The 115,343-nt window shown below is 71.1% G+C and carries 101 protein-coding genes, 6 pseudogenes and 1 riboswitch (2 of these 108 cut by a window edge); of the genes and pseudogenes, 73 read left to right on the top strand and 34 right to left on the bottom strand.

Annotation, left to right across the window (positions count from 1 at the left end; genetic code table 11):
* A pseudogene (cofC, locus tag CU044_RS32045) lies at positions 1 to 551 on the bottom strand (2-phospho-L-lactate guanylyltransferase); its annotated part reaches 94 nt to the left of the window's first position; the annotation flags it as partial.
* Between the two features lie 172 nt (positions 552 to 723).
* On the opposite strand from cofC, the gene CU044_RS32040 reads away from it, so the two are divergent.
* From CU044_RS32040 to CU044_RS32030, 3 genes are all read left to right on the top strand, one after another.
* A complete protein-coding gene (locus CU044_RS32040; RefSeq protein ID WP_129772236.1) occupies positions 724 to 1,470 on the top strand; it encodes a lysophospholipid acyltransferase family protein in 747 nt (248 codons plus the stop codon).
* Complete coding sequence (locus CU044_RS32035) at positions 1,467 to 2,468, top strand: NAD(P)H-dependent glycerol-3-phosphate dehydrogenase (RefSeq protein ID WP_129772235.1); 1,002 nt, start codon at positions 1,467 to 1,469, stop codon at positions 2,466 to 2,468. Before CU044_RS32040 ends, CU044_RS32035 begins: the two co-directional genes overlap by 4 nt.
* Before the next feature lie 75 nt (positions 2,469 to 2,543).
* The gene (locus CU044_RS32030; protein WP_129772234.1) at positions 2,544 to 3,716 is read left to right on the top strand and encodes a D-alanine--D-alanine ligase family protein; all 1,173 of its coding nucleotides are present in this window, start codon (positions 2,544 to 2,546) and stop codon (positions 3,714 to 3,716) included.
* Positions 3,717 to 3,787: 71 nt separating this feature from the next.
* Here the strand turns inward: CU044_RS32030 and CU044_RS32025 are convergent, their stop codons facing one another.
* Entirely contained in the window at positions 3,788 to 4,282 is a 495-nt protein-coding gene (locus CU044_RS32025) for a DUF3515 domain-containing protein (RefSeq protein ID WP_129772261.1), read from the bottom strand.
* Between the two features lie 26 nt (positions 4,283 to 4,308).
* Entirely contained in the window at positions 4,309 to 4,542 is a 234-nt protein-coding gene (locus CU044_RS32020) for an Lrp/AsnC ligand binding domain-containing protein (RefSeq protein ID WP_030351778.1), read from the bottom strand.
* Between the two features lie 205 nt (positions 4,543 to 4,747).
* Here CU044_RS32020 and CU044_RS32015 point away from each other — a divergent pair, with 205 nt between their 5' ends.
* Entirely contained in the window at positions 4,748 to 5,719 is a 972-nt protein-coding gene (locus CU044_RS32015) for a thiamine-phosphate kinase (RefSeq protein WP_129772233.1), read from the top strand.
* A 10-nt stretch (positions 5,720 to 5,729) separates the two neighbouring features.
* Positions 5,730 to 6,545, top strand: a complete 816-nt coding sequence (gene thiD, locus CU044_RS32010) for a bifunctional hydroxymethylpyrimidine kinase/phosphomethylpyrimidine kinase (RefSeq protein ID WP_129772232.1) — start codon at positions 5,730 to 5,732, stop codon at positions 6,543 to 6,545.
* A gap of 116 nt (positions 6,546 to 6,661) precedes the next feature.
* On the opposite strand, the gene rpmB is transcribed toward thiD, so the two are convergent.
* On the bottom strand, positions 6,662 to 6,847 hold the full coding sequence (gene rpmB / locus CU044_RS32005) for a 50S ribosomal protein L28 (protein WP_015036441.1): 186 nt from the start codon (positions 6,845 to 6,847) through the stop codon (positions 6,662 to 6,664).
* A gap of 256 nt (positions 6,848 to 7,103) precedes the next feature.
* On the opposite strand from rpmB, the gene CU044_RS32000 reads away from it, so the two are divergent.
* From CU044_RS32000 to mutM, 9 genes are all read left to right on the top strand, one after another.
* Positions 7,104 to 8,741 (top strand): DAK2 domain-containing protein, encoded by a 1,638-nt coding sequence (locus tag CU044_RS32000; RefSeq protein ID WP_129772231.1) that lies wholly within the window; start codon positions 7,104 to 7,106, stop codon positions 8,739 to 8,741.
* Positions 8,742 to 8,766: 25 nt separating this feature from the next.
* Entirely contained in the window at positions 8,767 to 11,025 is a 2,259-nt protein-coding gene (gene recG / locus CU044_RS31995; RefSeq protein ID WP_129772230.1) for an ATP-dependent DNA helicase RecG, read from the top strand.
* A 161-nt stretch (positions 11,026 to 11,186) separates the two neighbouring features.
* The gene (rsmD, locus tag CU044_RS31990; RefSeq protein WP_129772229.1) at positions 11,187 to 11,771 is read left to right on the top strand and encodes a 16S rRNA (guanine(966)-N(2))-methyltransferase RsmD; all 585 of its coding nucleotides are present in this window, start codon (positions 11,187 to 11,189) and stop codon (positions 11,769 to 11,771) included.
* 26 nt (positions 11,772 to 11,797) lie between these two features.
* Positions 11,798 to 12,277, top strand: a complete 480-nt coding sequence (coaD, locus tag CU044_RS31985) for a pantetheine-phosphate adenylyltransferase (protein ID WP_193564124.1) — start codon at positions 11,798 to 11,800, stop codon at positions 12,275 to 12,277.
* Positions 12,278 to 12,375: 98 nt separating this feature from the next.
* A complete protein-coding gene (locus CU044_RS31980; RefSeq protein ID WP_129772227.1) occupies positions 12,376 to 13,518 on the top strand; it encodes an ATP synthase F0 subunit B in 1,143 nt (380 codons plus the stop codon).
* Positions 13,519 to 13,663: 145 nt separating this feature from the next.
* On the top strand, positions 13,664 to 14,371 hold the full coding sequence (locus CU044_RS31975; RefSeq protein WP_129772226.1) for a DUF177 domain-containing protein: 708 nt from the start codon (positions 13,664 to 13,666) through the stop codon (positions 14,369 to 14,371).
* Between the two features lie 2 nt (positions 14,372 to 14,373).
* Entirely contained in the window at positions 14,374 to 14,547 is a 174-nt protein-coding gene (gene rpmF / locus CU044_RS31970) for a 50S ribosomal protein L32 (RefSeq protein WP_003965982.1), read from the top strand.
* Positions 14,548 to 14,566: 19 nt separating this feature from the next.
* Positions 14,567 to 15,436, top strand: a complete 870-nt coding sequence (gene rnc / locus CU044_RS31965; protein WP_129772225.1) for a ribonuclease III — start codon at positions 14,567 to 14,569, stop codon at positions 15,434 to 15,436.
* 95 nt (positions 15,437 to 15,531) lie between these two features.
* On the top strand, positions 15,532 to 16,392 hold the full coding sequence (gene mutM / locus CU044_RS31960) for a bifunctional DNA-formamidopyrimidine glycosylase/DNA-(apurinic or apyrimidinic site) lyase (RefSeq protein WP_129772224.1): 861 nt from the start codon (positions 15,532 to 15,534) through the stop codon (positions 16,390 to 16,392).
* Here the strand turns inward: mutM and CU044_RS31955 are convergent.
* Complete coding sequence (locus CU044_RS31955; protein WP_129772223.1) at positions 16,365 to 16,733, bottom strand: helix-turn-helix domain-containing protein; 369 nt, start codon at positions 16,731 to 16,733, stop codon at positions 16,365 to 16,367. The two genes, mutM and CU044_RS31955, sit on opposite strands and share 28 nt — an antisense overlap.
* Before the next feature lie 94 nt (positions 16,734 to 16,827).
* On the bottom strand, positions 16,828 to 17,730 hold the full coding sequence (locus CU044_RS31950) for a CAP domain-containing protein (protein WP_129772222.1): 903 nt from the start codon (positions 17,728 to 17,730) through the stop codon (positions 16,828 to 16,830).
* A gap of 134 nt (positions 17,731 to 17,864) precedes the next feature.
* Between CU044_RS31950 and CU044_RS31945 the strand changes: the two genes are divergently transcribed.
* From CU044_RS31945 to CU044_RS31925, 4 genes are all read left to right on the top strand, one after another.
* On the top strand, positions 17,865 to 18,146 hold the full coding sequence (locus CU044_RS31945; protein WP_129772221.1) for an acylphosphatase: 282 nt from the start codon (positions 17,865 to 17,867) through the stop codon (positions 18,144 to 18,146).
* A 381-nt stretch (positions 18,147 to 18,527) separates the two neighbouring features.
* Positions 18,528 to 18,746 carry a hypothetical protein gene (locus CU044_RS31935; RefSeq protein ID WP_030351764.1) on the top strand — a complete coding sequence of 73 codons (219 nt, stop codon included), beginning with the start codon at positions 18,528 to 18,530 and terminating at the stop codon, positions 18,744 to 18,746.
* Between the two features lie 199 nt (positions 18,747 to 18,945).
* Complete coding sequence (locus tag CU044_RS31930) at positions 18,946 to 22,599, top strand: AAA family ATPase (protein WP_129772220.1); 3,654 nt, start codon at positions 18,946 to 18,948, stop codon at positions 22,597 to 22,599.
* A 128-nt stretch (positions 22,600 to 22,727) separates the two neighbouring features.
* On the top strand, positions 22,728 to 24,146 hold the full coding sequence (locus CU044_RS31925) for a sugar porter family MFS transporter (protein ID WP_129772219.1): 1,419 nt from the start codon (positions 22,728 to 22,730) through the stop codon (positions 24,144 to 24,146).
* 14 nt (positions 24,147 to 24,160) lie between these two features.
* Here the strand turns inward: CU044_RS31925 and CU044_RS31920 are convergent, their stop codons facing one another.
* Entirely contained in the window at positions 24,161 to 25,594 is a 1,434-nt protein-coding gene (locus CU044_RS31920) for a cytosine permease (protein WP_129772218.1), read from the bottom strand.
* A gap of 165 nt (positions 25,595 to 25,759) precedes the next feature.
* Here CU044_RS31920 and ftsY point away from each other — a divergent pair, with 165 nt between their 5' ends.
* Positions 25,760 to 26,974: a signal recognition particle-docking protein FtsY gene (ftsY, locus tag CU044_RS31915; protein ID WP_129772217.1), complete on the top strand. Its 1,215-nt coding sequence runs from the start codon at positions 25,760 to 25,762 to the stop codon at positions 26,972 to 26,974.
* Positions 26,975 to 27,176: 202 nt separating this feature from the next.
* Here the strand turns inward: ftsY and CU044_RS31910 are convergent, their stop codons facing one another.
* Complete coding sequence (locus CU044_RS31910; RefSeq protein WP_129772216.1) at positions 27,177 to 27,848, bottom strand: bifunctional DNA primase/polymerase; 672 nt, start codon at positions 27,846 to 27,848, stop codon at positions 27,177 to 27,179.
* A 428-nt stretch (positions 27,849 to 28,276) separates the two neighbouring features.
* On the opposite strand from CU044_RS31910, the gene CU044_RS31905 reads away from it, so the two are divergent.
* From CU044_RS31905 to CU044_RS31880, 6 genes are all read left to right on the top strand, one after another.
* Positions 28,277 to 29,755: a hypothetical protein gene (locus CU044_RS31905; RefSeq protein ID WP_129772215.1), complete on the top strand. Its 1,479-nt coding sequence runs from the start codon at positions 28,277 to 28,279 to the stop codon at positions 29,753 to 29,755.
* 337 nt (positions 29,756 to 30,092) lie between these two features.
* Positions 30,093 to 31,385: an ammonium transporter gene (locus tag CU044_RS31900; RefSeq protein ID WP_129772214.1), complete on the top strand. Its 1,293-nt coding sequence runs from the start codon at positions 30,093 to 30,095 to the stop codon at positions 31,383 to 31,385.
* Positions 31,382 to 31,720, top strand: coding sequence for a P-II family nitrogen regulator (locus CU044_RS31895; protein ID WP_078074856.1), 339 nt, complete (start codon positions 31,382 to 31,384; stop codon positions 31,718 to 31,720). The genes CU044_RS31900 and CU044_RS31895 overlap by 4 nt, the downstream gene beginning before the upstream one ends.
* 16 nt (positions 31,721 to 31,736) lie before the next feature.
* Positions 31,737 to 34,202: a [protein-PII] uridylyltransferase gene (locus tag CU044_RS31890; protein WP_129772213.1), complete on the top strand. Its 2,466-nt coding sequence runs from the start codon at positions 31,737 to 31,739 to the stop codon at positions 34,200 to 34,202.
* A 156-nt stretch (positions 34,203 to 34,358) separates the two neighbouring features.
* On the top strand, positions 34,359 to 35,897 hold the full coding sequence (ffh, locus tag CU044_RS31885) for a signal recognition particle protein (protein WP_129772212.1): 1,539 nt from the start codon (positions 34,359 to 34,361) through the stop codon (positions 35,895 to 35,897).
* A 125-nt stretch (positions 35,898 to 36,022) separates the two neighbouring features.
* The gene (locus CU044_RS31880; protein WP_129772211.1) at positions 36,023 to 36,769 is read left to right on the top strand and encodes a phosphotransferase; all 747 of its coding nucleotides are present in this window, start codon (positions 36,023 to 36,025) and stop codon (positions 36,767 to 36,769) included.
* An 89-nt stretch (positions 36,770 to 36,858) separates the two neighbouring features.
* On the opposite strand, the gene CU044_RS31875 is transcribed toward CU044_RS31880, so the two are convergent.
* On the bottom strand, positions 36,859 to 37,743 hold the full coding sequence (locus CU044_RS31875) for an NAD(P)-binding domain-containing protein (RefSeq protein ID WP_129772210.1): 885 nt from the start codon (positions 37,741 to 37,743) through the stop codon (positions 36,859 to 36,861).
* A gap of 122 nt (positions 37,744 to 37,865) precedes the next feature.
* Here CU044_RS31875 and CU044_RS31870 point away from each other — a divergent pair, with 122 nt between their 5' ends.
* On the top strand, positions 37,866 to 38,243 hold the full coding sequence (locus CU044_RS31870; RefSeq protein ID WP_129772209.1) for a helix-turn-helix domain-containing protein: 378 nt from the start codon (positions 37,866 to 37,868) through the stop codon (positions 38,241 to 38,243).
* 46 nt (positions 38,244 to 38,289) lie between these two features.
* On the opposite strand, the gene CU044_RS31865 is transcribed toward CU044_RS31870, so the two are convergent.
* From CU044_RS31865 to CU044_RS31825, 9 genes are all read right to left on the bottom strand, one after another.
* Positions 38,290 to 39,579 carry a phosphopentomutase gene (locus CU044_RS31865; protein WP_129772208.1) on the bottom strand — a complete coding sequence of 430 codons (1,290 nt, stop codon included), beginning with the start codon at positions 39,577 to 39,579 and terminating at the stop codon, positions 38,290 to 38,292.
* Between the two features lie 9 nt (positions 39,580 to 39,588).
* On the bottom strand, positions 39,589 to 40,749 hold the full coding sequence (locus CU044_RS31860; protein WP_129772207.1) for an alanine racemase: 1,161 nt from the start codon (positions 40,747 to 40,749) through the stop codon (positions 39,589 to 39,591).
* Positions 40,750 to 40,751: 2 nt separating this feature from the next.
* Complete coding sequence (locus CU044_RS31855; protein WP_129772206.1) at positions 40,752 to 41,852, bottom strand: aminotransferase class V-fold PLP-dependent enzyme; 1,101 nt, start codon at positions 41,850 to 41,852, stop codon at positions 40,752 to 40,754.
* A 1-nt stretch (position 41,853) separates the two neighbouring features.
* Positions 41,854 to 42,861: a phosphotriesterase gene (locus CU044_RS31850; protein ID WP_129772205.1), complete on the bottom strand. Its 1,008-nt coding sequence runs from the start codon at positions 42,859 to 42,861 to the stop codon at positions 41,854 to 41,856.
* Positions 42,862 to 42,908: 47 nt separating this feature from the next.
* Positions 42,909 to 44,276 (bottom strand): YhfT family protein, encoded by a 1,368-nt coding sequence (locus CU044_RS31845; RefSeq protein ID WP_129772204.1) that lies wholly within the window; start codon positions 44,274 to 44,276, stop codon positions 42,909 to 42,911.
* 31 nt (positions 44,277 to 44,307) lie between these two features.
* Complete coding sequence (locus tag CU044_RS31840) at positions 44,308 to 44,664, bottom strand: DUF2620 domain-containing protein (RefSeq protein WP_129772203.1); 357 nt, start codon at positions 44,662 to 44,664, stop codon at positions 44,308 to 44,310.
* Positions 44,665 to 44,736: 72 nt separating this feature from the next.
* Positions 44,737 to 45,123 (bottom strand): PRD domain-containing protein, encoded by a 387-nt coding sequence (locus CU044_RS31835; RefSeq protein WP_129772202.1) that lies wholly within the window; start codon positions 45,121 to 45,123, stop codon positions 44,737 to 44,739.
* A 156-nt stretch (positions 45,124 to 45,279) separates the two neighbouring features.
* The gene (gene yhfZ / locus CU044_RS31830) at positions 45,280 to 46,218 is read right to left on the bottom strand and encodes a GntR family transcriptional regulator YhfZ (RefSeq protein ID WP_129772201.1); all 939 of its coding nucleotides are present in this window, start codon (positions 46,216 to 46,218) and stop codon (positions 45,280 to 45,282) included.
* A gap of 67 nt (positions 46,219 to 46,285) precedes the next feature.
* Positions 46,286 to 47,167: a methyltransferase domain-containing protein gene (locus tag CU044_RS31825; protein ID WP_129772200.1), complete on the bottom strand. Its 882-nt coding sequence runs from the start codon at positions 47,165 to 47,167 to the stop codon at positions 46,286 to 46,288.
* 203 nt (positions 47,168 to 47,370) lie between these two features.
* Here CU044_RS31825 and proS point away from each other — a divergent pair, with 203 nt between their 5' ends.
* The 18 genes and pseudogenes from proS (at position 47,371) to CU044_RS31735 (ending at position 62,272) form a co-directional block, all read left to right on the top strand.
* Positions 47,371 to 48,786 carry a proline--tRNA ligase gene (gene proS / locus CU044_RS31820; RefSeq protein WP_129772199.1) on the top strand — a complete coding sequence of 472 codons (1,416 nt, stop codon included), beginning with the start codon at positions 47,371 to 47,373 and terminating at the stop codon, positions 48,784 to 48,786.
* Positions 48,787 to 49,080: 294 nt separating this feature from the next.
* A complete protein-coding gene (locus CU044_RS31815) occupies positions 49,081 to 49,674 on the top strand; it encodes a hypothetical protein (RefSeq protein WP_030351743.1) in 594 nt (197 codons plus the stop codon).
* 210 nt (positions 49,675 to 49,884) lie between these two features.
* Positions 49,885 to 50,331: a 30S ribosomal protein S16 gene (gene rpsP, locus CU044_RS31810; protein ID WP_129772198.1), complete on the top strand. Its 447-nt coding sequence runs from the start codon at positions 49,885 to 49,887 to the stop codon at positions 50,329 to 50,331.
* Positions 50,332 to 50,333: 2 nt separating this feature from the next.
* Positions 50,334 to 50,573, top strand: coding sequence for an RNA-binding protein (locus CU044_RS31805; RefSeq protein WP_129772197.1), 240 nt, complete (start codon positions 50,334 to 50,336; stop codon positions 50,571 to 50,573).
* A gap of 94 nt (positions 50,574 to 50,667) precedes the next feature.
* Entirely contained in the window at positions 50,668 to 51,288 is a 621-nt protein-coding gene (gene rimM, locus CU044_RS31800; RefSeq protein ID WP_129772260.1) for a ribosome maturation factor RimM, read from the top strand.
* Positions 51,288 to 52,109, top strand: coding sequence for a tRNA (guanosine(37)-N1)-methyltransferase TrmD (gene trmD, locus CU044_RS31795; RefSeq protein WP_129772196.1), 822 nt, complete (start codon positions 51,288 to 51,290; stop codon positions 52,107 to 52,109). Before rimM ends, trmD begins: the two co-directional genes overlap by 1 nt.
* Positions 52,110 to 52,236: 127 nt before the next feature.
* On the top strand, positions 52,237 to 52,587 hold the full coding sequence (gene rplS, locus CU044_RS31790) for a 50S ribosomal protein L19 (RefSeq protein WP_129772195.1): 351 nt from the start codon (positions 52,237 to 52,239) through the stop codon (positions 52,585 to 52,587).
* Positions 52,588 to 52,656: 69 nt separating this feature from the next.
* Positions 52,657 to 53,511, top strand: coding sequence for a signal peptidase I (lepB, locus tag CU044_RS31785; protein ID WP_129772194.1), 855 nt, complete (start codon positions 52,657 to 52,659; stop codon positions 53,509 to 53,511).
* A pseudogene (lepB, locus tag CU044_RS31780) lies at positions 53,504 to 54,527 on the top strand (signal peptidase I). Before lepB (CU044_RS31785) ends, lepB (CU044_RS31780) begins: the two are co-directional and overlap by 8 nt.
* A complete protein-coding gene (gene lepB, locus CU044_RS31775) occupies positions 54,496 to 55,431 on the top strand; it encodes a signal peptidase I (RefSeq protein ID WP_129772259.1) in 936 nt (311 codons plus the stop codon). Before lepB (CU044_RS31780) ends, lepB (CU044_RS31775) begins: the two are co-directional and overlap by 32 nt.
* Before the next feature lie 83 nt (positions 55,432 to 55,514).
* Entirely contained in the window at positions 55,515 to 56,285 is a 771-nt protein-coding gene (lepB, locus tag CU044_RS31770; protein ID WP_129772193.1) for a signal peptidase I, read from the top strand.
* A gap of 82 nt (positions 56,286 to 56,367) precedes the next feature.
* Positions 56,368 to 56,844 carry an NUDIX hydrolase gene (locus CU044_RS31765; protein WP_129772258.1) on the top strand — a complete coding sequence of 159 codons (477 nt, stop codon included), beginning with the start codon at positions 56,368 to 56,370 and terminating at the stop codon, positions 56,842 to 56,844.
* A 54-nt stretch (positions 56,845 to 56,898) separates the two neighbouring features.
* Positions 56,899 to 57,207, top strand: coding sequence for a DUF2469 domain-containing protein (locus CU044_RS31760; protein ID WP_014675276.1), 309 nt, complete (start codon positions 56,899 to 56,901; stop codon positions 57,205 to 57,207).
* Positions 57,208 to 57,432: 225 nt separating this feature from the next.
* Positions 57,433 to 57,810: a YraN family protein gene (locus CU044_RS31755; RefSeq protein WP_129772192.1), complete on the top strand. Its 378-nt coding sequence runs from the start codon at positions 57,433 to 57,435 to the stop codon at positions 57,808 to 57,810.
* Complete coding sequence (locus CU044_RS31750) at positions 57,810 to 59,432, top strand: YifB family Mg chelatase-like AAA ATPase (protein WP_129772191.1); 1,623 nt, start codon at positions 57,810 to 57,812, stop codon at positions 59,430 to 59,432. The genes CU044_RS31755 and CU044_RS31750 overlap by 1 nt, the downstream gene beginning before the upstream one ends.
* Complete coding sequence (dprA, locus tag CU044_RS31745) at positions 59,429 to 60,571, top strand: DNA-processing protein DprA (RefSeq protein ID WP_129772190.1); 1,143 nt, start codon at positions 59,429 to 59,431, stop codon at positions 60,569 to 60,571. The genes CU044_RS31750 and dprA overlap by 4 nt, the downstream gene beginning before the upstream one ends.
* A 245-nt stretch (positions 60,572 to 60,816) precedes the next feature.
* Entirely contained in the window at positions 60,817 to 61,653 is an 837-nt protein-coding gene (gene whiG, locus CU044_RS31740) for an RNA polymerase sigma factor WhiG (RefSeq protein ID WP_129772189.1), read from the top strand.
* 79 nt (positions 61,654 to 61,732) lie between these two features.
* Positions 61,733 to 62,272: a TetR/AcrR family transcriptional regulator gene (locus CU044_RS31735; protein WP_129772257.1), complete on the top strand. Its 540-nt coding sequence runs from the start codon at positions 61,733 to 61,735 to the stop codon at positions 62,270 to 62,272.
* Positions 62,273 to 62,388: 116 nt separating this feature from the next.
* Here the strand turns inward: CU044_RS31735 and CU044_RS31730 are convergent.
* Positions 62,389 to 63,003, bottom strand: a pseudogene (locus CU044_RS31730) (peptidoglycan DD-metalloendopeptidase family protein); the annotation flags it as partial.
* A gap of 284 nt (positions 63,004 to 63,287) precedes the next feature.
* Between CU044_RS31730 and rpsB the strand changes: the two are divergent.
* The 9 genes and pseudogenes from rpsB to CU044_RS31685 all read left to right on the top strand — a co-directional run.
* A complete protein-coding gene (gene rpsB / locus CU044_RS31725) occupies positions 63,288 to 64,211 on the top strand; it encodes a 30S ribosomal protein S2 (protein WP_129772188.1) in 924 nt (307 codons plus the stop codon).
* 93 nt (positions 64,212 to 64,304) lie between these two features.
* Positions 64,305 to 65,141, top strand: coding sequence for a translation elongation factor Ts (gene tsf, locus CU044_RS31720; RefSeq protein WP_030351727.1), 837 nt, complete (start codon positions 64,305 to 64,307; stop codon positions 65,139 to 65,141).
* 156 nt (positions 65,142 to 65,297) lie between these two features.
* Complete coding sequence (gene pyrH / locus CU044_RS31715) at positions 65,298 to 66,077, top strand: UMP kinase (RefSeq protein WP_129772187.1); 780 nt, start codon at positions 65,298 to 65,300, stop codon at positions 66,075 to 66,077.
* Between the two features lie 126 nt (positions 66,078 to 66,203).
* Positions 66,204 to 66,761 carry a ribosome recycling factor gene (frr, locus tag CU044_RS31710; protein ID WP_030351725.1) on the top strand — a complete coding sequence of 186 codons (558 nt, stop codon included), beginning with the start codon at positions 66,204 to 66,206 and terminating at the stop codon, positions 66,759 to 66,761.
* Positions 66,761 to 67,831, top strand: coding sequence for a phosphatidate cytidylyltransferase (locus CU044_RS31705; RefSeq protein WP_129772186.1), 1,071 nt, complete (start codon positions 66,761 to 66,763; stop codon positions 67,829 to 67,831). The genes frr and CU044_RS31705 overlap by 1 nt, the downstream gene beginning before the upstream one ends.
* Positions 67,832 to 68,042: 211 nt before the next feature.
* Positions 68,043 to 69,155 (top strand): 23S rRNA (adenine(2503)-C(2))-methyltransferase RlmN, encoded by a 1,113-nt coding sequence (rlmN, locus tag CU044_RS31700; protein ID WP_129772185.1) that lies wholly within the window; start codon positions 68,043 to 68,045, stop codon positions 69,153 to 69,155.
* A 58-nt stretch (positions 69,156 to 69,213) separates the two neighbouring features.
* Positions 69,214 to 69,339: riboswitch (TPP riboswitch) on the top strand.
* An 83-nt stretch (positions 69,340 to 69,422) separates the two neighbouring features.
* The gene (locus CU044_RS31695; protein WP_240045974.1) at positions 69,423 to 70,565 is read left to right on the top strand and encodes a thiamine ABC transporter substrate-binding protein; all 1,143 of its coding nucleotides are present in this window, start codon (positions 69,423 to 69,425) and stop codon (positions 70,563 to 70,565) included.
* A 77-nt stretch (positions 70,566 to 70,642) separates the two neighbouring features.
* The gene (locus CU044_RS31690; RefSeq protein ID WP_129772184.1) at positions 70,643 to 72,256 is read left to right on the top strand and encodes an iron ABC transporter permease; all 1,614 of its coding nucleotides are present in this window, start codon (positions 70,643 to 70,645) and stop codon (positions 72,254 to 72,256) included.
* Positions 72,256 to 73,281: pseudogene (locus CU044_RS31685) on the top strand (ABC transporter ATP-binding protein); the annotation flags it as partial. The gene CU044_RS31690 and the pseudogene CU044_RS31685, both read left to right, overlap by 1 nt.
* Before the next feature lie 157 nt (positions 73,282 to 73,438).
* Here the strand turns inward: CU044_RS31685 and CU044_RS31680 are convergent.
* Both CU044_RS31680 and CU044_RS31675 read right to left on the bottom strand, forming a co-directional pair.
* Positions 73,439 to 74,113, bottom strand: a complete 675-nt coding sequence (locus CU044_RS31680; RefSeq protein ID WP_129772183.1) for a response regulator transcription factor — start codon at positions 74,111 to 74,113, stop codon at positions 73,439 to 73,441.
* Complete coding sequence (locus tag CU044_RS31675) at positions 74,107 to 75,327, bottom strand: sensor histidine kinase (RefSeq protein ID WP_129772182.1); 1,221 nt, start codon at positions 75,325 to 75,327, stop codon at positions 74,107 to 74,109. The genes CU044_RS31680 and CU044_RS31675 overlap by 7 nt, the downstream gene beginning before the upstream one ends.
* A 164-nt stretch (positions 75,328 to 75,491) precedes the next feature.
* On the opposite strand from CU044_RS31675, the gene CU044_RS31670 reads away from it, so the two are divergent.
* Positions 75,492 to 76,691 carry a glycosyltransferase 87 family protein gene (locus CU044_RS31670; RefSeq protein ID WP_129772181.1) on the top strand — a complete coding sequence of 400 codons (1,200 nt, stop codon included), beginning with the start codon at positions 75,492 to 75,494 and terminating at the stop codon, positions 76,689 to 76,691.
* On the top strand, positions 76,616 to 77,758 hold the full coding sequence (locus CU044_RS31665) for a glycosyltransferase family 4 protein (RefSeq protein WP_129772255.1): 1,143 nt from the start codon (positions 76,616 to 76,618) through the stop codon (positions 77,756 to 77,758). The genes CU044_RS31670 and CU044_RS31665 overlap by 76 nt, the downstream gene beginning before the upstream one ends.
* A 70-nt stretch (positions 77,759 to 77,828) precedes the next feature.
* Here CU044_RS31665 and CU044_RS31660 read toward each other — a convergent pair whose 3' ends face one another.
* From CU044_RS31660 to CU044_RS31640, 5 genes are all read right to left on the bottom strand, one after another.
* On the bottom strand, positions 77,829 to 78,965 hold the full coding sequence (locus CU044_RS31660; protein WP_129772180.1) for an LOG family protein: 1,137 nt from the start codon (positions 78,963 to 78,965) through the stop codon (positions 77,829 to 77,831).
* 232 nt (positions 78,966 to 79,197) lie between these two features.
* Positions 79,198 to 80,541, bottom strand: a complete 1,344-nt coding sequence (locus tag CU044_RS31655; protein ID WP_129772179.1) for a hypothetical protein — start codon at positions 80,539 to 80,541, stop codon at positions 79,198 to 79,200.
* Positions 80,523 to 81,251 (bottom strand): ATP-binding cassette domain-containing protein, encoded by a 729-nt coding sequence (locus CU044_RS31650; RefSeq protein ID WP_129772178.1) that lies wholly within the window; start codon positions 81,249 to 81,251, stop codon positions 80,523 to 80,525. The genes CU044_RS31655 and CU044_RS31650 overlap by 19 nt, the downstream gene beginning before the upstream one ends.
* 183 nt (positions 81,252 to 81,434) lie before the next feature.
* A complete protein-coding gene (locus CU044_RS31645) occupies positions 81,435 to 82,814 on the bottom strand; it encodes an aspartate aminotransferase family protein (RefSeq protein WP_129772177.1) in 1,380 nt (459 codons plus the stop codon).
* Complete coding sequence (locus CU044_RS31640) at positions 82,799 to 83,302, bottom strand: Lrp/AsnC family transcriptional regulator (protein ID WP_129772176.1); 504 nt, start codon at positions 83,300 to 83,302, stop codon at positions 82,799 to 82,801. The genes CU044_RS31645 and CU044_RS31640 overlap by 16 nt, the downstream gene beginning before the upstream one ends.
* A gap of 193 nt (positions 83,303 to 83,495) precedes the next feature.
* Here CU044_RS31640 and CU044_RS31635 point away from each other — a divergent pair, with 193 nt between their 5' ends.
* Positions 83,496 to 84,935, top strand: a complete 1,440-nt coding sequence (locus CU044_RS31635; protein WP_129772175.1) for a gamma-aminobutyraldehyde dehydrogenase — start codon at positions 83,496 to 83,498, stop codon at positions 84,933 to 84,935.
* A 340-nt stretch (positions 84,936 to 85,275) separates the two neighbouring features.
* Positions 85,276 to 86,145, top strand: coding sequence for an MIP/aquaporin family protein (locus CU044_RS31630; protein ID WP_240045976.1), 870 nt, complete (start codon positions 85,276 to 85,278; stop codon positions 86,143 to 86,145).
* 43 nt (positions 86,146 to 86,188) lie between these two features.
* On the opposite strand, the pseudogene CU044_RS31625 reads toward CU044_RS31630, so the two are convergent.
* From CU044_RS31625 to CU044_RS31610, 4 genes and pseudogenes are all read right to left on the bottom strand, one after another.
* Positions 86,189 to 86,893, bottom strand: a pseudogene (locus tag CU044_RS31625) (serine hydrolase domain-containing protein); the annotation flags it as partial.
* A 434-nt stretch (positions 86,894 to 87,327) separates the two neighbouring features.
* Complete coding sequence (locus CU044_RS31620) at positions 87,328 to 88,143, bottom strand: SAM-dependent methyltransferase (RefSeq protein ID WP_129772254.1); 816 nt, start codon at positions 88,141 to 88,143, stop codon at positions 87,328 to 87,330.
* Positions 88,144 to 88,269: 126 nt separating this feature from the next.
* Positions 88,270 to 89,013, bottom strand: a pseudogene (locus CU044_RS31615) (glycerophosphodiester phosphodiesterase); the annotation flags it as partial.
* A 2-nt stretch (positions 89,014 to 89,015) separates the two neighbouring features.
* Positions 89,016 to 90,041 carry an adenosine deaminase gene (locus tag CU044_RS31610; protein WP_129772172.1) on the bottom strand — a complete coding sequence of 342 codons (1,026 nt, stop codon included), beginning with the start codon at positions 90,039 to 90,041 and terminating at the stop codon, positions 89,016 to 89,018.
* A gap of 167 nt (positions 90,042 to 90,208) precedes the next feature.
* Between CU044_RS31610 and CU044_RS31605 the strand changes: the two genes are divergently transcribed.
* On the top strand, positions 90,209 to 91,009 hold the full coding sequence (locus CU044_RS31605; protein WP_129772171.1) for a DUF4190 domain-containing protein: 801 nt from the start codon (positions 90,209 to 90,211) through the stop codon (positions 91,007 to 91,009).
* On the opposite strand, the gene CU044_RS31600 is transcribed toward CU044_RS31605, so the two are convergent.
* Positions 90,999 to 91,622, bottom strand: coding sequence for an NADAR family protein (locus CU044_RS31600; RefSeq protein WP_240045973.1), 624 nt, complete (start codon positions 91,620 to 91,622; stop codon positions 90,999 to 91,001). The genes CU044_RS31605 and CU044_RS31600 overlap by 11 nt on opposite strands.
* A 211-nt stretch (positions 91,623 to 91,833) precedes the next feature.
* Here CU044_RS31600 and CU044_RS31595 point away from each other — a divergent pair, with 211 nt between their 5' ends.
* The 8 genes from CU044_RS31595 to CU044_RS31560 all read left to right on the top strand — a co-directional run bounded on the left by CU044_RS31595 (position 91,834) and on the right by CU044_RS31560 (position 101,741).
* Positions 91,834 to 93,354, top strand: coding sequence for a gamma-aminobutyraldehyde dehydrogenase (locus CU044_RS31595; RefSeq protein ID WP_129772169.1), 1,521 nt, complete (start codon positions 91,834 to 91,836; stop codon positions 93,352 to 93,354).
* A gap of 42 nt (positions 93,355 to 93,396) precedes the next feature.
* Positions 93,397 to 94,644: a spermidine/putrescine ABC transporter substrate-binding protein gene (locus CU044_RS31590; RefSeq protein WP_129772168.1), complete on the top strand. Its 1,248-nt coding sequence runs from the start codon at positions 93,397 to 93,399 to the stop codon at positions 94,642 to 94,644.
* Positions 94,645 to 94,719: 75 nt separating this feature from the next.
* The gene (locus CU044_RS31585; protein WP_129772167.1) at positions 94,720 to 95,886 is read left to right on the top strand and encodes an ABC transporter ATP-binding protein; all 1,167 of its coding nucleotides are present in this window, start codon (positions 94,720 to 94,722) and stop codon (positions 95,884 to 95,886) included.
* On the top strand, positions 95,883 to 96,815 hold the full coding sequence (locus tag CU044_RS31580; protein ID WP_129772166.1) for an ABC transporter permease: 933 nt from the start codon (positions 95,883 to 95,885) through the stop codon (positions 96,813 to 96,815). Before CU044_RS31585 ends, CU044_RS31580 begins: the two co-directional genes overlap by 4 nt.
* Positions 96,815 to 97,609 (top strand): ABC transporter permease, encoded by a 795-nt coding sequence (locus CU044_RS31575; RefSeq protein ID WP_129772165.1) that lies wholly within the window; start codon positions 96,815 to 96,817, stop codon positions 97,607 to 97,609. The genes CU044_RS31580 and CU044_RS31575 overlap by 1 nt, the downstream gene beginning before the upstream one ends.
* Before the next feature lie 36 nt (positions 97,610 to 97,645).
* Entirely contained in the window at positions 97,646 to 99,094 is a 1,449-nt protein-coding gene (locus tag CU044_RS31570) for an FAD-dependent oxidoreductase (protein ID WP_129772164.1), read from the top strand.
* Positions 99,095 to 99,271: 177 nt separating this feature from the next.
* A complete protein-coding gene (locus tag CU044_RS31565) occupies positions 99,272 to 99,760 on the top strand; it encodes a hypothetical protein (RefSeq protein ID WP_129772163.1) in 489 nt (162 codons plus the stop codon).
* Positions 99,761 to 99,914: 154 nt separating this feature from the next.
* On the top strand, positions 99,915 to 101,741 hold the full coding sequence (locus CU044_RS31560) for a glycoside hydrolase family 18 protein (protein WP_129772162.1): 1,827 nt from the start codon (positions 99,915 to 99,917) through the stop codon (positions 101,739 to 101,741).
* Here the strand turns inward: CU044_RS31560 and CU044_RS31555 are convergent.
* Both CU044_RS31555 and gabT read right to left on the bottom strand, forming a co-directional pair.
* The gene (locus CU044_RS31555) at positions 101,695 to 102,555 is read right to left on the bottom strand and encodes a phosphatase PAP2 family protein (RefSeq protein WP_129772161.1); all 861 of its coding nucleotides are present in this window, start codon (positions 102,553 to 102,555) and stop codon (positions 101,695 to 101,697) included. The genes CU044_RS31560 and CU044_RS31555 overlap by 47 nt on opposite strands.
* A 165-nt stretch (positions 102,556 to 102,720) precedes the next feature.
* Entirely contained in the window at positions 102,721 to 104,055 is a 1,335-nt protein-coding gene (gene gabT / locus CU044_RS31550) for a 4-aminobutyrate--2-oxoglutarate transaminase (RefSeq protein ID WP_129772160.1), read from the bottom strand.
* 297 nt (positions 104,056 to 104,352) lie between these two features.
* On the opposite strand from gabT, the gene CU044_RS31545 reads away from it, so the two are divergent.
* The 5 genes from CU044_RS31545 (at position 104,353) to CU044_RS31525 (ending at position 112,491) form a co-directional block, all read left to right on the top strand.
* A complete protein-coding gene (locus tag CU044_RS31545; protein WP_129772159.1) occupies positions 104,353 to 106,536 on the top strand; it encodes an ATP-binding protein in 2,184 nt (727 codons plus the stop codon).
* A 177-nt stretch (positions 106,537 to 106,713) separates the two neighbouring features.
* Positions 106,714 to 108,348: a PucR family transcriptional regulator gene (locus tag CU044_RS31540; RefSeq protein WP_129772158.1), complete on the top strand. Its 1,635-nt coding sequence runs from the start codon at positions 106,714 to 106,716 to the stop codon at positions 108,346 to 108,348.
* Between the two features lie 196 nt (positions 108,349 to 108,544).
* Positions 108,545 to 109,990, top strand: a complete 1,446-nt coding sequence (locus tag CU044_RS31535) for an aldehyde dehydrogenase family protein (protein ID WP_129772157.1) — start codon at positions 108,545 to 108,547, stop codon at positions 109,988 to 109,990.
* 165 nt (positions 109,991 to 110,155) lie between these two features.
* Complete coding sequence (locus CU044_RS31530; RefSeq protein ID WP_129772156.1) at positions 110,156 to 112,129, top strand: acyl-CoA dehydrogenase family protein; 1,974 nt, start codon at positions 110,156 to 110,158, stop codon at positions 112,127 to 112,129.
* Positions 112,130 to 112,308: 179 nt separating this feature from the next.
* A complete protein-coding gene (locus CU044_RS31525; RefSeq protein ID WP_129772155.1) occupies positions 112,309 to 112,491 on the top strand; it encodes a hypothetical protein in 183 nt (60 codons plus the stop codon).
* Positions 112,492 to 112,575: 84 nt separating this feature from the next.
* Here the strand turns inward: CU044_RS31525 and CU044_RS31520 are convergent, their stop codons facing one another.
* Positions 112,576 to 113,730: a glycoside hydrolase family 64 protein gene (locus tag CU044_RS31520; RefSeq protein ID WP_240045975.1), complete on the bottom strand. Its 1,155-nt coding sequence runs from the start codon at positions 113,728 to 113,730 to the stop codon at positions 112,576 to 112,578.
* Between the two features lie 239 nt (positions 113,731 to 113,969).
* Here CU044_RS31520 and CU044_RS31515 point away from each other — a divergent pair, with 239 nt between their 5' ends.
* Together CU044_RS31515 and CU044_RS31510 are read left to right on the top strand one after the other, a co-directional pair.
* Positions 113,970 to 114,461: an amino acid transporter gene (locus CU044_RS31515; protein WP_193564123.1), complete on the top strand. Its 492-nt coding sequence runs from the start codon at positions 113,970 to 113,972 to the stop codon at positions 114,459 to 114,461.
* A gap of 106 nt (positions 114,462 to 114,567) precedes the next feature.
* A protein-coding gene (locus CU044_RS31510; protein ID WP_129772152.1) for a hypothetical protein crosses the window boundary here: on the top strand, positions 114,568 to 115,343 show its 5' portion. It continues 16 nt past the right edge of the window; only the first 776 of its 792 coding nucleotides appear in the window; its start codon is at positions 114,568 to 114,570; its stop codon lies beyond the right edge, outside the window.

Raw genomic sequence — 115,343 nt, 5'->3', positions numbered from 1 at the left:
AGGACTATTTCCACCGCGCCCGAGGACAAATGCCGATGCCGGGACGGACCGCCGAAAGCCGGATTCAATTCGGCACCGGGAGCGGCCGTCAGCAATGTCGTGCCGATTTCGGCGGCATCCGTGAGAAAGGCGCGCGGAAATGCGTCTGCGGCGGAGAGCACCCGGGCCAGTTCGGCGGGCCGCAGAGCCGGCAGATCCGCGTTGAGCGCGGCCACGGCCGCCTGTGGCCGTACCGCCCTGACGGCCCGCGCGCCGTGCGCCAGCGCCGCGTTGAGACCGCCCGCCGGGGAGTCGGGCACGATACGGGCCCCCAGTCCGGCCAGTTCCGCGCTCGCCGTCGGGTCGTCCGTGACGACCACCACATCCCGGACGGCGGGGCTGGCCAGCGCGGCTGCCACGGTGTCCTGCGCGAACGCGAGGGCGAGCCGCGGGCGCAGGGCGTCGCCCGCCGCCCCGGCGAGCCTGCTCTTCGCCAGCCGGAGCGGTTTGAGGGGGACGACCAGAGACCAGCGGGCGGTCGGGTCGGTGTTCGTGGCGGACTCTCCGTCCATGCTGTGGCGGCCCAGGTGTATCGGCCCTCTATTGTGGCCCGGCACCGTCCCGGCCCACAGAGGTGGTCCCGGAGGCGAGGCGTACGGTGTTCTCGACAGAGCAGGGGCCCGGGGCCACACTTGACCCCCGGCAGCCGGGCATGAGCCGGGTGAGAAAGAGGAAGGTGTCCGAGTGTCCCGCCGCAGAATCGGCTTCTGGTACCGCCTGGCGGCGGCCATCGCGAAACCGCCGCTGATCGTGCTGCTCAAGCGGGACTGGAAGGGTGCGGAGCACATTCCCGCCGACGGCGGATTCATCACCGCGGTGAACCACAATTCGCATGTCGACCCCTTCGCGTACGCGCACTTCCAGTACAACACCGGCCGTGTTCCGCGCTTCCTCGCCAAGCACGGCCTATTCACCAAGGGATTCATCGGGGCCGTGATGCGCGGCACCGGCCAGATTCCCGTCTACCGCGAGACCAGCGACGCGCTGAGCGCCTTCCGCGCCGCCATCGACGCCGTCGAGCGCGGCGAGTGCGTGGCCTTCTACCCCGAGGGCACCCTCACCCGCGACCCCGGCCTGTGGCCCATGACCGCCAAGACGGGCGTCGCCCGGGTCGCCCTCCAGACCAAGTGCCCGGTCATCCCCATCGCGCAGTGGGGCGCCAACCTGCTGCTGCCGCCGTACGCGAAGAAGCCGCACCTCTTCCCGCGCAAGACGCACCATGTGCTGGTCGGGCCGCCCGTGGACCTGGCGCGCTACTACGGCAGGGACATCACCCCCGAATTGCTGCGCGAGGTCACCGAGGTCATCATGGCCGCGATCACGGAACTGCTCTCCGAGCTGCGCGGAGAGCCGGTGCCCACGGCCGCGTACGACCATCGCAAGGCCAGGGCGGAACAGCGGCGCAAGGCCGCGGAAGAGGGGTCGAAGTGACGCGGGTCGCCGTCTTCGGAGCGGGTTCGTGGGGTACGGCGTTCGCCATGGTCCTCGCCGACGCGGGGTGCGACGTGACGGTCTGGGGCCGTCGCCAGGAGGTCGTCGAGGCGATCAACACCTCGCGCACCAACCCGGACTATCTGCCCGGCTTCGAACTGCCCGCCGGCGTACGGGCCACCACCGACCCCGCGGAGGCGGCCCGCGGCGCCGAGTTCACGGTGCTCACCGTGCCCTCGCAGACGCTGCGCGGCAATCTCGCCGAGTGGGCGCCCGTACTGCCCGCCGACACCGTGCTCGTCTCGCTGATGAAGGGCGTCGAACTCGGCACGGCGAAGCGGATGAGCGAGGTGATCGAGGAGGTCGCCAAGGCCCCGGCCGAGCGGGTCGCCGTCATCACCGGCCCCAACCTCGCCAAGGAGATCGCCGGACGGATGCCGGCCGCCGCCGTCGTCGCGTGCCGGGACGAGGCCGTCGCGCGACGGCTCCAGTCCGCCTGCCACACCCCGTACTTCCGCCCGTACACCAACACCGACGTCGTCGGCTGCGAACTCGGCGGCGCGGTCAAGAACGTCATCGGTCTCGCCGTCGGCATCGCCGACGGCATGGGCCTCGGTGACAACACCAAGGCGTCCCTGATGACCCGCGGCCTCGCGGAGACCACCCGGCTCGGCCTCGCCATGGGCGCCGACCCGCACACCTTCTCCGGCCTCGCCGGCATGGGCGATCTGATCGCCACCTGCTCCTCGCCGCTCTCCCGCAACCACACCTTCGGCACCAACCTCGGCCGCGGAATGACCCTCCAGGAGACCATCGCGGTCACCAAACAGACCGCCGAGGGCGTCAAATCCTGTGAGTCCGTGCTGGATCTCGCCCGCCGCCACGGCGTCGAGATGCCGCTCACGGAGACGGTCGTGGACATCGTGCACAACGGCAAGCCGCCGCTCGTCGCGCTCAAGGAACTGATGTCGCGCAGCGCCAAGTCCGAGCGCGGCTGACTTCGCGCGACCGGCGCCGACCCGGCCGCGACCAACGCTGACTCGGGCGCTACCAACAGGTACTCTCATCGCGATATGAGCAGCGAGAACTCCCCCCAGAGCCCTGAGCAGCAGCTCCGCAAGCCGCGCGTGGCCGTCGTCTTCGGCGGCCGGAGCTCCGAGCACGCCATTTCCGTGGTCACGGCCGGGGCCGTGCTGCGGTCCATCGACCGGACGAAGTACGACGTTCTGCCCATCGGTATCACCACCGACGGCCGCTGGGCGCTCACCGCCGACGATCCGGAGCGGATGGCCATCGCCGACCGCGTGCTGCCGAGCGTCGACCGGATCGCCGAGTCCACCGACGGCGGTGTCGTCCTCTCCGTCGACCCGGGCAACCGCGAGGTCGTCTACAGCGAGCCGGGTTCCGTGCCCAAGGCGCTGGGCGAGGTCGATGTCGTCTTCCCCGTACTGCACGGCCCGTACGGAGAGGACGGCACCCTCCAGGGCCTGCTGGAACTCTCCGGTGTCCCGTACGTCGGCGCGGGCGTCCTCGCCTCCGCCGTCGGACAGGACAAGGAGTACATGAAGCGGGTGTTCACCTCCTTCGGGCTGCCCGTCGGCCCGTATCTGGTGATCCGCCCCCGCGAATGGGAGCAGGGCCCCGAAGGCGCCAAGGGCGCCGCCGCCCGCGCGAAGATCACCGGCTTCGCCGCCGAGCACGGCTGGCCGCTCTTCGTGAAGCCCGCCCGCGCCGGATCCTCCATGGGGATCACCAAGGTCGAGGACGCCTCGGGGCTCGACGAGGCGATCATCGAGGCCCAGCGCCACGACCCCAAGATCCTGGTGGAGTCGCTGCTGCGGGGCCGCGAGATCGAGTGCGGGGTGCTGGAGTTCGAGGACGGCCCCCGGGCGAGCGTGCCCGCCGAGATCCCGCCGGTCACGGCGCACGACTTCTACGACTTCGAGGCCAAGTACATCGACTCGGCCACCGGCCTGGTGCCCGCGCCCCTCACCGAGGAGCAGACGGCCGAGGTACAGCGGCTCGCCGTCGAGGCGTTCGAGGCCGCCTCCTGCGAGGGCCTCGTCCGCGCGGACTTCTTCCTCACCGAGGACGGCGAGTTCGTCATCAACGAGATCAATACGCTGCCGGGCTTCACCCCGATCTCGATGTTCCCGCGGATGTGGCAGGAGAGCGGGGTCGGTTACCCGGAGCTGATCGACCGGCTGATCCAGGCGGCGCTGCGCCGGCCCACCGGGCTGCGCTGACCCCCGTATCCGGATCCGGCCCTCGTCAGAGGCCCCGCCGGACGCGTCCGGTCACGTTCGGTCGCGTCCGGTCACAGACTGGACGGGATCGTCTTGCTGACCGGCGCGGCCAGCTCGGCGAGCGGGGTGGAGTCATGCGTGAACCGCTTGTCCATGGTGACCTCGACATACGTCTTGCGGTACGTGGTGGTGAAGCGGGGCCCCGAGTCCCGTTCCTCCAGCATCCAGTTGACGCCGTTCGCCTCCACCGCGTCCGACTGGGCATCGCTCATCCCCTCGGGCCGGGGGACACCGCAGCGCAGTACGATCGCGGCGTCCCCCCACCCGGCGGTCAGTTCGGAAGAGGGCTCGGGATCAGCCCGGCCCAGGTCGGAGACGGTCTTCGGCAGCTCCTTGTGGAGAGCCCGGCACAGCGCGGCCTCGTCCGCGGGCGGACGGGGAACCGCGACCGACACCGACGCGTCGGTGGAGGAACAGCCCGCCACCGCCGCCAGCAGAACGACGGCGGACAGGCGGACGAGCGGACGGCCGGATAGCCTGCGGCGGAACGGCGGGCGACAGGAAATGGTCACCGGCCAAGGGTAGACGGGGGCTACAAGTGCACGACCGGGCAGGTCAGGGTGCGGGTGATGCCTTCCACTTGCTGGATTTTCGCGACCACCATGCGGCCCAGCTCATCGACGGTGTCCGCCTGAGCGCGCACGATCACGTCATAGGGACCGGTGACGTCCTCGGCCTGGATAACTCCCGGAATCTTGGCGATGGTCTCGGCGACGGTCGTCGCCTTGCCCACCTCGGTCTGGATAAGGATGTACGCCTGTACCACGGAACCTCCAGGGCGGCCACGAGGATCATGTGGGGGAAAGAGACGCCACGGTATCGCGTCGCCGAGTGCGGCGGGGAGACCCGGGTCCCGGGTGGCGCCCGCAGGGTGGCGTACGGAAGACGAAGTTGACGCGACTCATGACGGTACCGACAGCAGTGAAGGACCGCGACCGCGATTGCGGCCCGGTGATGAGAGGGGAGACTCGGTGAAGGGAACCGTGGGCGAGTTGGGGGAGTTCGGTCTCATCAGAGAACTCACCTCCCGGCTCACCACCACCCCGGCGGTCCGGCTCGGGCCGGGCGACGACGCCGCGGTCGTGGCCGCGCCCGACCGCAGGGTCGTGGCGAGTACGGACCTGTTGCTGGAGGGGCGGCACTTCCGCCGTGACTGGTCGACGGCGTACGACGTCGGCCGGAAGGCCGCCGCGCAGAACCTCGCCGACATCGCGGCGATGGGCGCGGTTCCCACCGCGCTGCTCCTCGGCCTGGTCGTCCCGGCCGAACTCCCGGTCACCTGGCCCACCGAGCTGATGGACGGCATCCGCGACGAGTGCCAGGTCGCGGGCGCGGCCGTGGTCGGCGGTGATGTCGTACGCGGTGACACGATCACGATCGCCATCACGGCGCTCGGTGATCTCCGCAACCACGAGCCGGTCACCCGGTCCGGTGCCCGGCCGGGCGATGTCATCGCCTACACCGGCTGGTTGGGCTGGTCGGCGGCCGGGCACGCGGTGCTCTCGCGCGGCTTCCGCTCGCCCCGCGCCTTCGTGGAGGCGCACCGCAGGCCGGAGCCGCCGTACCACGCGGGCCCCGCGGCGGCCGGGCTCGGTGCCACCGCCATGACCGACGTCAGTGACGGACTCGTCGCGGACATCGGCCATATCGCCGAGGCCAGCAAGGTCCGTATCGATCTGCGCTCCGGTCTGATCGACATCCCCTCGCAGATGAACGACATCGGCCAGGCGGTCGGGATCGACCCGCTCCAGTGGGTGCTGACGGGCGGCGAGGACCACGCGATCGTCGCCACGTTCCCGCCGGACGTGAAGCTGCCGGCCCGCTGGAAGGTGATCGGGGAGGTGCTCAACCCTTCCGCGCTGCCCCAGGTGACGGTCGACGGGGCGCCCTGGACCAGCAAGGGCGGCTGGGACCACTTCGGAGACATCGAGGACGCCCAGTAGATTCGGCACCATGCCGACAGCCGAGAGTGTGACGCCACCGTCCGTACCACCGCGCGTGCTCACCGTCGCCGGATCGGACTCCGGCGGTGGTGCGGGCATCCAGGCGGATCTGAAGACCATGCTGGCGTTCGGTGTGCACGGCATGAGCGTGCTCACGGCGGTGACGGCACAGAACTCCCTGGGCGTACACGGCGCCTGGGAGCTGCCGGTGGAGGCCGTACGGGCCCAGTACCGCGCAGTCGTCGACGACATCGGCGTGCAGGCCGTGAAGACCGGCATGCTCTCCTCCGCCGAACTGGTCGCGGCTGTCGCGGAACTGCTCGCCGGGACCGACGCCCCCGTGGTCGTCGACCCCGTCGGTGTCTCCAAGCACGGTGATCCGCTGCTGGCCGCCTCGGCGCTGGACGGTGTACGGACGAAACTGCTGCCGGTCGCGACCGTCGCCACCCCGAATCTCGACGAGGTGGCCCAGCTCACCGGCGTACGGGTGGAGGACGAGACGGGGCTGCGGCGCGCGGCCCGCGCCGTCCTCGAATTCGGGCCCCGCTGGGCGCTGATCAAGGGCGGGCATCTGCCGGGGGACGCGGTGGATCTGCTGACCGACGGCAGCGAGGAACACTGGCTGCGGGCACCGCGCCACGACAACCGGCATACGCACGGGACGGGCTGCACCTACGCGTCGGCGATCGCCTCGGGCCTGGCCCGGGGGCAGGGCGTCGTGGCGGCCGTCAGAGCGGCCAAGGAGTATGTGACGGGCGCGATCGCGCATGGCTTTCCGCTGGGCACGGGGATCGGCCCGGTGGACCACCTGTGGCGTCTCCGCTGACGGTGCCGCGTGGCGGCGCCGTCGCGGACGGCACGCCCGAGCACGGCAAAAAGCCGGCCCACCGAGGTGGACCGGCTTTTCAAGGCAACCGCAGGGGCTGCGCTACGACGCAGGCGTCAGCGCGAGACCTTGCCGGCCTTGATGCACGATGTGCAGACGTTGAGCCGCTTCGGCGTCCGACCGACCACGGCACGCACGCGCTGGATGTTCGGGTTCCAGCGACGGGGCGTACGGCGGTGCGAGTGCGAAATGTTGTTGCCGAAGCCCGGCCCCTTGCCGCAGACGTCGCAGTTGGCAGCCACGGGTCACTCCAAAGACTTCAGATGCTCGTACAGAGAAATCCGGCGTGCCGGGAATCAGTGACTGATGTGGCGTTGCCGGGGGATTGACCCGACTTTCATCGGGCAACCGCAGCAGCATACAACGCCTGCCTCGGTACAAGAAAACTACCATGACGCGCAGCGGCTCCGTTCCCCCAGGTTGGCCCGCTGTTCGCCCCGCGTCCCCGGGCTACCCTGCGTGCAGCCCGCATCCAGGCCGCTCAAGGAGGACCCTCAGGTGCCGCAGACCCTCGACGCAGCAGCGGTACGGAGCTGGTGCTCGCTGGCGCTGGAGGCCCTCGGCCGGGAGCGCGAGGAGATCGACGCGATCAATGTCTATCCGGTCGCGGACGGTGACACGGGCACCAATCTCTATCTGACCGTGGAGTCCGCGGCGCAGGCGGTCGAGGCCGTCTTCGCGGCCCATGAGACCGGCTCTTCCCTGCCCGCGCCGGCCGATGCCGTACGGGCCATGGCGCACGGCGCGCTGATCGGTGCCCGGGGGAATTCCGGGACGATCCTGGCGCAGCTGCTGCGCGGGATGGCGGAGGTACTGGCGGACGCGGCCCCGGCGGATCCCGGGGAGACCGGCGGGGAGCGGCTCGCGCCGGCGCTGCGCCGGGCCGCGGGGCTGGCCCGCGAGGCCGTCGCCCACCCCGTCGAGGGCACGATCCTCAGCGTCGCCTCCGCCGCCGCGGACGCGGCGGAACGGAGCGGGTCGGCGGACGCGGGAGTGACCGTACGCGCGGCGTACGCGGGAGCGCGCGCCGCGCTCGCCGCCACCCCGGACCAACTGCCCGTACTCGGACGCGCCGGGGTCGTCGACGCCGGCGGGCGCGGGCTGCTGGCCGTCCTGGGCGCTCTGGTGCGGTCCCTCACGGGCGAGACCCCGGCCGCCTTCCCGATGGGCCGGCGCCGGTACGAGGACCCGGCCGCGGTCGAGCCGGCGATCGAGTACTGCGCCCCCGAGGGCGGCCCCGCCTTCGAGGTGATCTATCTGCTGGAGGCGGACGACCGCGCCGTGGCCCGGCTCCGGGCCAGGCTCGACGGGCTGGGGGACTCCCTGGTCGTCGTCGGCGGCGACGGGCTGTGGAACGTGCACATCCACGCCGACGACGCGGGCGCCGCCGTGGAGGCCGGGGTCGAGGCGGGACGCCCGTACCGCATCCGTATCACCCACTTCGGCGCCGCCGCCGAGGAGGCGCCCGAGCGGGTCCAGCGGGCCGTCGTCGCGGTGGTCCCCGGCGAGGGGCTCGCGGGGGTGTGTGCCGAGGCCGGCGCGACGACCGTGCTCGCGCGCCCCGGGGAGCCGCCCGCCAGCGGTGAGCTGGTCGAGGCGATCCGGCGGGCCCACGCGCGCGAGGTGGTGCTCCTGCCGAACGACGCCGCGCTGCGGCACACCGCCGCCGCGGCCGCGGAACAGGCCCGCACCGAGGGCGTACGGGTCGCCCTCATCCCGACCCGGGCCGCCGTCCAGGGCATCGCCGCGCTCGCCGTGCACCAGCCCGACCGCCGTTTCGACGAGGACGTGGTCGCCATGACCACCGCGGCCGGCGCCACCCGCTACGCCGAACTGGCCGTCGCCGAACGGCAGTCCTGGACCATGGCGGGAATCTGCCAGGCCGGGGACGTCCTCGGGCTGATCGACGGCGACGTGGCGGTGATCGGCGCCGATCTCGCCGCCACCGCCGAGGCGGTGCTCTCCCGGATGCTGGCGGCCGGCGGCGAACTGGTGACGCTGGTGCTCGGCGACGAGGCGCCGGACGCGCTGGCCGACCGCCTGGAGCTCTACGTACGGGACGGCCATCTGGCCGTCGACACCGTGGTCTACCGGGGCGGCAGGCAGTCCGTTCCGCTGCTCATCGGCGTGGAGTAGCAGCCTGTCAGTGGCGTGGTGTGCAATGGATCGCGTGCCCGCGCTGGATGAATCCCTCAAGAAGACGCTCGGCCCCGCCACCGCGAAGGTGATGGCCGAACACCTCGGCCTGCACACGGTCGGCGATCTGCTGCACCACTACCCGAGGCGGTACGAGGAGCGCGGCCAGCTCACCAAACTGGCCGATCTGCCGCTGGACGAGGACGTCACGGTGGTCGCGCAGGTCGCCGACTCCCGGATCCTGACGTTCAACCACGGCCGGGGCCAGCGGCTGGAGATCACCCTCACCGACGGCAGCGGCCGGCTCCAACTGGTCTTCTTCGGCAGGGGGATCCACAAGCCGCACAAGGAGCTGCCACCGGGCAGCCGCGGGATGTTCGCGGGCAAGGTGTCCGTCTTCAACCGCAAGCTCCAGCTCGCGCACCCCACCTATGTGCCGCTCGGCAGGGCCAGCGGCGACGACGGGTCCACGGAGGACACCGCGGAGGCCGTGGACGCCTTCGCGGGCAAGCTGATCCCGATCTATCCGGCCTGCAAGGGGCTGGAGTCCTGGAAGATCACCAAAGCGGTCGACGCGGTGCTGCCCAGAGCCGCGGAGGCCGTCGATCCGCTGCCGCCCGCGCTGCGCGAGGGCCGGGGGTTCTCCTCGCTGCCCGAGGCGCTGCTGAAGGTCCACCGGCCCGAGAGCCGGGCGGACATCGAGTCCGCCAGACAGCGGCTGAAGTGGGACGAGGCGTTCGTCCTCCAGGTGGCGCTGGCCCGGCGGCGGTACGCGGACACGCAGCTGCCCGCCGTGGCCCGCGGACCCGTGCGGGACGGGCTGCTGGACGCCTTCGACGCCGACCTGCCGTTCACGCTCACCGAAGGCCAGCGGAAGGTCACCGGCGAGATCTTCGCGGACCTCGCCACCGAACACCCGATGCACCGGCTGCTCCAGGGCGAGGTCGGCTCGGGCAAGACGCTGGTCGCGCTCCGGGCGATGCTCGCGGTCGTCGACGCGGGCGGGCAGGCCGCCATGCTGGCGCCCACGGAGGTGCTCGCCCAGCAGCACCACCGTTCGGTCACGGACATGATGGGCGAGCTGGCGCACGGAGGGATGCTCGGCGGCGCCGAGCACGGCACCAAGGTCGTGCTGCTCACCGGCTCCATGGGCATGGCCGCGCGGCGCCAGGCGCTGCTCGATCTGGTCACCGGCGAGGCCGGGATCGTGATCGGCACGCACGCGCTGATCGAGGACAAGGTGCGGTTCCACGACCTCGGACTGGTCGTGGTGGACGAACAGCACCGCTTCGGCGTGGAGCAGCGGGACGCACTCCGCTCCAAGGGCAAGCAGCCGCCGCATCTGCTGGTCATGACGGCCACCCCCATTCCCCGTACGGTCGCGATGACCGTCTTCGGCGATCTGGAGACCTCCGTCCTGGACCAGCTCCCGGCGGGGCGCTCGCCGATCGCCAGCCATGTGGTCCCGGCCCAGGACAAGCCGCACTTCCTCGCCCGCGCCTGGGAACGGGTGCGGGAGGAGGTCGGCAAGGGGCATCAGGCGTACGTCGTCTGCCCCCGGATCGGTGACGACGAGGAGGACGACAAGGCGGCCCAGAAGTCCGGCACATCCAAGCCGTCCAAGACATCCAAGGCGTCCAAGCCGTCCGCGGAGGACGAGGCGGAGAAGCGGCCCCCGCTCGCTGTCGTGGAGGTCGCCGGGCAGCTCGCCAAGGGACCGCTCCAGGGGCTGCGCGTCGAGATCCTGCACGGACGGATGCAGCCCGACGACAAGGACGCCGTGATGCGCCGCTTCGCCGCGGGCGAGGTGGACGTGCTCGTCGCGACCACGGTCATCGAGGTCGGTGTGAACGTCCCGAACGCCACCGCCATGGTGATCATGGACGCGGACCGGTTCGGCGTCTCCCAACTGCACCAGCTGCGCGGACGCGTCGGCCGCGGCTCGGCCCCCGGCCTCTGCCTGCTGGTCACGGACATGCCCGAGGCCAGCCCGGCGAGGGCCCGGCTCGGCGCCGTCGCCGCCACGCTCGACGGCTTCGAGCTGTCCCGTATCGACCTCGAACAGCGCCGCGAGGGCGACGTCCTCGGCCAGGCCCAGTCCGGGGTGCGCTCCTCGCTGCGGATGCTCGCGGTCATCGAGGACGAGGAGATCATCGCCGCCGCCCGCGAGGAGGCCGCCGCGGTGGTCGCCGAGGACCCGGAGCTGACGGGCTCGCCGGAACTGCGCACGGCGCTGGACGCCCTGCTGGACACCGAACGCGAGCAGTACCTCGACAAGGGCTGACCCGGGGACGGGCACCGGGCCGGGCCCGCCCGGGGCATACGCCATATCGTGGGGTCAGAGCACTCCCCGGGCCCCGCGCGGACCCGTACGACCCATCGAGCAGCAGCCCCGTACACGACCCGTCGAGCAGACGACCCCATCGAACCGAGGATCCGACTTCCATGACCCGCGTGATCGCCGGTGCCGCCGGCGGACGCCGTCTCGCCGTACCGCCCGGCACCGGCACCCGCCCCACCTCCGACCGGGCGCGTGAGGGCCTCTTCTCCAGCTGGGAGTCGCTCCTCGGCACCCTCGACGGCATCCGGATCGCCGATCTGTACGCGGGATCCGGCGCCGTGGGCCTGGAGGCGCTCTCCCGCGGCGCCGCGCACGCGCTGCTCGTCGAGGCCGACAGCCGCGCCGCCCGTACCGTCCGCGCGAACGTCACGACGCTCGGACTGCCCGGCGCGGAGGTCCGTACCGGCAAGGCCGAGCAGATCGTCACGGGACCGGTCCCGGACACCCCCTACGACGTGGTCTTCCTCGATCCGCCGTACGCCGTCACCGACGACGATCTTCGGGAGATACTCCTCACACTCCGCACAAGGGGGTGGCTCAGCGGCGATGCCGTCGCCACCGTGGAACGCAGCACCAGGGGCGGGGAATTCGACTGGCCGGAGGGTTTCGAGCCTTTGCGGTCCCGTCGCTACGGCGAAGGGACGCTTTGGTACGGTCGCGCCGCCTCTACGAGTGAAGACGCACCATGACCGGACCGGAGAGCGAGGGAATCAAGTTGCGCCGCGCCGTCTGTCCGGGGTCCTTCGACCCCATCACCAATGGACATCTCGACATCATCGCCCGTGCCTCCAAGCTGTACGACGTCGTCCATGTCGCAGTGATGATCAACCAGTCCAAGAAGGGGCTGTTCACGATCGAGGAACGGATCGGTCTGATCCGCGAGGTCACCGCCGAGTTCGGCAACGTGGAGGTCGAGGCGTTCCACGGACTGCTCGTCGACTTCTGCAAGCAGCGCGACATCCCGGCCATCGTCAAGGGCCTGCGTGCCGTCAGCGACTTCGACTACGAGCTGCAGATGGCCCAGATGAACAACGGGCTCTCCGGAGTGGAGACCCTGTTCGTCCCCACCAACCCCACCTACAGCTTCCTCTCCTCCTCCCTGGTCAAAGAGGTCGCGACCTGGGGCGGGGACGTGTCCCACCTGCTGCCGGCGGCCGTCCACTCGGCCCTGCTGGCACGCCTCGGCGAGCGCTGAGGAACTGACGGCCCGTCATCCGGTGTCGGACGGGCTCGAACTGGCCGTACAGTCGTTGCGTCCGTCTCCAAACCAGCTGAGAGAGTGGCGAGCACACGGTGGACGTACAGAAGAAGCTCGACGAGATCGTCGACGCGGTCGGCAGTGCCCGCTCCATGCCCATGTCGGCGTCCTGCGTGGTGAACCGCGCCGAGCTGCTCGCGATGCTGGAAGAGGTACGGGAAGCGCTCCCGGGCTCGCTGGCCCAGGCCCAGGAGCTGATCGGCGGCCGTGAGCAGCTCGCCGAGCAGGCCCGCCAGGAGGCCGAGCGCATCATCGAGGCGGCGCACGCCCAGCGCTCCGGGCTGATCTCCGACACCGCGGTCGCCCGGCAGTCCCAGGAGGAGGCCGACCGCATCCTCACCGAGGCACGCAGGGACGCCGAGGAGATCCGCGCCGAGGCCGACGACTACGTCGACTCCAAGCTCGCCAACTTCGAGGTCGTCCTCACCAAGACCATCGGCTCCGTCGACCGGGGCCGCGAGAAGCTGCTCGGCCGCGCCACCGGCGGTGACGACGATGACGCCCCCGAGTACAGCGACGACCCCGGCACCCTGATCCGGCGGGCCGACGAGTACATCGACGCCAAGTTCGGCGCCTTCGAGGCGGTCCTGTCCAAGACCCTCGAAGCGGTCGGCCGCGGCAGGCAGAAACTCCACGGCCGCACCGACTCGGACGACCTCGGGGCGCATATGGCCGCCCAGGACGCGGCGGGCCCGCAGGGGCGCACCAGCGACGCGGACTATCTGGCGGACCTCGCGGGGAGCCCCCGGGACGGCGTCCAGGAGCCCGTGGCGGAGCAGCGGCCCCCGGTGCCGGTCCAGCAGCCCTACGCCGAGCCCGCGTACCCGCAGACGCCGCCCCAGGCCCCGCCGCAGCCCCAGTACGCCGAGGCCGGCTACCAGGACCCCGCGTACGCCACCCAGGCCGGCTACGGCGGCTACCAGCAGCAGGACGCGTACGGCTACCAGCAGGACCCGTACGCGTACCAGCAGCAGGGGTACGGCCAGGACCAGAGCCACGGCCAGGCACAGGGGTACGACCCGAACTACGGCTGGCAGCAGCAGCCCGAGGCCCAGCCGCAGCAGCACGCGCTGCCCCCGGCCCACGAGCCGCAGCAGAGCGCCCTCGACGAGACCAGCCTCTTCGACACCAGCATGATCGATTTGGAGCAGCTGCGCCGGTACGAGCAAGGGCACTGAGGCCGCGCGGCCGGGAGACCGGAGCCGCGCGGGGGACGGGGCGCCGGGACCGCGCGCTCCGTCCGGTCTCCCCGAGGGGCCGGATTGGGCCTACGGCGGCCTGTCCAGTACCCTGGCTCTTCGGCCGCGTGTATGTCCGCGACCCATGCCGCCCGCTCGCCTCCGCGACGGTGGCGGCCCCCCTCACGATCCGAAAGCGGGAAAAGCCCTGAACGCGCGCCTCGACCACCGCGACCCCCTCGTGTTCGACACACACGAGCTGGGGCGGCGTCCTGGTGCGCTCCAGAAGCTGACCCGCTCGGTGCCCGCCCCCAAGGACTTCGGTATCGCGGGGGTGATCGGGACGCCCGAGAAGGCGCCCGTGGAACTGACCCTCCGCCTCGAATCCGTCATGGAGGGCGTGCTCGTCACGGGCACCGCCCGTGCGGCGGCCGAGGGGGAGTGCGTAAGGTGTCTGGAGCCGCTCAGCCAGGAAGTGGCGGCGGACTTCCAGGAGATGTTCTCGTACCACGACGCCGATGACCGGGGCCGCACCCGTGCGGAGCCGGCCGCTGACGCCGAGTACAGCGAGGACGACGACAGACTCTTCATCGAAGATGGCCTGTTCGACCTCGAACCGGTGCTGCGTGATGCGGTGGTGCTCGCACTGCCGATGCAGCCGGTGTGCCGGGAGACCTGTGCCGGTCTGTGTTCCACATGTGGGATCAGGCTGGACGAGAACCCGGACCACCACCACGACGCCGTCGACATCCGTTGGGCGGCACTGCAGGGACTCGCCGAGACCGTCAAGGACGGCGAGAAGGACAACATGGGCGGCGCCGAAGCGGGCGTCGACGAGAAGCAGGAGAAGTAGCCGTGGCTGTTCCGAAGCGGAAGATGTCGCGCAGCAACACGCGCCACCGCCGGTCGCAGTGGAAGGCTGCGGTCCCCACCCTGGTTTCGTGCGAGCGTTGCCAGGAGCCGAAGCTGCAGCACATCGCGTGCCCGAGCTGCGGCACCTATAACAAGCGCCAGGTCCTCGAGGTCTGAGCGGCTGGTGAGAGGCGCGATGTCTGAACTGTCCCATGCCAAGAAGCAGACAGACAATGTCAGCACAGCCTCGTCCCACACGCTTCTGGAAGGGCGGCTCGGGTATCAGCTCGAGACCGCCCTTCTGGTGCGTGCGCTGACCCATCGTTCGTACGCGTACGAGAACGGCGGTCTGCCCACCAACGAGCGGCTCGAATTCCTCGGGGATTCGGTGCTGGGCCTGGTGGTCACGGACACGCTGTACCGCACCCACCCCGATCTGCCCGAAGGCCAGCTGGCCAAGTTGCGGGCCGCGGTGGTCAACTCGCGTGCGCTTGCGGAAGTGGGCCGCGGCCTGGAACTCGGCTCCTTCATCCGGCTCGGCCGGGGCGAAGAGGGCACGGGCGGCCGGGACAAGGCGTCCATCCTCGCCGACACCCTCGAAGCGGTGATCGGCGCTGTCTATCTCGACCAGGGCCTCGACGCGGCGTCCGAGCTGGTGCACCGGCTCTTCGACCCGTTGATCGAGAAGTCCTCGAATCTCGGGGCCGGCCTGGACTGGAAGACCAGTCTCCAGGAGCTGACCGCGGCGGAGAGCCTCGGCGTGCCCGAGTATCTCGTCACGGAAACGGGCCCGGACCACGAGAAGACCTTCACTGCTGCCGCCCGCGTCGGTGGTGTCTCGTACGGCACCGGCACCGGCCGCAGCAAGAAGGAAGCGGAGCAGCAGGCGGCGGAGTCCGCCTGGCGGTCCATCCGGACCGCGGCGGACGAACGGGAGGCGGCGGGGAAGACCGACGCCGACGGCGACGTTGACGTGGAGGACGGCGTCGACGCCACGGCAGGAGAGGCCGCCGACACCTCTTCCGCCCCGTCGGAGCCGACTCCCGCGGACGCCGCCAACGCCTGAGCGTCCCTGCTCTCTCCTTCGGGTGCGCCCCTCGCGTCGTCGTACGGCGTGGGGGGCGCATCCCGTTCCGGCCCTTTCACCCCCAGGAGCGTCCCGTGCCCGAGCTGCCCGAGGTCGAAGTCGTCCGGCGTGGACTCGAACGCTGGGTCAGCGGCCGGACCATCGCCGCGACCGAGGTCCTGCATCCGCGCGCGGTACGGCGGCACACGGCCGGCGGCGAGGACTTCGCGGCCCAGCTCAAGGGGCACACCATCGGTACGGCACGGCGGCGCGGCAAGTACCTCTGGCTGCCCCTCGCCGACACGGACGCCTCGATCCTCGGCCATCTCGGGATGAGCGGCCAGCTGCTGGTCCAGCCCGAGAGCGCCCCCGACGAGAAGCATCTGCGCATCCGGATCCGCTTCGCCGACAGCCTCGCGACCGAGCTGCGCTTCGTCGACCAGCGAACCTTCGGCGGACTCTCCCTCCACGAGAACACCCCCGACGGACTGCCCGACGTCATCGCGCACATCGCCAGGGACCCGCTGGACCCGGCCTTCGACGACGCCGCCTTCCTCACCGCGCTGAAGCTGCGCCGTACGACGGTCAAGCGCGCCCTGCTCGACCAGTCGCTGATCAGCGGCGTCGGCAATATCTACGCGGACGAGGCGCTCTGGCGCAGCCGCCTCCACTACGAACGCCCCACGGCCACGCTGCCCCGGCCGCGCGCCGTCGAGCTGCTCGGTCATATACGGGACGTGATGAACGCGGCCCTCGACGTCGGCGGCACCAGCTTCGACAGCCTGTACGTCAATGTGAACGGCGAATCGGGGTACTTCGACAGGTCGCTCGACGCGTACGGACGTGAGGACGAGCCGTGCCGGCGCTGCGGCACACCGATACGCCGACGGCCCTGGATGAACCGGTCCAGCTACTTCTGCCCGCGCTGTCAGAGGGCTCCGCGCGTCGCGTCGTAGCGCTCGCGCGCCGAGATCACCTCGGGCATCCGCCCCTCCACCAGCTGGATCAGCCCGAGAAGCCGCTCGGCGACCTCCCGGCCCAGCGGCGTCAGCTCGTAATCCACCCACGGCGGATTGACCGGCCGCGCCTCGCGCACCACCAGACCGTCACGCTCCAGCGTGTGCAGGGTCTGGGAGAGCATTTTCTCGCTCACGCCGTCCACGCGCCGCCGCAGTTCGTTGAAGCGGAGGCGGCTCTCGTACAGGGCGCCGACCGTCAGGCTGCCCCAGCGGCCCGTCACATGCTCCAGCGTCGCGCGCGAGGGGCACTGCCGGGAGAAGACATCGAAGGCGTCCATGGCGGTGACTTTACAACCGAAAGCACCGTCCGGTAGATGGCGCTTTCGTCTGGTAAGTGAATCTCTCCGGGAATCCCTCCGGGGCGGGCCGGGCTCAGAAGCCGAAGTCCTGCGTCCACCACGGGCCGCCGGAGCCGGTGTGGACACCGACACCCAGCCGGGTGTAGTCGCAGTTCAATATGTTCGCGCGATGACCCTCGCTGTTCATCCACGAATCCATCACGGACTGGGCGCTGGCCTGCCCCCTGGCTATGTTCTCGCCGCCCAGGTTCTTGACGCCCGCGGTGTCGGCGCGGTCCCAGGGCGACTTGCCGTCCGGGTCCGTGTGGTCGAAGAACCCGCGCTCCGCCATGTCGTCACTGAAGTTCTGCGCCAGCCTGCCGAGCGAGGCATCGGCCCGCAGCGGGCTGCACCCCACCTTCGCGCGCTCCTTGTTGACCAGGGAGAGCACGGCCGCCTCGGAGGAACTGGAACCGGCGGCGGGCGCCTCCGCGGCGCGCTCGGTGGTCTGCTCGGGCGCCGGGGCCTCGCTGGAGCGGGCCGGTATCTCGGTCTTCGGCTTCGGCGGGGCCGCGGCGGGCTTCGTCTTCTTCTCCGGCCGCGCGGCCGGAGACTCGGTCGATTCCTTCGAAGGAGTGACGGACGGCTTCCGCGGAGTGGGCGAGGCGGACGCCGACGGCGGCTGGGTCCGCTCGGCGCCACGGCTCGGCGAGGCCGGGCTCTCCCGCGTCGGATCGGCGGACGAGCCGCCCTGCTGCTGAAGCTCCGGAGCACCCTCGGTACGTATCTGCCCGCCGTTGGCGCTGCCGCCGACCGTGAAGTGGTCGCCGCCGCCGGGCAGCAGGCCCGAGGCGACGGCTACGGCTCCTACGGCCATGGCGGCGGAGGCACCCAGCAGACCGGTGCGTACAGGGGTGGCGATCCGCCTCTTCCGGCGCGCACCGTCCACGTGGTCCTCGACGGGCGGGGCGGCGGCTGAGCGGCGGTGGCGTCCCATGTGCCTTCCTCATGCTCTCGACGGCAACGTGTCCGTGTCTCACCCGTACGAGTGAGACTATTGCGACGGGACTGTACGGCATGGTCTGCGGGGGCGCCGGGTACGTGAAGCAATCGGCCGGTTAGCTTGCGTGCATGAAAGACGACGTGCGACTGACGGCCTGGGTACGCGGCAGAGTGCAGGGAGTGGGCTTTCGCTGGTTCACCAGGGCAAACGCTCTGGAGATCGGCGGTCTCACCGGATTCGCCCTCAATCTGGACGACGGCAGGGTGCAGGTCGTCGCGGAGGGGCCACGTGAGAATTGCCACCGTCTGCTGGAATGGCTGCGCTCCGCCGACACACCCGGGCGTGTGGACGGAGTCACTGAGATCTGGGACACCCCGCGCGGCGGCTACGAGACCTTCGCGATCCGCTGAGATCGCGCCCTCGGGGGCGCCGCGAGAGGCCCCGGGAATGCCGATGGCACATGCGCGGGTCCGCGGTGACCTGGTGGTTGCCAAGAACCGCCAGTCGTGCCAGGCTGCCCGGACAGGGATGATCTCCACACTCCGGGGACCCCGTGGAAGAGCCGGCGCCGCACCCTTCGCGGGCGCCCGCCGCCGGGCCGCCCGCCCCTGCGGGCTGTGATCGTGTTGACCGTCAAACTTTTTGGTGAGACTCTGGAATCCCCGCGCACCTTAGCTGTTTGGCAGTAAGAACCGCAGTGAAGAACAAGCACTGCCAGGCACCGCGGGTGCGATTTCCCTCACGACCCACACCGCATTCGGTCGGTCACTCAGTGTGGAGGACCATTCATCATGGCAAAGGCGCTTCTCGGTTATGTCGGCGGTTCCGACCCGCGACTCCTCGCCGAGATGCGACGGCTCCAGCAGCGCGTCCAGGACCTCGAATCCGAACTCGTACGGATCCAGTCCGAGAACGACGTGCTGAACGCCGCCGTCGCACAGCACCCCGGAGAGTCGCTGCTCAATGGCATCGACATTGATGTACCCCAGGCGGAGCCCGCGCTCACCTGACAACAGCCCCCCTCGGGGTCGGGTGAGAAACACTCTCGCAAGATATGCAAGGGACGCTTCGGCGTCCCTTCTTTCTTTCCATCTTCCGCTGTACGAAGCATTGTTGGCGCTGCCACGCCTTTCTTAACGTCTGATGTGCCCTGCGCGTTCGGCGGTGAAACCGGCGAGGGACGATCGGAGCCGGGTAGAGTCCGGCGGCGTGCATCTCAAGGCCATGACCCTGCGCGGGTTCAAATCCTTCGCCTCCGCCACGACGCTGCGCTTCGAGCCGGGGATCACCTGCGTGGTGGGCCCGAACGGCTCGGGTAAGTCCAATGTCGTGGACGCGCTCTCCTGGGTCATGGGCGAGCAGGGAGCGAAATCACTGCGCGGCGGCAAGATGGAAGACGTGATCTTCGCCGGGACGACCGGACGCCCGCCGCTCGGCCGCGCCGAGGTCTCGCTGACCATCGACAACTCCGACGGTGCGCTGCCCATCGACTACGCGGAAGTCACCATTACGCGGATCATGTTCCGCAACGGCGGCAGCGAATACCAGCTCAACGGCGATACCTGCCGCCTGCTCGATATCCAGGAACTGCTGTCCGACAGCGGTATCGGCCGCGAGATGCATGTCATCGTCGGCCAGGGCCAGCTCGACTCCGTACTGCACGCCGACCCGATGGGACGCCGGGCGTTCATCGAGGAGGCCGCCGGAGTTCTCAAACACCGCAAGCGCAAGGAGAAGGCGCTGCGGAAGCTGGACTCGATGCAGGCGAACCTGGCGCGCGTCCAGGACCTCACCGACGAGCTGCGCCGCCAGCTCAAACCCCTCGGACGGCAGGCGGCGGTCGCCCGGCGGGCCGCCGTCATACAGGCGGATCTGCGCGACGCGCGGCTGCGGCTGCTCGCCGACGATCTGGTCAGGATGCGCGACGCGCTCCGTACGGAGATCGCGGACGAGGCCGAGCTGAAGCAGCGCAAGGAGGACGCCGAGGGCCGGCTCAAGGCCGCCCTGACCCGGGAAGCCGAGCTGGAGGACGAGGTGCGCCGGCTGGCGCCGCGCCTCCAGCGGGCCCAGCAGACCTGGTACGAACTGTCCCAGCTCGCCGAGCGCGTACGGGGCACGGTCTCGCTGGCCGACGCGCGGGTGAAGAGCGCGACCGCGGCCCCCACGGACGAGCGGCGCGGCCGCGACCCCGAGGACATGGAGCGCGAGGCCGCCCGCATCCGGGAGCAGGAGGCGGAACTGGAGGCCGCGCTGGAGGCGGCCGAGCACGCCCGCGAGGACACCGTCGCGCACCGCGCCGAGCTGGAACGGCAACTCGCCGCGGAGGAACGCCGGCTCAAGGACGCCGCACGGGCGATCGCCGACCGCCGCGAGGGCCTCGCCCGGCTGCACGGCCAGGTGAACGCCGCCCGCGGCCGGGCGGCTTCGGCCCAGGCCGAGATCGGCCGCCTCGCCGCGTCCCGTGACGAGGCGCGCGAGCGCGCGGTCACCGCCCAGGAGGAGTACGAACAGCTCAAGGCCGAGGTGGACGGCCTGGACGCCGAGGACCATGAACTGGGCGAACAGTACGACAGCGCCCGCGAAGCCCTGTCCGGGGCGGAGGCCGCGCTGACGGCGGCGCGCGAGGCCGCCACCACGGCCGAACGCGAACGCGCGGCCCTCGCGGCCCGCCACGAGGCGCTCGCCCTCGGCCTGCGCCGCAAGGACGGCACCGGCGCGCTGCTCGCCGCCCGTGAGGGCCTCTCCGGTCTGCTCGGCCCCGCCGCCGAACTGCTCACCGTCACCCCCGGATACGAGATCCCGGTGGCCGCGGCCCTCGGCGCCGCCGCGGACGCGATCGCCGTCGCCGGTCCGACAACGGCGGCCGAGGCCATCCGGCTGCTGCGCGCACGGGACGCGGGCCGCGCGGCCCTGCTGCTGGCCGGCCCTCCCGGTGAGGAGGAGCCCGGCCACCCGGTCCGCTCGGGGGCGGCCCCCGGCGTGCCCGGCCAGGCGGCGGCGGAGGGACGCGGTACGGACGCCACCGCCGACCGTTCCGTACGCACCGCGACCGCCGTCGGCGCCGTGCCGCACGTCATCGACCTGGTGAGCGGACCCGCCGAGCTGCTGGGCGCCGTACGCCGGCTCGTACGGGACACGGTGGTCGTCGGGACGCTGGAGGACGCCGAGGACCTGGTCGCCGCGCGCCCCTCGTTCACCGCCGTGACCGCCGAGGGCGATGTGCTCGGAGCGCACTTCGCGCACGGCGGCTCGGCGGGCGCGCCGAGCCTGCTGGAGGTACAGGCATCCGTCGACGAGGCCGCCGCCGACCTGGCGGAACTGGCCGTACGGTGCGAGGAACTGGCGGGCGCACAGCGCCGGGCCACCGAGCGGCGCGCCGAGTGCGCGGCACTGGTCGAGGACTTGGGGGAGCGGCGCAGGGCCGCCGACCGGGAGAAGTCCGCCGTGTCCGGACGGCTGGGACGGCTCTCCGGGCAGGCCCGCGCGGCGGCAGGCGAGGCCGAGCGTACGACCGCGGCCGCCGCCAAGGCCCAGGAGGCGCTGGAGCGCGCCACCGACGAGGCGGAGGAACTCGCGGAACGGCTGCTGGTCGCCGAGGAGGCCCCGGTCCAGGAGGAACCGGACACCTCCGTACGGGACCGGCTCGCCGCCGACGGCGCCAACGCCCGGCAGACCGAGATGGAGGCCCGGCTCCAGGTCCGCACCCACGAGGAGCGGGTGAAGGGGCTCGCGGGCCGGGCCGACGCGCTCGACCGGGGCGCGCGGGCCGAACGCGAGGCACGGGCCCGCGCGGAACAGCGGCGCGCGCGGCTGCGCCACGAGGCCCACGTGGCCGGGGCCGTGGCGGCCGGAGCCCGGCAGCTGCTGGCGCATGTGGAGGTGTCGGTCGTACGCGCCGAGGCCGACCGCGCCGCCGCCGAGGCGGCCAAGGCCGAGCGTGAACGCGAACTGGCCGCCGAACGCAACCAGGGCCGCGACCTCAAGGCCGAACTGGACAAGCTCACCGACTCCGTGCACCGGGGCGAGGTACTCGGCGCCGAGAAGCGGATGCGGATCGAGCAGCTGGAGGCCAGGGCCCTGGAGGAGCTGGGGGTGGAACCGGCCGGGCTGATCGCGGAGTACGGCCCCGATCAGCTCGTACCGCCGTCCCCGCCCGCCGAGGGCGAACAGCTGCCCGAGGACCCGGCGGATCCGCGCAACCAGCCCAGGCCGTATGTACGGGCCGAGCAGGAGAAGCGGCTCAAGGCGGCCGAACGGGCGCATCAGCAGCTCGGAAAGGTGAATCCGCTCGCCCTGGAGGAGTTCGCGGCGCTGGAGGAACGCCACAAGTTCCTCTCCGAGCAGCTCGAGGACCTGAAGAAGACCCGGGCGGATCTCCTGCTCGTGGTGAAGGAGGTCGACGAACGCGTCGAGCAGGTCTTCACCGAGGCGTACCGGGACACGGCGGAACAGTTCGAGGGGGTCTTCTCGCGGCTCTTCCCGGGCGGCGAGGGGCGGCTCATCCTCACCGACCCCGAGAACATGCTCACCACCGGGGTGGACGTGGAGGCCAGGCCGCCGGGCAAGAAGGTCAAGCGGCTGTCGCTGCTCTCCGGCGGCGAACGGTCCCTGACGGCGGTGGCGTTGCTGGTGTCGATCTTCAAGGCGCGGCCGAGCCCGTTCTATGTGATGGACGAGGTCGAGGCGGCGCTCGACGACACCAACCTCCAGCGGCTGATCCGCATCATGCAGGAGCTCCAGGAGAGCTCCCAGCTGATCGTGATCACGCATCAGAAGCGGACGATGGAGGTCGCGGACGCGCTGTACGGGGTCTCCATGCAGGGCGACGGGGTCTCCAAGGTCATCAGCCAGCGGCTGCGCTGACCCCGTATCACCTGCGGATCCGTGCCGGGCACGCGTACAAGTGGTGGCCGGGGGCAAGGTGTGACCCACTGGAAAGGCTCGCCCACCCCACGCCCGGCCGAGGCAGCCGGGCGGCACCAGGAGTACACGTGACCGACACAGCGCAGGTACCGCCGTCCGGAGGCCGCGCGGCCTCACCGGAACACCTCGGCCATGTCATCTTCATCACGGCCGCGGCCGCGATGGGCGGCTTCCTCTTCGGCTACGACAGCTCGGTGATCAACGGCGCCGTCGAAGCCATCAGGAGCAGATACGACATCGGCTCGGCGGCACTCGCGCAGGTCATCGCCATCGCCCTGATCGGCTGTGCGATCGGCGCCGCCACGGCGGGCCGGATCGCCGACCGGATCGGCCGCATCCGCTGTATGCAGATCTCCGCGGGCCTCTTCACCATCAGCGCCGTCGGGTCCGCGCTGCCGTTCGACATCTACGACCTGGCGGCGTGGCGGATCATCGGCGGCTTCGCGATCGGCATGGCGTCGGTGATCGGCCCCGCGTACATCGCCGAGGTCTCCCCGGCCGCCTACCGGGGCCGGCTCGGCTCCTTCCAGCAGGCCGCGATCGTGATCGGTATCGCCGTCTCCCAGCTGGTGAACTTCGGCATCCTCCAGCTCGCCGACGGCGACCAGCGCGGCAAGCTGCTGGGCCTGGAGGCCTGGCAGTGGATGCTCGGCGTGATGGTCGTCCCGGCGCTCCTGTACGGCCTGCTCTCCCTCGCGATCCCCGAGTCACCGCGCTATCTGATCTCCGTGGGCAAGGTGGACCGCGCCAAGAAGGTGCTCGCCGAGGTCGAGAACAAGGACGTCGATCTTGACGCCCGGGTCGCCGAGATCGACCACGCCATGCGCCGCGAGCACAAGTCGACCTTCAAGGACCTGAAGGGCAGCCGCTTCTACTTCCTGCCCATCGTGTGGGTCGGCATCGGACTGTCGATGTTCCAGCAGCTCGTCGGCATCAACGTCGCCTTCTACTACTCGGCGACGCTCTGGCAGTCGGTCGGCATCAACCCGTCCAGCTCGTTCTTCTACTCGTTCACCACGTCGATCGTGAACATCATCGGCACCGTGATCGCGATGGTCCTGGTGGACAAGGCCGGCCGGAAACCCCTCGCGCTCGTCGGCTCGTCGGGCATGGCCGTCGCGCTCGCCTTCGAGGCATGGGCGTTCTCCGCGCCGCTGGTGAACGGCAAGCTGCCGGCCACGGAGGGGACGGTCGCCCTGATCGCGGCCCATGTGTTCGTACTCTTCTTCGCGCTGTCCTGGGGCGTCGTCGTCTGGGTCTTCCTCGGCGAGATGTTCCCGAACAGGATCCGCGCCGCCGCGCTCGGTGTGGCGGCCTCGGCGCAGTGGATCGCCAACTGGGCCATCACCGCGAGCTTCCCGAGCCTCGCCGACTGGAACCTCTCGGGCACGTATGTCATCTACGCCTGCTTCGCCGTGCTCTCGATCCCGTTCGTGCTGCTGTTCGTGAAGGAGACGAAGGGCAGGACGCTCGAAGAGATGGGCTAAGGGCGGGACAGCCCTCAGACGGCCAGTCTCTCCTCCTCGGACCGCTCGCCGGCCGGGGCCGTGCTCCGGTCGCGCGGCAGGACGGCGTAGAGAGCCGCCGCCACGACGGTCGTGATGACCCAGCCCAGCCCGTTCTCCCCGGGCCAGGTCCCGGCGAGCGGGCCCGAGAACCAGTCCACTCCGGTGAACAGCAGCCCCACCACCAGCGCCGTGCCCCAGGCGGCCATCGCCGACCACGCGAAGCCGCCCCGGTACCAGTAGGCGCTGGTCCGCGTGGTGTCCATCAGTGCCGCGCCGTCGTACGTACGCCGCCGCAGCATGTCCACCCCGAAGACGCCGATCCACGCCGAGAACGCCACCGCGAGCAGCGTCAGGAACGAGATGAACGAGCCGATGAAGCTGGTGGCCACCACCATCAGCAGGAAGCCGAGGATCAGACTGATCACCGCGTTCACGCTGACCGCCCAGGCGCGCGGCACCTTGATGCCCAGGGTCTGCGCGGTGAAGCCCGCCGAATACATCGACATCGAGTTGATCAGCAACATACCGACCAGCGCGATCAGCAGATAGGGCACCGAGATCCAGGCGGGCAGCAGTTCGCCGATGAACGACACCGGGTCCTGCGCCTTGGCGAGACCCGGGGTGCCGACCGCCATCACCGCGCCCATCAGCACCATCGGGAGCACCACGATCCCCGCGCCGCCGACGGTCGAGCCGACCATCGCCCGGCCGGAGGCGGACCGGGGCAGATAACGCGTGAAGTCCGGGCCCGAGGGCACCCAGCTGATCCCGCCCGCCGCGACGGTCCCGATTCCCGCGATCATCATCGCCGTCGACCCCGCGGGCCGGCCGAAGACCGCGGACCAGTCCGTGTGGATCACCAGATACACCAGCACCAGCACGCTGAAGGCACCGAAGAGATACGTCGACCAGGTACTGCAGACCCGCAGCGCCTTGATGCCGAGTCCCGAGACCAGGAAGGTGCAGGCAACGAAGAGCAGCAACGTGATCACGATCAGCGGAGTGTTGCGCTTGACGCCGAAGAGCAAGTCGAGAACCGTCAGCACGGCATAGGCGCCGGTGACCGCGTTGATCGTCTCCCAGCCCCAGCGGGCGACCCAGATCAGCGTGCCGGGGAAGAGGTTCCCCCGCTGGCCGAAGACAGCCCGGGAGAGCGCCATACCCGGGGAGCCGCCGCGCTTCCCGGCGAGGGAGACCAGCCCCACGATGCCGTACGACACGACGGGCGCCGCGACGGCGACGGTCAGCACCTGCCAGAAGTTCAGACCGTTGAAGACGATCAGACCGGCGCCCATCGTGAGCAGCAGCACGCTAATGTTCGCCGCCACCCAGGTGGGGAAGAGTTGGCGGACATGGCCGGTGCGCTCGTCATCGGGGACGGGTTCCAGACCGCGGGTCTCCATGGCGCCTTCGGAGGCGTGGGGCATGAAGAGGCTCCGTACAGAGGTGGGGGGCCAGAGAGGGGAGTCCGGGCGAACCCAGAACCCCCAGCATCGTACGTTCAGCTCAAAAGGTCCAAATCATAACGAGGATCTTCGTGTGATCCTCTGAAGCCAGGGCCGGTCCCGGCCGTGGCCGATACTGGGAGCGTTATGGAAATCGTCATCCTTGTTGTAGTCATCGCCCTGGTCGCGGTCGGCCTGATCAGCGGGCTCGTGGTCGGCAGCCGCAAGAAGAAGAAGCTGCCGCCCGAGGCGCCGTCGAGCACGCCGACCCTCACAGCTCCTCCTGCCGAGCCACATGTCGGTGACGAGGCGGAGGCGCCGCACGACGAATCCCGCCGCACGATCGAGGAGGTCGGCCTCCCGGGCGCCACGGAGACGCCGGTCGCCGTCGAGGATCCGGTCGTCACCGAGCCGCCCGCGCCCGCGATCGAGATCCCCGAGCCGTCCGCCGGCCGGCTGATCCGGCTGCGCGCCCGGCTCGCCCGCTCGCAGAACTCCCTCGGCAAGGGACTGCTCACGCTGCTCTCGCGCGAGCACCTCGACGAGGAGACCTGGGAGGAGATCGAGGAGACCCTCCTCATCGCGGACGTCGGTGTCACGCCGACCCAGGAACTGGTCGAGCGGCTGCGCGAGCGGGTACGGGTCCTCGGCACGCGCACGCCGGAAGAACTGCGCACGCTCCTCAAGGAGGAGCTCGTCACCCTCCTCGACACGGACTTCGACCGCGCGGTGAAGACCGAGAGCGGCCTGGACACCCCGGCCGTCGTGATGGTCGTCGGCGTCAACGGCACCGGCAAGACCACGACCACCGGCAAGCTGGCACGCGTACTGATCGCGGACGGCCGCTCGGTCGTACTGGGCGCGGCGGACACGTTCCGCGCCGCCGCCGCCGACCAGCTCCAGACGTGGGGCGAGCGCGTCGGCGCGCGTACGGTACGAGGCCCCGAGGGCGGCGACCCCGCGTCGATCGCCTTCGACGCGGTCAAGGAGGGCATCGCGGAGGGCGCGGACGTCGTCCTCATCGACACGGCGGGCCGGCTGCACACCAAGACCGGGCTGATGGACGAGCTGGGCAAGGTCAAGCGGGTCGTGGAGAAGCACGGTCCGCTGGACGAGGTGCTGCTGGTCCTGGACGCCACGACGGGCCAGAACGGGCTGGTGCAGGCGCGGGTGTTCGCGGAGGTCGTGGACATCACGGGCATCGTCCTCACGAAGCTGGACGGCACGGCCAAGGGGGGCATCGTGATCGCGGTGCAGCGGGAGCTGGGGGTGCCGGTGAAGCTGGTGGGGCTGGGCGAGGGAGCGGACGACTTGGCCCCGTTCGAACCCGAGGCATTCGTGAACGCGCTGATCGGGGACTAGGGAGCGTTTCGGCGGGGGCCGGTTTCCGGGGTGCGGTCTCGTTGTCGTGGGCCGGGTGTCCCCCGGAAAGCGCAGCTTGCAGCCCCGGACGCGAGGCCGGAGCGCCACCCGGCAACAACGCGCACATGACCAACCGGCCCCAGCCGAAACGCACCCCGGACAACGCCCCCGCCGGAGGCGCACCGCCGGACGGCGACTCCCGTCAGGCCAGGCGGTGGCAGATGTACGCCAGCGTGCCCAGGAGCAGCCGCGCCGGTGGTGGTTCCGCCGCCGTGTCCAGGCAGGGCGGGCGCAGCCACCGCACCGGTCCCAGGCCCGCCACCTCCGACGGCGGCGCCATCACATACGCCCCCGGCCCCAGGCCGTGCAGGTCCAGGTCCGCGTCGTCCCAGCCCATCCGGTACAGCAGCTCCGGCAGTTCCGCCGCCGCGCCCGGTGCCACGAAGAAGTGGGCGCGGCCCGCCGGCGTCGCCATGACCGGGCCCAGCGGGAGCCCCATCCGTTCGAGCCGTACCAGGGCCCGGCTCCCCGCCGGTTCCGCCACGTCGATGATGTCGAAGCCGCGGCCCACCGGCAGCAGTACCGCCGCGCCCGGTGCCTCCGACCACGCCTTGGTGACATCGTCGAGGGTGGCGCCCGCCGACACCTCGGGGCTGAACGCCAGGGGATGGGAGCCCGGCGCCGCGCAGTCGGGCTCGCCGCAGGAGCACCGCTCGCCCGAGGCCCGTGCCGTGGGAACCGCCTCGGGAACGCCGGGAATCACGTCCCAGCCCCACAGGCCCGTGTACTCCGCCACCGTGGTGCACTCAGTGGTGCGGCCACGGCGGCGCGCGCCGGACCGCATCTCCCGGATGCCGCCGATCGTGAAGCCCATGCCCCCTCCAACGGGTCGAACTCGCCGGTGGTTACGTCTCGCAGTGTGCCCGTGACACTCCGTCGCCATCGGGGCGGTCGAGGCGGCGCGAAGTGGCATTGGGGGTAGTGGGACCGGATTCGCGCGCCCCGGCGTACAGCGCTTCGGTCCGCTCCGGTCGACGTGCGTCAAGTCAATCGCGCCCGGCCGGGGGCGAGTTCATTCGAAGGGGTGGCGAATGGTGGCGATTGTGGAATCACCCTCGCTGGGACAGTGATCGTAGGATTACTTTCAGTACACGAACCCGGGGCAGGACACTCCCGCGGGTATGCCAAGGGCAACTCGGTTTCCTGTTCGAAGGGGCGCAACCGGCGGACAGACACCCCGTGCTCGCGGCATTCTGATACCGGTTCGCGCGACAAGTGGCTTCAGCGGATGGGGGCGTTCCAGTGGGCGGCAGTGGCGCAGGCGGTACGCATACCGGCAAGCGCCCGAATGGGCAGCTCGGCTCGTGGTTCCTGCGCAGTGGCTGGTCGAAGGGCGAACTGGCGCGCCAGGTCAACCGCAGGGCACGTCAGATGGGCGCGCACCACATCAGCACGGACACCTCGCGGGTGCGCCGCTGGCTCGATGGCGAGCAGCCGCGCGAGCCGATCCCGCGCATCCTCGCCGAACTGTTCTCCGAGCGCTTCGGCGCCGTCGTCGCCGTCGAGGAGCTCGGGCTGCGCTCCGCGCATCAGTCGCCCTCGGTGTCCGGGGTCGATCTGCCCTGGGCGGGCCCGCAGACCGTCGCGCTGATCAGTGAGTTCTCCCGCAGCGATCTGATGCTGGCGCGGCGCGGCTTCCTCGGCACCTCACTGGCGCTGGCCGCCGGACCCGCGCTGGTGGAGCCCATGCAGCGCTGGCTGGTGCCCACGTCGGCGGGCGGCCAGGAGCAGCCCGACGAGCCCGTCGCCCCCCCGTCCCGCGCCGGCCGGCTCTCCGCGCCCGAGCTGGATCTGCTGGAGTCGACCACCGCGATGTTCCGGCTCTGGGACGCGCAGTGCGGCGGCGGACTCCGCCGCAAGGCGGTCGTCGGTCAGCTCCACGAGGTCACCGACCTGCTCCAGGAGCCTCAGCCCGAGGCCACCTCGCGACGGCTCTTCCGGTGCGCGGCGGAACTGGCCGAGCTGGCGGGGTGGATGAGTTACGACGTCGGCCTCCAGCCCAACGCCCAGAAGTACTTCGTCCTCGCCCTGCACGCCGCGAAGGAGGCCGGGGACAAGCCGCTCGGTTCGTACATCCTCTCGTCCATGAGCCGCCAGATGATCCATCTCGGCCGGCCCGACGACGCGCTGGAGCTGATCCATCTCGCGCAGTACGGCAGCCGCGACTGCGCCACCCCGCGGACCCAGGCCATGCTGTATGCGATGGAGGCGCGCGCGTACGCCAACATGGGGCAGCCGAGCAAGACGAAGCGGGCCGTCAGGATGGCCGAGGACACCTTCTCCGACGCCGGGGTCGACGGCGAGGTGGAGCCCGACTGGATCCGCTTCTTCTCCGAGGCCGAACTCAACGGCGAGAACGCCCACTCGTACCGCGACCTCGCCTACGTCGCCGGCCGCAGCCCCACCTACGCCTCCCTCGCCGAACCCGTCATGCGCCGCGCCGTCGACCTGTTCGCCCAGGACACCGACCACCAGCGGTCGTATGCGCTGAACCTCATCGGCCTGGCCACCGTCCATCTCCTCAAGAGGGAGCCCGAGCAGTCCACGGCCCTTGCGGAGAAGGCCCTCAAGGTGGCGGAGAGCGTCCGTTCCGAGCGGGTCAACACCCGGCTCCGCAAGACGCTCGACACCGCAGCCAGGGAGTTCGGCGACGTCACCGGTGTCGTCGATCTCACCGAGCGGCTCACCGCCCAGCTGCCCGAGTCCGCGGAGGCCGTCTGAGCGGCGGACGCCCCCGGCCACCGGCCGGACCCGCCCCACCGCCCCGCCGAAAGCCCCGGCCGCGGCAGTCACCCCGTACAGCCCGACACGGCTCCCCCGCCGCCAGGACACAGGGTGACCGCCGCGGCCGGTTTCCGATGTCCGCAGAGGGTATCCAGGCCGGCGGCCGGGATCCGCCGGTTCATCGGCACGTAACACGCAGGACGTCTTCGTCACTGCCGCGAAACATCGAGCGGCATTGGCCGAAACCGCGCTGCGCCAATCTCCTCAGCACAGTCGGCCCACACCTAGTTTGAGCATCCGCACGGGCCGTTCCGACCACGAGGAGACGCTGGCCTTGAATGGCGCAGATACCGCATTCGTATTGATCAGTGCCGCGCTCGTCATGCTGATGACGCCCGGCCTGGCATTCTTCTACGGCGGCATGGTGCGGGTGAAGAGCGCCCTCAACATGCTCATGATGTCCTTGATCTCGCTCGGGATCGTCGGCGTGCTGTGGGTGCTCTACGGGTACTCGCTGACCTTCGGTGACGACATCGGTGCCGGTCTGCTGGGCAACTTCGACCACATCGGCCTCAAGGGCATCACGGTCGACACCCTGACCGGCGGCACCGAAGGCATTCCGGTCTTCGCCTTCGCCCTCTTCCAGCTGATGTTCGCCGTCCTCACCCCCGCGCTGATGAGCGGTGCCCTCGCGGACCGTGTGAAGTTCAGCGCCTGGGCGCTGTTCATCGCGCTCTGGGTCTCCGTCGTGTACTTCCCGATCGCGCACTGGGTCTGGCAGTCCGACGGCTGGCTCTTCAAGCTCGGGGTGATCGACTTCGCCGGTGGTACGGCGGTCCACATCAACGCGGGTGTCGGAGCGCTCGCCGCGGTCCTCGTCGTCGGCAAGCGGATCGGATTCAAGAAGGACCCGATGCGGCCGCACAACCTGCCGCTCGTCGTCCTCGGCGCCGGACTGCTCTGGTTCGGCTGGTTCGGCTTCAACGCCGGATCGGCGCTGGCCGCCAACGGCACCGCCGCCCTCATGGCCTTCAACACGCAGATCGCCACCGGCGCCGCGATGCTCGGCTGGCTGATCTACGAGCGCATCCGGCACGGCGCGTTCACCACGCTGGGCGCCGCCTCCGGCGCCGTCGCGGGCCTCGTCGCGATCACCCCGTCCGGTGCGGCCGTCAACCCCTTCGGCGCCCTGCTCATCGGTGTCGTCGCCGGAGCGGTCTGCTCCTGGGCCGTCAGCCTCAAGTTCAAGCTGGGCTACGACGACTCCCTCGACGTGGTCGGCGTCCACCTCGTCGGCGGTGTCATCGGCACCCTGCTCGTGGGTGTCCTCGCCACCGGCGGGGTCGGCGGACTCTCGCAGCTGGGCAAGCAGGCCGTCGGTGCCTTCGCGGTGATGGCCTACTCCTTCGTGGTCTCCTGGATCCTCGCCAAGATCGTCGACGCGACGATCGGCTTCCGGGCCTCCGAGGACGACGAGACGAGCGGCGTCGACATGGCGTACCACGCCGAGTCCGCCTACGACTTCAGCGCGGTCGGGGGTTCGCCGTCGGGCCGTAGTAGCGTCGCCGCCGCCAGCCAGGCCGAGAACGCCGCCGTCGCGGCGAAGACCAAGAAGGTGGACGCATGAAGCTCATCACCGCAGTCGTGAAGCCACACCGGCTGGACGAGATCAAGGAGGCCCTGCAGGCCTTCGGCGTCCAGGGGCTCACGGTCACGGAGGCCAGTGGCTACGGCCGCCAGCGCGGCCACACCGAGGTCTACCGCGGTGCCGAGTACACCGTCGACCTCGTACCGAAGATCCGCATCGAGGTGCTGGTCGAGGACGGCGACGCCGAACAGCTCATCGAAGTGGTGGTCAAGGCCGCCCGCACCGGCAAGATCGGTGACGGGAAGGTATGGAGCGTGCCGGTCGACACGGCGGTCCGGGTACGGACCGGCGAGCGCGGCCCGGACGCACTCTAGAGATGGGAACGACTGGGTGACGAGCCTCGAAGAGATGACCGAACAGGCAGACTCGGGACCCAGCGGCTACGCGGCGGCCCGGCTGCGCCTCCTCCAGGAGAAGGCGCAGTCCGGGCCGCCGCGCCGTGCCGCCCTGGCCAGACTGACCGACGACTGGCTGAACGCGCTGTTCACCACCGCCGCCAGGGAAGCCGGGGTACGGGGCGCCGCGCTCGTCGCCGTCGGCGGCTACGGCCGCGGCGAACTGTCGCCGCGCAGCGACCTCGACCTGCTGCTCCTGCACGATGGCGCCTCCGGCCCCGCCGCGATCGCCGCACTCGCCGACCGCGTCTGGTACCCGGTGTGGGACCTCGGGCTCGCCCTCGACCACTCCGTACGCACCCCGGCCGAGGTGCGCAGGACCGCGGGCGAGGACCTCAAGGTGCAGCTCGGGCTGCTCGACGCCCGGCATGTCGCCGGGGACCTGGGCCTGGTCGGCGGCGTACGCACCGCGATCCTCGCCGACTGGCGCAACAGCGCCCTCAAACGCCTCCCCGAGCTGGACGAACTCTGCCGGGAGCGCGCCGAGCGCCAGGGCGAGCTCCAGTTCCTGCTGGAACCCGACCTCAAGGAGGCCAGGGGCGGACTGCGCGACGCCACCGCGCTGCGCGCCATCGCCGCTTCCTGGCTCGCCGACGCGCCCCGCGAAGGGCTCTACGAGGCCCGGCGCCGGCTCCTCGACGCCCGCGACGCCCTGCATCTGACCACCGGCCGCGCCACCGACCGGCTCGCCCTCCAGGAACAGGACCCGGTCGCCGCGGAACTCGGCCTGCTCGACGCCGACGCGCTGCTGCGGCAGGTGTACGAGGCGGCGCGCACCGTCTCGTACGCCTCCGACGTCACCTGGCGCGAGGTCAACCGCGTACTGCGCTCCCGGGCCGTGCGGCCCCGGCTGCGGGCCATGCTCGGCGCCAAGCCCGCCCCGGACCGCAGCCCGCTCGCCGAAGGCGTCGTCGAGCAGGACGGCGAGGTCGTCCTCGCCCGTACCGCCCGCCCGGAGCGCGACCTCGTGCTGCCCCTGCGGGCGGCGGCCGCCGCCGCCCAGGCCGGTCTGCCGATCTCGCTGCACGCCGTCCGCCGGCTGGCCGCCGCCTCGAAGCCGCTGCCCGTGCCCTGGCCCGCCGAGGCGCGCCAGGAACTGATCACCCTGCTCGGCGCCGGCGAGTCGACCGTCCCCGTCTGGGAGGCGCTGGAGGCCGAGGGCCTGATCAGCCAGTTCCTTCCCGACTGGGAGCGGGTCCGCTGCCGGCCGCAGCGCAACCCCGTCCACACCTGGACCGTCGACCGCCATCTCGTGGAGACCGCCGTCCAGGCGTCCTCGCTGACCCGCCGCGTGGGCCGCCCCGACCTGCTGCTGATCTGCGCCCTGCTGCACGACATCGGCAAGGGCTGGCCCGGCGACCACTCCGTGGCCGGCGAGGTCATCGCCCGCGACGTCGCCTCCCGGATCGGCTTCGACCGTGAGGACATGGGCGTCGTCGCCACGGTCGTACGCCACCACCTGCTGCTCATCGACACCGCGACCCGGCGCGACCTGGACGACCCCGCGACCGTCAGCGCGGTCGCCACCCGGGTCGGTTCGCTCGCCACCCTGGAACTGCTGCACGCCCTCACCGAGGCCGACGCGCTCGCCACCGGCCCCGCGGCCTGGTCGTCCTGGCGCGCCTCGCTCGTCGACGACCTCGTCGCGCGCGTGGCCGCCGTCCTCGCGGGCGACGCCGTCACCGAGCCGGAACCCGCCGCGCCCAGCGCCGAGCAGGAACGGCTGGCCGTCGAGGCGCTGCGCACCGGCGGTCCCGTACTGGCGCTGCACGCCCAGGCCGAGGCCCCGCAGGACGACGGCGAACCCGAACCCGTCGGCGTCGAACTGCTCATCGCGCTGCCCGACCAGCCGGGCGTCCTGCCCGCCGCGGCCGGGGTGCTCGCCCTGCACCGGCTGACCGTACGCGCCGCCGATCTGCGCGCCGTCGAGCTGCCCGCCGAGCTGGGCAAGGACGCGGGACGGAAGCAGACCACCGAGGTCCTGCTGCTGAGCTGGCGGGTGGCCGCCGAATACGGCTCCCTGCCGCAGGCCGCCCGGCTCCGCGCCGATCTCGTACGGGCCCTCGACGGCTCGCTCGACATCCCGTCCAGGCTCGCCGAGCGGGAGGCCGCGTATCCGCGCCGCCGGGGAGTCACGGCTCCGCCGCCCCGCGTGACCGTCGCGCCGACCGCCTCCCAGCTCGCGACGGTCATCGAGGTACGCGCCCAGGACGCACCGGGGCTGCTGCACCGCATCGGCCGCGCCCTGGAGGAGGCGAGGGTACGGGTGCGCAGCGCGCATGTGTCGACGCTGGGCGCCAACGCGGTCGACGCGTTCTATGTCACGAACGAGCGGGGCCGGCCGCTGCCCGAGAAGGCCGCCGCCGAGCTGGCCGGCGCCGTGGAGGCCGCGCTGCGCTGACGTCGCGGCCGGGGGCTCGGCCGAACGGCCGAGCCCCCACAGGGCAGACCGCACCGCGCGCGGCCGGATACCCTGGGGAACGGTCTGTCCTTCATAGCGCGAAGCTGTAGGGGACAGCCCCCTCATCCGCCCCCGACCTGAGGATCCGCGACCGCCGTGTTCGACACTCTCTCCGACCGCCTCGCAGCCACATTCAAGAGCCTCCGGGGCAAAGGGCGCCTCAGCCCGGAGGACATCGACGCCACGGCACGCGAGATCCGTATCGCCCTGCTCGAAGCCGACGTGGCGCTGCCCGTCGTCCGCGCCTTCATCGCCAAGGTCAAGGAGCGCGCGGCCGGCGCCGAGGTCTCCCAGGCGCTGAACCCGGCGCAGCAGGTCATCAAGATCGTCAACGAGGAGCTCATCGGCATCCTCGGCGGCGAGACCCGCGTCCTGCGCTTCGCCAAGCAGCCGCCCACCGTGATCATGCTCGCGGGTCTCCAGGGCGCCGGTAAGACCACCCTCGCCGGAAAGCTCGGCCTCTGGCTCAAGGGCCAGGGCCACACCCCGCTGCTCGTCGCCTGTGACCTCCAGCGCCCCAACGCCGTCACCCAGCTCTCCGTGGTCGCCGACCGCGCGGGCGTCTCGGTGTACGCGCCCGAGCCGGGCAACGGGGTCGGCGACCCGGTCAAGGTCGCCAAGGACTCCGTCGAGTACGCGAGGACCAAGCAGCACGACGTCGTGATCGTCGACACCGCGGGCCGCCTCGGCATCGACGAGGAGCTGATGAAGCAGGCCGCGGACATCCGCGACGCCGTCAGCCCCGACGAGGTCCTCTTCGTCGTCGACGCGATGATCGGGCAGGACGCGGTCAACACCGCCGAAGCCTTCCGTGACGGTGTCGGCTTCGACGGCGTGGTCCTCTCCAAGCTCGACGGCGACGCCCGCGGCGGCGCGGCCCTCTCCATCGCGCACGTCACCGGCAAGCAGATCATGTTCGCCTCGAACGGCGAGAAGCTGGACGAGTTCGACGCGTTCCACCCGGACCGTATGGCGTCCCGCATCCTCGACATGGGTGACCTGCTCACCCTCATCGAGCAGGCGGAGAAGACGTTCAGCCAGGCCGAGGCCGAGAAGATGGCCTCCAAGCTGGCGAGCAGCAAGGGCAAGGACTTCACGCTCGACGACTTCCTGGCGCAGATGGAACAGGTCAGGAAGATGGGCAGCATCAGCAAGCTGCTCGGCATGCTCCCGGGCATGGGGCAGATCAAGGACCAGATCAACAGCATCAACGAGAAGGACGTGGACCGCACCGCCGCGATCATCAAGTCGATGACCCCGGGGGAGCGTCAGGACCCGGTCATCATCAACGGCTCACGCCGGGCTCGGATCGCACGGGGTTCCGGCGTCGAGGTCAGCGCCGTGAAGAACCTCGTGGAGCGGTTCTTCGACGCCCGCAAGATGATGTCGAAGATGGCGCAGGGCGGCGGGATGCCGGGGATGCCGGGCATTCCGGGGATGGGCGGCGGGCCCGGCCGTGCGAAGAAGAAGACGAAGCAGGCGAAGGGCAAGCAGCGGTCGGGCAACCCGATGAAGCGCAAGGCCGAGGAACAGGCGGCGCTGGCGCGCCGGGAAGAGGCGGCGAACGGCCTGCCGGCCGGGGGGCAGGACAAGTCGTTCGAACTCCCGGACGAGTTCAAGAAGTTCATGAGCTGACCCCTGGGCGGGGCGCGGTGCGTCTCCGGCGGGGTGCGGGACGGTGCCGCCGCCTCGCCCCGCCCGCCCTCGCACGCGGTAAAACCCGGCGACGTCGGCGATCATCCCCGGGATACTGGTCGCCCATGGATGAGGTCACAGTCGTTGTCGCCCATTCCGAGCGCGCGACCCTGCGCGTCGGCGATGTGTTCCTGAAGGTGGACGCCGATCAGGCGCGCATCGACGTCGAGATCGAGGCGATGTCCCTCGCGCCGGTCCCGACCCCGGAGGTCCTGTGGCGCAAGCCGCCCGTGCTCGCGATCGCCGCACTCCCGGGGACGACGGTCGGGCGCCTCGGCGGGCCGTCGACCGGGTCGTCGGCGGCGTGGGCCGCGGCGGGCGCCGCCATCCGGAGGCTGCACGACGCGCCGCTGCCGCCCCGGCCCGGCCGGGCCGGCCGGAGCATCGTCGCGCTGGCGGCGGAACTCGACGACGAGTGCGAGTCGCTCGTGACGAACGGCTTCCTGCCCGCCGACCTGGTCGCCCGCAACCGCCAGGTCGCCGAGGCCGCGCTCCGGCCGTGGACTCCGGCGTTCACGCACGGCGACCTGCAGGTCGCGCACGTCTTCGTCGACGGCGACGAGGTCACGGGCATCATCGACTGGTCCGAGGCGGGCCAGGGCGATGCCCTGTACGACCTCGCCACCTTCACGCTCGGACACGAGGAGCACCTCGGTGACGTCGTCGCCGGCTACGGCACCGACGTCGACCTCGACGTGATCCACGCGTGGTGGTCGTTGCGAAGCCTGCTGGCAGTTCGCTGGCTGACCGAGCACGGCTTCGACCCGTTCGCGCCGGGCTGTGAGGTCGACGTCCTGAGATCCCGGATGTGAGGCCGCGCGGGCCCGAATGCCACGCATGCGTTCTGACGCCCGGACAACTGACACCCCGTCGTTCCCGGAGGTCCGGAAACCTCCTTTTGTCAGGAGTTGTCAGCCGGTTGCTTGATGCTCTCGATGATTCGGGCGAAGCCTTCCTCTCCATGGCCCGCATCGATCTGGCGTTGGACGAGCCGCTGCACCATGGCCACTGCCTCGGTGCTGATGCCCTGGTCGGAGCTGGCGGCCAGGAGGTCACCGAGGTTGGAGAAGCCGAGGCTCTGCTGCCCTTCGACGGTGTAGTCCCCGCCGTCGATGACCGCGGCGAACCCTTCGAAGGCGCCGGTCATGGCGGTCAGCCACGGTGCGGCCTTGGCGGCGAACTCGCCCGCCGTCACGCCGGCCGGCGCGACCATGGCGGCGCCGTGCATGAATCCGGCGAACATGACGTACATGCCCGCGAGCAGGGCGAGGTCGTACAGGGACGCCAGCCCGGCGTCCTCACCGAAGTAGGTACTGGTTCCCCACAGGTCGAGCAGCGGCTTGTACCGATGGAAGACATCGGCCGAACCGCTGTAGAGGATCGATGCCCCAGGCCCGCCGATCATGTGCGGTACGGCCATGATGCCGCCGTCCAGATACGCGACCCCCGCTTGGGCGGCCCAGCGGGCCAACTCCCGTGACTGAGCGGGTGACGTCGTGGTCATGTTGACCAGGGTTCGTCCGGCCAGTTCGCCGGAGAGCGGATCGAGCACCTCATGGACCGACGCGTGGTCCAGCAGGCAGACGATCAGCAGTCGGCCGGCCCGGACCGCGTCGCCGGCCGTGTCGGCGGCCTTGGCGCCCTGCGCGACGAGGCCGTCCGCCTTCCCCGGTGAGCGGTTCCAGCATGTGGTCGCGTATCCGGCCTTCACCAGGGCGCCCGCGAGAGCGCTGCCCATGGCCCCCAGCCCGAGAACACTCACCTGAACGCTGTTGTCGGTTGTCATTTTTCGGCTCTCCCCCTCGTGTTCGTCCTTCGGCTCGATCCTCTCCGCAGCCAGTAGGGTTGACCAGTACGGACTAATTAGTCGGGTACTCACCCGTGAGTAAGTACCTCCTGGGGGGGCGGATGGCAGCGTCAGCGCGACGTGGTCCCTATTTCTGTGGCATCGACGCGGCGATGGACGTGGTCGCCGGCAAGTGGAAGTCGCTCATCCTCTGGGAACTGCACCACTACGGGACCCGCCGGTTCGCCGAGCTTCGACGCGGTCTGCCGGGTGTCAGCGAGAAGATGCTGATCCAGCATCTGCGGGAGATGGAAGAAGACGGACTCGTGCACCGTGAGGTGTACCGCGAGGTGCCGCCGAAGGTCGAGTACTCCCTGACGGAGCACGGCGTCTCGCTCAACGCCGCCCTTGCCTCCTTGGGAGAATGGGGCACCGAACGCATACGGCGGATCGGGGCCGAAAAGGTCTTCGGCGACGTTGCCGCCACAGCTCGGCCGTAGAAGTAGAGGCGGATGGGCCGGAGCGCGGACACAGGTCTCCCGGCGATCACGGAGCGTCGCACCATGGCGTCCCGGGCGCGAGCCCCGGAGCGCCACCCGGCGGCAACCCGCACGAGGAAACCGGCCCAGGCCCCGGCACCTGGAGGGACCCGCGCACACCGCGGCGAAGCCACGCCCACGCATCCGCTCCCACCGACGCCAGCGTCCCCGCGTCCGCCCGTAGTTCCGGGCCCGCGCCGTCAGGGCTGTACGTCAGGACCGGGACGTATTCGCGCGTGTGGTACGCGTGGCCGATCGTCGGGTCGTTGCCGTGGTCGCCCGTCACCGTCAGCCGGTCGCCCGCCCCGGACAGCAGCCCGAGCAGCGCCGACAGCCCCGCGTCGGTCTGTTCCAGGATCCGGCCGTAGCGGTCGGTGTCCTGCTGGTGTCCGGCGAGGTCCGTCTCCTGGACGTTGGCGACGACGAGCCCGTCGCCGGGGGCGCGTACCGCCTCCAGCGTGTGGGTCAGGACCTCCGCCGTCCCGACAGCCGGCCGCCGTACGGCGGCATCGCACGCCAGGATGTCCGCCGCCTTGCCGACGAGCGTCACCGGGATGCCCGCGCGGGCCGCCAGGTCCGGGAGCCGGCGGGTGTGGTCGATGTCCGCGCCCAGGTGCTGGACTTCGAGTCCGCCGTTGCGGTAGAAGCCGCTGGCCGGGGTGTCCAGGCCGACCGTGCCGCCGTCCCCGTCGCGTACGTACGTGCTGAGAGGCCCGTCCGCGTGGCCGCCGACCGCGATGACGCGGGCGACGGGTGCCACGGTCCGTACCGTACGGGCGATCGCGAGGATCCGGTCGAAGGGCAGGTCGTCCAGGCGGCCGGAGGCGTTCCAGTTGATGCCAGGGTCGGCCTCCAGGTTGTCGTGGACCAGGACCGCGCCGTCGACCAGGAGCAGCGGCCGGCCGTCGAGCGGTTCGGCACGGTGGCCGGCCGCGGACAGGGCCGAGATCACCTCGGGGAGGTGGTCGGCCAGCCGGGCCACCGTGACGCGGCTGAAGTCCGCGCCCATCATGGTCTGGTGGCCCGCGTATGTGTCCGCCCCCGGGTAGCCGAGCGCGGCGCGGCCCGCCGTCACCGGCAGCCGGGTGGACCGGGCCAGGTCGGGATGCGGATGGACGAGGCCGAGGCCCAGCTGTCCCAGCGCGGGCAGCCGCAGCGGGCGGCCCAGGGACGCGCGGCAGCGGTCCAGTACGTGCCCGCAGGTGTCGGCCGCGGCATCGCCCGGACGCAGCGCGCCCGCGTCCGGCATCGCGCCGATCCCGAATCCGTCGATGACGAGGATGACGGTCTTGCTCACGGTGGCTCCTTACAGGGCCCGGCCCCGCGCGTCGTACAGGCCGGTCAGCCGGGGGTTTCCGGTGGAGAGGCCGGTGACGACCGCGACGGTCGAGCGGGTGACGAAGATCTGCGTACGGAAGGCGAGTACGGCGGTGTCCCCGGCCCGCACCTCGTCGGCGGGGGGCGCGTCCAGCAGCCGGTAGTAGTCGATGTTCTCGGCGGGGGCGTCCTGGACCGGGAGGCGCAGACCGGTGCGGGGCAGCAGGGCGGTGCGGATGCCGGCGCGGCTGTAGAAGCCGCCGCCGTAGAGCGCGGGCCTGCCGTCCGCGAGGGTGTGGGCGACCTCGCTGACGTAGACGTAGGCGGGCTGTTCCGGCTGGTGCGGGTCGATCGCGTGGAGCGGGGTGGTGCCGGTGAGGGAGTGGCCGGGCTCGCCGTGGGTGGCGCCCCGTTCGGCCAGCAGGGGCAGCGTCGCCATGGAGGTGGCGCTGGGGGCGCTGAGCGCGACCGGGTGGTGGCCGCGGGCGGTGAGCAGTTCCCTTGCCTTGAGGGCGAGTTCGAAGTTGGGGGTGGCGGCGGGCAGGCCGGTGGCCGGGTCGCACAGGACGCAGGGGAACGCGGTGACCCCCGCGATACGGATCGACGGCAGCTGTTCGGCGGCGGACGCGAACTCGTCCAGCGCGTCCAGGGGCACGCCGCCTTCCTGCCCCGGGTAGACGGAGCCGGGAACGCCTTCGAGACGTACGAACACGTCCTGGACGAAGCCCAGTTCACCGGCGGCCGCCGAGACGGCCCGCGCGTTGGCGAGATCGAAGACGGTCACCGCCTCGGGCCGCCAGGCGAGCAGCTCGGGCAGGTCGCGGCGCGGGATCTGCACGAGATGGCCGAGGTTGCCGGCCCCCGCTCCGGTGGCGTGCAGGGTGCGGGCCTCGGAGGGGTCGATCGCGGCGAACCGCGGGATGTGCCGGGCGACCGCCCGGATCAGCTCGGGGTTGCGGCCGAACTGTTTGACCACGAACCACAGCGAGAGCCCGAGCCGTTCGGCCTCGGCCGCCAGCAGCGCGGCGTTGCCCTCGACGGCGTCCGCGTCCATGACGTACGTGTCGGGCGGGATGGCACCGGAGCGGTGCAGCGCGGTCGCCGTGTCGACGAGCGCGGGGTTGCGGGTGAGGACGGTGTCCAGGAACACGATCAGCCCTTCAGGTCGTGCAGCGAACGGCGGAGGATCCCGATCACGAGATCGGCTCCGGCCCGCATGGGGTTGATCCGTACGGTCCAGTCGGCGAGCTCGGGGGAGTCGTCCAGCGACGAGCCGGACATCCGGTAGACGAGCGGGGCGATCTCGTAGCGGGAGTTGGAGCCCACGGGATAGGGCGCGGCGCCGTACCGCGCGGCGACGGCGGGCAGCTCACGGGCGACCGGACGGTCGAGCCGTACCAGCAGACAGCGGTCCTGGGCGTTGGCGACGCGTACCTCGGCGACGCCCGGCACCTCACCGGCGGCGAGCCGCTCCGCGATCTCCGCGCCGACCCGGGACTGGAGCGCCCACAGGACGGGGACGTGGGTGAGGGCGCGGAGCGCGTCGAGGGCCTGGTGGCCCTGGACCTGGCCGCCGCCCGAGTAGTTGTCGGCGCGGACGTGTCCGACGAGATCGCGGGTGCCGACGACCGCGCCGACGCCTTCGGGGCCGTGCAGTTTGAAGAGGGAGAAGCAGGAGGCGTCCGCGCCCAGTTCCACCCCGGAGGCGGGTACGCGCATCACCGCGTAGTTGTCGTCGACGACCGTGCGGACCCCGGCGGCGCGGCAGGCCGCGAGGACCTCGCCCGGATCGTAGGAGTCGGCCAGTCGCTGCCGGGTGTGCTGGACGTACGCCCAGGAGAACGCGCCGGACTCCAGGGCCCGGCGGAGCGCCGCGGGGTCGTTGAAGTCGGCCTCGGTGGTACGGACCCCGAGGCCGCGCAGGGTGACGGCGGTCGTCCGGTAGACCGGGGCCCGGTGGATCAGCAGCGGGTCGCCGGGGGAGACGGCCGCGGCGAGCGCGGCGCGGATCGCGCCCGTACCCGCGCCCTGGACGAGCGCCGCGTCCTCGGCGCCGAAGTAGTCGGCGAGTACGGCCTCGACGCGGGCGGTCGTACGGGGGCGGCCGAGACCCGGTACGACACCGGCGTCCGCCTCGAAGAGCCGTGGTCCCTCGAAGTGCGCGGCGGTGCACTCCAGGAGGCGGAACTGCCGCTGGGCCGCGTCCTCCAGGGTGACGGTCGCCAGCGGGAAGGTCCGCGGGAGCACGGGCATCTCAGATCTCCTCGGTGTCGGTGTCGGTGTCGGTGTCGGTGTCGGTGTCTACGTCTGCGTCGGTGGCCGGGGCGTCGTCCGTGTACGCGCCGGTCAGGAAGCGCAGCGGATTGCGCCGGGTCAACAGGTCGATCAGCTCGTCGTCCACGCCCGCCGCGCGCGCCTTGGGGAGGAAGGACCGGAAGAGATGGCCGTACCCCTGGCCGCCCTCCGACTCCAGATAGCCGTGGCGCGAGATGTCGCAGCTGAGCAGGGCGCGGTCCGCGTGACCGGCGTCCAGCAGGGCGAGCAGCAGGCGCAGCCGGGTGTCGTCGCTCTGGTAGGACTCCTTGCCGACGGTGTCGAAGGCGACGTACGCGCCGCTCGCCGCCAGTTCGCGGTGGACGGCGGGATCGTCCAGCAGGTCCTGGTGGCCGAGGCAGATCCGGTGCGGAGCCAGGCCCGTACCGGTGAGCAGTTCGAGCTGGGCGAGTCCGCCACGGCCGAGCTGGGCATGGGTGGCGACCGACAGACCGGTGGCGGCGGCGGCGTGCGCCGAGGCGAGCAGCGCCCGGCTCTCAGGCTCGCTGGGCCGGTCGCCATGGCTGCCGATCTCGCCGAGCACGCCGGGCCGGATCCCGGTGGAGCCGATCCCGTCGGTGATCTCCTGGATCAGGGTCTCGGTGAGCCGGCCGACGGACGTGCCGCCGATCTCGTCCGGGTGGAACGGCTCGTAGTACCAGCCGGTGGCCGCGACCACCGCGACCCCGGACTTCTCGGCGACGCGGGCCAGGGCGCGCGGGTCGCGGCCCATGCCGCGGCAGGTCAGCTCGATGACCAGGGAAAGCCCGAATTCGGCGCGCAGCGCGGTCAGTTCGGAGGTGACGGCGTCCAGGTGGCGCCCGGCGTCGAGGACGGCGGCGCCGTCGCCCGTACGGTCGAGATCGAGGACGAGATGTTCGTGGGAGAGTGCCGGGCCGCGCACGGCGGAGACGGGCAGCGGCCCGGCGACGGTGGTGAGATGAGGCATGAGCGTGGGGGTGCCTTCCTGGCGGTCCTGTCCGGACCGTCGCGGGGTCAGCCCTTGAGGGGGGTGAACAGGTCCAGCCAGTAGAGGAGGTTGAGGAGTACGCCGCCGACGATGACCGCCGCGGGCGCCGCCGCCATCCGCACCACGGGCCTGCCCATCGCCTCGTTGAGGAGATAGAGCCCGCCGACGATGAGGATCGCGAGTCCGCCGCCCATGACATTGGCCGCGAGCAGTGAGCCGAAGAGGATCGCCAGTTGCAGGGTGTCGGTGATCGCGCTCCGCAGATGCTCGGAGGAGTCCCGCACGCTCGGCAGCTTGCCCAGGACCTTGCCGATGGAGGACAGGGCCAGCACTTCGAGGGCGAAGACCACGGCGCCGACGACGGCCGCCAGGATCGGGTTGGGGAGCAGATAGCCGATGGGGTAGACGAGCGTGAAACCGGCGATGCCGTACGCGCCGGACGCGAGCGCGGTCGTCGCGATCAGCGGGATGAAGCCGAAGACCCGGTAGAAGTCGACCTGGGCGGCCTCGCTGTACTGGCCCTTGGCGATCAGGAAGCTGGTCGCCTCGCCGCCGCCGAAGATATGCATCTGCGCCAGCACACAGACTCCGGCGCCCAGCACCATGAACAGCGGCAGATACCGGCGCAGACGCAGCGCGCTGGCGCTGAAGAGCGAGGCCATCGGATCGTCCCCGGCCACCGCCCGCTGCCCCGTACCCGAGGTCTCCTCGCCCGCCGCCCGTGCGGCGGCCCGGTCCGCCGTGCGCTGGAGCAGGTCCTTCCGGACGGCGAAGCCGATGAGCAGCAGCACACCGGCCGCCATCGCCAGTGAGCCGGCGAAGACGTTGGGCCAGAGCTTCATCGTCATGATCACGAGCGCCAGCTCCAGCACGGCCGCCAGGCCGCCGCGCAGCCGCCCGAACTGCTTGGTGATGGCGAGCACAGGGAAGAGCGTGAACAGGAAGAGGATCGGCGTCGACATCTGCTGCATCGCCGTCAGGAAGTCGACGGGCAGATCGTGCGCGACGTCATTGGCCCCGTTGAGACCGAAGACGACCACGGCGCCCCAGGCGCCGCCGAGCAGCGGCGCGAGCCATTTCCTCGGCGCGAGGATGCCCAGGATGTCGGTGGGGAGGAAGAGCAGCCAGGGGTTGAGCACCCCGCTGGACAGCGCCATCGGGGCGCCGAGGCCGAAGATGAAGCCCGCCGAGAGGCCGAAGGAGACCGCGGTGGTGGCGGTCCGCTTGGAGCGTCCCTGGATGAAGTCGAGCATGAAGGGGCGTACGCCGTCGTTGAACACGGCCAGCGCCATGTGCGCGATGAAGGCGGTCAGCGCGCACAGGGCTATGACGAAAAGCTTCTGCGTCAGCGAGAAGTCCAGACTGGTACTCGCTGCGAGGACGGTGGTGCTCACGGGGTCTCTCCTCGGGTCCTGGCAGGTCTTCTCAGCCGCGCGCGGCGATCGCGCGGGCCATGATCGGGGCGATCACGTCGATCTGGTCGATGGCGAAGCCGAAGACCTTCTTGCCGTCCGCCAGCAGAGCGGTGACCTCGTCCTCGGCGGGGACGTGGCGGCCGAAGGTGTGGCAGAGCGGCCGGCCCAGGAGGCCGACCAGGATGCCGAGGGAGGCACCGGCGCCGGTGTGACAGGTGCCGAGGTAGTAGTCGGCCTGCCCGGCGCGGAGCTTCATCGCGGCGTCCATGTCGTTGGAGACCGTGATCTCCAGACCGCCGAGGGCGAGTGCGGAGACGGTGTTCGCGACCTCGGTCTTGCCGACGCCGCCGGTGAGGATCTTCGTCATGGCTGGGTCCTTCGCGCTACGAGTGAGAGGGGACCTACGGGAGAGATGTGGGATCTACGAGTGGGATGAGACCTACGAGTGGGGTGAGGCGGGCGAGTTCTGGGCCAGTACGGCGAGATGCAGGCCCAGGAAGTTGATCTCGGAGTCGGGGAGCGGAGCACCCAGCTCCCGTTCGGCGCGTACGGAGACCGCGCGGGCGCGGGCCACGGCCTCGGGGTGGTCCGCGAGTTCGGCCGCCACCTGCCCGTCGGTCCTGAACTCCTCGATCGGCGCGCCGTCGAGCAGCCGGTCGAGGGCCATCATCAGATGGCTGGTGAGCATCCCCGCCGTGGCCTCGGTGACGGTATGGCCCTCGGCGGCCAGGGAGTCCAGCTCCCCGGTCACGAACGCGGCGACCTCGGGCCTGACCTGGCCGCTCTCGCGGAACAGCCGGACGCGGAGGGCGAGCTGGTCGTCCATGGGCTTGGGTCTTCCTTTCCTTCGATCAGATTCCTCGGGTCCGGTTCCTTGGGTCCGGTCCTCGGGGGTAACGAAGAGACAGTAACCAGGATTTTGTATTTTGAGCCGACGCGTCGACGCGCGGGGTGTCCTTTCGCGTGGCCGGGGCGGTGGCGGTCAGTACGAGGGCGTGCGCTCACCGCGCAACACCTCGGCCTGGAGGGAGGTGACGACCGACAGATCGAGGGACTCGCGTACGGCGCCGAGCGCCTTCGCCCCCTCCGTCCTGCCGATGATCGCCGCGCTGGAGTTGCGCAGCGACAGATCGCGGGTGACCTCGTCGCCGAGCGGCAGGACGTCCACGCTCATACCGAGCAGCCCCTGCACCTCATCGAGGTTCCAGACGGTGGCGTCGGCCAGATCGTGTTCGAACAGATCGCGCAGCTGCATGTACGACGCCTCGATCCACTCGATGTCCGAGCGCCCGGCGAACGCGCGCTCGGCGAGCATCCGCTGATCCTCCGAGGCGTGGTCGACGGCGACGCGCAGCCCCGGGATCTCCGGGTCCGAGCCGCGCCGCAGCAGCAGGCCGTGCGCCCCGACATAGGTGGCCGGGCCCAGATCCGCGACCAGCTCGACGGGATGGTCCTCGATCAGCCGGTCGGCGGCGAAGCGCGACAGGACGACGAGATCGACCTTGCCTTCGAGGAGGGCGGTCGTACGGGCGCCGGCGCCCCGCATGAAGGTGATCGCGAAGGGCGCGCCGGCCTCCTCGAAGGCGGCGCGCAGCCCTGTCGCCAGCCCCTCGTACCGGCGGGAGTACGGCAACGGCATCGCGGCGAGGAGCGTGCCGAGCCCGGAGAGCCGCCACAGTATGGAGCGGTCCGAGCGGACGAGGAAGGTGCCGAGATGGCCCCGGGCCGTCGTCTCGATCGCCTCGGCGTTCTCCAGCAGCTGGAGCGCGGCCTGGACGGTGCCGTTCCCCACGCCCAGCTCCACGGCGAAGTCCCGCACGCGCGGCAGCCGGGTCTCCGGCTCGTGGTTCAGCAGGAGAACCGCCAGCTGCCGGGCCGCGAGGCCGTTGCGGGTCAGGAAACGCTCGTCGAAGCCAGTCACGGATGCGACAGTAAACAGAATTCCGGATACTGTCCAGGGTTTAGTACCGGTCCGTTATGGGCGGCTCTCAGGGCGTACGGGCAATCAGATACCGGAAGACGTTCGGCATCCAGACCGTGCCGTCACGGCGCAGATGCGGATGGAGCGCCTCGCCGATCTCCTTCTCCACCAGCCGGCGGTTCGTCGTCCGGATCGCGCCGTCGAACACCCCTGTCGACAACAGGCCGCGGACCGCGCTCTCCTGGTCCGCGTACCCGAACGGGCAGGCCACCCGCCCCGAACCGTCCGGCTTCAGCCCGGCCCGCGCCGCGACCTCCTCCAGATCGTCGCGGTGCCCCGGCCGCCGGGCGCCCCTGCGCGGGCGGTCGCCCAGCCGACCCGCGACCCGCAGGACGCCGTCCGTGGCGCAGCGCTCCGGCGGACCCCAGGCCGCGAGCACCACGGGCGTGCCGCGCCGGGCCAGTGGTATCGCCTCGTCGAGCGCCGGCCCCAGCCCCTTCGCGTCGCCCGCCACGGAGCCGATCGGCTGGAAGGCGGTGATCAGGTCGTACGGTGAACGGCCCGGCCCCGGCGCGGCGTCGGCCATCCGGTCCACCGGCAGCAGTGTGCCCGTGTCCGCCGCCCGGTCCGTCCGGCCGTCCCGCTCCAGGTCGGCGCGGAGCCGCTCGCGGGCCAGTGCCAGCCGCTCGTTGTCGGAATCGACGCCGGTCACCCGCGCACCCCGCGCGGCCGCGAGCAGCAGGGCGAGCCCCGAGCCGCAGCCGAGACCGAGCACCCGGGTCCCGCTCCGGACCTCCAGGCGCTCGTACACCGCTTCGTAGAGCGGCACCAGCATCCGTTCCTGTATCTCGGCCCAGTCGCGGGCGCGCGCGCCCGCCTCGGCGGAGACCGCCGGTGCCGTGACCGCGTTCGAGAGCTGCTGGTGGTGCCCGCCGAGCGTACGTGTCATGGATAGCGCCCCAATCCGCCGAGAGGTCGGTCGTGCCCTGATGGACTCCCCCCGTGTGCATGCGCGCGTTCTTCCCCCGTATGCCAGAGAACTCCCCATCCGTGCCCGCGTCCAGTGGGCGGCGGGCAAAGCGTGTATGCCCCGGGCGTGCGCTCCCGCGCGCATGGCCGGTTCCTTTCGTCCCAGCCCGTACGATGCCCGCCATGGCGAAGGCACCTGTTCTCACGCCCCGGGCCGACGACTTCCCCCGCTGGTACCAGGATCTGATCAACAAGGCCGAACTGGCCGACAACGGGCCGGTGCGCGGCACGATGGTGATTAGGCCATATGGGTACGGTCTGTGGGAGCGGATGCAGCAGGAGCTGGATACCCGCATCAAGGCCGCCGGCGCCTCGAACGCGTACTTCCCGCTCCTCATCCCGCAGTCGTATCTGACCCGGGAGGCGGCGCACGTCGAGGGGTTCGCGCCCGAACTGGCGATCGTCACGCACGGCGGCGGCAAGGACCTGGAGGAGCCGGTCGTCGTACGGCCCACCTCCGAGACGATCGTCAACGAGTACTTCGCCAAGTGGGTGCGCAGCTACCGCGATCTGCCGCTGCTGATCAACCAGTGGGCCAATGTCGTCCGCTGGGAGATGCGCCCCCGCGTCTTCCTGCGCACCACCGAATTCCTCTGGCAGGAGGGCCACACCGCCCACGCCACCTACGAGGACGCCAGGGACTATGCCGCGCACATCCACCGCGACGTCTACGCGGACTTCATGACCGAGGTCCTCGCGATCGATGTCGTGCTGGGCCGCAAGACCGCGCGCGAGCGCTTCGCCGGAGCCGTCAACACCCTCACGCTCGAAGGGATGATGGGCGACGGCAAGGCCCTCCAGATGGGCACGAGCCACGAGCTGGGACAGAACTTCGCGCGAGCCTTCCACACCCGGTATCTGTCGAAGGAGGGCACCGAGGAGCTGGTCTGGCAGACCTCCTGGGGCGCCTCGACCCGGATGGTCGGCGGACTGATCATGTCCCACGGCGACGACGACGGACTGCGCGTCCCGCCGCGGCTCGCCGCCGTGCAGGCCGTCGTGCTGGCCATCAAGGGCGACGAGCCGGTCCTGGCCGCCGTCCGCGAGACCGCCGACCGCCTCCGGCTCGCCGGCGTCCGGGTCCGGATCGACGACCGCACCGACATCCCCTTCGGCCGCCGGGCCGTCGACTGGGAGCTGAAGGGGGTGCCCGTACGGATCGAGATCGGCCCGCGCGACCTGGAGAACGGCACCGCGATGCTCGTACGCCGGATCCCGGGAGGCAAGGAACCGGTGGCGGCCGGCGCCCTCGCCGGGCTGCTGCCCACGGTCCTGGAGGACGACCAGGCGCTGCTGCTGACGGAGTCCAGGGCGCGCCGTGAGGCCCGCACCGCCGACGTCTCCACCGTCGAGGAGGCCGCCGAGGCCGCCGCCGCGGGCGGCTGGGCACGCATCCCCTGGGCGACGCTGGGGGCCGGGGGAGAGGCGGCTCTCGCCGAGCGCGGGGCCTCCGTGCGGTGCCTGGTCGCGGAGGACGGGGCGGTGCCGGAAACGGATGATGAGGCGGGTAGTGTCGCCATTGTGGCCCGCGCGTATTGAGCGGATCCGTCACCAGGCGTCCACCGAGTCCCCCCGCCGGAACCCCTTCCGCGGGGAGCCCCTCTCGAAGGGGAGAAGCTCCTCTTCAAGAGGAAGCGCCGGTGTACGTAGATCGTCTACGCGTCGAAGCGTACGAGACGCTACGTACCACCTTGGTAGGAGCTGTGAGACTTCTCCGCAGATCAGCGCACCCGCCCTCGTCCGGACGCATCAATGGCAACTGACGGGTACGTGCAAATTATTTGGGATGCCCCGTAATGGAACCCGGGAGCCTTCCGGCTCGTTGTTCACGACGTGAGCACGACACCACCTGTTCTCGCCGCAGAGCTGGCGCAGGCGTGGGCCGATATTCAGCGGTCCCACCCCGAGCTGCCGGATCTTGCCGCGCCAGAGTCCCTGATCGGAGAGTCGTCGTCCGCCTGTGGCGCCGAGCTCTCTTTCGAACGACTGCTTCACGAAGCGGTCCATGGCATCGCCGCGGCCAGAGGTGTCCGGGACACCTCGCGGGCCGGCCGCTATCACAACCGCCGATTCCTGGCGATCGCCGAGGAGATGGGCCTCGACCATCCCGAGGAGCCGCATCCCAGCAGTGGTTTCTCCCTGGTCTCGCTCAGCCCCGAGGCGAAGCGGCGGTACCGCCCCACGATCGAGCGATTGCAGCGCGCCCTCAAGGCGCACACGGTCGCGACGGCCGCCGACACCAAGCGCAGCTTCCGCGGCCCGGCCGCCAGACACGGCTCGTCCGGCGGCGGGGTGCGCGTCAAGGCGGTCTGTGACTGCGGGCGGAACGTACGGGTCGTACCGTCGGTCCTCGCCCAGGCCCCGATCGTCTGCGGCGGCTGCGGCAAGCCCTTCCGCATCCCCGAAGTGGTCGGCGCCGCGGGCTGAGTCACCGGCCGTCCCGGACGCTCCCGCCGCCTGCCCGCCACCGGGTCATGCCCGGTCGCGGGCGTATGGCAGAATGGCCAGCTGTACTCGACAGTCGCACAGGACCCCTCTCTCCTCCGGCTGACGCGTCCATCGGGCGGATCGGGTACCGCAACCCCACGCGGCATCCCGTTGTGCCCAACCACGTCAAGACCAGGAGACACCACTCCAGTGGCAGTCAAGATCAAGCTGAAGCGTCTGGGCAAGATCCGTTCGCCTCACTACCGCATCATCGTCGCCGACTCCCGTACCCGCCGTGACGGCCGGGCCATCGAGGAGATCGGTCTGTACCACCCGGTGCAGAACCCCTCGCGCATCGAGGTCGACTCGGAGCGCGCGCGTTACTGGCTGTCCGTCGGCGCCCAGCCGACCGAGCCGGTTCTCGCGATCCTCAAGCTCACCGGTGACTGGCAGGCGCACAAGGGCCTGCCGGCCCCCGCGCCGCTGCTCCAGCCGGAGCCGAAGGCCGACAAGCGCGCCCTCTTCGAGGCCGCCGCGAAGGACGCCGGCGACGAGCCCAAGGGTGAGGCGATCACTCAGAAGGCCAAGAAGTCCGACAAGAAGGCCGACGAAGCCGGGACCGAGTCCTCGGCCGCCGCCGAGTCGACCGAGGCCTGAGCATGCTCGAGGAGGCTCTCGAGCACCTCGTGAAGGGCATCGTCGACAACCCGGACGAAGTGCAGGTGGCCTCGCGCACCCTGCGCCGCGGCCGTGTGCTGGAGGTCCGGGTGCACCCGGACGACCTCGGCAAGGTGATCGGCCGCAACGGCCGCACCGCACGTGCTCTGCGGACCGTCGTGGGCGCCATCGGCGGCCGTGGCATCCGCGTCGATCTCATCGACGTGGACCAGGTCCGCTGAGACAGCAGGACACCGGCAGGGGCCGGGAGGGCCATGGCCTTCCCGGCCTTCGCTGTTCCCGGTGCGTGATCGTGAACAAGAAGGTGGAGTGTCAGTGCAGTTGGTGGTCGGGCGGGTGGGCCGCGCCCATGGGATCAAGGGCGAGGTCACCGTCGAGGTACGTACGGACGAGCCCGAACTGCGGCTCGGGCCCGGCGCCGTACTCGCCACGGAGCCGGCCCAGGCCGGACCGCTGAGGATCGAGACGGGCCGGGTGCACAGCGGCAGGCTGTTGCTGCGCTTCGAGGGCGTACGCGACCGTACGGGCGCCGAGGCGCTGCGCAATGTCCTGCTGATCGCGGAGGTCGACCCCGAGGAACTCCCCGCGGACCCCGAGGAGTTCTACGACCATCAGCTGATGGACCTGGACGTGGTGCTCGCCGACGGCACGGAGATCGGGCGGATCACCGAGATCTCGCATCTGCCCTCGCAGGACCTGTTCATCGTGGAGCGGCCGGACGGCAGCGAGGTGATGATCCCCTTCGTGGAGGAGATCGTCACCGAGATCGACCTGGAGGAGCAGCGGGCCGTCATCGACCCGCCGCCGGGGCTGATCGACGACGGGGCGGAGATCGCTTCCGGCCGGGACGGCGACTCCGGGGCCGCGGGCACCGGCGAGGACGGCGTGTCCGGTACATCCGGCGAGGACGGCGCGTCCGGCAGGGACGGCGGCTGATGCGGCTCGATGTGGTCACGATCTTCCCGGAGTACCTGGAACCGCTGAACGTCTCGCTCGTCGGCAAGGCCCGCGCGCGCGGGCGACTCGACGTGCACGTACACGACCTCAGGGAGTGGACGTACGACCGGCACAACACGGTCGACGACACCCCGTACGGCGGCGGTCCCGGCATGGTCATGAAGACCGACCCCTGGGGCGACGCACTGGACGACGTCCTGGCGGGCGGCTACGAGTCGGGCGCCCGTGGCCCGGTCCTGGTCGTCCCCACCCCCAGCGGCCGCCCCTTCACCCAGGAACTGGCCGTCGAACTGTCCGAGCGGCCCTGGCTGGTCTTCACCCCCGCGCGTTACGAGGGCATCGACCGCCGGGTCATCGACGAGTACGCGACCCGGATACCGGTGGTCGAGGTCTCCATCGGTGACTATGTGCTCGCCGGCGGCGAGGCCGCCGTACTGGTGATCACCGAGGCCGTGGCCCGGCTGCTGCCCGGCGTGCTCGGCAACGCGGAGTCGCACCGCGACGACTCCTTCGCCCCCGGCGCGATGGCGAATCTGCTGGAGGGCCCCGTCTACACGAAGCCGCCGGAGTGGCGCGGACGCGGGATTCCCGAGGTGCTGCTCAGCGGCCACCACGGCAGGATCGCGCGCTGGCGGCGGGACGAGGCGTTCCGGCGCACCGCCCTCAACCGGCCCGATCTGATCGAGCGCTGCGACCCGGCGTCCTTCGACAAGAAGGACCGCGAGATGCTCTCCATCCTGGGCTGGGCGCCGGAGCCCGGCGGCCGATTTTGGCGCAGGCCCGAGGCCATGGAAGAATAGGCCGCTGCTGTACGTCCGGTGTGCGCCCCTGCCACAGGGGGAACGACGCCCGCCCGACGCGAACGGCACATCAGACTCTCTCGATATCCGCTGATGACCTGTGGCATCAGCGAGGAAGCAGACCTTCATGGCCAGCCTGCTCGACGTCGTCGACGCATCGTCGCTCCGCAGCGACCTCCCCGCTTTCCGTCCCGGTGACACCGTGAACGTCCACGTACGCGTCATCGAGGGCAACCGCTCCCGTATCCAGCAGTTCAAGGGCGTGGTCATCCGCCGCCAGGGCTCCGGTGTCCGTGAGACCTTCACGGTCCGCAAGGTCTCCTTCTCCGTCGGCGTCGAGCGCACCTTCCCGGTGCACAGCCCGATCTTCGAGAAGATCGAGCTCGTGAGCCGCGGTGACGTCCGTCGCGCCAAGCTGTACTACCTCCGTGAGCTGCGCGGCAAGGCCGCGAAGATCAAGGAGAAGCGCGACAGGTAAGCCCGCCGCGTCCGGGCCGGCCCGGACGCGCACCGGGTCCACAGGGCCGCCGGATAAGATCTGGCCCCGATGGACACCGAAGCACGACAGACGGAGCGCGATCGCTCTTCCGCGTCCCACGACGGGACGGAAGAGGGGTCGCGCTCCGCGTGTTCCCCCCGTTCCTCCCGGAGGCTATCCCGGCTGCCCGGACTGTCCGGGCTCTCCTGGGGAAGAGTGGGGCTGCTCGGGCTCGTCTGCGGTGTCTTCGCGCTGCTCCTCAGCAACTTCGTGGTGCAGCCGTTCCTGATCCCCAGCGGTTCGATGGAACCCACCCTCCAGGTCGGGGACCGGGTACTCGTCAACAAGGTGGCGTACCGTTTCGGTACCGCGCCGGAGCGCGGTGATGTGGTGGTCTTCGACGGCACCGGATCCTTCGTCCAGGAGCCGTCGAGCGAGAACCCCGTCACCGGGCTGCTGCACGGGGCGGCCGCGGCCCTGGGTCTCGCCGAGCCCGCCGAGACCGACTTCGTCAAGCGCGTGGTCGGTGTGGGGGGTGACCGCGTGGTCTGCTGCGACAAGGGGGGCAGGGTCGAGGTGAACGGCCGGGCCGTGGACGAGCGGTATCTGTACGCCGGTGACGCGCCCTCCAGCGTCCCCTTCGACATCGTCGTACCGCAGGGCACCCTCTGGGTGATGGGCGACCACCGCAGCAACTCCCGCGACTCCCGTGACCATCTCGGCGACCCCGGCGGCGGCATGGTGCCCGTGGACAAGGTCATCGGACGGGCGGACTGGATCGGCTGGCCGCTGGGCCGCTGGGCCGTCCTGGAGCCGACAGGGGCCTTCCACGGTGTACGGAACCCGGGTGACGAGGCGGCCCCGGGTGACGAGGCGGTCCCGGCCGCCATAGGGACCCCTGCCCGGGGCGGTGTCCATGGGTAAGCGGGGGCGCCGTCGCCCTCCCAGCCATGGGGCCGACACCCGGCTGCCCACCGGCTCCCGGCCCACCACCGGCCGGACGCTGCCGGGGCGCGCGGAGCGCCGTAAGCTCGCCCGCCGGGTCAAGCGTCGCCGTCAGAGGTCCGCGGCGAAGGAGATACCGCTCCTCATCACCGTGGCGGTGCTGATCGCGCTCGTCCTCAAGACCTTCCTGGTGCAGGCGTTCGTGATCCCCTCGGGATCGATGGAGCAGACGATCAGGATCAGCGACCGGGTGCTGGTGGACAAGCTCACGCCGTGGTTCGGCTCGAAGCCGGAGCGCGGCGATGTCGTGGTCTTCAAGGACCCCGGCAACTGGCTTCAGGACGAGAAGCCGGCGCCGGACAACTCGCCCATCGTGATCAAACAGGTCAAGCAGGCGCTGACGTTCATCGGACTGCTGCCGTCCGCCGACGAGCAGGATCTGATCAAGCGTGTCGTCGCGACCGGCGGGGACACCGTCAAGTGCTGCGACCGGGACGGCAAGGTCACCGTCAACGGCACGCCGCTGACCGAGCCGTATCTGAACCCCGGGAACGCGCCCTCCACGATCCCCTTCGAGGTACGGGTGCCGGCCGGACGCATCTTCGTGATGGGGGACCACAGGTCCAACTCGGCCGACTCCCGCTTCCACCTCCAGGAGGCGGACAAGGGGACCGTCTCGGAGGACGAGGTCGTGGGCCGCGCGGTCGTCATCGCCTGGCCGGTCGGTCACTGGCGGCGACTGGAGGAGCGGGAGACCTACGCTTCGGTCCCGGATCCGCGCGCCGCGCCGACGACGGCACTGGGACCGTCCCATAGGCTGTCTTCCCAGGATCTGAACGGATTGATCCGGCTCCCGAGCCCTGCGGAACTCCCGCTCGTTATGGGAGTGGTGGGCCTGTCCCGTCTCCGGGGCAGGCGGTCGCACGGAGTAATCGCACGGAGTGAGGAGTGGATGTGGGGGATGTGGCGGTCGGCGCACGATCCGGACACGATGATCCCGAGGAGGGACACGAGCAGCTCGCCGAGTCGCCCGAGAACGTGACGGACAGGCGGATGGAACGCGGAAGCGGGTCCGGCGGGATCCATGACGGCGACAGGGACGGCGACGAAGACGGACCGGACGCGAGGAAACCGCGCTCCTTCTGGAAGGAGCTGCCCCTCCTCATCGGGATCGCGCTGCTGCTGGCGCTTCTGATCAAGACGTTCCTGGTGCAGGCGTTCTCGATCCCCTCGGACTCGATGCAGGACACCCTGCAACGGGGCGACCGGGTGCTGGTGGACAAGCTCACCCCCTGGTTCGGCTCCGAGCCGGAGCGTGGCGAGGTCGTCGTCTTCCATGACCCGGGCGGCTGGCTGGACAACACCCAGGCACCCGAGCCGAATGTGGCGCAGCGGTTCCTGAGCTTCATCGGGCTGATGCCGTCGTCCGAGGAGAAGGATCTGATCAAGCGGGTCATCGCGGTCGGCGGTGACACGGTGGAGTGCAAGAAGGGCGAAAAGGTTCAGGTCAACGGGGTTCCGTTGAACGAGACGGACTACATCTACCCGGGCAACACTCCCTGTGACGACAAGCCGTTCGGGCCGATCGACGTGCCCAAGGGCAGCATCTGGGTGATGGGCGACCACCGGCAGAACTCGCTGGACTCCCGCTACCACCAGGAGCTGACCGGTAACGGCACGGTCTCCAACGACGAGGTCGTCGGGCGCGCCTTTGTGGTGGCCTGGCCGGTCAACCGCTGGTCTCTGCTTCCGGTGCCCGGCACGTTCGACCAGTCCGGGCTGAGCGCGGCGGCGTCGGTGGCCTCGGCCGCGGTTCCGGGGGCGCTGGGCCTGGCCGGAGCGGTGCCGTTCGTCCTGTGGCGCCGAAGGAGGCTGACCCGGGGGCGTACCGCCGGGTAGGGTGCCGTCCCGGATCGTCGATCTCCGAGGATCATTCTCCGGAACGGTGAGTGATCGTTCTCCGGAACGGGGGGAGTGCTGGGATGAGCGGATCAGGACGAGCGGAACGTTCGAACGGCGGCCACGGCCGCCTCGGCAGTGTGCTGTCGGGGCTGGCCGTGGCCGTCGGCTGTGTGCTCTTCCTCGGCGGGTTCGGGTGGGGAGCCGTCGAGTATCTGCCGTACACCGTTCCGACCAATTCGATGGACCCGACCGTGAAGGCCGGGGACCGGGTGCTGGCACAGCGGATATCCGGCGACGAGGTGCGCCGCGGCGACGTGGTGGTCTTCAAGGACGCGGACTGGGCCAATATGCCGATGGTGAAGCGGGTGGTCGCGGTCGGCGGCGACAAGATCGCCTGCTGTGACGCGGACGGCCGGCTGACCGTCAACGGCACGGCGGTCGAGGAGCCGTATGTACAGGGAATGATCGGCGGGCGGGCGTCCACGACCGACTTCGACGCGACCGTGCCCGAGGGGAAGCTGTTCCTGCTCGGTGATGAACGCAGCGGTTCGCTGGACTCCCGGATCCATCTGGACGACGCGGGGCAGGGGTCGGTGCCGCGCTCGGCGGTCGACGCGCGCGTCGATGCCGTGGCCTGGCCGCTGGGCGGCGTGATCGAGCGGCCGGCGGGCTTCGCGGCGCTGCCGGGCGGGGTGTCCGGGCCGGGGCCGGTGCGGCTGATCGTGGCGGCGGTGGTGGCCGGGGCGCTGCTGATCTTCGGCGGGGCGGCGTACGGGCCGGTCGCCCGGTGGTTCTCGAAGCCGCGGGCCGGTGGCAGGAGCGGTGAAGGGGTGTCCGCGGGTGTCCGCTGAATCCGCCGGGGTCACCGGGGCCGCCGGGCCGGGTGGGGCCGCCGGATCGGATGAGACCGCTGCCGGGCCGGGTGGGCGAGCGCTGCGGAAGGTGGCGCGGGTGGTGCTGCTGGATCCGGAGGACCGGATTCTGCTCTTGCACGGCTATGAGCCCGGTGATCCGGACAACGACTGGTGGTTCACGCCCGGCGGGGGTCTGGAGGGCGACGAGACCCGGGAGCAGGCCGCGCTGCGCGAGCTGGCGGAGGAGACAGGGATCACAGAGGTGGAACTGGGGCCCGTGCTGTGGCGCCGGACCTGCTCCTTCCCGTTCGACGGGCGCCGCTGGGATCAGGATGAGTGGTACTTCCTGGCACGTACGACGCAGACCGAGACATCGCCCGGGGGGCTGACCGAGCTGGAGCTGCGAAGTGTCGCGGGGTTGAGGTGGTGGACCTCCGCCGAACTGTCGGCGGCGCGTGAGACGGTGTATCCGACCAGGCTCGCCGAGCTGCTGCGCACGCTGCTCGATGAGGGTCCCCCGGATGCGCCGGTGGACCTCGCCCCCGAGAGCGTCTAGGGGCGCGAGGGCCGGAGCACAATGGGGGGACGTACGGCTGAAGGGGAACATGCCATGAGCGCCGAGGACCTCGAGAAGTACGAGACCGAGATGGAGCTGAAGCTCTACCGGGAGTACCGAGATGTCGTCGGTCTGTTCAAATACGTGATCGAGACCGAGCGTCGCTTTTATCTCACCAATGACTACGAGATGCAGGTGCACTCGGTGCAGGGTGAGGTCTTTTTCGAGGTCACGATGGCCGATGCCTGGGTCTGGGACATGTACAGGCCGGCCAGGTTCGTCAAGCAGGTACGGGTGCTCACGTTCAAGGACGTGAATATCGAGGAGCTGAACAAGAGCGACCTCGAACTCCCCGGCGGCTGAAGGGCGTGATCGTGCCGGGGGCGATGGTGTGAAAGGGCGTCCCGAGTGAGGGTTCTGCCTCAGGGCGCCGGTGTGAGGGCGTCTGCGTGAGCGCGTCTGCGTGAGGGCTCGGGCGCGGGAGCGTCACGGACGAGTGAGCGAGTTTTCCACAACCGCCGGGTTGTCCACCAAGATCCACTAGTTGCGGGCGCTCGCGTCAGAGTCGGTGCCGGAGGTGGTGCCGGAATGAACGCGACGGGGGCACTGGGGCGGTACGGCGAGGATCTGGCGGCGCGGCGGCTGGCCGACGCGGGGATGACCGTGCTGGCGCGCAACTGGCGGTGCGGCAGGGTCGGCGAGATCGACATCGTGGCCCGCGACCGGGACAGCGGGGGCCGGGACGTACTGGTCGTCTGCGAGGTGAAGACCCGCAGGGCCGGCTGGTTCGAGCATCCGATGGCCGCGGTCACGCCGGTGAAGGCGGACCGGCTGAAACGGCTCGCGCACTGCTGGCTGGAGCGGTACGGCGGTCCGCCGCCCGGCGGGGTGCGGATCGATCTGATCGGGGTGCTGCTGCCCGGCCGGGGCGCGCCCGTGGTCGAGCATGCCCAGGGGGTGGCCTGATGGGGTTCGCGCGTGCGTGCTCGGTGGCGCTGCTGGGCGTCGAGGGCGTGGTGGTCGAGGTCCAGGCGGATCTGGAGCCGGGAGTGGCCGCCTTCACCCTGGTGGGGCTGCCCGACAAGAGCCTGGTGGAGAGCCGCGACCGGGTGCGGGCGGCCGTGGTGAACTCCGGGGGCGAGTGGCCGCAGAAGAAACTCACGGTGGGGCTGAGCCCCGCGTCCGTGCCGAAGGGCGGCAGCGGCTTCGACCTCGCCGTGGCCGCCGCGGTGCTCGGGGCCGCCGAACGGATCGATCCCAGGGCCATCGCCGATCTGGTGCTGATCGGGGAGCTGGGCCTGGACGGACGGGTCAGGCCGGTACGCGGGGTGCTGCCCGCCGTGCTCGCGGCGGCCGAGGCGGGCTACCGCCAGGTCGTCGTCCCCGAGCAGACGGCGGGCGAGGCCTCCCTGGTGCCGGGGGTGTCGGTCCTCGGCGTACGGACCTTGCGCCAGCTCATCGCCGTACTGACCGGCGAACCGGTGCCCGAGGAGCCGCCGGAGACCGCGCGGGGACGTCCCGACGCGATGCTCGCCGGGCTGATGGTGCCCGGCGCCGGGGTCGGCACCGGCCTGGCCACGGGCGCCGGGACGGACGACGGACACCGGCCGGATCTCGCGGACGTGGCGGGCCAGGAACCGGCCCGTACGGCGCTGGAGGTGGCCGCGGCCGGCGGGCACCATCTGCTGCTCCACGGACCACCGGGCGCGGGCAAGACGATGCTGGCGGAGCGGCTGCCCGGCGTCCTGCCGCCGCTGACAGGACAGGAAGCCCTGGAGGTCACGGCCGTGCACTCGGTGGCGGGCATGCTGCCGCCCGGCGAGCCGCTCGTCAGCGCCCCGCCCTACTGCGCCCCGCACCACTCGGCGACCATGCAGTCCCTGGTCGGCGGCGGGAACGGGCTTCCGCGGCCGGGCGCGGTGTCGCTGGCGCACCGGGGGGTGCTCTTCCTCGACGAGGCGCCGGAGTTCTCGGGCCGGGCGCTGGACGCCCTGCGGCAGCCGCTGGAGTCCGGCCATGTGGTGGTGGCACGCAGCGCCGGGGTGGTGCGGCTGCCCGCGCGGTTTCTGATGATCCTCGCGGCCAATCCCTGCCCGTGCGGGCGGCACACGCTGGTCGGGGCGGCGTGTGACTGCCCGCCCTCGGCGATCCGCCGCTACCAGGCCCGGCTGTCCGGGCCCCTGCTCGACCGGGTCGATCTCCGGGTCGGCGTCCAGCCCGTCCACCGCGCGGATCTGCTGGGGCAGGGCGGCAGGGGCGAGTCCACGGCGGCGGTCGCCGTGCGGGTACGGGAGGCCAGACAGCGGTCGGCGGCCCGGCTGGAGGACACACCCTGGACGGTGAACAGCGAGGTGCCCGGCCATGAGCTGCGTACGCGCTGGCCCGTCGCCCCCGGAGCGCTCGCCGCGGCCGAACGGGATCTGGAGCGTGGCCTGCTCACCGCGCGCGGCCTGGACCGGGTGCTGCGGGTGGCCTGGACGGTCGCGGACCTCGCCGGGCGAGCCCGGCCGGAATCGCGCGATGTGGCGCTGGCGCTGGAGCTGCGTACCGGCGTGGCCCGGGGTGCGGCGGCAGGAGCGGCGTCATGACCACCGTCACCCCGGCGGAGCGGCTGGCGCGGGCCGCGCTCACGCGGATTCTGGAACCGGGGGACGAGTGCGGCGGACAGTGGCTGCGGAGGTTCGGGGCGGCTCGGCTGCTGGAACTGCTCACCTCACCGGACGCCGGACCCGAGCAGCTCACCGAGGCCGGTGAGCGGCGGCTCGGCGGCTATCGGACACGGGCGGCGACGGCCCACCCCGAACGCGATCTGGCGGCGGTGAACACGCTCGGCGGCCGGTTCGTCTGCCCCGGCGACCGGGAGTGGCCCAGCCAGCTCGACGACCTGGAAGCCGCGGCGCCCATCGGGCTGTGGGTGCGTGGAGCGGCGGATCTGCGGCTCTGGTCACTGCGCTCCGTCGCGGTGGTCGGCGCCAGGGCGTGTACTCCGTACGGGGCACATATGGCGGCGAGTCTGGGCTCTGGTCTGGCGGAGCGCGGCTGGGTCGTGACCTCCGGTGGAGCGTTCGGTGTGGACGGCGCCGCGCACCGCGGTGCGCTGGCGGCCGACGGTGCCACCGTGGCCGTCCTCGCCTGCGGGGTCGACGTGGTCTATCCCCGCGGTCATACGGAGCTGATCGGACGCATCGCCGAACAGGGCCTGGTCATCGGTGAATTACCGCCGGGCGACCATCCCACCCGCAGCAGGTTCGTCCTCCGCAACCGCGTGATCGCCGCGCTCACCAGGGGCACGGTCGTAGTGGAGGCGGAGTACCGCAGCGGCTCCCTGGTCACCGCGCGCGCGGCGCAGCGGCTCGGCCGCTTCACGATGGGCGTGCCAGGCCCCGCCACCAGCGGCCTCTCGGCGGGCGTGCACGAACTGCTGCGCGGTGAGGGAGTGCTGGTCACGGACGCCGCGGAAGTGATCGAGCTGGTGGGAGACATGGGCGAGCTGGCACCGCTCCGACGCGGCCCCGTACTGCCCAGGGATCTGCTCGATCCGGTCAGCGCACGGGTACTGGAAGCGCTGCCCGCGCGGGGAGCCTCGCGGGGGCCGGAGATCGCGCGCGGCGCGGGCACGACCACGGACGAGGCGCTCGGCAGATTGTACGAACTGCACTCGTTGGGGTACGTCGAACGGCATGGCGACGGCTGGCAGTTGGCCGCCGCGCGGCGAGGCGGTACTTGACCTGGGGCATTCGGGTGAAAAGGTGATGCGGATGACCCCTGCCTCTCGATCCGTGACGCACCAGGGGCCGGCGCGAGCGGCGTCGGCCCCGGATCGACGGTGTGGTCGGCGGCGTCCGTCATGGCGGGTACGGGCGCCCGTTCCTCGCTCAGCGCGATGCGTCAGTCACGCTACGCTCACCAGCGTTCCGGCCCCCGAGACAGATGTCCCCCCGCACGTCACAGCAGAACGGCTCAAGGCGACCCATGCCCCAGCACACCTCCGGGTCTGACCGCGCGGCGGCGCCCCCTGCCGCCCGGAGCGGCGTGCGGCCCCCCGCGCCCTCGTCGCTCGACGAGTTGTGGCGGTCGTACAAGGCCACGGGCGACGAGCGGCTGCGCGAGCAGTTGATCCTGCACTACTCGCCCCTGGTGAAGTATGTGGCGGGCCGGGTGAGCGTCGGACTGCCGTCCAATGTCGAGCAGGCCGACTTCGTCTCCTCCGGGGTCTTCGGTCTGATCGACGCGATCGAGAAGTTCGACATCGAGCGGGCCATCAAGTTCGAGACCTACGCGATCACCCGTATCCGCGGCGCGATGATCGACGAACTCCGCGCCCTGGACTGGATCCCGCGCTCCGTGCGGCAGAAGGCCAGGGCCGTCGAGCGCGCCTACGCCACGCTGGAGGCCCAGCTGCGGCGTACGCCCTCGGAGCCCGAGGTCGCCGCCGAGATGGGGATCGCGCTGGAGGAACTGCACGCGGTTTTCAGCCAGTTGTCCCTGGCGAACGTCGTGGCGCTGGAGGAACTGCTGCATGTCGGCGGCGAGGGCGGTGACCGGCTCAGCCTCATGGACACCCTGGAGGACACCGCCGCCGACAACCCGGTGGAGGTCGCCGAGGACCGTGAGCTGAGACGGTTGCTCGCACGGGCCATCAACACCCTCCCCGACCGGGAGAAAACCGTCGTCACGCTCTACTACTACGAGGGCCTCACGCTCGCCGAGATCGGCCATGTCCTCGGGGTGACCGAGAGCCGGGTCAGCCAGATCCACACAAAGTCCGTGCTTCAGTTGCGGGCGAAGCTGGCCGACGTCGGACGCTGACGCTGTGGGGGCGCCCGCTCATCCGTAGAGTGGAGGCGTGCCCAGGATTCGAGCGGCCTCCGTGGCCGAGCACCGGACCATGCAACGAGGCGCCCTGCTGGACGCCGCGCGCTCCCTGCTGTCCGAAGGCGGTACGGACGCGCTGACCTTCCCCGCACTCGCCGAGCGCACCGGCCTCGCCAGGTCCTCCGTCTACGAGTACTTCCGCTCGCGCGCCGCCGTCGTCGAGGAACTGTGCGCCGTCGACTTCCCGCTCTGGGCGGCCGAGGTCGAGGCGGCCATGGCCGGGGCGCAGACGCCCGAGGCCAAGATCGAGGCGTATGTGCGCCGTCAGCTCGCGTTGGTCGGGGACCGGCGCCACCGCGCGGTCGTCGCCATCTCCGCGAGCGAACTGGACGCCGGGGCCCGGGAGAAGATCCGTGCCGCGCACGGCGGTCTGATCGCCATGATCGTGGAGGCTCTCGGTGAACTGGGCCATGAACAGCCCCGGCTCGCCGCCATGCTGCTCCAGGGCGTCGTGGACGCGGCCGTCAGACGTATCGAGCTCGGCGCGGCCGAGGCACCCCAGGAGATCGCCGAGGCGGCCGTCTCCATGGCGCTGCGCGGCGTACGGGGCTGAGCGCCCGGCACGTACACCGGCGGCACGTACACCGGCGGCACGTACACCGACGGCGCGTACGCCGGCGGATGCGCCGCCAGTGCCCATCGCGCGCCCCGCTGCGCTCGTTCCGGCTCCGGCTCGGGGACACCGAAGACCGGCAGGAGCCGCGACGGGCCCCGGCGCAGCAGCGCGCGGGGCAGCAGGGACAGCGGGTTCAGATGGACCCTGCCCCGCAGCAGACCCCAGTGCAGACATCCCGGCGCGCAGTGGGACGGAGCGTCCGCCATCGTGGCGACCCGCTGGCCCGCCGTCACTTCGTCTCCTACGGCGACGAGAGGTGACACCGGTTCGTAGGTGGTCCGCAGCGGCGGATCCCCCGTACCGGACAGCGTGATCGAGAGCACCCCGCGCCCCGCCACCTGGCCCGCGAAGGAGACCCGGCCCGCCGCCGCCGCGCGTACCGGCGCCCCGGCCGCCGCGGCCAGGTCCACCCCGCGATGACCGGGGCCGTACGCCGATGCGGGCGGCTCCCAGCCCCGCAGCACCGCCGGACCCGGACGCGAACCCACGGGCCAGGCCCGGCCCTCGCCGCCGCCGGGCGCCTTCGCGGCCACCGCCTCCGGCGCGGCCCACAGCCCGAGCGATGCCAGGACGACGGCGACGAGTGCGCCGAGCGCGACACGTACGAGCGGTACGCGGCGTGGGACGAGAAGGACGAGTGTGCCGAAGTGATTACGGAAAGTAGTCATGCCGTCCACGGTCCCGCATGGCGGCGCCATCGCGCTGATCATGAACGGGATCTGTGGAGTACCGACCGGTTGTGGACAACGCCGTCACCCAGGGGTGCGAAGGTCCCGTACACTTCTTGTGGCGATCCGGGTCACCGGGTCGACTTCGCACGCCCCGCCATCGGCCCTTTCGCGCCGATGTCAGCGCTTCTCGGTCTCGGTCTTCCGTGGCACAGCGCATCGGGGCGTCAGGCGCGACTGCCGTCCGGCGGACGCGACAACCGAGTATCTCAAGGAGTACGGCCATGGCCGTCGTCACGATGCGGGAGCTGCTGGAGAGCGGCGTCCACTTCGGTCACCAGACCCGTCGCTGGAACCCGAAGATGAAGCGCTTCATCTTCACCGAGCGCAACGGCATCTACATCATCGACCTGCTCCAGTCGCTGTCGTACATTGACCGCGCCTACGAGTTCGTCAAGGAGACCGTCGCGCACGGCGGCTCCATCATGTTCGTCGGTACGAAGAAGCAGGCCCAGGAGGCCATCGCCGAGCAGGCGACGCGCGTCGGCATGCCCTACGTCAACCAGCGCTGGCTGGGCGGCATGCTCACCAACTTCTCCACCGTCTACAAGCGCCTTCAGCGTCTGAAGGAGCTTGAGCAGATCGACTTCGAGGACGTGGCCGCCTCCGGCCTCACCAAGAAGGAGCTGCTGGTCCTCTCCCGCGAGAAGGCCAAGCTGGAGAAGACCCTCGGTGGTATCCGCGAGATGCAGAAGGTGCCCAGCGCCGTCTGGATCGTCGACACCAAGAAGGAGCACATCGCCGTCGGTGAGGCGCGCAAGCTCCACATCCCGGTCGTCGCGATCCTCGACACCAACTGCGACCCCGACGAGGTCGACTACAAGATCCCGGGCAACGACGACGCGATCCGCTCCGTCACCCTGCTCACCCGCGTGATCGCCGACGCCGTCGCCGAGGGCCTCATCGCCCGTTCCGGCGTCGCCACCGGTGACTCGAAGCCGGGCGAGAAGGCCGCCGGCGAGCCGCTCGCCGAGTGGGAGCGCGACCTGCTCGAGGGCGAGAAGAAGGACGACGCCGAGAAGCCGGCCGAGGCCAAGGCCGAGGCCGAGGGCGACGTCCAGACCTCCGCCGAGACGGAGAAGGTCGCCGACGCGGAGCAGGCCGAGGCCCCCGCCGAGGCTCCGGCCGCGGACACCGAGCAGGCCTGACCTTCCCCAGGTTCGGTAGTCGACGGCGGGGGCCCACCGGCCCCCGCCGTCCACCCGTAGATCCTTCAGACCTTCGAGAGAGAATTACAGATCATGGCGAACTACACCGCCGCTGACGTCAAGAAGCTCCGTGAGCTCACCGGCGCCGGCATGATGGACTGCAAGAAGGCGCTCGACGAGGCCGACGGCAACGTCGACAAGGCCGTCGAGCTTCTCCGTGTCAAGGGCCAGAAGGGCGTCGCCAAGCGCGAGGGCCGTTCGGCCGAGAACGGCGCCGTCGTCTCCCTCATCTCCGAGGACAAGACCTCCGGCGTTCTCCTTGAGCTGAAGTGCGAGACGGACTTCGTCGCCAAGGGTGACAAGTTCCAGACCGTCGCCAACACGCTCGCCGCCCACGTCGCCGCGACGTCCCCGGCCGACCTCCCGGCGCTGCTCGCCTCCGAGATCGAGGCCGGCAAGACCGTGCAGGCGTACGTGGACGAGGCGAACGCCAACCTGGGCGAGAAGATCGTCCTGGACCGCTTCGCGCAGTTCACCGGCGGTTACGTGGCCGCCTACATGCACCGCACCATGCCCGACCTCCCGCCGCAGGTCGGCGTCCTCGTCCAGCTGGACAAGGAGAACGCCGAGGTCGCCAAGGACGTCGCGCAGCACATCGCCGCCTTCGCGCCGAAGTACCTCAGCCGCGACGAGGTCCCGGCCGAGACGGTCGAGAACGAGCGCCGCGTGGCCGAGGCCACCTCGCGCGAGGAGGGCAAGCCCGAGGCCGCCCTGCCGAAGATCGTCGAGGGTCGTGTCAACGGCTTCTTCAAGGACGTCGTCGTGACGGAGCAGGCGTTCGCCAAGGACAACAAGAAGTCCGTCCAGAAGGTCCTGGACGAGGCCGGTGTCGCCCTGACGCGCTTCGTGCGCATCAAGGTCGGCGTCTGAGTCTGTACGCGATCAACCCAAGACCCCGATAGGGTCTGACGCAGTCGTCCGGGTACCTGCCGGGCGGCCGCAGATCTGACGAGGAGGCCATTGCCGCACAGGGAACCGCAAGGACCCCGGCAATGGCCTTCTTCGTATGCGCACGAGGAGATCTCCATGGAACAGGCCGACACAAGCGACGACGGCAAGAAGAGCGACGACGGCAGGAACCACGGCCGCGGACGCTTCATGCTGAAGCTGTCCGGTGAGGCGTTCGCCGGACGGGGAGCGCTCGGCGTCGACCCCGATGTCGTCCACGCCATCGCCCGCGAGATCGCCGCCGTCGTCCGTGACGGCGCCCAGATCGCGGTCGTCATCGGCGGGGGCAACTTCTTCCGGGGCGCCGAACTCCAGCAGCGCGGCATGGACCGGGCGCGCTCCGACTACATGGGCATGCTCGGCACGGTCATGAACTGCCTCGCGCTCCAGGACTTCCTGGAGAAGGAGGGCATCGACTCCCGTGTCCAGACCGCCATCACCATGGGGCAGGTCGCGGAGCCGTACATCCCGCTCCGCGCCGTGCGCCACCTGGAGAAGGGCCGCGTCGTGATCTTCGGCGCCGGTATGGGCATGCCGTACTTCTCGACCGACACCACGGCCGCCCAGCGCGCGCTGGAGATCGACGCCGAGGCATTGTTGATGGGGAAGAACGGGGTCGACGGGGTGTACGACTCCGACCCCAAGACCAACCCCGCCGCGGTCAAGTTCGACGCCCTGGAGTACGGCGAGGTGATCGCCGGAGATCTGCGGGTCGCCGACATGACCGCCATCACGCTGTGCCAGGACAACAAGCTGCCGATCCTCGTCTTCGAATTGCTGAAGGAAGGCAATATCGCGCGTGCGGTCAAGGGTGAGAAGATCGGCACGCTCGTGAGCGACCAGGGCACCCGGAGCTGATCCGGGGCCGCCCCGCACGGGATGGACAAAGCCCTGCCGGTCGGACACCGTGCAGGACAAGACGCGACGCAGGTTCCGCCGGCCGATTCGCACGCCGGGCCCACTCAAGACACGCAGGAGCAAGTGGTGATCGAAGAGACCCTCCTCGAGGCCGAGGAGAAGATGGAGAAGGCCGTCCTGGTCGCCAAAGACGACTTCGCCGCGATCCGCACAGGGCGGGCGCACCCGGCGATGTTCAACAAGATCGTGGCGGACTACTACGGTGCCCTGACCCCGATCAACCAGCTCGCCTCGTTCGCCGTACCCGAGGCGCGGATGGCCGTGGTGACCCCGTTCGACAAGAGCGCGCTGCGCAATATCGAGCAGGCGATCCGCGACTCCGACCTCGGAGTCAACCCGAGCAACGACGGCAACATCATCCGGGTGGTGTTCCCCGAGCTGACGCAGGACAGGCGCAAGGAGTTCATCAAGGTCGCCAAGACCAAGGCCGAGGACTCGAAGATCTCGATCCGCGCGGTCCGCCGCAAGGCCAAGGAGACCATCGACAAGCTGATCAAGGACGGCGAGGTCGGCGAGGACGAGGGCCGCCGCGCCGAGAAGGAGCTCGACGACACCACCGCGAAGTATGTCGCGCAGGTGGACGAGCTGCTGAAGCACAAGGAAGCCGAGCTGCTCGAAGTCTGATGAACGACTCTTCCCGGGGAGCCTCGTCGACAGCCGGATACTGGGGACCGACCGACCCGGGGGCTGTCCCGGCGGGTCCCGCATACGATGAGCATCCCGCACAGCAGACTCGGCCCATGCCCATCGTGCCCGACGGACCCGCCGACAGCGGGAACCAGGATGACGACCGGGGGGCCGCTCGGCCGGGCGGCCCCCCGTTCCGTGACAACACCCCGCAGGAGCCCATGGCAGCCCCTCCGCCACCCCCGCCGAAGAAGCGGGCCGGACGCGATCTGCGTGCGGCCATAGGGGTCGGTATCGGGCTCGGCGCGGTGGTCGCGGCCTCGCTCTTCATCGTCAAGGCCGTCTTCATCGGCGTCATAGCGGTCGCGGTGGTGATCGGGCTGTGGGAGCTGACCTCACGGCTCGACGAGAAGAAGGGCATCAAGGCACCGCTCGTGCCACTCGCCGTCGGCGGCGCCGCGATGGTCGTCGCCGGGTACGCGCGAGGGGCGGAGGGTGCCTGGGTCGCGATGGCCCTCACCGCGCTCGCGGTGCTGATCTGGCGGATGACGGAACCGCCCGAGGGCTATCTCAGAGATGTCACGGCGGGGGTCTTCGCCGCGTTCTACGTGCCGTTCCTGGCCACCTTCGTCGCGATGATGCTCACCGCGCACGACGGCCCGTGGCGCGTGCTGATGTTCCTGCTGCTGACGGTCGTCAGCGACACGGGCGCGTACGCGGTCGGCTGGCGTTTCGGCACACACAAGCTGGCGCCCCGTATCAGCCCCGGCAAGACCTGGGAGGGGCTGGCCGGAGCCGTCGGCTTCGCGATGGCGGCCGGTGCGCTCTGCATGGAGTTCATGATCGACGGCGGGGTCTGGTGGCAGGGACTGCTGCTCGGGCTCGCGGTCGCGGCCAGTGCCACCCTCGGTGATCTCGGCGAGTCCATGATCAAGCGCGATCTCGGCATCAAGGACATGGGCACGCTGCTGCCGGGCCACGGCGGGATCATGGACCGGCTGGACTCCCTGCTGCCCACGGCGCCCGTGGTCTGGTTGCTGCTGGTGCTCTTCGTGGGCTCCGGATAGTGCTCTCGTCCCCGGCAAGGTCGGCCCGTCGCGGCACTACCCGTACCGGTTACCCTGAAAGGGCTCGCCGCTCACGGGTGGCGGGCCCTTTTGAGCCCCGCGGCTGTGAAGCCGTTCCCGTGAGGTCTCCCGGCACCGGCACCGTCCTGCCGTACTCCCCGCCACAGCGGGGGTAGCCCGGCCTCGCCGCACCGAGGAGATTTGGTTTTTCATGGCCCCGCCGACACCCGGAGAACTCACTTTCGTCGCGCCTCGCGGAGCCAAGAAGCCCCCGCGGCATCTCGCCGACCTCACCCCCGCGGAGCGCCGCGAGGCCGTCGCCGCGATCGGCGAGAAGCCGTTCCGCGCCAAGCAGCTGTCGCAGCACTACTTCGCGCGGTACGCGCACGACCCCGAGCAGTGGACCGACATCCCGGCCGCCGCGCGCCAGAAGCTCGCCACGGAGCTGCTGCCCGACCTGATGTCGGTGGTACGGCACATCTCGTGCGACGACGACACCACCCGTAAGACCCTGTGGCGGCTGCACGACGGCACCCTCGTCGAGTCGGTGCTGATGCGCTACCCGGACCGGGTCACCATGTGCATCTCCTCGCAGGCGGGCTGCGGGATGAACTGCCCGTTCTGCGCCACCGGCCAGGCCGGTCTGGACCGTAACCTCTCCACCGCCGAGATCGTGCACCAGATCGTCGACGGGATGCGCGCGCTGCGTGACGGCGAGGTCCCCGGCGGCCCCTCGCGGCTGTCCAACATCGTCTTCATGGGGATGGGCGAGCCGCTCGCCAACTACAACCGGGTGGTCGGGGCGATCCGCCGGCTCACCGACCCCGAGCCGGACGGTCTGGGCCTCTCGCAGCGCGGGATCACCGTCTCGACGGTCGGTCTGGTGCCCGCGATGCTGCGCTTCGCCGACGAGGGCTTCAAGTGCCGGCTCGCGGTCTCCCTGCACGCGCCCGACGACGAGCTGCGCGACACCCTCGTGCCGGTCAATACGCGGTGGAAGGTACGGGAAGTGCTGGACGCCGCCTGGGAGTACGCGGAGAAGTCGGGCCGCCGGGTCTCCATCGAGTACGCGCTGATCCGCGACATCAACGACCAGGCGTGGCGCGGCGACCGGCTGGGCCGGCTGCTCAAGGGCAAGCGGGTGCACGTCAATCTGATCCCGCTCAACCCGACGCCCGGCTCGAAGTGGACGGCGTCGCGCCCCGAGGACGAGAAGGCGTTCGTCGAGGCGATCGCGGCCCACGGCGTGCCGGTGACCGTACGGGACACCCGGGGCCAGGAGATCGACGGGGCGTGCGGACAGCTGGCGGCCTCCGAGCGGTAGGAGCGCGGGAGGAGTCGGTACGGCGCCACGGGGTAACCTTGGCCTGAACGTATTGCATATTTTCCGACAGGGGAGCGCCACAGCGCTGAGAGTGCGGCACATGTCCGTGGGAGCGGGCAGCGGTCGCAGACCCTCTGAACCTTGCCCAGGTCATTCTGGGTAGGAAGTTCGGACACCACTCAAGCTGTAGCGCCCTGCCCGGAGTCCGGACCGTACGGACCCCGGGCAGGGCCGCGTCTTCTCCTGGACATCCCAGGAGGAAAGTCAGTGAGCAGTACCCGTATCCGTCCCCGCACCCGTACGCGTACCAGCACGAGAAGGGCGGCCGTCGGCGCGCTCGCCGCCGCGCTCGGCGTCTCGGCGCTCGCCGCCTGCGGCGGGTCCGGCGGCTCCACACCGTCCGGTGACGGCGGCAGCGGCGGTCCGGAGTCCAGGACCGTCACCCTCGTCAGCCACGACTCGTTCAACGCCTCGCCCGCCGTGCTGAAGGAGTTCACCAAGGAGACCGGTTACACGGTCAAGGTCCTGAAGAGCGGCGACGCCGGGGAGGCCCTCAACAAGGAGATCCTGACGAAGGGTTCGCCCCAGGGCGATGTCTTCTTCGGTGTCGACAACACCCTGCTCTCCCGCGCCCTCGACAACGGCCTGTTCACGCCGTACAAGGCGAAGGGCCTGGACCGCGTCGAGGAGAGCGCGCGGCTCGACAAGGACAAGAACCGGGTCACCCCGGTCGACACCGGCGACATCTGCGTCAACTACGACAAGAAGTACTTCGCGGACAAGAAGCTGGCGCCACCGCGGACCTTCGACGATCTGATCAAGCCCCAGTACAAGAACCTCCTCGTCACCGAGAACGCCGCGACCTCCTCACCCGGCCTCGGCTTCCTCCTCGGCACGGTCGCGCGGTACGGCGACAAGGGCTGGCAGGACTACTGGAAGAAACTGAAGGACAACGGAGTCCAGGTCGTGGACAGCTGGGAGCAGGCGTACAACGACAGCTTCTCCGGCTCCGCGGGCGGCAGGAAGGCCAAGGCCGACCGGCCGCTCGTCGTCTCGTACGCCTCCAGCCCGCCCGTCGAGGTGCTGTACGCCGAGCCCCGGCCCGAGGAGGCGCCGACCGGGGTCTCCACCGGGACCTGCTTCCGGCAGACCGAGTTCGCCGGTCTGCTGGGCGGCGCGAAGAACGAGGCCGGCGGCAAGGCGCTGCTGGACTTCCTGATCGGCGAGAAGTTCCAGGCGGACATGCCGCTGAACATGTTCGTCAACCCCGTGGTCAAGGACGTCGCGCTGCCCGAGCTGTTCACGAAGTTCGGCGCGACCGTCGACACGCCCGAGGCCGTGGCCCCCGACACGATCGCCGCCCACCGTGAGCAGTGGATCCAGTCGTGGTCCTCACTCGTAGTGAAGTAACCCCCAGGACGCCGGGGGGAGGACGGCCGGGGCGCGGCAGGGGCCGGGGGCGCGGAAACGCCGTACGGCTCGCCCTCATGGCCGTGCCCGTCGCCTTCTTCGCCGTCTTCTTCGCCTATCCGGTGGCCGCGATCGTGGGCCGGGGACTGAAGACGGACGGCGGCTGGCAGGTCGGCCGGATCGGGGACGTACTGGCCCGCCCGGACATCCTCGGCGTCCTGTGGTTCACCACCTGGCAGGCGCTCGCCTCCACCGCGCTGACGCTGCTGATCGCGCTGCCGGGCGCGTATGTCTTCGCCCGCTTCGACTTCCCCGGCAAACAGCTGCTGCGCGCGGTCGTCACCGTCCCGTTCGTGCTGCCGACCGTCGTGGCCGGCACCGCCTTCCTGGCGCTGCTCGGGCGCGGCGGACTCCTCGACGACCTGTGGGGCGTACGGCTCGACACCTCCGTCTGGGCGATCCTCCTCGCGCATGTCTTCTTCAACTACGCGGTGGTCGTCAGGACGGTGGGCGGGCTGTGGGCGCAGCTCGACCCGCGCCAGGAGGAGGCGGCCCGGGTGCTCGGCGCGGGACGGTTCGCGGCCTGGTGGCGGGTGACGCTGCCGGCCCTCGGTCCCGCCGTCGCCGCCGCCGCGCTGATGGTCTTCCTCTTCACCTTCACCTCCTTCGGGGTCGTACAGATCCTGGGCGGCCCCGGCTTCTCCACCCTGGAGGTGGAGATCTACCGGCAGACCGCGCAGCTCCTCGATCTGCCCACCGCCGCCGTGCTCACGCTGGTGCAGTTCGCGGCGGTCGGCGCGGTCCTCGCGGTGCACGCGTGGACCGTACGGCGGCGGGAGACCGCGCTGCGGCTGGTCGACCCCGCGCTGACCGCACGCCGGCCGCGCGGCGCCGGGCAGTGGGCGCTGCTCGGCGGGGTGCTCGGCACCGTACTGCTGCTGATCCTGGTGCCGTTGGGGGTGCTCGTCGAACGCTCCCTGGACGGTCCCGGCGGATACGGATTCGACTTCTACCGGGCCCTCGGATCGGTGGAGTCCAGCGGCGGCACCTTCCTCGTACCGCCGCTGGAAGCGGTCTGGAACTCACTGCGGTACGCGCTCGTCGCGACCGCCGTCGCGCTGGTGGTCGGAGGGCTGGCCGCCGCCGCGCTCACCCGGCGCGCGGGCCGTCTCGTGCGGGGCTTCGACGCGCTGCTGATGCTGCCGCTCGGCGTCTCGGCCGTGACCGTCGGCTTCGGTTTCCTGATCACGCTGGACAAGCCGCCGCTGGATCTGCGGGCCTCCTGGATCCTGGTGCCGCTCGCCCAGGCGCTGGTGGGGGTGCCCTTCGTCGTACGGACCATGCTGCCGGTGCTGCGGGCGGTCGACGGACGGCTGCGCGAGGCGGCGGCCGTGCTCGGAGCGTCGCCGCTGCGCGCCTGGCGGGAGGTGGATCTGCCGCTGGTACGGCGGGCGTCGCTGGTCGCCGCCGGGTTCGCGTTCGCCGTCTCGCTCGGCGAGTTCGGCGCGACGGTCTTCATCGCCCGCCCGGACCGGCCGACGCTGCCGGTGGCCGTCGCGCGGCTGCTGGGGCGGCCGGGCGAGCTGAACTACGGCCAGGCGATGGCCCTTTCCACGGTCCTGATGGTGGTGTGCGCGGTGTCGCTGCTGGCGCTGGAACGTATCCGTACCGACCGCTCGGGAGAGTTCTGATGGCCTTGCTGACCCTGTCGGACGTGACCGTACGGTTCGGCGCCCGCACCGCGCTCGACGCGGTGGATCTGGAGATCGCCGAGCACGAGATCGTCTGTGTGCTCGGACCGAGCGGCAGCGGCAAATCGACGCTGCTGCGGGTGGTCGCCGGGCTCCAGGAGCCGGCCGGCGGACGGGTGGCGCTCGACGGCTCCGACCAGTCGGGGGTACCGGTGCACCGGCGCGGCGTCGGCCTGATGTTCCAGGACCACCAGCTCTTCCCGCAGCGTGACGTGCGCGGCAATGTCGCCTTCGGCCTGCGGATACGCGGCGCCACCCGGGGCGAACAGGACCGCCGCGTCGATGAGTTGCTCGACCTCGTCGGACTGCCGGGGGCCGGCCGCCGGGCCGTCGCCGAGCTGTCGGGCGGCGAACAGCAGCGGGTGGCGCTGGCACGGGCGCTCGCGCCGAGGCCGCGGCTGCTGATGCTGGACGAACCGCTCGGTCAGCTCGACCGCGGCCTGCGCGACCGGCTCGTGGTCGAACTGCGCGGACTGTTCGGACGGTTGGGTACGACCGTGCTCGCCGTCACCCATGACCAGGGCGAGGCCTTCGCGCTCGCCGACCGGGTGGTGGTGATGCGCGACGGCCGTATCGCCCAGACCGGCACCCCGCTGGAGGTCTGGCAGCGGCCCGCCTCCGCCTTCGTCGCGCGGTTCCTCGGCTTCGGCAATGTCGTGGACGCGACGGTGAGCGGCGCGGTCGCCGACACGGTCTGGGGGAAGGTCCCGGTCCCCGGCGGATCGGCCCAGGGCGAGCGGACGGTGCTGGTGCGGCCCGCCGGGGTACGTCTCGTGGCCCCCGGTGAAGGGCTGCCCTGCACGGTCGGGGCGCGTACGTTCACCGGCGGCCGGGTCGCCGTACTGCTACGGCCCGGCGCACTCACCGGCGCACCGGACATCGAGGCCGAGTGCGGGCTGCGCGAGGCGCCGGAGGAGGGCGCGGAGGTGGGGGTCGCCTTCGCCGCCGAGGAGGTGGTGGTGCTGGCCGCCCAGGACCGGCCCGGAGTGCCGGCCGCCCAGGACCGGCCGGGCATGAGGGCGGCGGATCAGGACCCGCAGAGCGTGCGGGCATCGGACCGGGACCGGGACCGGGACCGGCCGGGCGGTCGGGCGGCGGACACGGCCGGGCCGTCCCCGTACCTCACGGGCCATGGCGCCCCGCCCCCGGCCGCACCAGACCGAGTTCGTACGCCAGGATCACCGCCTGCGCCCGGTCCCTGAGCCGCATCTTCGCGAACAGCCGGTTGATATGCGTCTTGACCGTGTGGTCCGAGATGGTGAGCCGGCCGGCGATCTCGGCGTTGGACAGACCGCGCGCGATCAGTACGAGCACCTCGGCCTCGCGCGCGGTCAGCCCGTCCAGCGTGCGCACGGGCAGCACCGACTCCCGCTGCCGCGCGAACTCCGCGATCAGCCGCTTGGTGACCTCGGGCGCGAGCAGCGCGTCGCCCCTGGCCACGACCCGTACGGCGTGCAGCAGTTCGGGAAAGGTCGCGTCCTTCAGGAGGAAGCCGCCGGCTCCCGCCGCGAGCGCGTCGTACACGTACTCGTCGAGATCGAAGGTGGTCAGGATCAGCACCTTCGTCGATCCACCGGACGCGGCGAGGATCTCGCGGGCCGCCTCGATGCCGTTCTTGTGCGGCATGCGGATGTCGAGCAGCGCCAGATCGGGCCGGTGCTCGGCGGCGGCACGGACCGCCTGGACGCCGTCCTCCGCCTCCGCCACCACCGTGATGTCGTCCTGCGTGGCCAGCAGATTGACGAAGCCGGTCCGTACGACCGCCTGGTCGTCGGCCACGATCGCCCTGATCACCAAGGGAGTTCCGCCTCCACGAGAAAACCGCCGTCAGGCCCCGGACCGGCCGTGAGCCGCCCGCCCAGCAGGGCGGCCCGTTCCCGCATCCCCGCCAGACCGTGTCCCCAGGGCCGGTCGGGGGCGGGCCCCGGACCGTCGTCGCCGACCCGGATGGCCAGCCGGTCGGCGAGGTAGCCGATCTCCACCAGCGTACGGGCGCCGGGCGCGTGCCGGCGCGCGTTGGTCAGCGCCTCCTGCACGATGCGGTACGCCGACAGCTCCCAGGAGGCGGGCGGTCCGTTCCGCTCGCCGGCGGCGCCCCGCTCGCCGGTGAACCGCAGCTCCGCCTCGCCGCCCACCGCGCGGTGCTGCTCCAGCAGTTCGTCCAGCGCGTCGAGCGACGGCGGCGGCGCGGTCGCGGCCTTCTCGTCGGGACGGGTGCGCAGCACCCCGAGCAGCCGCCGCAGTTCGGCCATCGAGGAGCGTGCCGTCCCGGCGATGTCCTGGAACGCGGTCCGGGCCTCGGGCGAGAGGCCGGGGGTGGTGTACGCCGCGCTCTCCGCCTGCACCGCGATCATCGAGACCGAATGGGAGACGACATCGTGCAGTTCGCGGGCGATCGCCGCGCGCTCGGCCTCCGCCGCCCGGCGGCGCTCCATCGCGATCAGCCGTTCCTGCGCGGCGCTCCGTTCGCGCCGGGTCTCCTCGCGTGCGCGTACGGCGTCGCCGGTGCTGACGGCGCCGAGGACCACGGCGGTCAGGACGAAGGTCTCGGCGAACCACCCGAGGGAGAACGCGTCGCCCCGCCGCATGGAGGGGAGGAGGTCCCGGGCGGTGCGCTGCCACGTACTGATGTGCACCAGATTCGCCGCCAGGGCCGCGAGAAACCCAGCGCCGACGAGCAGCGCGGGGTGCTGTACCCGCTGTCGGCCGAGGGTGTAGCAGCCGATCAGCCCGGCCGCCGCCGCTGTGGCGTAGAGACTGGACGAGGGACTGGCGGTGAAGCTGATCAGGACCGACGCCACCGTCAGGATCGACACCGCGGGCAGGGCCCGGCGCCACATCAGGGACGCCGTCGAGACCAGCACCCCCGCCGAGACCGTCGGCCCGGCCGGCAGCCGCCACAGCTCCGCCGCCGCACAGCCCGTCAGCAGGGCTCCGGTGACCCAGGGATACGCGGGGCAGCCGACCATGCGGCGCAGCCGTGCCCGCAGGGTCCCGAATCGGTCGTTCATACCCCCGATTCTTCGGCATCCCGGCCGGTGGCCGCGTCGGAGCACGGGCTGATCCCCGGCCCGGATCTCGTACCACGGGGTGACTCCCGGGACCGGAGCCACGGTTGACGTGCCGGGCATGCCCCTTTCCTAGCCTCGGAGCCACGCCAGGAAAGGGGGTTTTCATGCCGGCTCAAGGGGGTCCGCGACGGGCGCGGCACCGGGTGTTCGGCTGGGCGGCGTGCGCGGTCGTGGCACTGGCCTTCGGTCTCGTGTCCGGTCCGACTCCGCACCGGGTGTGGGGAGGGATCGCCGCCGCCGGCTACGCGGCGGCGGCGCTGATTGCCGGGCGGCCGGGCGGCGGGGCGCGGAGGTCCGCGGTCGTGGCGGTGACGGGCGCGGTGGCGCTGCCGCTGCTGCTGCTCGTCGGCACGGGCCGGGGGCAGCTGGAGGTCGACGTCGTGGAGCGCTCCGGGGAACTGCTGCTGCGTACCGGCAGCCCGTACGTACCGGAGCCCGCCGGACTCGCCGACTACAACCCGTATCTGCCCGGCATGGCGGTCTTCGGCGCGCTCCCGGGCGATGCGCGCTGGTGGCTCGCCGGCTGCTTCCTCGGCGCGCTGGTGCTCGCTGTACGGCGGAGCCCGACGGTGCTGCTGATCGCCGCGTGTCCTCCGGTGGCGCTGCCGCTCGCGGTCGGCGGAGTCGACCTGCCGGTCGCCGGGCTGATGTGTCTGGGACTGACGCTCGCCGGACAGGGCCGGGCCGGGCGCGCCGGGCTGGTGCTCGGCGCCGCCGCCGTGCTCAAGTGGACGGCCTGGCCCGCGCTGCCGGTGGCCGTCGCGCTGCTCGCGGCGCGCTCCGGAGGGCGGCCCGCGCTGCGCTGCGGGGCAGTGGCTCTCACGGCCGTCGCGGCGGCCGTCGCGCCCGTCGCGCTCGCCGGCCCCGCGGGCTTCCACCGCAACGTCATCGCCTTCCCGCTCGGTCTCACCGCGACCCCGTCGCCCGCGGCCTCGCCGTTCCCCGGCCGGCTGCTCGCGGATCACGTGCCGGGCGGTGCGCTCGTGGCCGCCGTGCTGCTCGCCGTCGCCGCCGCGCTGCTGGCCGGCTCACTTCTTGTACGCCCGCCCCGCACCGTCGCGGCGGCGGCCCGGCGGCTCGCTCTCGGGCTCACCGTGGCGATCGCGCTCATGCCGGCCAGCCGGTTCGGCTATCTCGTCCATCCGCTGGTGCTGCTGGCCTGCTCGGTCCGGCTCGTACCGCGAGGCCCGCTTCCGCTTCCGCAAGGAGGGACCCCGTGCCCGGAACTCTGCCCCGGACGCTCGTCGTCACCAATGACTTTCCGCCCCGGCAAGGAGGTATCGAAACCTTCGTCCGGGCCATGACGGACCGCTTTCCGCCGGACGGGGTGGTCGTGTTCACCTCGTCCGAGCCTGGGGCCGCCGCCCATGACGCCGCTCTGCCCTACCCCGTCGTCCGGGACCGCGCCGCCACCCTCCTGCCGACTCCGCGCGCCACCTCCCGCGCGGTGGAACTGGCCCTCCGGTACGGCTGCCACCGGGTGTGGTTCGGGGCCGCGGCGCCGCTGGGCCTGATGGCGGGGCGGCTGCGGCGCGAGGCCGGGATACGGCGGCTCGTCGCCACCACGCACGGTCATGAGGTGTGGTGGGCCCGGACGCCGGGCGCGCGCGGGCTGTTGCGGCGGATCGGGACGGGGGTCGACACCATGACCTGTCTCGGGGAGAGCACCCGCGCGCCGATAGCCGCCGCGCTCGGCACCCAGCGGCGCGGAGCGTCCGGCGCCGCCCGGCTGGAGCGGCTCGTTCCGGGCGTCGACCCCGACGCGTTCCGGCCCCGGGACGACGGCGGAACGGTCCGGGAGACGTACGGACTCGGCGACCGGCCCGTGATCCTGTGCGCCGCCCGGCTCGTCCCCCGCAAGGGGCAGGACGCGCTGATCCGCGCACTGCCCCGGGTACGCGCCGCCGTCCCGGACGCGACGCTCCTGCTCGTCGGCGCGGGACCGTACGAGCGCGGACTGCGCCGGCTGGCGGCGGCGCGCGGCGTGGAGCGCGAGGTCGTCCTCGCCGGCGGGCATCCGCACGCCGCGATGCCGCCGTTCTTCGCCGCCGCCGATGTCTTCGCGATGCCCTGTCGCACCCGCAGGGGCGGCTTGGAGGTGGAGGGCCTGGGCATCGTCTACTTGGAGGCCGCGGCGGCCGGACTGCCCGTTCTGGCGGGCGATTCGGGCGGAGCGCCCGACGCCGTACGCGACGGGGAGACGGGACATGTCGTGGACGGCCGCCGCACCGACGAGATCGCGGACCGGCTCGTGGCGCTGCTCCGCGACCGCGAGGCCGCCCGGGAGATGGGGCGCAAGGGGCGCGAGTGGGTGCGTACGGAGTGGGACTGGGACCGTTCGTACGACCGGCTCGCCGCGCTGCTCGCCTGAGCGCCGCCGACAGCCCGCCGCTCCGCCCGCCCGACAGCCCGCTCCCCCGCCGACAGCCCGCTGCCGCCGCTCACCCCACCGCTCCCCCCGCCGCGAGCCGGGCGAGCGCCGCCGGTGCCTCGTCCACCGTGTCGACGAGCGCGATACGGGACTCCATCCGGCGCTCCCGCGCGAGCGCCGTCAGCAGCGGCCAGGCAGGCAGCCGCTCCGTCCAGTGGGCCCGGTCGACCAGGACCATCGGCGTCGGCTCGCCGCGCGACTCGTAGTAGTTCGGCGTCGCGTTGTCGAAGATCTCCTGGACGGTGCCCGCCGCGCCCGGCAGGAAGACCACGCCCGCGTTGGAGCGCGCCAGCAGGCCGTCCTCGCGGGTGGCGTTGGCGAAGTACTTGCCGATGTGCGCGGCGAAGGCGTTGGGCGGCTCATGGCCGTAGAACCAGGTGGGGATCCCGATCGACGCCTCGCCCTTGGGCCAGCGCGCGCGTATGGCGAAGGCGGCCCGCGCCCAGTCGGATATGGAGGGGACGAACGACGGTGCCTTCGCGAGCATGCCGAGCGCCTCGTCCAGCATGTCGTCGGGGTGGGAGGCCGCGTACGCGCCGAGGTTCGCGGCCTCCATGGCGCCGGGCCCGCCGCCGGTCGCCACGGTCAGTCCGGTACGGGTGAGCGAGCGGCCGAGCCGTGCCGCGCCGGCGTACGCGTCGGTACCGCGCGCCATCGCGTGTCCGCCCATCACCCCCACCACCCGGGCGCCCGCGAGGAGTTCGTCCAGGGCGTCGGAGATCGCGTCGTCGTGCACCGCGCGCAGCATGGACGCGAGGATGTCGCCGTCCGCCTTGGTCCGCTGGAACCACGCGTAGGCGCGCGCGTCGGGCGTGGCCTCGTAACCGCCCTCCGCCAGCCCCTCGAAGAGCTGGTCGGGCGAGTAGACGAACCCCCGGTAGGGATCGAACGGGAGATGGGGGACGGGCGGGAACACCATGGCGCCGTCGGACCGGACCTTGTCGGCGGCGCGGGGCTCCATGGGGCAGCCGAGGAAGACGGCGTCGGCGGTGTCGGTACGGAGCAGTTCGGGCGTACGGGCCGTCAGATCGACGGACTGGAGCCGGTATCCGCCGAGCGTGCCCGCCCGCACGACCCGGTCGAACTCGTCGAGGGTCTCTATCTCGTGGTCCTGGGCGTGCGCGGGGGACTGGGCGTCGTTCGGCATGGGGTCACGATAGGGCGTGGCCGGCGGGGTGTTGCCGCCAGGGCCCCCGCCCTCCGGCCCGCCGGCCCCGTCTCCCGGGCCCGTCGTCCTCCGGAAATCCGGAACCCGCCGTCCCCCCGAAATCCAGAACCGGCCGTGCCCCCGAAATCCGGAACCGGCCGTGCCCCCGAAATCCGGAACCGGCCGTGCCCCGCACTCGGGCGGGGCACGGCCGGTCCGGACGGAGCGCCGCTCAGTTGGTCAGCGGGACCGCCGCCAGGGCCGCCACGGCCCAGGTCAGCGGGGCGAACACCACGAGGATCGTGGTCGCGCGCACCGCCGCCGCCGTCCGCAGGAGCGTGGCGGGGGCACCGAGCCGGTACAGGGACTCGGTGGTGGAGACACGGGCCTGCTTGGCCTCCAGCACCGCCGTCAGAACCGTGGCCACCGTGCAGCCGATGACCAGGGCGGCGCCGAGGCCGGTGAGCGGGCCGAAGGGCCGTTCGTCACCGGGCCCGTACAGGGTCGCCGCGGCGAACGCGCCCGAGACCACCGCGCACAGCACGCCCAGCGGGCGTCCGATACGGCGTGCCTCGGCCATCAGCGTGCGGCCCGCCAGCAGCCGGATCGCGCCGGGGCGCACGGCCTGGAGCAGCAGGCCGCAGAGATGGGTGATCCCCGGTCCGGCCAGCGCCAGGCCGACCGCCGTCAGCGCCCAGCCCGCCAGCACTCCGGCCGAACTGCCGTCGAAGTGGCCCGGCAGCGGCGGCGGGGTGCCGCCACCGCCCCGGCTCGCGTACGTCTCGACCGCGAGCCCCGCCGCCGCGATCGCGACACCCCACGGCAGACCGGCCGGCGTCGGCCCCGGATCGGGGACGCGGGCGGGCAGCAGGACCCTCGGCTCGCTGACGGCGGTGTCCGGGGCCTTCGCCGCGTCCGCGGCCTCCGCCGCCTCGATGGCCTTGCCCGACGCGGTACGCGTATCGGCATCCGGATCCGTATCCGCGGCCGTGTCCGTGGTCGGATCCGCCGCCATCACCATGGCGTTGACGGGCCGGACCGGCGTCCTGGCGGGAGCGGGCGGGAGCCCGGCCGTCGTGCGCGTCCGCAGCGCCAGCCAGGTCGCCGCCGACGCCAGCACCGGCACCGCGGCCAGCAGCGTCAGCGCCGCGCCCAGCGGCAGCGGCCGGCCCGCGGCGAGCAGTTTCGCGGCCTCGCCGTCGAACGGCATCCCCGTCAGATCACCGCGCAGATGCAGGAAGAACAGCAGCGCCACCGCGCTGCCCAGGGTGCACGATACGGCGGTCGACGCGGCGGCCAGCGCCGCGAGCCGCGACGGGCCGAGGCCCACCGCCGACAGCCCGGAACGGGGCAGGGTGCTCTGATCGGTACGGGCCGTGGCGACCGCGAACTGCACCGTCGCGGCCAGCGGGATCAGACACCAGAGCAGCCGCGCCTGGGACCCGGCCGGGTGGTCCAGTGCCCAGCCCAGTGTGCACAGGAGAAGGAAACCGACCCCGGCGGAGGCGGCGGCGACCAGCAGCCGGCGCAGCAGGACCAGGGGGTGGGCGCCGCGGCCTAGACGGAGAGCGAGCACGCGGCCCGGCCTTCCGCCTCGGACGGCCGGAGCGAGTTGACCCGGCGTCCGTCCACCAGTGAGACCGTACGGTCGGCCAGCGCCGTGAGCTCCTCGTCCAGTGTCGCCAGGACGACGGTGATCCGGTGCGAGCGGGCCGCGGTGGTCAGCGTGCGCAGCACCTGCGCGCCGTCCGTGAGATGCAGCGCCGCCGCCGGCTCGTCGGCGAAGAGCACCGAGGGCGTGGTGACCAGCGCGCGGGCGACGGCGACACGCTGCCGCTGTGCCTGGTACAGGGCGTACGGCCGTTTACGGGCGCAGCCGCCGATGTCGAGGCGCTCCAGCCACTCCATCGCCGCGGCCTTGGCGGCGCGATGGGACGAGCCGCGCATCAGCAGCGGCAGGGCCGCGTTCTCCCAGACGTTGAGTTCGGGGACGAGGGACGGCTCGGGGCCGATCCAGCTGAAGCGGTCGCGGCGCAGCTGTTCGCGGAGCGCCGCGCTCATGGTATGGACCGGCGAGCTGTTGAACCAGACCTCGCCCTCCTGCGGCACCAGCTGACCCGACAGACACCGCAGCAGAGTGGTCTTGCCGCTGCCGCGCGGGCCGTTGACGGCGAGGATCTCACCCTCGCGCACCCCGAGCGAGACGCTGTCGAGTGCGGGGGAGCCGTTGTGGGAGTAGTTCAGAGAACGCGCCCAGAGCACGTCGTTGTCCGGTGGGGCCACCATTGGCGTACACCTCGGTTCGGATTTACCTCCCCCGTCCGGGGGAACGAAGGCGGCGACGATCGGTCACTGGGCACGGTAGGGATTCGAAGCCGGGAGTACGGACAGCACACGGCCCGGGTGCCGCCCTTCTCACTCGAAAGGCGGCACCCGGGCCGTCATGCGGGGGTGGGAACCCCGTCACCGTCAGAGCTTGGTCCACGCCTCCGTCAGCACCGACCGCAGGATTCCCTCGATCTCGTTGAACGTCGACTGGTCGGAGATCAGCGGCGGCGCCAGCTGCACGACCGGGTCGCCGCGGTCGTCGGCCCGGCAGTACAGGCCGTTCTCGTACAGCTTCTTGGAGAGGAAGCCGTACAGGACGCGCTCGGTCTCCTCGTCCGTGAACGTCTCCTTCGTGGCCTTGTCCTTCACCAGCTCGATGCCGTAGAAGAAGCCGTTGCCGCGGACGTCACCGACGATCGGCAGGTCGTGCAGCTTGTTCAGCGTGTCGAAGAAGGCGGACTCGTTGTCCAGGACGTGCTGGTTGAGGCCCTCGCGCTCGAAGATGTCGAGGTTGGCGAGGCCGACCGCCGCCGAGACCGGGTGGCCGCCGAAGGTGTAGCCGTGCAGGAAGGTGTTGTCACCCTCGTAGAACGGCTCGGCGAGCCGGTCGGAGACGATGCACGCGCCGATCGGGGAGTAGCCCGAGGTCATGCCCTTGGCGCAGGTGATCATGTCCGGTACGTAGTCGAACTTGTCGCACGCGAACATCGTGCCGAGCCGGCCGAAGGCGCAGATGACCTCGTCGGAGACGAGCAGGACGTCGTACTGGTCGCAGATCTCGCGGACCCGCCGGAAGTACCCGGGCGGCGGCGGGAAACAGCCGCCCGCGTTCTGCACCGGCTCCAGGAAGACCGCCGCGACCGTGTCCGGGCCCTCGAAGAGGATCTGCTGCTCGATCTGGTCGGCGGCCCAGCGGCCGAAGGCCTCGGGGTCGTCGCCGTGGAGCGGCGCGCGGTAGATGTTGGTGTTCGGCACCTTGTGCGCGCCCGGGACCAGCGGCTCGAACGGTGCCTTCAGGGCCGGCAGACCGGTGATCGACAGGGCTCCCTGCGGTGTGCCGTGGTAGGCGACGGCGCGCGAGATGACCTTGTACTTGGTCGGCTTGCCGGTCAGCTTGAAGTACTGCTTGGCGAGCTTCCAGGCGGTCTCGACGGCCTCGCCGCCGCCCGTGGTGAAGAAGACCTTGTTGAGGTCGCCCGGCGCGTAGTGGGCGAGCCGCTCGGCCAGCTCGACGGCCTTGGGGTGCGCGTACGACCAGACCGGGAAGAAGGCCAGCTCCTGCGCCTGCTTGTAGGCGGTCTCGGCCAGCTCGTGGCGGCCGTGCCCGGCGTTGACCACGAACAGCCCCGAGAGACCGTCCAGGTAGCGCTTGCCCTGATCGTCGTAGATGTAGGTGCCCTCACCACGCACGATGGTGGGCACGGGTGCGTTCTCGTACGACGACATGCGGGTGAAGTGCATCCACAGGTGGTCGTACGCGGTTTTGGAGAGGTCCTTGCTCACGGCTATCGGGTTCCCCACATGTAGGTCTGCTTCTTCAGCTTGAGGTAGACGAAGCTCTCGGTGGAGCGCACGCCGGGGAGCGCGCGGATCCGCTTGTTGATCACGTCCAGCAGGTGGTCGTCGTCCTCGCAGACGACCTCCACCATCAGGTCGAACGAGCCCGCGGTCATCACCACGTACTCGCACTCGTCCATGGCCGACAGCGCGTCCGCGACGGGATCCAGATCACCCTCGACATGGATGCCGACCATCGCCTGGCGCCGGAAACCCACGGTGAGCGGGTCGGTGACGGCGACGATCTGCATCACGCCCTGGTCGAGCAGTTTCTGGACGCGCTGGCGCACGGCCGCCTCGGAGAGGCCGACGGCCTTGCCGATCGCGGCGTACGGACGTCGCCCGTCCTCCTGGAGCTGTTCGATGATCGCGAGGGACACGGCATCGATGGACGGCGATGATCCGTTCCCGGTCCTGGAGTCTGTCCTGGAGTCTGCGCTGCGACTGGCCACGCGCTTCACTGTGCACTGCGACTCGTCTGTCCCGCAACCCTGTATCGATGAAATTCGTTGTTGAGGCGATCAAATCTCACCGAATCCGAAGTTGTGGGGGGTCCGGCCTGTCGAAAGCGTCGACCGACCGATTAGGGTGGGTGTCTCACCCATCGGACATTCCGATACGTAACTTCCGACAGGAGGGGTGGCAGTGACCACCGAGCTGCGCCGGCTGCGTAACTACATCAACGGAGAGTTCCGGGACGCCGCGGACGGGCGGACCATCGACGTGGTCAACCCGGCCACGGGCGAGGTGTACGCCACCTCCCCGCTCTCGGGGCAGGCCGACGTCGACGCCGCCATGGAGGCCGCCGCGGCCGCCTTCCCGGCCTGGCGCGACACCACCCCGGCCGAACGCCAGAAGGTACTGCTCAAGATCGCGGACGCCTTCGAGGAGCGGGCGGAGGATCTGATCGCCGCCGAGTCCGAGAACACCGGCAAGCCGCTGGAGCTGACCCGTACCGAAGAGATCCCGCCGATGGTGGACCAGATCCGCTTCTTCGCGGGCGCCGCCCGGATGCTCGAAGGCCGCTCGGCCGGGGAGTACATGGAGGGGCTCACCTCCATCGTCCGCCGCGAGCCGGTCGGTGTCTGCGCGCAGGTCGCGCCGTGGAACTACCCGATGATGATGGCCGTGTGGAAGTTCGCGCCGGCCCTCGCCGCGGGCAACACCGTGGTGCTCAAGCCGTCGGACACCACCCCGGCCTCGACCACGCTGATGGCCGAGATCATCGGCGCGATCGTCCCCAAGGGCGTCTTCAACGTCATCTGCGGCGACCGCGACAGCGGCCGGGCGATGGTCGAGCACCCGATCCCGGCGATGGCCTCGATCACCGGTTCCGTACGGGCCGGTATCCAGGTCGCCGAGTCGGCGGCCAAGGACGTCAAGCGCGTCCACCTGGAGCTGGGCGGCAAGGCGCCGGTCGTCGTCTTCGAGGACGTCGACATCGCCAAGGCCGTCGAGGACATCGCGGTGGCGGGCTACTTCAACGCGGGCCAGGACTGTACGGCCGCCACCCGCGTCCTCGTCCACGAGTCGATCCACGACGAGTTCGTGACGGCGCTCGCGAAGGCCGCGGCCGACACGAAGACCGGCGCCGCGGACGACGCGGATGTGCTGTACGGCCCGCTCAACAACGCCAACCAGCTGAAGCAGGTCTCCGGCTTCATCGAGCGGCTGCCGGCCCACGCCAAGGTCGAGGCGGGCGGCCACCGGGTCGGTGACAAGGGCTACTTCTACGCCCCGACCGTCGTCTCCGGCCTCAAGCAGGACGACGAGATCATCCAGAACGAGGTCTTCGGACCGGTCATCACCGTCCAGTCCTTCACGGACGAGGCGCAGGCGCTGGAGTACGCCAACGGCGTCGAGTTCGCGCTCGCCTCCTCGGTGTGGACCAAGGACCACGGCCGCGCGATGCGGATGTCGAAGTCCCTGGACTTCGGCTGCGTCTGGATCAACACCCACATTCCGCTGGTCGCGGAGATGCCGCACGGCGGCTTCAAGAAGTCCGGCTACGGCAAGGACCTCTCGGCGTACGGCTTCGACGACTACACGCGTATCAAGCACGTGATGACCTCGCTCGACGGCTGACCAGGCCGCCGGGGCGATTCCCCGGCCGAGCGGAATTCCCGTCGGAAGGGCGGGCGGTGGACTTCTTGTCCACCGCCCGCCCTTTTCGTTCGCGCGCGGCGGAAAACCCTCACCCGAATGGCTCACCTGCCCGTGTGACAGGCCCTCAGCTGTGCGCCGCACTCGCCGGGCGCATTCCACCGGACGGTCCTACAGTCGCTTCTATCAAGGCCCGCTCGGGCCGTCTGATGGATGCTCGAAGGCTGTCCGAAGCCTGTCCGAAGCAGGAGGAGCAATGGCGACCACCAGTGCGACCACCAGTACAAAGCGCCGTGGCTACCACGAAGGACTCAATGGTGAGCTGCTCGCGGAATTCCTGGGAACGTTCGTACTGATCCTGCTCGGCTGCGGGTCGGTCGCCGTGGCCGTCGCCGGGCTCCCGGGTTCGGGCCGCCAGACGGTCGCCTTCGGCGCGGCGAACTGGCTGATCATCTCGTGGGGCTGGGGGCTCGGCGTGGTCTTCGGGGTCTATGTCTCCGGAGGTATCAGCGGAGGGCATATCAACCCGGCCGTCACGCTCGCCTTCGCCGCGCGCCGCGGATTCCCCTGGAAAAAGGTCCTCCCGTACTGGGGCGCGCAACTCCTGGGCGCCTTTCTCGCCGCCGCCGTGGTCTTCGCCGCGTACAGCTGGGCCATCGACGATTTCAATGACAAGGCCGGAGTCGCCAGGGACGAGTCACTCTCCACCTTCTCGATTTTCGCCACCTTCCCGGCCGAATACTTCGGTAATTCCTGGTGGGGTCCCTTCCTGGACCAGGTCATCGGAACCGCGATTCTCCTTATTCTGGTCTGCGCGCTCATCGACACGCGCAACAGCGGGCCCCTGTCCAATCTCGCACCGTTCCTGATCGGTCTGGTCGTCTTCGCGATCGGTCTGAGCATCGGGACGAACGCCGGATACGCGATCAACCCCGCGCGTGACTTCGGGCCGCGACTGTGGACGTACATCGTGGGCTGGGGGGACATCGCGCTACCGGGCACCTTCCAGTGGTTCAGCGGCTATTTCTGGATCCCGATCATCGGACCGCTGGTCGGGGGGCTCATCGGGGTCTTCGTCTACGACCTGTTCATCGGGAAGGTGCTGACGGCCCGCGCCAAGGAGGTGCCGCCGGAGACGCTCAGGGCCGAGGAGCCGGGACCGTCGAGGGAGGACCCGGGCGCCGACGTGTGAGGGCGCGGGCCTGCGCGGGCGGGGCTCTCTCACCGTGGCGGGCCTACGCGGGCGGGGCCTGGCCCTCGGACGGCGCGCCGAACGTGGCGACCATCAGCTTCAGCGCGGTCGGGTTCATGTCCGCGCCCTTCGCGTCCGTCGCGTTGACGCTGTACACCAGGGTCCGGGAGAGATCCCGGGTGGCACCGACCGCCGTGTTGTAGCCCCGTCGTCCGCCCGTCTTGCCCCACACCTGGCGGCCCCCGAGCGTCGTCATCGACAGACCGGCGCTGTACGCGGCGGGGTCGCCGGAGACGACGTCGCGCACGGTCGGGTCCGGCAGGGTGAACATCTCCTCCAGCTGCGGTTCCGGCACCACCCGGCCCCGGAACAGGGCCTGGACGAACCGTTCGAGATCGGCGGTGGTGGAGATGACGTCGCCCGCCGCCCAGGCTTCCGTGGCCCCCCACACCGTCACATCACGCAGTTCGAAGCCACCGCCGGAGCCATCGCCGGGCCGGGGGAACGACTGGTAGCCGTGGTTGTGCGGCCCCTTGATACGCGGATCGGCGCCGGGAAAGTACGTGTCGCGCAGACCGAGCGGTGCCAGGACACGGCGGTGGACCTCGTCGGCGGGCCGGCCGCCGCGCAGATCGTGGACGCCCGCGCTGCCGCGCCAGCTGCCGTCGCCGCCGACCCTGACCAGCGCGGCGGTCGCGTCGGCGCGGGGCAGACCGGCGAGTGCGGCCCGTAGCGCCTCGGCGTCGGGGGCGGTGTCGTGCCTCCCCGGAGTTCACCGCGACCCCCGGAGGGACCAGCGCGAAGGTCAGTACGGCGGAGGGGACGCGGCGGCGGGCGGGGGACAGCGCGGCGACGGTGTAGAGCGCCATCAGACTGGTGTACGGCAGCGTCTGGCCCGGACCGTCCAGCGTGAACTTGTAGAGGATCTGCGCCACCACGACGGCCAGCAGTACGGTCACGGGCGCCCGGCGCCGCCAGACCAGCGGCAGCACGGCCAGCGTGGTCAGACCGTACGACGGCCAGTCGGCGGGCGGCAGCCCCGGCCCGCGCGGCACGACGAACGGAATGGTCACCGCCGCCTGGATGAGCAGGGCCACCCCGATGTCGACGGCCCACGGACCGGCGCAGGACACCGCTCCGCCACCCGCACCCGCCCCTTGGCTCCTCCCTGTTCCCGGCACGTCAGGGCTTGCGGGCCACCACGCCGAATTGGGCCACCTCCGCCGCGCCGTCGTCCCGGCGCGGGTCGGGGCGCCAGCGCGCGCAGGAGACGATGCCCGGTTCGAGCAGTTCCAGACCGGCCACGAAGGACTCGATGTCCGTCCGGCCGCGGGCGGTGATCGGCGGAGTCGCGTTCTCGTTCCAGAACCGCATGGCCTCGGCGTTGCCGTCGCCGCCCAGCTCCAGCGTGGGGTGGGTGAGCACCAGAAAGCTGCCGGAGGGCACGGCGGCCAGCAGCGTCCGTACGATCGACCGCGCCTCGTCGGTGTCGAGGACGAAGTTCAGGATGCCGAGCAGTATGACCGCCACCGGCTGCCGCAGGTCGAGCGTCGGCTCGACACCGGCCAGGATCCCGTCCGGATCGTGGGCGTCCGCGTCGATGTACTCGGTGACCCCCTCCGCCGAACCCGTCAGCAGCGCGCGGGCGTGCGCCAGCACGATCGGATCGTTGTCGACATAGACGATCCGGGACTCGGGCGCGATCCGCTGCGCCACCTCGTGGGTGTTGTCGACGGTGGGCAGGCCCGTGCCGATGTCCAGGAACTGCCGTACGCCCAGGTCCCCGGCGAGATGCCGGACCGCCCGGCCGAGGAACGCCCGGTCCGCGCGCGCCACTTCCCCGATGCTCGGGTACATGCCGGTGATCCGGTCGCCGACCGCGCGGTCCACCAGATAATTGTCTTTTCCGCCCAACCAGTAGTTCCAGACGCGCGCGTTGTGGGCGATGTCGGAGCGGATACGTCCCGCCGCGCGCGGGTAGTCGTGGTCGTCGGACACATCTGCTCCTCTGCTCCTGTCGCGCCCGCCATGATCACGGGAGGGACCGTCGATCACGGCAGGCGGCTCGTCATCCCCGACCGTATGCCCGGGGGCTCGGGAACGACGAGTCCCCAGGAGCCCGGCCAGGACATCGATCCGGTTGGTGGTGACGGAGTCGACGCCGTGCGCGATCAGCCGGCGCATGCTGCGCCGGGTGTCCGCGGTCCAGGCGGAGACCAGCAGGCCGTCCCGGTGGTTGCGGTCGGCCAGCTCCCGGCTGACCAGCCCGAACCGGTAGTTGAGCCAGCGCGGCCGCACCGCAGCGAGCAGGGCCGGACGCGGAGGCGCGAGCGTTGTCCATGTCATGGCGATCTCGGCGCGCGCGTCCGCCGCGCGGACGGCGAGCATCGCGCCCGGACCCGCGCAGTAGTACACGCGCTCGGCGGCGTCGCAGTCACGCACCGTGCCGATGATCGTGCGTACCGACTCCTCGGTCGCGCCGGGAAGATCCACCATGAAACGCGTCCCGTCCGTGCCCGCGTTCCCGCTGCCCGCGTTCCCGCCGGGCGCCCCGTCCGGGTCCGCCGCCGTGAGCGCCTCGCGCAGCGTCGGGACGCCGCCGTCCGTCAGCGCGCGCAACTCCTCGTACGTCAGCTCCGCCAGCCGCCGGTCATGGCCCCAGAGCCGCTTCAGTGTGGAGTCGTGCAGCAGCACGGGCACGCCGTCGCGGGTGAGCCTGACGTCGATCTCGACCGCGTCCGCGCCCCGCCGCCGCGCGGAGCGCACGGACGGGAGGGTGTTCTCCCGCACGCGGTAGGGATCACCGCGGTGGCCGACGGCGACGACGGTCCGCGCGGCGGTGTCCCGGTCCGTCCGGTCGCCGGCCATCGTCAGCGCGCGAGCCACTGGGCGGTGTACGCGTCGATCTCGGCGGTGAGCCGCTTCTTGCCGTCCGTGTCGAGGAACGAGGCTTCGACACCGTTCTTCGCGAGATCCGCGAGACCGCGCTCGTCCAGGCCGAGCAGCCGGGCGGCCACCCCGTACTCCTTGTTGAGGTCCGTGCCGAACATCGGCGGGTCGTCGCTGTTGACCGTCACCAGCACACCGGCCGCGACCATCGCCTTGATCGGGTGTTCGTCGAGATCGAGAACGGCGCGGGTGGCGATGTTGGAGGTCGGGCACACCTCCAGCGGGACGCGGTGCTCGGCGAGGTACGCGAGCAGCTCCGGGTCCTGGACGGCGCTCGTGCCGTGGCCGATGCGCTCCGCGCCCAGGTCGCGCAGGGCGTCCCAGACCGTCTCCGGGCCCGTCGTCTCACCGGCGTGCGGCACGGAGTGCAGGCCCGCGGCGATCGCACGGTCGAAGTACGGCTTGAACTGCGGCCGGGGCACCCCGATCTCGGGGCCGCCGAGACCGAAGGCGATCAGTCCCTCGGGCCGCAGGTCCACCGCGAGCCTCGCGGTCTCCTCGGCCGCGGGCAGCCCGGCCTCGCCGGGGATGTCGAAGCACCAGCGCAGCACGACCCCGAACTCGGCCTCGGCGCTCTTCCTGGCGTCCTCGATCGCCTCCATGAAGCCCTGCTCCGGGATACCGCGGCTGGTCGAGCTGAACGGGGTGACCGTCAGCTCGGCATAGCGGATGTTCTGGCGGGCCATGTCACGGGCGACCTCGAAGGTCAGCAGCCGGACGTCCTCGGGTGTACGGATCAGATCGACGACGGAGAGATAGACGTCGATGAAGTGCGCGAAGTCGGTGAAGGTGAAGTAGTCGACGAGCGCCTCGGGGTCGGCGGGCACCTTGGAGTCCGCGTGCCTGGCGGCCAGTTCGGCCACGATGCGGGGCGACGCCGATCCGACATGGTGCACATGCAGTTCGGCCTTGGGCAGCCCCGCGATGAAGGGGTGCAGATCGGTCATCGGGGTCCTCCGGATGCTGGGGCGGGTGCCAAGAGGGAGCGGCCGTGGGCAGGGACGGGACGTCCGCACCCTGCCCGGGGCCGCTCGGGTCAGGGATCATCGTAGGCCGGGCCGTTTCCGTGCGGAGCGGAGCCCGTAGCATGACGGAATTACGATGGGGGAGGCCCATGTCAGACAAGAGCGAGCAGCCGCCGGGCGGCTACGAGCCGGGTGATCCGTGGGCTCCGCCCGAGCAGCGGATTCCGCTGGACAAGCCGGCGCCGCTGCCGCCGCCGCCGATATCACCCGGGCTTCCGGGACAGCAGCCGCCGGCAGAGGCCGCGCGGCATCCGCAGCCCCCGCAGCCCCCGCAGCCGTCGGGGGAATCGGTGCACAACATGCCGACGATCATGGATGCGCCGACCGGAGGGCCGCGGTTCGGCGCCGTGCCCCCGCCGCCCACCGCCCCCGGGGGACCTGCCCAGCCCGCCCCCGGTCCTTACGGCTACCCGGGCGCCTCGCCCGTCCAGCACCCCGCCGCTCCGTACGGCGCCGGCGCGGGACCGGGACAGGCCCCGGGCTATGGCTATCCCGGCTACCCCGCCGCCCAGCCCTATCCGGGCATGCCGGGATACGGCCAGCCCGGCTGGCAGCCCCCGGCGAACGGTATGGGCGTCGCCGCGATGGTGCTGGGCATCCTGTCCGTCTGTCTGTTCTGTCTCTATGGCATCGGCGGCATCGTCCTCGGCGTACTCGCGCTGATCTTCGGCATCGTCGGCAGGAAGAGGGTGCAGCGGGGCCAGGCCACCAACGAGGGCCAGGCCCGCGCCGGTGTCATCCTCGGGTCGATCGGTATCGCACTCGGCGTCATCTTCCTCGGCTTCATCATCTGGGGCATCACCCAGGCGATCAACGAGGAGCGGAACAACGACTACGACAGCACCTACGACGACTACAGCACCTCGCTGGTAGTCGACGTCACCCGCTAGACCCGGCCGAGCCAGGGGCCGCGGCCACGGACCCAGTCCCAGTCCCAGTCGCCGTCCCGGTCCCGGCCTCGGTCCGGAGCCGCTCACGCGCCTCCATCAGCGCCAGGCCCAGCAGATTCAGCCCGCGCCAGCGCGCGGGATCCAGCGCCCGCTCGTCGTCCGAGGCCAGCCCGATGCCCCAGATCCGGTCCATCGGGCTGGCCTCGACGAGTATCCGGTCGCCCGTGGCCAGCAGAAATCCGCGCAGCGCGGCATCCTGCCCGAATTTGTGGACGCTGCCCCGCACCACGATGCCGAGGCGCTCGCGCTCCCAGACGGTCTCGTCGAACTCGCGCACCAGCCGTCCCGCCTTCTTGGCGAGCGCGGGATTCGCCGCCTCCAGAACGGCGCGCTCGGCCTCCTCGTCCCCGAAGAGCCGTGCCTTGCCCGCCATCATCCAGTGCTCGGCCGTCGCGTACTCCACCCCGTCCACCGTGAACGGCGACGGCCACCACTGACTGAGACAGCTCGCGCCGAGCGTGCCGTCCCGGCGCGGGGCGTGCCCCCAGAAGAGCAGGTACTTCTCACGCCCCGAATGCCCTGAGCGCCCCGAGGGCTCCGCGTTCTTCCCCATGCATGCGAGTCTGGCAGCCACCACTGACATTCCGTCCGCGGATCAGCACGCTGACGCGACACATGGTCGACCGATTCCGTCGCGTAACCAAAAGGCAACAACGGAATCCCTTGTTGAGGTGGCAGTGCTCTGTCAGGATCGGCACTCAATTGAAGCCGGAACAACAGCCGGAACAACAGCTGACCAACCAGCTGGAACATCGGAGAGCGTCATGGCCAACCGCTTCCAGGTGCGGGACCGCTTCGCGGACGGTGCGCAGTTCATCGGCGGGCGGCCGCGTCCGGGCACCTCGGGACGTACGCACGCCGTCGTGAACCCGGCGACCGGCGAGGAGCTGTACGCGTACGAACTGGCGGGCCCGGCCGATGTCGACGCCGCGGTCGCCGCCGCGCGCGAGGCGTTCCCCGGCTGGTCGGGCACCACCCCGGGGGAGCGTTCCGACGCCCTGCACCGGTTCGCGGCCGTCCTCGCCGAACAGGCCGACGACTTCGCGTACGCCGAATCGCTCCAGTGCGGCAAGCCGATCAAGCTGTCCACCGAGTTCGACGTCCCCGGCACCATCGACAACACCGCCTTCTTCGCGGGCGCCGCGCGCCATCTCCAGGGCGCCTCCGCCGGTGAGTACAGCGCCGATCACACCTCGTACGTACGCCGCGAGCCGATCGGCGTCGTCGGCTCCATCGCGCCCTGGAACTACCCGCTCCAGATGGCCGCCTGGAAGATCCTCCCGGCCGTCGCCGCGGGCAACACCATTGTGCTCAAGCCCGCCGAGAACACCCCCTTCACCTCGCTGATGTTCGCGCGGGCCGCCCAGCGGGCCGGACTGCCCGACGGCGTGATCAACATCGTCAGCGGCGCGGGGCCCGACGCCGGGGAACGTCTCGTCGGCCACCCCGATGTCGTGATGACCTCCTTCACCGGCTCCACCGCCGTCGGAAAGCGCGTCGCCGAGATCGCCACCGCCACCGTCAAACGCCTCCATCTCGAACTCGGCGGCAAGGCGCCCTTCCTGGTCTTCGACGACGCCGACCTGGAAGCCGCCGTCCACGGCGCGGTCGCCGGTTCCCTCATCAACGGCGGCCAGGACTGCACGGCCGCCACCCGCGCCTATGTACAGCGCCCGCTGTACGACGCCTTCGTCGGCGCCGTCGCCGAACTGATGGAGACCGTGCGCATCGGTGACCCCTTCGATCCCGCCACCGACCTCGGCCCGCTGATCTCGCACACCCACCGCGACCGGGTGGCCGGCTTCGTCGACCGGGCGCGCGGATACGCCCGGATCGTCACCGGCGGCGAGGCGCCCGGCGGCGTGTGGAAGGACGGCGCGTACTACCGCCCCACTCTCGTCGCCGGCGCCGCCCAGGACAGCGAGATCGTCCAGTCCGAGATCTTCGGCCCGGTCCTGGCCGTCCTGCCCTTCGACTCCGACGACGAGGGCATCCGGCTCGCCAACGACACCCCGTACGGTCTCGCCGCCTCCGCCTGGAGCCGCGACGTCCACCGGGCCGGCCGGGCCACCCGTGAGATCAAGGCCGGCTGCGTCTGGGTCAACGACCACATCCCGATCATCAGCGAGATGCCACACGGCGGATACAAGGCCAGCGGGTTCGGCAAGGACATGTCGGCGTACTCCTTCGAGGAGTACACGCAGGTCAAGCATGTGATGTACGACAACACCGCGGTGGCCAGGAAGGACTGGCACCGCACGATCTTCGGGGACCGCCCCCAGTGACCGTCCGCCCGCAGTGACCACCCACCCGAAAGGGCACAGCGCATGGAGCAGTACGAGCCCGACCGTCTCTCCGGGGCCCAACTGGCCGCGATGCGACGCAGCCTGACCAGCGGCAGGGGTGCCCTCACCCGCCGTTCCATGCTGCGCGCCACCGGTGTCGGCGCGCTCACGATCGGCGGGCTCGCCGGTCTGAGCGGCTGCGGGATCCCGCCGGCCAAGCGGGAGGGCGACGGCCCCGCGTCCACCGACCACTCGGCCGACGAGAAGCGGGTCGTCTTCTCCAACTGGACCGAGTACATGGACGTCAGCGAGGACGAGAAGCGCTATCCGACGCTGGAGGCGTTCACCAGGCGCACCGGCATCAGCGTCAAGTACACCGCGGACATCAACGACAACGTCGAGTTCTTCGGCAAGATCCAGCCCCAGCTGGCGGCCGGCCAGGACACCGGCCGTGACCTCATATGCGTCACCGACTGGCTCGCCGCCCGGATGATCAGGCTCGGTTACGCGCAGAAGCTCGACCCCGCCCAGCTGCCCCGCGCGTTCGCGAACCTCTCCGACCAGTTCCGCTCACCCGACTGGGACCCGGGCCGCGCCCACAGCTATCCCTGGACCGGAATCCCCACCGTCATCGCCTACAACGCGAAGGCCACCGGCGGACGGACGGTCGACTCGGTGTCCCAGCTGCTCGACGACCCGCGGCTCAAGGGACGCGTGGCCTTCCTCTCCGAGATGCGCGACTCCATCGGAATGACCCTGCTCGATCTGGGCAAGGACCCGGGCAGCTTCACCGACGACGACTTCGACGCCGCCGTCGCCCGTCTCCAGAAGGCCGTCGACAAGAAGCAGATCCGCCGCTTCACCGGCAACGACTACACCGCCGACCTCGACAAGGGCGATATCGCGGCCTGTGTCGCCTGGGCCGGGGACGTCGTGCAGCTCCAGACCGACAACCCGGACATCAAGTTCGCCATCCCCCGCAGCGGCTACATCATCTCCAGCGACAATCTGCTGGTCCCGGCCAAGGCGCGGCACAAGACCAACGCCGAGAAGCTCATCGACCACTACTACCGGCCGCCGGTCGCCGCCCAGCTCGCCGCGTACATCAACTACGTCTGCCCGGTCGACGGGGTGCGCGCCGAACTCACGAAGATCGACAAGTCGATGGCCGACAACACACTGATCCTCCCGGACGCGGCGATGGCCGCCGCCTCGCACGCCTTCCGCTCCCTCAGCGCCGAGGAAGAGACCGCGTACGAGCAGAAGTTCGCCAAGCTCATCGGCGCCTGACGCCGTACCACCCCCATCGCCGGGGACGGCCTGGTCTCAGCCCGTCCACCTCTCTCATCCCCGGGACCGTTACCCATGACAGAGACTGCATCCACCAGCCGGGGCGGCGGCGACGTCCGCCTGTCCGGGATCAGCAAGACGTACGGATCCTTCCGCGCCGTCCAGCCGCTCGATCTCACCGTGCCGCAGGGCTCCTTCTTCGCTCTCCTCGGCGCGTCGGGGTGCGGCAAGACCACCACCCTGCGGATGATCGCGGGCCTGGAGGAGCCGACCACCGGCACGGTCCACCTGGGCGACAAGGACGTCACCGGCCTGCCCCCGTACAAGCGGCCGGTCAACACCGTCTTCCAGAGCTACGCGCTCTTCCCGCACCTCGACATCTACGAGAACGTCGCCTTCGGGCTGCGCCGCCGCGGCATCACGTCCGTACGCAAGCAGGTCGGCGAGATGCTCGATCTCGTCCAGCTCGGCGACTTCGCCAAGCGCAAGCCGCACCAGCTCTCCGGCGGCCAGCAGCAGCGGGTCGCCGTCGCCCGCGCCCTGATCAACCACCCGCAGGTGCTGCTGCTCGACGAACCGCTCGGCGCCCTCGACCTCAAGCTGCGCCGCCAGATGCAGCTGGAGCTGAAGCGCATCCAGACCGAGGTCGGCATCACCTTCATCCATGTCACCCACGACCAGGAGGAGGCCATGACGATGGCCGACACGGTCGCGGTGATGAACGGAGGCGTGGTCGAGCAGCTGGGCAGCCCCGCCGATCTCTACGAGAACCCGGACACCACCTTCGTCGCCAACTTCCTCGGCACCTCCAACCTCATCGAGGCCGAGGTCGCCGAGATCCACGGCGACGACCTGGTGGTCACGGCGGGGGGCGCCACACTGCGGCTGCCCGCGGGGCGGTGCTCCGCCCCGACCTCGCGCGGCGGCAGGCTGCTGGTCGGCATCCGGCCCGAGAAGATCTCGCTGGCGCACGCGGACGACGCGGGTGCCATCCCCGACGGCCGCAACCGCATCACCGGACGGATAGCCGACTCCAGCTTCATCGGGGTCTCCACGCAGTACGTGATCGACAGCCCGGTCTGTCCGGAGTTCGAGGTGTACGCGCAGAACGTCGAGCGGGACAGCCGGCTCGCCCCCGGCGCCGAGGTGGTCCTGCACTGGAACCCGGCGCACAGCTTCGGTCTGGACGCCGCCCAGGATATTGACGCGGGCATCGAGACGGTGGACGAGGAGGTCTCGTGACGCTCACCGAGGCGCCTCCCGCCGCGCCCGCCACCCCGCCGGAACTCCCGGTACGCAAGGCCTCCAGGCGCAAGCGGCTCGTCCCGTACTGGCTGCTGCTGCCCGGCATCCTCTGGCTGCTGGTCTTCTTCGCGCTGCCGATGGTCTACCAGGCCTCGACGTCCGTACAGACCGGCTCCCTGGAGAAGGGCTTCGAGGTCACCTGGCACTTCCAGACCTACTGGGACGCGCTCCAGGAGTACTACCCGCAGTTCGTGCGCTCCCTGCTGTACGCCGGCACGGCCACGCTCCTGTGTCTGCTGCTCGGCTACCCGCTCGCGTATCTCATCGCCTTCAAGGCCGGACGGTGGCGCAATCTGCTGCTGGTCCTCGTCATCGCCCCGTTCTTCACCAGCTTCCTGATCCGTACGCTCGCCTGGAAGACGATCCTCGCCGACGGCGGCACGGTCGTCGGCATCCTGGACTCCCTGCATGTGCTGGACGTGACCAGCTGGCTCGGCTGGACCGAGGGCGACCGCGTGCTCGCCACCCCCATGGCCGTGGTCTGCGGACTCACCTACAACTTCCTGCCCTTCATGATCCTGCCGCTCTACACCTCGCTGGAGCGCATCGACGGGCGGCTGCACGAGGCCGCGGGCGATCTGTACGCCACGCCGCTGACCACCTTCCGCAAGGTGACCTTCCCGCTCTCCCTGCCCGGGGTCGTCTCCGGCACCCTGCTCACCTTCATCCCGGCGAGCGGCGACTACGTCAACGCCGAACTCCTCGGCTCCACCGACACGAAGATGGTGGGCAGCGTCATCCAGACGCAGTTCCTGCGGGTCCTGGACTATCCGACGGCCGCCGCGCTCTCGTTCATCCTCATGGCGATCGTCCTGCTGATGGTCACCTTCTACATCCGCCGAGCAGGGACGGAGGACCTGGTCTGATGCGCTGGCTCCGACGCAACATCGTCGTCATCGCGGGCGTGCTGACGCTCGGCTATCTGATCGTGCCCAACGTCGTCGTGATGGTCTTCTCCTTCAACAAGCCGAACGGGCGCTTCAACTACTCCTGGCAGCGCTTCTCGCTGGACGCCTGGAAGGATCCGTGCGGAGTCGCCGACCTGTGCGGCTCACTGACGCTCTCGCTCCAGATCGCCGCCTGGGCGACGCTCGGCGCCACCGTCCTCGGCACGATGATCGCGTTCGCGCTGGTCCGCTACCGCTTCCGGGCCCGCGGCTCGATCAACTCACTGATCTTCCTGCCGATGGCGATGCCCGAGGTCGTGATGGCCGCCTCGCTGCTGACGCTCTTCCTCAACCTGGGCGCGCAGCTCGGCTTCTGGACCGTGCTCATCGCGCACATCATGTTCTGTCTCAGCTTCGTGGTGACCGCCGTCAAGGCCCGTGTCATGTCGATGGACCCCCGGCTGGAGGAGGCGGCGCGGGATCTCTACGCGGGGCCCGTGCAGACCTTCGTACGGGTCACGCTGCCGATCGCCGCCCCCGGGATCGCGGCGGGCGCCCTGCTCGCCTTCGCGCTCTCGTTCGACGACTTCATCATCACCAACTTCAACGCCGGCTCGACCGTGACCTTCCCCATGTTCGTCTGGGGCTCCGCGCAGCGCGGCACGCCGGTGCAGATCAATGTCATCGGGACCGCGATGTTCGTCATCGCCGTACTGCTGGTGGTCGGCGGCCAGCTGATCAGCAACCGGCGGAAGAAGACCGCCACCGCCTGAGCGGCCCTCACCCTCCCCCGTAAGGAGTTGGAAGACATGGCCCCAAGCGCCATGCGTACCGCCACCGCGGCGCTCTCCGCCGCATCGCTCTCCGACGCCCGGCCGGTCCCGTACTGGCTGGACGACCCCGGCAGGCCGGGAGCCCTGCCGGCCCTCACCGGCGACGAACAGTGCGACCTGCTCGTGATCGGCGGCGGCTACAGCGGGCTGTGGACCGCGCTGCTCGCCAAGGAACGCGATCCGGAACGCGACGTCGTCCTGATCGAGGGCCGCGAGGTGGGCTGGGCCGCCTCCGGCCGCAACGGCGGCTTCTGCGCCGCCTCCCTCACCCACGGCTTCGGCAACGGGCTCGCGCGCTGGCCGGGCGAGCTGCGGAAACTGGAGGAGCTGGGCGAACGCAATCTCGACGCCATCGAGGCGACCGTCGCCCGCTACGCCATCGACTGCTCCTTCGAGCGCACCGGCGAGATCGACGTCGCCACCGAGCCGTACCAGCTGGACGACCTCCACGGGCTGTACGAGGAGGGGAGGCGCCACGGCCGCACCGGGGTGGAGTTGCTCGACCGGGACGCGGTGCGCGCCGAGGTCGACTCGCCGACGTTCCTGGGCGGGCTGTGGGACCGGCGCGGTGTCGCCATGCTGCACCCGGCCAGGCTCGCCTGGGGCCTCAAGCGCGCCTGTGCGGACCTCGGGGTGCGCCTCTACGAGAACACCCCCGGGCTGGAGCTGGCGCGTACCAGGACCGGAGCCGGAGCCGGGTCCGGGATGGCCGTCCGTACGCCGTACGGGCGGGTCTTCGCGCGCAGGGTCGCGCTCGGCACCAATGTGTTCCCCTCGCTGGTCCGACGCGTGCGTCCGTACACCGTCCCGGTCTACGACTACGCGCTGATGACCGAGCCGCTGACCGAGGCACAGCGCGCCGCGATCGGCTGGCAGAACCGTCAGGGACTCGGCGACAGCGCCAACCAGTTCCACTACTTCCGGATCACCGACGACCACCGCGTCCTGTGGGGCGGTTACGACGCGATCTATCCGTACGGCGGGCGGCTCGACACGGCGCTCGACCACCGCCCGGAGACCTATCTCAAGCTCGCCACCCACTTCTTCCGCTGCTTCCCGCAGCTGGAGGGGGTGCGCTTCAGCCATGCCTGGGGCGGTGCCATCGACACCTGTTCGCGCTTCTCGGCCTTCTTCGGTACGGCGTACGACGGCCGGGTCGCGTACGCCGCCGGCTACACCGGGCTCGGCGTCGGGGCGACCCGCTTCGGCGGGGAGGTGATGCTCGACCTCCTGGCGGGCGAACGGACCGAGCGCACCGCGCTGGAGATGGTCAGGAGCAAGCCGCTGCCCTTCCCGCCCGAACCGGCCGCGTGGGCCGGGATCGGACTCACCAAGTGGTCGCTGGCCCGCGCGGACGCCCGGGGCGGACAGCGCAATCTGTGGCTGCGGACCATGGACCGGCTGGGGCTGGGCTTCGACAGCTGAGCCGCGCCGCCGGACCCCGGCGATCCGGATCCGCCGGACCCTGTGATCCGGACGCGAGGGCCCCTGTGATCCAGATCACCGCAAGATCACCGGCCGAACCCGCGTCATCGACCGGCATCCTCCGTGTCTCCTCCTTGTGGACAGATTGTCCAACAATACGGAGGGGAGGCCGGGCAGATGACCGGCTCAGGGGCGAACAGCGCGGTGGAGTGGCTGATTTCGGTGGCACCGGATCCCGAAGCCTGCCGGCGGGAGTGGGAGCGCAACCCCCTGGGGGTGGCTCTCCTGCCCGCGGGCAGGCGCTGGGACGTGCTGATCCTCCCCGGTGAACTGGGCTATCCGACCCTCGACGTGCTGACCAGGCTCGTCGACCGGCCGGGCCCCGTGCTCGCCGACTTCGGCGACGCGCGGATGGGGTTCTTCGTGCCGCCGGGCACGGTCGCGCGCTGGCTCGGTACGGGCGTACGCGGCGCCGGCTCCGGTACCTGGATCGTCGTGCCGTACCCGGGGCGGACGAGCGGCGGCATGCGCTGGCTGATCCCGCCGGACGGCTCGGGCACGCTCACCGACGCGTCACTGCTGGAACTGGCCATGCACGAGGCGGCGGCGAACATCGCCGCGGGGGACCGGGGCGGCGACGGGGGCGGGGAGGGCGGCGCCGCGTGACCCGGGAGCGCGGGGGTGGGAGTGGGTGAGCGGGTTGAGCGGGGGAGCGGGGACGGTTCCGGGATGGCGCTGTCAGAGGTCTTGACCAAGCAATTGGTCTGGACCATGCTGTGCGCGCTCCGCCACCTCATTTCCCCCATGCCCGGAGGCAGTTGTGGAACGCACCAGACGTCCTGCTCTGTACCCAAGACCGGTGGCCGCCCTCGCGGCCGCCGTACTCACCGCGGGCGGACTCGTCGCCGCCGCCCAGACGGCACGGGCCGCCGACGCGGACATCGCCCGCAACGGCGGCTTCGAATCCGGCCTGACCGGCTGGAGCTGTACGGCGGGCAGCGGCGCCGTCGTCACCACCCCCGTCCACGGCGGCAGCGGCGCGCTCAAGGGGACCCCCGCGGGCAGTGACAACGCCAAGTGCTCGCAGACCCTCACGGTCAAGCCGGACTCCGCGTACACACTGAGCTCCTGGGTCCGCGGGGGCTACGTCTATCTCGGCGCCTCCGGCACCGGCACCACCGATGTCTCGACCTGGACGCAGTCCGCGTCCGACTGGCAGAAGCTCACCACGAGCTTCCGCACCGGCCCGAGCACCACCTCGGTGACCGTCTACACCCACGGGTGGTACGGCACGCCCGCCTACTACGCCGACGACCTCACCCTCGTCGGTCCTGGCGGTGCTCCGGAGCAGCCCCCGGCCGTCCCCACCGGCCTGCGGGCCGGCACCGTCACCTCGACCTCCGTGGCGCTCTCCTGGGCGCCCGTCACGGGGGCCACCGGCTACACCGTCTACCGGGGCGGCGCCAGGGCACTGGACGTCAGCGGCACCTCGGCCACCGTCACCGGACTCAGCCCCGCCACGGCGTACAGCTTCCAGGTCGCCGCCACCAACGCCACCGGCGCCTCCACCCTCTCGCCCGCCGTCACCGCCACCACCTCCGCCTCGGGCGGCGGCGGAGGCGGCGGCGCGGACCTGCCCGCCCACGCGCTGGTCGGCTATCTGCACTCCAGCTTCGCCAACGGCTCCGGCTACACGCGGATGGCCGATGTGCCCGCCTCGTGGGACGTCATCAACCTCGCCTTCGGCGAACCCACCTCGGTCACCTCCGGCGACATCCGCTTCAGCCTCTGCCCGGTCGCCGAATGCCCGAACGTCGAATCCGCCGCCGAGTTCAAGGCGGCGATCAAGGCCAAGCAGGCCGCGGGCAAGAAGGTCCTGATCTCCATCGGCGGCGCGAACGGCCAGGTCCAGCTGTCCACCACCGGCGCCCGCGACGCCTTCGTCTCCTCCGTCTCCAAGATCATCGACGAGTACGGTCTGGACGGCCTGGACATCGACTTCGAGGGCCACTCGCTCTCGCTGAACACCGGTGACACCGACTTCCGCAACCCCACGACCCCGGTCGTCGTCAACCTCATCTCCGCGATCAAGACCCTCAAGGCCAAGTACGGCGCGGACTTCGTCCTCACCATGGCCCCCGAGACCTTCTTCGTACAGCTCGGCTACCAGTTCTACGGATCCGGCCCCTGGGGCGGCCAGGACCCGCGCGCCGGCTCGTACCTCCCGGTGATCCACGCGCTGCGCGACGATCTCACCCTGCTGCACGTCCAGGACTACAACTCCGGCCCGATCATGGGTCTGGACAACCAGTACCACTCGATGGGCGGCGCCGATTTCCATATCGCCATGACCGACATGCTGCTCACCGGCTTCCCGGTCGCCGGTGACACCACGAAGGTCTTCCCGGCGCTCCGCCCCGACCAGGTGGCCATCGGCCTGCCGGCCTCGACCCAGGCGGGCAACGGGCACACGTCACCGGCCGAGGTGAACAAGGCGCTGAACTGCCTGACCAAGAAGACCGACTGCGGTTCCTACCAGACCCATGGCACCGGGCCCGCGCTGCGCGGACTGATGACCTGGTCGATCAACTGGGACCGCTTCAACCAGTGGGAGTTCTCGCGGAACTTCGACGCGTACTTCGGCTGACATCGCGCGATCCGGCCACGCGGAGTGCCCGCTCCAGAGCCAGGAGCACCATCCCGCACAGCGCCAGGCTGCCGAGGACGTCCAGCGGCCAGTGGTAGCCACGCAGCATGAGACCGGTGCCCGTCGCCAGGGTGAGCAGGACGGCGGCGGGCACCGCCCGGTTCCGCGGCGGGCCGGGGGCGAGGAGCAGCGCGGCGGCGCCGTACGCGACCATCGCCGTCGCCGTGTGCCCGGACGGGTAGTACCCGGTGGCGTCGGTGAACAGGCCCGGCCGGTCGGTCCAGATCTTGAGCGGTACGACCAGAGCGGGCACGGCTGCCATCGCGAGCGCCGCCGTCAGCGGCCGTGCGCGCTGCCCGCGCCACAGCGTGTATCCGATCGCCACGGCCAGTACGGGCACGGCGACGAACATGCTGCCGAGATCGGCGAAGAATTCCGTCAGTGGTCTGGGCCCCCGGCCCGCGAGCGCGTGACCGGCACGCTCGTCGGCCGAACGCAGCGGTCCGTCGGCGGTCACCTGCCAGGTCACGAGCGCGAAGAGGGCCGCGCACAGCGCGAAGGGAAGCCAGAACCGCCGGGCGGGGCGGGGGAAAAAGGACGGCCGCCCGGGAACAGGGGGGGTAGTTCCGGGGCGGCCGTGCGGACCGGTGTGCCGCACGCCCCGGGGGGTTTGGGGCGGGCGGCCATCCGATCGGTGAGGTGCTCCAGAGCCGGAGGCTCCAGTGGTGTGCGCGAAGGCACGACCAAAGCGGTGCTGGGGATGCCCCGCTCCGGTGTCGCCCGCAGTCCCCTGCGAGCGGGGTGTTTCTCTCATCTGCGGAAACGGTACGTCAGGCACGCGGGCACCGACAGTCCGAAACGCATCCCGCCATCGGCCTCGCACACCTTCTTCACAGGCCCTGACGGGTGTGGCGGACCGGGGCCGCCGCTGCGGGTCCCGGTCCCCGTTCCGGCAGCTCAGACGGCCGGTTCCGGCGGCTCAGACGGTGGCGAGCGCCTGCTCGATGATGTCCAGGCCCTCGTTCAGCAGGTCCTCGCCGATCACCAGCGGCGGCAGGAAGCGCAGCACATTGCCGTAGGTGCCACAGGTCAGGACCAATAGCCCGGCCGCGTGGCACGCCTTGGCGAGCGCGGCGGTCGCCTCCGGGGCCGGCTCCTTGGTCTCGCGGTTCTTCACGAGTTCGATCGCGATCATGGCGCCACGGCCGCGCACGTCACCGATCAGGTCGTACTTCTCGCGCAGAGCGGCGAGCCGGCCCTTCATGACCGTCTCGATACGGCGGGCCTTCGCGGCGAGGTCCAGTTCCCGCATGGTCTCGATGGCGCCGAGCGCGGCGGCGCAGGCCACCGGGTTGCCGCCGTACGTACCGCCGAGGCCGCCCGAGTGCGCGGCGTCCATGATCTCGGCGCGGCCGGTGACGGCGGCGAGCGGCAGACCGCCCGCGATGCCCTTCGCGGTGGTGATCAGGTCGGGGACGACGCCCTCGTCCTCACACGCGAACCACTGGCCGGTACGGCAGAAGCCGGACTGGATCTCGTCCGCCACGAACACGATGCCGTTGTCCTTGGCGAACTTCGCGAGCGCGGGCAGGAAGCCCTTGGCCGGCTCGATGAAGCCGCCCTCGCCGAGCACCGGCTCGATGATGATCGCGGCGACGTTGTCGGCGCCGATCTGCTTGCTGATCTGGTCGATGGCCTGGGCGGACGCCTCGGGGCCGCAGTTCTCTGGACCGGTCGGCCAGCGGTAGCCGTAGGCGACCGGCACCCGGTAGACCTCCGGCGCGAACGGCCCGAAGCCGTTCTTGTACGGCATGTTCTTCGCGGTCAGCGCCATGGTGAGGTTCGTACGGCCGTGATAGCCGTGGTCGAAGACGACCACCGCCTGCCGCTTGGTGTACGAACGGGCGATCTTCACGGCGTTCTCGACGGCCTCGGCGCCCGAGTTGAACAGCGCGGACTTCTTCGCGTGGTCACCCGGCGTCACCTCGGCGAGCCGCTCACAGACCTCGACGTACCCCTCGTACGGCGTGACCATGAAACAGGTGTGGGTGAAGTCCGCGAGCTGGGCGGAGGCACGGCGTACGACGGCCTCGGCGCTGGCACCGACCGAGGTCACGGCGATCCCGGAACCGAAGTCGATCAGCCGGTTGCCGTCCACGTCCTCGAGGATCCCGCCGTCGGCGCGGGCGGCGAACACGGGCAGCACGGACCCGACGCCGCCGGCGACCGCGGCGGTACGGCGGGCCTGCAACTCCTGCGACTTCGGACCGGGGACGGCGGTGACGAGGCGGCGCTCCTGCGGAATGGCGGTCATGAGGGGCTCCTGGAGGTGTTTCCGGGGTCTTTCTTCGGCTTTCTTCGCAGGCTAGGGGTGGCGGAGGGGTGCGGGCATGCGCCGTTCGGTAGTAACCGGCGCGTGTCGTTGTCCGTGACGGACAGGTGGCGCCCGCGGCGGGGCCGGGAGGCACGGCGGGGCGGCCCGACACCCGGTGGGCGCGGAACGGTGAACTACCCGTGCACGGGCACTAGATTGACGCTTGTACACGAGATCGACGCTTGCACACGGGCGGACTGCACAGCGCGGGCCCGACTGGTCAGGGGGCAGGGGTTCATGGACACCGACGGCACGCACGACTCACCGGGCACGCGCGCCACCCCTGTGCCGCGGCCGGCGGGGCCGCCGCCCACGCCACCGCCGATGCCGACGTCCTCGCCATCACCGACGGGTCCGCCGTCCGGTGCCTTCCAGCCGTCCGGCGCCTTCGCCCCGGGCGCCTTCGAAGCGGCTCCGCCCGCGCCGGAGCGCGCCCCGGACAGCGGCCCGACGCTGGGCGAGTGGCTGCGGGTACCCCGGGTCGCGGACGCGCCCGGGACATGGGCGTACGGACACCGGCCACGCCCCCCGGAGGAGCCGGAGCGCACGCCGGTGCGGCAGTTGGTCAGCGGAGCGCTGATCTCGCTCCTCGCGGGCCTGCTGATCTGGTCGCTGCTGTGGAACGGCTATCTGGGCGGTTTCTGGCTCTGGCCGCTCTTCCTCCTCACTCCGGACCGCTGGTGGATCGGTACGCAGGAGGGCGCCATCGCCCAGGGCATCTACAACGCGCTGGTCATCGGCGGGCTCCTGGTCCTCTTCGGACGGCTCGGCCGCTGGCCCGAGCTCGCCCGCCGCGTCTTCGGCAAGGTCCCCGGGGTCGCGCCCAAGGAGGCCCCGCCGCACCCCGAGCCCGAGGACGACCTCGCCGAGTGGCCCCAGCTCCGGGCCGCCGGCCAGGGCGAGACCGCCGCACGGCTCGCCGCCGAGGTGCGGGACGGGCGGATGAACGACGTCGACTACGCGCGGATCCGGCGTGCCTGGCACTCCGTACGGGCCGATCCCTCCCGGCTCACGGCATTCGCCGAGGCCGTGCGCGGCCAGGGCGCCGCGGCCTGTGTCCACCCCTCCGGTGCGCGCGATCTGCCCGTCCGCGCGGCCCGGCACGATCTGCTCGTACGGCAGGTCCGGCTCGGAACGGTCCACGACGGGGAGCGCAATCCGTATCCCCGGCGCGGTACGGGGCTCGCGCTGGACCCGGTCCTGCTGGGGACTTCGCTGCTGGCCGTGGGGCCGCCGGGCGCGGGCAAGACCCATGCCCTCGTCCGGCCGGTCGTCGAGTCGCTCTCCCTCCAGGCGCTCGCGGGACAGGCCGTCGTCATCGCCGTCTGCGCCGCCGGGACCCAGCTCGGCCCCGACAGCGCCTACGACGTCGTGATCCGGCTCGGCGACCCGCGGTCGGTGTACGACCTCGACCTGTACGGCGGGACGGACGACCCGGACGAGGCCGCCGCCGTACTCGCCGAAGGTCTCGTCGGCGATCTCGCGGACACCGACGGCAGGCGGGCCACCACCGCGCTCGCGCAGCTGCTCGGACCGTTCCGCGCCGCACACGGCCGGCTCCCCGCCGTACCCGAACTGCGCGAGCTGCTCGACGGCACGCCGGCCGCACTGGCCGCCCTGCGCGAGGCGCTCGACGCCGGGGGCCACCACGCCATGCGGCGCGAACTCGACACCAGGGAACGCCAGTCCGCGGCCCAGGGAGACGCGGGGAGCGCCCTCGCCGACCGGATCGCGCTGCTCGACCGCCCGGCGTTCGCGGGCTTCTTCGACACCAGCGGCAGAACCCGGCCGTTCTCGCTGCGCACCCTGGAACATCCGCTCCGGGTCCGTGTCGACCTGCCCGAACGGGGGCACGCCGAGGCCTCGCGGATGCTGGCCAGGCTCGTCCTCGCCCAGTTCACGGCGAACGCCGCCGTACGCGCCGACCGCTCGCTCTTCGCCTGCCTCGTCCTGGACGACGCGACCCGCACCCTCACCGGCCAGACCCTGCGCGGGGTGCAGCGGCTGCGGTCGGTCAACGCGGGCGCGCTGCTCACCCTGCGCACGCTCGACGATGTGCCGGAGGCGCTGCACACCGCGCTGCTCGGGGCCGTCGGCTGCCGGATGGCCTTCTCCGGGATCACCACCTGGGACGGCAAGCGCTTCGCGGAGGCCTGGGGTACGGAGTGGGTGGAGACCCGGGACGTCACCCAGCGCACGGTCTTCGCCGACCAGCCGCTGACCCGGGCCATTCACGCGTTCCGGAAGCTGGTCACCGGCAAGGCCGTGACGACGGACGCGGTGACCGTACGGAAGGTCGAGCGCGAGCGCTGGTCGGCCTCCGAGCTGGCCCACTCGGTGCCCGCGGGGCACGCGGTGCTGTCGCTGCGGACGGTGGGGGGCGACCACGCGACGCCCGTGCTGGTGGATCTGCGGAACTGACCCCGCGGACCGGCCACGCGGGCCCGGCGCCGCCCGGCCACCGCCACCCCGGCCGCCGGCTCGTACAAGCTGGCAGAATTGAGGGGCGCCGTTCATACGGGACGGCGTAATCGTCCGAGGTGGCGTCTTCCGGCCGCCGCCCTGCCCCTCCCTCGCCGAAGGCCCTACGGTTCCACCATGCCGCCCACCCTCGCCTCGCTCGTCCAGCATCCGGCGCTCAACCTCACCGTGCGTGCGGGGAAGGACCGGCTCCAGACGCCCGTGCGCTGGGTCCACGCGAGCGAGCTGGCCGACCCCGTGCCGTACATGGAGGGCGGGGAACTCCTCCTCATCACGGCGACGACCCTGGACGCGGGTGATCCGGAGGCCATGCGGCGCTACGTCCGCAGGCTGGTCGGCGCCGGGGTCGTCGGGCTCGGCTTCGCCGTCGGCGTCAACTACGAGGACGTCCCGGAAGCACTCGTCGAAGCCGCGCGGGAAGCCGGGCTGCCGCTCCTGGGCGTCCCGCGGCGCACCCCCTTCCTCGCCATCAGCAAGGCCGTCTCGGCGGCGCTCGCGGCCGACCAGTACCGCGCGGTCACCGCGGGGTTCGAGGCGCAGCGGGAGCTGACCAGCGCCGCTCTCGTCGAAGGGCCCGCGGCGCTGCTGGCCCGGCTCGCCGCGCATGTGGACGGCTGGGCGGCGCTGTACGACGCGTCGGGCGCGGTCGTCGCCGCCGCGCCCGAGTGGGCCGCGCGACGGGCCGCCCGGCTGACCGGCGAGGTGGAACGGCTGCGGGAGCGGCCCGCGCCCGCGAGCGCGGTGGTCGGGGCGGCGGGAGACGCGCCGCACGAGGCGTCGGGCGGCGCCGAGGACCGGGTCGAGCTCCAGTCCCTGGGCACGGGCCGGCGGATGCGCGGCGCGCTCGCCGTCGGTACGGGAGCGGCGCTGGGCACCGCGGAGCGGTACGCGGTCCACTCGGCGATCGCGCTGCTGACGCTGACCACGGAGCGGTCGCGCGCCCTTCAGGCCGCCGAACAGCGGCTCGGCTCGGCCGTGCTGCGGATGCTGCTCTCCGGCCAGCCCGACCACGCGCGGGCCGTGGCCGGTGATCTGTACGGGGGCCTGCTCGACGCCCCGTTCCGGCTGCTGGTCGCCGAATCGGCCGAATCGATGAAGCCCGCCAAGCAGTCGAAGCCCGTGCCGGACCCGGAGGCAGGCCATCCGCTCCAGCTGCTCACGGAGGCGCTGGAGGCCGCGGCGGCACGGGCGGGTGAGGCGCTGCTCGCGGTCCCCGACGGCGGGGAACGGCTCATCGTCCTCGCCGTGGACGGCGGGGCGGTGGTCACGGCCAGCGAGGGATACGCCCGGCGCGAGGCCGAGGACGCCGGGGTCGTCATCGGGCTCTCCGCGCCCACGGGCCCGATCGCGGCGGCGGGCGCGTACAAACAGGCCGAGCAGGCCCTCTCGGTGGCCCGCAGACGCGGCCGGGCGCTGGTCGAGCACGAGGAGCTGGCGGCGGGGTCGATCCTCCCGCTGCTCGCGGACGACGCGGTACGCGCCTTCGCGGACGGCATGCTCCGCGCCCTGTACGAGCACGACGCGAAGGGCCGCGGGGATCTGGTGGCCTCGCTGCGGGCCTGGCTCTCCCGCCACGGCCAGTGGGACGCGGCGGCGGCCGACCTCGGGGTCCACCGTCATACGCTGCGCTACCGCATGCGCCGGGTGGAGGAGATCCTCGGCCGCTCGCTGGACGACCCGGACGTACGGATGGAGCTGTGGCTGGCCCTGAAGACGACGGCGTCGCCCGTGCCCGCGCCCTCGGCCGAGTAGCCGGCACACCCGGACGGGCCGGACAGGGCCTGACCCGCCGCGCGCCTCCACCGGCGACCGCGCGTGGCGGGCGCTTACGACAATGCGTAGCACGTCCCCCACCACACCACTCCACCCCGGACAAACGACCACCCGGGTCCGCACCCCTACCGTGGAACCAGACACCGCCATCTCTTCGGAAGGGCCCGGACTCGCAATGACTTCCACCCACGCTTTCTGGCTCGCCGGCCGCCAGGCCACCGGCGAGGACACCTTCGACGTCACCTCCCCCTGGGACGGCCGGCTCGTCGGCACCGTGGCCGTGCCGACCGAGAACCAGGTCGAGGAGGCCGTGGCCGCCGCGCACGCGGTCCTGGACGAGTTCGCCGCGACGCCCGCGCACGTACGGGCCGCCGCGCTCGACCATGTCTCCCGCAGGCTCGTCGAGCGCACCGAGGAGATCGCCCGGCTGATCTCCGCCGAGAACGGCAAGCCCCTCAAGTGGGCCCGGGGCGAAGTCGGCCGCGCCGTCTCCGTCTTCCGCTTCGCCGCCGAAGAGGCCCGCCGCTTCAACGGCGGGGAAGCCCAGCGCCTCGACACCGACCCGGGCGGGGCCGGCCGTCTCGCCCTGACCCGCCGCTTCCCCCGTGGCGTCGTCCTCGGTATCGCGCCGTTCAACTTCCCGCTCAACCTCTGCGCCCACAAGATCGCCCCGGCCATCGCCGTCGGCGCCCCGATCATCCTCAAGCCCGCCCCGGCGACCCCGCTCTCCGGACTCCTCCTCGGCGAGCTGCTGGCCGAGACGGACCTGCCGGCCGGCGCCTGGTCCGTACTGCCCGTGCCGAACGACCGGATGCCCGCCCTCGTCCAGGACGAGCGGCTGCCGGTGATCTCCTTCACGGGCTCGGACAAGGTCGGCTTCGCGATCATGGACTCCGTCCCGCGCAAGCACTGCACGCTCGAACTCGGCGGCAACGGCGCGGCCGTCGTCCTCGCCGACTACGCGAGCGAGAAGGACCTGGACTGGGCCGCGACCCGGATCGCCACCTTCTCGAACTACCAGGGCGGCCAGTCCTGTATCTCCGTCCAGCGCGTGATCGCGGACGCCTCGGTGTACGAACGTCTCGTGCCCAAGGTCATCGCCGCCGTCGAGGCCCAGGTCACCGGCGACCCCGGCGACGACGCCACCGATGTGGGGCCGCTCGTCAGCGAGGACGCGGCCAAGCGCGTCGAGTCGTGGGTCGACGAGGCGGTACGGGCCGGCGCCCAGCTGCTCACGGGCGGCAAGCGGGACGGGGCGACGTACGCGCCGACCGTCCTGTCCGAGGTCCCCGCGGACGTCACGATCTCCTGCGAGGAGGTCTTCGGGCCCGTCCTCACCCTGCGCCGCGTCGAGAGCGAGACCGAGGCGTTCGAGAGGGTCAACGACTCGAAGTACGGCCTCCAGGCAGGGGTGTTCACCCATGACGTGCAGGCCGCCTTCCGCGCCCACCGCGCGCTGGAGGTCGGCGGCGTGATCATCGGCGACGTCCCCTCGTACCGCGCCGACCAGATGCCGTACGGCGGCGCCAAGCAGTCCGGCGTGGGCCGCGAGGGCGTGCGGTTCGCGATGGACGACTACACCTACGAGCGCGTCATGGTGCTCACGGGCCTCGCCCTCTAGAAGGAGCTCCCGGGGCGCTCGTGGAGGGCCCCCGGCACCCTCGCCGCGTTCCCGCGGCCCGCGCCACGACTGGTGCGGGTCGCGGGAATCGGGTAGATACGGACGAGTAGTACCAGGCCGGTCGATCCGTCTCTGGACCCGACTCCGCGGCGAGGTGAGTTCCTCATGTCCGCCCCATCCGCACCCTCAGCAGCATCCGCACCGCAGGAACCCCAGGGCAGGCCCAGGGTCTCCGAGCGGGAAGCACGCCAGGTCGCCGAGGCGGCCCGGGAGCAGGGCTGGCGCAAGCCGAGCTTCGCCAAGGAGATGTTCCTCGGCCGCTTCCGCCTCGATCTCATCCATCCGCACCCGATGCCGGCGTCCGAGGACGTCAAGCGCGGCGAGCAGTTCCTCACGAAACTCCGCGAATTCAGCGAGACGAGGATCGACGGCGCGCGGATCGAGCGCGAGGCCCGGATCCCCGACGAGGTGATCAACGGCCTCAAGGAGCTGGGCGCGCTCGGTATGAAGATCGAGACCAAGTACGGCGGGCTCGGTCTCACCCAGGTGTACTACAACAAGGCCCTGGCCCTGGTCGGCTCCGCCAGTCCGGCGATCGGCGCGCTGCTCTCCGCCCATCAGTCGATCGGCGTACCGCAGCCGCTGAAGCTGTTCGGCACCCAGGAGCAGAAGGACGCCTTCCTGCCGCGCCTGGCCCGCACCGACATCTCGGCCTTCCTCCTCACCGAGCCGGACGTGGGCTCCGACCCCGCGCGGCTCGCCACGACCGCCGTCCCCGACGGCGACTCGTACGTCCTCGACGGCGTCAAGCTGTGGACGACCAACGGAGTCGTCGCCGATCTGCTCGTCGTGATGGCGCGCGTACCGAAGACGGAGAACGGGAAGGGCGGCATCACGGCGTTCGTCGTCGAGGCCGGCTCCCCGGGCATCACGGTCGAGAACCGCAACGCGTTCATGGGCCTGCGCGGTCTGGAGAACGGGGTGACCCGCTTCCACCAGGTCAGGGTCCCCGCCGCGAACCGCATCGGACCCGAGGGCGCCGGCCTGAAGATCGCCCTCACCACCCTCAACACCGGCCGGCTCTCGCTGCCCGCGATGTGTGTGGGCGCGGGCAAGTGGTGTCTGAAGATCGCCCGCGAATGGTCGGCCGCCCGTGAGCAGTGGGGCAGGCCGGTCGGCCGCCACGAAGCCGTGGGCGCGAAGATCTCGTTCATCGCGGCCACCACCTTCGCGCTGGAGGCGGTCGTGGACCTGGCCTCCCAGATGGCGGACGAGGACCGCAACGACATCAGGATCGAAGCGGCCCTGGCCAAGCTGTACGGCTCCGAGATGAGCTGTCTGATGGCCGACGAACTGGTCCAGATCCGGGGCGGCCGGGGCTTCGAGACCGCGGACTCCCTGGCCGCGCGTGGCGAACGTGCCGTACCCGCCGAGCAGATGCTCCGAGATCTGCGGATCAACCGGATCTTCGAGGGCTCCACCGAGATCATGCATCTGCTGATCGCGCGCGAGGCGGTCGACGCCCATCTCGCGGTCGCGGGCGACATCATCGACCCGGACGCGTCGCTCTCGGACAAGGCGCGGGCCGGTGCGCAGGCGGGCCGGTTCTACGCCCGCTGGCTGCCGAAGCTGGTCGCGGGACCGGGGCAGCTGCCCGGCTCGTACGCGGAGTTCCACCCGGCGGGGTACCCGGACCTGTCGACGCATCTGCGCTATGTCGAGCGCAACGCGCGCAAGCTCGCCCGCTCCACGTTCTACGCCATGTCGCGCTGGCAGGGCCGGATGGAGACCAAGCAGGGCTTCCTCGGCCGGGTCGTGGACATCGGCGCCGAGCTGTTCGCCATGAGCGCGGCCTGTGTACGGGCGGAGCTGATGCGGACGAGCGGCGACCACGGCCGCGAGGCGTACCAGCTGGCCGACGCCTTCTGCCGGCAGGCCCGTATCCGGGTCGAGGAGCTCTTCACCCGGCTCTGGTCCAACACGGACGACCTGGACCGCAAGGTCGTGAACGGCGTCCTGGCCGGTACGTACACCTGGCTGGAGGCCGGTGTCATCGACCCGAGCGGCGAGGGCCCCTGGATCGCGGACGCGACCCCCGGACCGTCCCAGCGGGAGAACGTGCACCGTCCCGTCCACTGATCCGCCGAGGCCCATGAGGGACCGGCCGGGTCGCGTCCGCGTACGGAGGCGCCCGGCCGGTCCGCACGTTTGCCCGAATAGCGAGTAAAATATAAGTGAATACGTAGGAATATAGAGATACCTGCGGAATCTCCCGCCCGTGCCGGGCGGGGCTCATCGACCTCTGTGAGGGGGTTGCCATGGCCAGGGACGCCGACTTCTACGCACATGGCCGGCCGGAGAACCCGCGGCTCCCGGAGGACAGGCCGCGCGGAGGCGGGCCGAAGGGGCCGCCCCCGGTCCACAGCACGGCCTGGAAGGTCATGGCCGTCGCCATCGCGATCATCGTGATCATTCTGGCGGGGATCCTGCTGTTCCCGTGAGGGCCTCGCCGCGCTGAAAGCGCCCCGTCCCGTGACCGGAGTCGGAAGTCCGGCCACGGGACGGTCGCGTTCGCCCGGCGGGTGTCAGTTGAACGGATCGAGCGTGATGTACGCCTGCTGCGGGTCACCGTCGTGCACCAGCGACTCGTGGGCGCCGACATCGTCGAAGGCGAAGGCGTACGCCTTGCCGTCGGCCATCTGCGCGTGGATCTTCCTGGCGTAGTGGTTGGTGACCGTGTCCTGGTAGAAGTTCGCCGCACTCGTGTCCGGCTGGTTGGGGTTGACCAGGAGCGTGGAGCGGTTGAACCCGGCACAGAGCGTGCGCGAGATCGGGCCGCGTACGAGGTCGTTCGGCGCGTCCAGCAGCTTGTAGCAGCCGAAGATCGAGTCGGCGTCGGGCTTCTGGAACGAGGTGACGACCGCGCCCGCGCTGTTGGTGAAGTTCATGGTGTTGCCCGAGACCCGGCCGAAGTACTTGGTGTTCGGCTGGTCCGCGAACGGGGTCACCGTCAGTGTGGACGTCGTGTACCTGCTCCACACCCGGTTGATGTAGTCGTCCATGACGGACGCGGGCAGGTTGCCGGCCCCGATGCCGTGACCGGGCGAGAGGGCGCGCAGGATTGTGCCGTCGGACCGGGTCTGGATCAGATTGGCCCAGCCGCCGGGCTGGCCCCGGAGGGAGTCGAAGAAGCCTTTGTAGCCGCCGGCCTTGAGATGGCCGGTGGTCTTGGTGGTGCCGTTGGGGGCCTTGACGCCGACGGCGTAGGGCGCCGAGAACATATCGACCTGTGTGCTGTTGATCCACAGCCCGGCGTCGTTGAGGGTGTACTCGGTCCAGTTGAACAGGATGTTCCGGTTCGGGTCGGACGGGTTCTGTACCGCGGGCTGCACCAGCCCGCCGGTCGTCAGCCTGAAGTCGAGCTTCTGGCCGTACGAGAAGTAGACCCTGCCGGAGAACTTCGGCATCCGGATCGTCGTGGACTGCCCGTTGGCGGGCCCGGCGATCGACGCGTCGGGCGCCGGGGTGGGGGGATTGCCCCCGGCGGGCCAGGCGTGGAACGTACCGTTCGCGTCGGCCCAGCCCTGCTGGCCCGTCGTGAGCAGCGTGCCGAGGTTGTAGATGTAGACCGGGTCCGTGCGCCCGGAGTTGTTCGTGATGGTGAGCGGAATGGTCGTGGGAACGGCGGCCTCCGCGGGGGCCGCGGGGCCGGCGGCCGTGAACCCCGTCGCGAAGATCACCGCTGCGGCGAGTGCCGCGAGCAACTTTCTGGTACCAAGCACGCTCTACCTCCTGGCGTGTGGGGGATGAGAGCGCTCTCATCCCCCACGAGTAGGGGTTGAGAGCGCTCTCAGAATCGGGCCGCGGGTGAGGTGTGTCAATGCGCCCGGCCCAACTCGTCACCGGCGGCCGGTGCCTTCCGCGACCGCGAAAACGGTTGGTGGCGCCCGGAACTGACGGCGTATCGTGCCGCCGCGTGATGACCGTCGACGACGTACTGTCCGTGCTGACCATGCTGCGGAAGGCCGACGCGGACGTCTGGATCGCCGGGGGCTGGGGCATCGACGCCCTGCTCGGCGCCCAGACCCGCCCCCACCGTGATCTGGACCTCCTGCACCGCGCCGACCAGGAGCCCCGCGTCATCGAGGCGCTGTCCGGCGCGGGCTTCGCAGAGACCCTGGACTGGCGCCCGGTGCGTTTCGTCCTCGCCCGCCCGACGGGTGAGGAGATCGACTTCCACCCCCTCGCCTTCGCCCCGGACGGCTCGGCGCTCCAGTCGTCACTGGACCCGGAGAAGCCCTACGTGTACCCGGCGGAGTGCTTCACCACGGGCACCATCGGGGGGACGACGGTCCGGTGCATCTCGGCCGGGCAGCAGGTCCTGTTCCACCAGGGGTACGAGCCGGCCGACCGGGACCGCCACGACATGGCCATGCTCCGCGAGAAGTTCGGCATCACGACGCACTTCTGAGTGCCGGTTCCGAGCGCCGGGCCGGGGCCCCGGAGTGTCGTGGCATGCCCCACAATCGGGAGTCGCGCCGTCAACTCGGCGCGATCGACCGACGACGGGGGCGGGCATGTTCGAGGCCGGGAAGCGGCGGGCACGACGGACACGGCGGGGGCTCGGGGCGGTGGCCGCCGGGCTCGTCCTGGCCGGGACGGCCGCGTGCGGTGGTGACGGGCAGGGCGCCGACGACGGCAAGGGCGGGAAACCGAGCGGGAAAACGGCCGACAAGCCCTCCGCCGCCGCCTCCGGGCCCGCCCCGCTCACCGAGGACCGGCTCACCGCCGCGTCCCTCACCGACGGCGAGAGGATCGGCGCGTACACCGCCTCCGAGTACGCCCTCGGCGCGCCGCTCGGCGACGACTACACCGCCGATCCCGCCGTCTGCCAGCCGCTCGTCAGCCTTGCGAAGGGCGCCACCGCGTTCGACCCCGTCGCCGAGGTCCAGCGCAAGGCCGACATACCCGACGAGCTGCTCGGCCTCACCGTCTCCGTACAGCTGCGTTCGTACACCGCGCCGGACGCGGCCGGTGTGATGAAGGCCCTCGGCACGGCCGGGCGCGAGTGCGCGGGCGGGTTCACCGAGGACCGGGCGCTGGCGAAGGCGACGTATCTGAAGGTGGAGCCCGCCGGGGCGCCGGACGTGGGGGACGAGGCCAGGGCGTACCGCCTCACGCTCCTCGACGTGAAGGGCACGCTGAAGCTGTACGAGTATCTGACCGTCGTACGTTCGGGCTCCACCACGCTCTCCTTCCGCGCCGAGATCACCGGTACGAAGGACGTCGGGGGAGTGCCCGACGAGATCATCCAGGCGCAGTGGCAGAAGTTCTCCGCGGCGGCCGGGGACGC

Origin of the sequence: Streptomyces sp. L-9-10, assembly GCF_004151105.1 — a bacterium.
In the GTDB taxonomy this organism is placed as follows: Bacteria; Actinomycetota; Actinomycetes; order Streptomycetales; family Streptomycetaceae; genus Streptomyces.
This window is presented reverse-complemented; position numbering and strand designations above follow the sequence as displayed.

What these genes read in the sequence shown, in the direction of transcription:
- CU044_RS32030 (WP_129772234.1), top strand. Translation starts at nt 2,544, where the DNA reads ATGAGCAGCGAGAACTCCCCCCAGAGCCCTGAGCAGCAGCTCCGCAAG.
- thiD (WP_129772232.1), top strand. Translation starts at nt 5,730, where the DNA reads ATGCCGACAGCCGAGAGTGTGACGCCACCGTCCGTACCACCGCGCGTG.
- recG (WP_129772230.1), top strand. Translation starts at nt 8,767, where the DNA reads ATGGATCGCGTGCCCGCGCTGGATGAATCCCTCAAGAAGACGCTCGGC.
- rsmD (WP_129772229.1), top strand. Translation starts at nt 11,187, where the DNA reads ATGACCCGCGTGATCGCCGGTGCCGCCGGCGGACGCCGTCTCGCCGTA.
- CU044_RS31975 (WP_129772226.1), top strand. Translation starts at nt 13,664, where the DNA reads ATGCCGCCCGCTCGCCTCCGCGACGGTGGCGGCCCCCCTCACGATCCG.
- rnc (WP_129772225.1), top strand. Translation starts at nt 14,567, where the DNA reads ATGTCTGAACTGTCCCATGCCAAGAAGCAGACAGACAATGTCAGCACA.
- CU044_RS31955 (WP_129772223.1), bottom strand. Translation starts at nt 16,733, where the DNA reads ATGGACGCCTTCGATGTCTTCTCCCGGCAGTGCCCCTCGCGCGCGACG.
- CU044_RS31950 (WP_129772222.1), bottom strand. Translation starts at nt 17,730, where the DNA reads ATGGGACGCCACCGCCGCTCAGCCGCCGCCCCGCCCGTCGAGGACCAC.
- CU044_RS31945 (WP_129772221.1), top strand. Translation starts at nt 17,865, where the DNA reads ATGAAAGACGACGTGCGACTGACGGCCTGGGTACGCGGCAGAGTGCAG.
- CU044_RS31935 (WP_030351764.1), top strand. Translation starts at nt 18,528, where the DNA reads ATGGCAAAGGCGCTTCTCGGTTATGTCGGCGGTTCCGACCCGCGACTC.
- CU044_RS31920 (WP_129772218.1), bottom strand. Translation starts at nt 25,594, where the DNA reads ATGCCCCACGCCTCCGAAGGCGCCATGGAGACCCGCGGTCTGGAACCC.
- ftsY (WP_129772217.1), top strand. Translation starts at nt 25,760, where the DNA reads ATGGAAATCGTCATCCTTGTTGTAGTCATCGCCCTGGTCGCGGTCGGC.
- CU044_RS31910 (WP_129772216.1), bottom strand. Translation starts at nt 27,848, where the DNA reads ATGGGCTTCACGATCGGCGGCATCCGGGAGATGCGGTCCGGCGCGCGC.
- CU044_RS31895 (WP_078074856.1), top strand. Translation starts at nt 31,382, where the DNA reads ATGAAGCTCATCACCGCAGTCGTGAAGCCACACCGGCTGGACGAGATC.
- CU044_RS31880 (WP_129772211.1), top strand. Translation starts at nt 36,023, where the DNA reads ATGGATGAGGTCACAGTCGTTGTCGCCCATTCCGAGCGCGCGACCCTG.
- CU044_RS31875 (WP_129772210.1), bottom strand. Translation starts at nt 37,743, where the DNA reads ATGACAACCGACAACAGCGTTCAGGTGAGTGTTCTCGGGCTGGGGGCC.
- CU044_RS31870 (WP_129772209.1), top strand. Translation starts at nt 37,866, where the DNA reads ATGGCAGCGTCAGCGCGACGTGGTCCCTATTTCTGTGGCATCGACGCG.
- CU044_RS31855 (WP_129772206.1), bottom strand. Translation starts at nt 41,852, where the DNA reads ATGCCCGTGCTCCCGCGGACCTTCCCGCTGGCGACCGTCACCCTGGAG.
- CU044_RS31850 (WP_129772205.1), bottom strand. Translation starts at nt 42,861, where the DNA reads ATGCCTCATCTCACCACCGTCGCCGGGCCGCTGCCCGTCTCCGCCGTG.
- CU044_RS31840 (WP_129772203.1), bottom strand. Translation starts at nt 44,664, where the DNA reads ATGACGAAGATCCTCACCGGCGGCGTCGGCAAGACCGAGGTCGCGAAC.
- CU044_RS31835 (WP_129772202.1), bottom strand. Translation starts at nt 45,123, where the DNA reads ATGGACGACCAGCTCGCCCTCCGCGTCCGGCTGTTCCGCGAGAGCGGC.
- CU044_RS31825 (WP_129772200.1), bottom strand. Translation starts at nt 47,167, where the DNA reads ATGACACGTACGCTCGGCGGGCACCACCAGCAGCTCTCGAACGCGGTC.
- proS (WP_129772199.1), top strand. Translation starts at nt 47,371, where the DNA reads ATGGCGAAGGCACCTGTTCTCACGCCCCGGGCCGACGACTTCCCCCGC.
- CU044_RS31805 (WP_129772197.1), top strand. Translation starts at nt 50,334, where the DNA reads ATGCTCGAGGAGGCTCTCGAGCACCTCGTGAAGGGCATCGTCGACAAC.
- trmD (WP_129772196.1), top strand. Translation starts at nt 51,288, where the DNA reads ATGCGGCTCGATGTGGTCACGATCTTCCCGGAGTACCTGGAACCGCTG.
- rplS (WP_129772195.1), top strand. Translation starts at nt 52,237, where the DNA reads ATGGCCAGCCTGCTCGACGTCGTCGACGCATCGTCGCTCCGCAGCGAC.
- lepB (WP_129772194.1), top strand. Translation starts at nt 52,657, where the DNA reads ATGGACACCGAAGCACGACAGACGGAGCGCGATCGCTCTTCCGCGTCC.
- lepB (WP_129772193.1), top strand. Translation starts at nt 55,515, where the DNA reads ATGAGCGGATCAGGACGAGCGGAACGTTCGAACGGCGGCCACGGCCGC.
- CU044_RS31760 (WP_014675276.1), top strand. Translation starts at nt 56,899, where the DNA reads ATGAGCGCCGAGGACCTCGAGAAGTACGAGACCGAGATGGAGCTGAAG.
- CU044_RS31755 (WP_129772192.1), top strand. Translation starts at nt 57,433, where the DNA reads ATGAACGCGACGGGGGCACTGGGGCGGTACGGCGAGGATCTGGCGGCG.
- CU044_RS31750 (WP_129772191.1), top strand. Translation starts at nt 57,810, where the DNA reads ATGGGGTTCGCGCGTGCGTGCTCGGTGGCGCTGCTGGGCGTCGAGGGC.
- dprA (WP_129772190.1), top strand. Translation starts at nt 59,429, where the DNA reads ATGACCACCGTCACCCCGGCGGAGCGGCTGGCGCGGGCCGCGCTCACG.
- whiG (WP_129772189.1), top strand. Translation starts at nt 60,817, where the DNA reads ATGCCCCAGCACACCTCCGGGTCTGACCGCGCGGCGGCGCCCCCTGCC.
- CU044_RS31735 (WP_129772257.1), top strand. Translation starts at nt 61,733, where the DNA reads ATGCAACGAGGCGCCCTGCTGGACGCCGCGCGCTCCCTGCTGTCCGAA.
- rpsB (WP_129772188.1), top strand. Translation starts at nt 63,288, where the DNA reads ATGGCCGTCGTCACGATGCGGGAGCTGCTGGAGAGCGGCGTCCACTTC.
- tsf (WP_030351727.1), top strand. Translation starts at nt 64,305, where the DNA reads ATGGCGAACTACACCGCCGCTGACGTCAAGAAGCTCCGTGAGCTCACC.
- pyrH (WP_129772187.1), top strand. Translation starts at nt 65,298, where the DNA reads ATGGAACAGGCCGACACAAGCGACGACGGCAAGAAGAGCGACGACGGC.
- CU044_RS31705 (WP_129772186.1), top strand. Translation starts at nt 66,761, where the DNA reads ATGAACGACTCTTCCCGGGGAGCCTCGTCGACAGCCGGATACTGGGGA.
- rlmN (WP_129772185.1), top strand. Translation starts at nt 68,043, where the DNA reads ATGGCCCCGCCGACACCCGGAGAACTCACTTTCGTCGCGCCTCGCGGA.
- CU044_RS31690 (WP_129772184.1), top strand. Translation starts at nt 70,643, where the DNA reads ATGGCCGTGCCCGTCGCCTTCTTCGCCGTCTTCTTCGCCTATCCGGTG.
- CU044_RS31675 (WP_129772182.1), bottom strand. Translation starts at nt 75,327, where the DNA reads ATGAACGACCGATTCGGGACCCTGCGGGCACGGCTGCGCCGCATGGTC.
- CU044_RS31670 (WP_129772181.1), top strand. Translation starts at nt 75,492, where the DNA reads ATGCCGGCTCAAGGGGGTCCGCGACGGGCGCGGCACCGGGTGTTCGGC.
- CU044_RS31660 (WP_129772180.1), bottom strand. Translation starts at nt 78,965, where the DNA reads ATGCCGAACGACGCCCAGTCCCCCGCGCACGCCCAGGACCACGAGATA.
- CU044_RS31650 (WP_129772178.1), bottom strand. Translation starts at nt 81,251, where the DNA reads ATGGTGGCCCCACCGGACAACGACGTGCTCTGGGCGCGTTCTCTGAAC.
- CU044_RS31610 (WP_129772172.1), bottom strand. Translation starts at nt 90,041, where the DNA reads ATGACCGATCTGCACCCCTTCATCGCGGGGCTGCCCAAGGCCGAACTG.
- CU044_RS31605 (WP_129772171.1), top strand. Translation starts at nt 90,209, where the DNA reads ATGTCAGACAAGAGCGAGCAGCCGCCGGGCGGCTACGAGCCGGGTGAT.
- CU044_RS31600 (WP_240045973.1), bottom strand. Translation starts at nt 91,622, where the DNA reads ATGGGGAAGAACGCGGAGCCCTCGGGGCGCTCAGGGCATTCGGGGCGT.
- CU044_RS31595 (WP_129772169.1), top strand. Translation starts at nt 91,834, where the DNA reads ATGGCCAACCGCTTCCAGGTGCGGGACCGCTTCGCGGACGGTGCGCAG.
- CU044_RS31590 (WP_129772168.1), top strand. Translation starts at nt 93,397, where the DNA reads ATGGAGCAGTACGAGCCCGACCGTCTCTCCGGGGCCCAACTGGCCGCG.
- CU044_RS31585 (WP_129772167.1), top strand. Translation starts at nt 94,720, where the DNA reads ATGACAGAGACTGCATCCACCAGCCGGGGCGGCGGCGACGTCCGCCTG.
- CU044_RS31575 (WP_129772165.1), top strand. Translation starts at nt 96,815, where the DNA reads ATGCGCTGGCTCCGACGCAACATCGTCGTCATCGCGGGCGTGCTGACG.
- CU044_RS31570 (WP_129772164.1), top strand. Translation starts at nt 97,646, where the DNA reads ATGGCCCCAAGCGCCATGCGTACCGCCACCGCGGCGCTCTCCGCCGCA.
- CU044_RS31565 (WP_129772163.1), top strand. Translation starts at nt 99,272, where the DNA reads ATGACCGGCTCAGGGGCGAACAGCGCGGTGGAGTGGCTGATTTCGGTG.
- CU044_RS31555 (WP_129772161.1), bottom strand. Translation starts at nt 102,555, where the DNA reads ATGAGAGAAACACCCCGCTCGCAGGGGACTGCGGGCGACACCGGAGCG.
- gabT (WP_129772160.1), bottom strand. Translation starts at nt 104,055, where the DNA reads ATGACCGCCATTCCGCAGGAGCGCCGCCTCGTCACCGCCGTCCCCGGT.
- CU044_RS31545 (WP_129772159.1), top strand. Translation starts at nt 104,353, where the DNA reads ATGGACACCGACGGCACGCACGACTCACCGGGCACGCGCGCCACCCCT.
- CU044_RS31540 (WP_129772158.1), top strand. Translation starts at nt 106,714, where the DNA reads ATGCCGCCCACCCTCGCCTCGCTCGTCCAGCATCCGGCGCTCAACCTC.
- CU044_RS31535 (WP_129772157.1), top strand. Translation starts at nt 108,545, where the DNA reads ATGACTTCCACCCACGCTTTCTGGCTCGCCGGCCGCCAGGCCACCGGC.
- CU044_RS31530 (WP_129772156.1), top strand. Translation starts at nt 110,156, where the DNA reads ATGTCCGCCCCATCCGCACCCTCAGCAGCATCCGCACCGCAGGAACCC.
- CU044_RS31525 (WP_129772155.1), top strand. Translation starts at nt 112,309, where the DNA reads ATGGCCAGGGACGCCGACTTCTACGCACATGGCCGGCCGGAGAACCCG.
- CU044_RS31515 (WP_193564123.1), top strand. Translation starts at nt 113,970, where the DNA reads ATGACCGTCGACGACGTACTGTCCGTGCTGACCATGCTGCGGAAGGCC.